Below are 113,945 nucleotides of genomic sequence, written 5' to 3'. Positions count from 1 at the left end.
CGCTCGGCCCGTACCGCCTGTTCCACGATCTCGCGCGGCCCGAACCCCTCGGCGAACAGTTTGTAGCCGACCTTCATTCGAATCCCTCCCCTTCGTCCCTACCTCCGCCATGACCGTGACGCGGGCGACGGAAACATGACCTGGTCCAGAAATGGGCTCCGTTTCACTCGGAACGGAGGCCGGACCGCTCCGCCTCGAACGCCGGGCCACATCTGTGCGCCTCGGGGAGTACGGAATCGGAAAGGATCGGAAAGGGCGTGCGCACGGACACGATACGAGATCGAATCCATTCGTTCGGGGATGGGTCTTGAAGTGAAGTCCCCCACGGACGACTTCACCGAGCAGACCCTACCAAGGACCCGTTTTCGAACGAAAGGGCATCGCTCGGATTCGATAAAAGACATCCCGCTACTCGTGCAACAACATCACCATAACTCACCGTAGCAACATCTTTACAAACCCCCATGAACTACCCGATAGGGGACACATAACCCCTCCCGTGAAAAGATAGGGAAAACAGTCGACGTCCGCCATTGACATACCGAACACCACGTGCCACCAGCAGCCATACGGCCTCCGTTCAAACCCGTACCCCACCATCACCGCAGGCGACGAAGGCCGACGCCATCGCACAGCCCGCCGAACCGAGAACACACGAAGGAAGATCGGACGATTCCTCGCCGATTCCCTTGACATCACCCTCCACAACTGGAAACTGATAAAGCCGAGTCCTCGAACATCTCCTCGGCCTTCCGGGCGACACCCGGAACAGACCAACGAAAGGCACGGAGAGGGTCATTTCAGCGCGCCCACCGAGCGGCGTTCCCCACCGATCCTCTCCGACCCGAACCGCACCCGTCGGACGGCCCGCCGCCCGCACCCGAATGAGGGGCGATAACTTGACGGACACGTTTCCCCAGGAAATAGAGACGACAGCCGCACAACGGAAACGTTTCATGGAATCCGGCTATCTGATCCTCCCCGGCTTCCTGCCCGAAGACCTCGTCGACGGCCTGGCCCCCGAGGTGGACCGCTGGGTGGACGAGGGTTGGCGCGAACGTTCGATCGCCGCCTGTCTCTCCCCCGGCTCCCAGGCCCCGCCCCCGCCGCTCATGGAGCTGGAACTGCCCTCGCACGGTCGACTCCTCGCGCATGAGCCCCTGATGAGGATCCTCGACGAGCTGATGGCCGCCCCGTTCGTCTTCCATCATCTGCACAGCGACCGCCACGGGGACGTGACCGGGAGCAAACCCTGGCACCACGACCACGAGCCCAACGACCGGGACGACCCGGACCTGCTGATGGTCCACGCCCTGCACTACCTCGGCGGACTCGACGGCTCCGTCGGCCACCTCGTGCTCCTGCCCGGCTCCCACCTGGAACACGCCGACAAGAGGGCCCGGGCCCACCTCGACACCGCCGCACTGCCCGGAGAGATCGTCGTCGACCGGCTCCCGCCCGGGTCGACCGTGCTGATGAACTCGGCCCTGTTCCACGCCCGCAGACCCTCGGACATCCCCGGTTCGGGAAAGCCGCGCTACTTCGTCGACGCCTCGTACTGTCAGGTGGGGGCGCTGTGGCGCCCCGTGAAGCCGTTCTGGCGGCACATGCTCGCCCGGGCCCGGGCCCGGGCACTGGACCTGGACGGCGGGCGCCGACCCGAACTGTTCGCGGAACGGCACTTCGACGAATACACACCGGCGGAACGGAGTCCTTCCGTATGAGGATCATCGGCACTGTCGCCTTCTCCTACGTGAGAGCGGTCTATCGCGGCGACCACCCCCTCGACCGTGAACATCGGTCCAACACCAACGGCGACGGGGAACGGGCCCTGGAGATGGCCGACGAGATGCTCGGCACCTGGGTCCGGGTCCTGCTCACCCGCGAAGAGGTCCTCGGCATCACCCTGCCCTGGCACCTGAGCGAGGGCGGCGGGTTCGCCCTCGTGCCCAAGACCGGGACGACGGTGGGCGAGGCCGCGGAACTCGTCCGCTCCGACCCGGAGGCCATGGAGAGGGAGAACCCGGTCTGCGCGGAGAAGCTGGACCTGTTCCGACGCTCCCCGCACAGCCCGATCTACCTGAGCACGAGCCCGATCCCGCACCCCGACTACGCCGACCTGCGCGTGCGCAGCGGTCTCATCCACCTGGACGGGTTGCACCGGTCGGTGGCCTGGGCGCTGTCCGACCGTCTGGCGCCGGGAGAGAGGACCGAGGCGTTCGTCGCCGGTGTCCCGGAGTCCTCGTCCGAGCAGGGGCCGCCGCCCCCACGTCCCGACACCGACCGGACCGGAGGCCCACGCCCTTGACCCGTACGATGAGCCCGGCCCTCTCGCTCTCCGACGTGCTGACCCACCGGGCGCGCGCGTATCCGGAGCGGCCGGCGTTGTCCGACGGTGTCCGTGCCCTCGACTACCGCGCGCTCCACCTCACGGCCGATCGTGTGGCCGTCCGACTCCACGAACTCGGTGTCGTTCCCGGTGACCGGGTGGCGATCGCGGGCCCTCGCGACGCCCGGGTGTGCGCCCTGCTGTACGGGGTGCTGCGCTCCGGCGCGGCGGCGGTGGCCATCGACCCCACGTGGAGCGCGGCCGACGTGCGTCGCCGTCTGGACTCAGTCGACGCGCGGTGCGTCCTGGTCGCGGACGCCTCCCTCCCCGTCCCCGAGGGACGTCCGGTCGAGATCCTGGACGTGGACGCCCCGGACCCGGCCCCACGTCCCTTCGAGCCTCCGGTGCTCGCACCCGCCGCGCCCGCCTATCTCTCCTTCACCTCGGGGTCGAGCGGAGAGCCCAAGGCCGTCACGGTCACCCACGCCAACGCCGTGCACTACGCGCTCTCTCTGCGCGCGCGGCTGGATCTGGGCGAGGACGAGGCGCCGTGCTGCGCGCACGTCACCACCCTGGCGGCCGACCTCGGGCACACCGCCTGGCTGCTCGCCCTGGCCACCGGTGGATCGGTGCACGTCGTCCCCGACCACGAGACCCGGGAGCCGGCCGCCTTCTGGGCCTCCTTGGCCGGGGCCGGGGTGGCGGTGCTCAAGACGACGCCGTCGCATCTGACCGCCCTGGCCGAGGGAAGGCCGGCCGGGAGCCCGCCTCTGCGCACCCTGTTGTTGGGCGGTGAGGCGCTGCCCCGTTCCCTGGCCGCCGGGCTCCTGGACACCGGGGTGGCCCGCCAGGTGGTCAACCACTACGGCCCCACCGAGACCACCATCGGCGCCACCTGCTTCGTGGCCTCCTCGTCCGAGCTTCCGGCGGACGAGCCCACGGTCCCCATCGGCACGGCGATCGGCGAGGTCGTCCTGGACCTGGTCGGTCCGGACGGGACACCCGTACCCGAAGAGGGCGAACTGCTGATCGGCGGCCGCGGGGTCACCGCGGGCTACTTCGGACGCCCCGAGGAGACCGCGCGGCGTTTCGTCCCCCACCGGGGCGGGATCGGCTACCTGACCGGCGACCTGTGCCGTCGTCGGCCGGAGGGGGACCTGGTCTTCGCCGGCCGTACGGACCGCCAGGTCAAGATCCGCGGCCATCGTGTGGACCCGGCCGACGTCGAGTGGGTGATGGGCGACCTCTCCGGGGTCGACCAGGCCGCGGTCGTCGTGCGTCGGACCCCTTCGGGGGCGCGTCTGGCGGCGGCGGTCCGCCCCGGGCCGGGCCTCGACCCCGAACGCCTCCTCGCCGAACTCCGCGTCCACCTGACGGATCGGCTGCCCGAGTACTCGATCCCCCGGCCGATCGTCGCGTTGACGGGGTTCCCGACGGGGCCCAACGGCAAGCTCGACCACGAACGTCTCGCCGTCCTGGTGGACGAGGCCGCGGCGAGGGAGCACGAGCCCGAGCCCTCCGTCCGGGCGACGGAACCATCCCCGTCCCCGGAACGGCTCCCCCTGGTGGAGGCCGTCACCGAACTCTGGGCGGGCGCGCTCGGGCTGTCCCACGTCGCGCCCGACTCCGACGTCCTGAGCCTGGGCGGGGACTCGATCCTGGCCATGCGCACCATCACCCTGCTGCGGCGTCACGGATACCGGGTCGCCTTCGAGGACTTCTACCGCTCCCCCTCGCCCCTGCTCCTGGTGTCGGTCGCACGACCCGTGACCGGGGAAGGAGTCTCCGCCGGAGCCGAACGGGACACCGCCGACGCGCTCGCCCTCGCTCCCGCCCAACGGTGGTTCTTCCGACAGGAGGCGCGGGAGCTGCGCCACTGGAACCAGGCGATCCTCCTGGAGTGCGGGGTGCCGGTGGCCCCCTCGGCCCTGGTCCGGGCGGTGGGCACGGTCCTGACCCGCCACGTCGCCCTGCGCCGGCCGATCGGCCCGGAGGGTCCGGGTGCGCCCCGGGAGGTCGAGGACCTGGACACGGTGACCTTCTCCCGGCTCCCCCGCGACCCCGAACACGCGGCGGAGAGGGTCGAGGCCACCTGCGCCGAGCTCCAGCACACCCTGGACCCGGCGGCCGGCCTCTCGCTCCGTGTCCACCTCTTCTCCGGACGGGACGGAGCACCGGACCGGCTCGCCTTGTTCGCGCACCACCTGACGGTGGACGGCCTCTCCTGGCGGATCCTGCTCGACGACCTGGCCCACGCCTACCGCGCCGCGCTCTCCGGGGACACGGCCCTCCCACCGCCGACCGCCGACTTCCACCGATGGGCCGCGACGGCGCCGCCGGCCCCCGCCGACCCACCGGTCCGCCCCGAGGCCCTGGCCGGGACCGAGCCGGCCGCCCTCACCTGGTCCCTCGACGCCGGGGCCACCGACCGGCTCCTCCACAGGCACGGGCGCTCCCAACGGCTGGAGGCCCTTCTGCTGTCGGCGTTCGCCCACGCCGTCTCCACGCGGGACGGGGGCGAGGCCCTCACCGTGGAGGTGGAGACCCACGGTCGGGACACCACGGACCGGGGCGACGCCTACATGGACACCGTCGGCTGGTTCACGGCGGTCAAACACGTGGCCGTGGACGGCACCCGCCCGACCGCGGAGACGATCGAGGAGACCGAACGCCGACTCCGCGAGGCCCCGGAACGGCCGATGGACGCGGCCGGTCCCCGCCCCGAGGTCGGCTTCAACCTCCTGGGCACCTTCACCCTGCCCGACGAGCCGACCCTGCGCTGGTCGGTGGCTTCCGAGAGCCCGGGACCGGCACGCTGCCCGAGCGCCGATCCGCTGCATCGGCTCCGTCTGACCGCCCGAGTCGTCGAGGGGAGGCTGGTGATCGACCTCGTGTACGCGTGGCCGTGGCTGTCGCACGACGCGGCCGAGGAGATCGTCGCCGCCCTCGGTCGCACCGTGGCGGCGGAGGCCGAGGCACCCGCCCCCGCACCGATACCGAACGCGGTGCCGCCCTCGGGCCACCTCCTGCACCCCGGGCTCCCCTCCCCCGCTCGGGCCCGGGTCCTGGAACCGCCGCCCCACGTCCTGCTCACCGGGGCCACCGGCTATCTGGGCCGGCACCTGGTGACCGCGCTCCTGGACCGGGGCTCCCGGGTCACCTGCCTGGTCCGGGGGCGGGACGACGCCGACGCGGCCCGACGGCTCGCCGAACGGACCGGCGCCCCCGTCGGCTCGGAAGGGGCCCTGGACGTGATCGCCGGGGACATCGACCTCGAAGGGCTGGGGCTGGGCGGCGACGGGCTCGCCCTGGCCCGCCGGGCCGAGGTGATCGTGCACGCGGCCGCCGACGTACGTCTGGTCGCCCCGCCCGAGGAACTGGAACGCACCAATGACCTCGCGGTCCGACGCCTGGTGGCCTGGATCGAGAAGGAGGCGCCCGACGCGCGACTGCATCACCTGTCCACGCTCGCGGTCGCCGGCCGGGTCGACGGACCTCCCCGCCGGTTCTCCGAGGCCGACCTGCGGATCGACCAGGACTTCCGCACCCCCTACGAGAGGACGAAGTTCGCGGCGGAGGAGACCGTCCGCGCCTGGGCCGCCGGCGGCCGCCCCTACCACGTGCACCGCAGCGGGCACATCGCCGCGCACAGCCGCACCGGCGCCTTCCAGGACAACGTGGCCGACAACCGGATCTACCAGCTCGTACGCGGATACGTCCTGGCCGGGGCCGCCCCGAGTCGCCCTTCGGAGGGCTTCGCCTTCTCCCACGTCGACACGGTCGCGGCGGGCATCGCGACCCGAGCGCACTCGGCTCCCGGGGTCCACCACGTGGAGTCCCCGCACACGGTGGCCCACGACGAACTGGTGTCCTGGCTGGTCGACCTGGGATATCCGATCACCCTGACCGACGACCACGGGTTCGCCGAGGCCCTCTCCCGCCTCGAACGGAGCGATCCGACCGCCGCGCGCCTGGCGATGGCGTGGTCGCAGCTGGAGGACCGCAACGTGGTGGTCGACGGCTCGCGGACGACGTCGACGCTGGAGCGCGCCGGGGTCCGCTTCGCCCCTCCGACCCGAACGTGGTGGTCGGCGGCCATGGCCTGGGCCGTGGACGTCGGCTTCCTCCCGAGACCAGGTGACCCGAGGCCATGACGAAGGGAACGGACCAGGAGATGACGGAGAACACCGTGACCGAGATCGGTTGGGGAAGCACGACGTTGGAGAGCCGGAGCGACCTGTGGTCGATGCCCCTCGACGACGAGGACCGGCGGCTGCTCAGGCGGGACGCCGCGGCCCGGGCCTGGAGCGAGGGGAAGGAGGCGCGCGAGCGGCTGCGGTCCTTCGTCCAGGGGAGCGTCGCCTCGGTGGGTTTCGCGCACGTCCCCGACCTGCTCGACCCGAGTGAGGACGAGGTCGACATCGTGACGTCCCTGTCCTTCCTGCTGCGGGACTTCGGTGAGATCATCCCGCAGAACGCCCAGGGCGACCTGTTCCAGGTGCTGCGCGACCGCGACGGCGACGGCGCCACCGAGCTGGGCTTCCACTGCGACACCTGCGACGTGCTCGTCCTGCTCTGCCTCCAGCCGGCGGTCCTGGGCGGGGGGAACACCAAGCTCGCGAGCGCGCGCCACGTCCGGGAGATCATCGCCCGGGAGCGCCCGGACGTCCTGGAGACCCTGGAGGGCGACTGGACCTTCGACCGGACCGGACGCGCCGGACAGCAGGTCATCGTCTCCCCCATCCTCTTCACCCAGGAGGACGGGACCACCGGCTGCTACTACCAGACCCGGACCGTGCGCACCTCGCCCGAGCGGGGCGGTCCTCCCTTGAGCGACCGACAGTGGGAGGCCCTCGACGTGCTCGACGAGGTCCTCTACCGGCCGGAGATCGCCTTCGGGCTGCGGCTGGCCGCGGGCGACCTGCTGTTCATCCGCAACAGCCGTGTCCTGCACGGACGCTCGCCCTACGTGGACGAGCCCGGTCCTCGGGCGCGCCGCGTGCTCCGGGCCTGGATGAACGACGGTGACCGATGAGCGCCCCGGAGGAGGGGCGGCGCGGCGTCGCCGTGGTCACCGGCGGCGGTGGCGGGCTGGGCCGGGCGGGAGCGCTCGCCCTGGTCGAGGCCGGCTGGTCGGTGGTGATCGCCGGGCGCCGCGAGGAGGCCTTGAAGGAGACGATCGCCCTGGCCGGGGACGGGGAGCGGCGGCTCCTGGCCGCCCCGACCGACATCCGCGATCCAGAGCGGGTCGCGGCGCTGTTCGCCTCCGCGCGTGAGCGGTTCGGCCGGGTGGACCTGCTCTTCAACAACGCGGGCGCGGCCGTGCCCCGCAGGCCGGTCGCCGAGATCGCGTTCGAGGACTGGACCACGATCATGGACACCACGGTCACCGGCACGTTCCTGTGCGCCCGTGAGGCCTTCCGGGTGATGCGGGAGCAGTCCCCGCAGGGCGGACGCATCATCAACAACGGCGCGCCCTCCGCCCATACGCCCCGGCCCCATACCGCCGCCTACACCACCGCCAAGCACGCCGTCCTCGGTCTGACCAAGGCGCTGTCCCTGGACGGGCGGCCGTACGGCATCACCTGCGGACAGATCGACGTCGGCAACGTGGCCCCGCTGGACGGCGGCCCGCAGCCGCCCTCGATGCAGGCGGACGGGACGATGGCGGTGGAGACGACGATCCCGGTGGAACGGTTCGTCGAGACGCTGTTGTTGATGGCGTCGATGCCCCCGGACACCAACGTCCAGTACGTCACCGTCCTACCGGCCTCTATGCCCTTCATCGGGAGGGGATGACCCGTGTTCGTCAGCGCGCGCTCCTTCGAGGAGTACCGGGCGATGTTCTCCCTCACCGATCGCGATCTGTCCCTGCGGATCCTGGACTGCCCGGGCGGCGCCGCGGGTTTCGTGTCCGAGGCCGGCGAGCGGGGTATCGACGCCGTCGCCGTGGACCCCGTCTACGGGTCCGACCGGGAACGTCTGGGAGAGCTGGCGCTCAAGGAGAACGAGCACAAACACCAGGAACTGCTCGAACGTCGGGAGGACTTCGTGTGGACGTGGTTCGACGGGCCCGAACAGTACACCCGCTCCCGTTCGCGGGCGGCGCGCGCCTTCGCGGCGGACATCGGGAAGCGCCCCGAACGCTACGTCGCGGGTTCGCTCCCCCGGCTGCCCTTCGCCGAGCGCTCCTTCGATCTCGTCCTCAGCTCGCACCTGCTGTTCTCCTACGGACGACAGTTGAGCGAGGACTTCCACCGCAGATCCCTGCTCGAACTGGTGCGGGTGTCCCGGTGGCAGGTGCGGCTCTACCCCTTGTTCCTGCACGCGGATTCCCGGCGCTATCCGGCGCTGGACCGGATGCGGGCGATGCTGGCGGGGTACGGCGTCACCTCGCGGGTGGAGCGGGTGGAGTACGCGTTCTTCCGGGGTGAGCCGGAGGCGTTGATCCTGGAGTGCGCCGAGCGTTCCGCCCTGCCGAAGGACGAGCCCGAACCCGTCGCGGACACCGGATCGCACGACCCGGTGCGGTGGCGGCACCTGGAGTCCCCCGCCCGAAGCGGAGGACTCCCCTAGAACGGCTCCGGGCCCGCCCCCGGAAACGGGGCGGGCTCGGAGTCATCCACGACGAGGCCGCGAGGACGCCGTTCCGGCGGTTCGGCGGGAGCGGCGTCCGGACCCGGAGGTCTGACGTTCGCTCTCCTTGCGCAGGGCGTCGACCAGCTCGTTCTTGCGCATCCGGGAACGTCCCTCGATGCCCAGCCGGCGGGCCTGGCGGTACAGGTGGTCCTTGGTGGCCTCGGCGTCGACCCCGCCGGCGGTGGGCAGGTCCGGGCCGGAGCGCCGTCCCGAACGCGGGTTGCGCGCCTGGGCGTCCGAGGGCCCCTTGCTCTGCTTGGCCTCCCAGTGATCGCCGACCTTCTCGAAGGTGTGCTTGACCGCCGCGAAGGCCACCCGGTGGGCGCGTTCGCCCTCGCCGTACTCCTTCACCGCGTTGTCGTGCGCTTCGATCCAGGTCCGCTGCGCCTTCTTCGGTGACCGGCGCAGAGTGTCGGGAAGTTCGTCCTTACCCGGCATTCCTCTCATCCCCCCGAATGGTCGGTTCCGGTGTGGGACGCCCTGCCCGCTCTCCGACCTCGGGAAACACCGGGGTGTCGGGGTCAGGTGGCGAAGATGTGGGACTCGTCGGCGAAGGCCTTGAACTCCAGGGCGTTGCCGGCGGGGTCGAGGAGGAACATCGTCCGCTGCTCGCCCGGCAGGCCTTCGAAGCGCACGTACGGTTCGATGACGAACTCGGTCCCGGCCTCGCGCAATCGCTCGGCCAGCCGTTCGAAGGCCTCCGGAGCGAGGATGAGACCGAAGTGGGGCACGGGCACGTCGTGTCCGTCGACCGGGTTGTGGACGGCGGCCCGACGTTCGGGGGCCAGGTGGGTGACGAACTGGTGGCCTTCGAGGTTCCAGTCGATCCAGGTGTCGGAGCTGCGGCCCTGTTCGAGGCCGAGCACGGTGCCGTAGAAGTGACGGGCGGCCGTCAGATCGTCGACGGGGACGGCCAGGTGGAAGCGGGGGCGAGGGGTGTCCGGCCGGGTCATGGGGCGACCTTTCGGGAGGGGGTGTTCCATCGCGATGTCGACATTAGGACATCACGGCGTCCATGAGAAGACCCCCGAGACCCCGAGTACGACCGGAAGGGCCCACCCCCGTTCCGGGGCGGGCCCTTCCGACGTGGCCGTGGAGCCGGGTCAGCCGACCAGGGCGAGCAGTTGCGGCACCGTCAACAGCGCCACGTAGAAGCCCATGAACTGCACACCGGTGTGCATGTTGAACATCCGGTTCAGCAGTCCGCCGACGAGGCCGACGCTGACCGCCACGCCGACGGCCAACAGGCCGCCCTCGTAGAGGCAGATCACCAGGATCAGGCCCGCGAACGATCCGATGATCGCCTCGTGGGAGATCCGGCGCATGACGAAACCGGCGGCCTTGTGGGCGTAGGTCATCGCGAACGGGTAGGCGATGACGGTCGCCAGCACCACGCCGAGCAGACCGTAGAAGAGGAACTCTCCCCCGGACAGCAGGTCGTGCAGGTTGTTGGTCGCGCCCGTCTCCGTGTCCACCGTGTACACCGGCGGGGCGTTGAACAGCGGCGCGGCCGGTCCGGCCGCCATCGGCGACAGCGGAAGCCCCAACGCGATCAGCGGGATGAGCGTCTCGGCGATGTAGGTGGACTCGGTGGTGCCGTTGCGCACCGACATCACGGTGGTGAGCCGGTGGTACCCGTTCTTGATCCGGGAGCCGGCCGCCTCGCCCATGAGCACGGTCATCGCGACCGGGGAGAACACGAAGGTCGCGCTGGAGACCGAGGCCGCGGCGGCCGTGTACCCCACCTGTCGCCGGTCGAGGATCTTGAACGGGTTGGGCACCCGCCCCTTCCACGTCCGGTTGTCCGGGGCCAGGTCGAACGATCGCGGCTTCGACCTGCGCAGGCCCTCCCGTCCGGCCGGGGACAGCGACAGGAACAGGTCCGCGATGAGCGGTCCGATGGCGATGCCCATGAAGAAGCTGATCGTCAGCGGCGTGCCGATGGTCTCGCCGATGAAGGTCTGCAACCCCACGACCAGCAGGACGAACGGGATCAGCGCGAAGACCGCCGCCAGCCGCCCCTTCGAGGTGTAGGCGATGATGAGCGCCGCCGCGAGGAAGATCCAGGGGGCCGCCGCTCCGATCGCCTCGGTGAAGGGGCTCAGCAGCCAGGCGAACAGGACCGACAGCGGGACCGAGATGAACGCGGCGAGCACACCGCCGGAGATGGCCTTGCGCAGCGCGATGTGGGGCACGCCCAACTCGCGCAGCATCTGCGCGTCCCGCAACATCGGCACGGCCAGGGTGTCACCGGGGATGCCCAACAGGGTCGTGGGGATCGCGTGGGTGATGTGCTTGGCGACGATGGCGCCGATGAAGAAGGTGAAGACGCCGGTGGGCGGCACGCCCAGCAGCACCACGAGCAGGGTCAGAGGGGCGACCGTGGCCGTCTCGTCGGTGTAGGAGGCCAGGCCGATGAAGGCGAAGACCACGACACCGATGATGCCCATGGCCACGGCCCAGGTCATGTCGGTGAGGAGTTCGGGGCTCATGATCGTTCCTCGGCTTCGGTGGAGCGCCGCCGGTGCTGCGCGAGCAGGTCGTCGTACAGCCCCAGGGTCCGGAGTTCCTCCTGGACCGCGGTGGGCAGTTCGGACGGGTCGCCCAGGGGGCCGATCTCGGCCTCGATGGCGTCCATGGCCTTCCTCCGACCCTCACCGTCGGCGGCGGTCTCGCGGACGATGCGCTTGGGTCGGAAGAACACGGCGTTGAGGAAGCCGGCGAGGAGACAGCCGCCCAGGCCCACCAGGAGGGCGTAGGTGGAGGCCACGTCCGGGTTGTCGCCGAAGTGGGCGAACAGCCGTTCCGAGACCAGGTAGAGCGGGACCGCGATCCCGGCTCCGAGCAGGATCGCCCACAGCGTGTGGCGGGAGTCGACGGTGTCGCCCCAGATCTCCAGGAGCCGGCCCGTCGCCTCCTTCCCTTCCTCCGGGGCGGTCATCGCCGGTCTCGCAGACGTGCCAGGACGGCCTCGGCGTGGTCGGCGCCGAAGGAACGATCGGCCACCAGGGCGGCCACCACCTGGGGGATCTCCTCGGGTTCGGCACCGGCGGCGACGGCGATGTTGCGGGCGTGCAGCGACATGTGGCCGCGCTGGATGCCCTCGGTGGCCAGGGCGCGCACCGCCGCGATGTTCTGGGCGAGGCCGACCGCCACCATGAGCTCGCCGAGTTCGCGGGCCGTGGTCACACCGGTCAGCGCCAGCGCGGCCCGGGCGACCGGGTGCGTGCGGGTGGCGCCACCGACGAGGCCGACCGGGGTGGGCAGCTCCAGGGTGGCGACGACATCGCCTTCGGCGTCGAGCTCGAAGGTCGACAGGGAGGTGTAGCGACCGGAGGCGTCGACGGCGTGCGCGTGGGCGCCGGCCTCCATCGCGCGGGTGTCGTTGCCGGTGGCCAGGACCACGGCCGAGACGCCGTTCATGATGCCCTTGTTGTGGGTGGCGGCCCGGTAGGGGTCGGCGGCGGCCAGACGGTAGCCGTGGACGATGTCGCGGGCGACCTCGGGCCCGCCCAGCGCCTCGGCGTCCAGGACCGCGCGGGCCCGGCTGATCCGCCGGTCGGCGCGGTTGGTGAGGATGCGCAGCAGGGGGCGGCCCTGGGCCAGTTCGGCGATCCGGGGCGCGACGGCCTCGGCCATGGTGTTGACGGCGTTGGCGCCCATCGCGTCGCGCACGTCGACGGCCAGGTGGGCCACCACGTAGGTCTGGTCCCCGGTCGGCACGGTGCGCACGGTCAGGTCGACCACGCCTCCGCCCAGACGGACGAGGGTGGGGTCCTGGCGCTCGGCCAGTTCGATGATCTCCTCCCGCGCCTCCAGCACCCGCAGACGGGCCGCCTCCGGGTCGGTGACGTCGACGATCTGCACCTGCGCCTGCATCACCGGGGTGGTGCTCGTGGTGGTGAAACCGCCGCGGACGCGGGCGATGCGGGCCGCGTTGGAGGCGGCGGCCACGACCGAGGGCTCCTCGGTGGCCATCGGGACGAGGACGTCACGCCCGTTGACGGTGAAGTTGGTGGCCACGCCCACCGGCACACCGATGACACCGACGGCGTTCTCGATCATCCGGTCGGCGATCTCGGAGTCCAGGCCGCCCGTCTCCAGAACGTCGAGCGCGTCCGGCTCCAGTCCGCACTCGCGCGCGGCCGTGCGTCGCCTCTCGACGACGTCGAGGTTACGGAACCCGGACAGCCTGCTGTTACCGGCCAAGCTGGGACACCCCCTGGGAGAAGGCACCGCCGACTATGCGGTGCGTCACTGTGATGGAGACCATGCAAGCAGCCCCGCAACGTGGGCGACATGTCCGATTCGGACAGAGAACTCCCCGTTAACCTGGCCGTTTCCTTCCGATCACATGGAGGCGGGCCGCCACGCCGAGTCGAAAGAGCGCGTCGGAGGAACGCCAGTCCGACCCCAGGAGTTCGGACAGACGCTCCAACCGCTGCTTGACGGTGTTGGGGTGCACGAACAGCGTCCGGGCGGTGCGGGTCACCCCGGCACCGCTGTCGACGTAGGTCAGGAGCGTGCCGATCAGGTCCGTGCCGTGGTCGCGGTCCCAGGCGATCACCGGGCCGAGCAGGCGTTCGGCGAACCGGCGCGCGCGTTCGCCGTCGGTGCCGAACATGGCGAGGTAGGGCGCGTACTCCTCGGTGGAGAAGACCCCCTCCTCCGCCCCGAGTCCGGGGAGCAGGGCGGCGCACTCCCAGGCCTCCCGCATGGCCTCGGGCAGTCCGGCGGTCCCCTCGGCCCGGCCCACCACCACGGTCGTCGCCTCGGCCTCCGCCTGGTGGGCGCGGGCCCGGACCTCCTCGGCCCGATCGGTCGCCCCCTCCCCCGGGATCAGGACGCCGACCCCGCCGTCCTGGACCGCCGCCAGCCAGCCGCGCCCTCCCGACAGGGCGCGGAGCACGGTGTGGCGTCGGGTGTCGGGGACGGGGAGGGCCAGCACCGTCCAGGCCCGGTCGAGTTCGATGCCCCGGGCCTTGGCGCGGCGTTCGAGCGACTCGGTGTCGGTGCTGCCCGAGAGCAGGTCCAGGGCCAGCTCGCCGCGCACCCGGTCCTCGGCCTCGGTCAACGCGTCGCGCCGCATGGTCAGCAGGGCCAGGATCTGGGCCGAGCGTTCGATGGTGCGCTGTTCCAGGTCGGTGAGGGGCTCTCGCGCCTCCCCCACCAGGACCAGCCCGAGGAAGACCGGCCCGGCCATGACGGCGGCCACGGTGGCCAGGCCGTGTGCGCCCACGTCGGCGCAGTGCCCCGAGGCCCGGCTGCGTTCGGCCGCCCGGACCACCTCGGGCAGGGGGCGGCCGTCGTGCCACCGGCGTTCGGCGGCCCCGGGCGAGGAGGCCAGCGGCCGGTGATCGCGGTCGACGACGGCGACCGGACGTTCCAGGGCCCCGGCCAGGGTGTCGGCGACCTCACGGGGCCCGTGCCCGGACAGGACCAGGGCGGTGAGTCGTTCGTGCACGCGGGCGGCCACGGCCATCTCCTCGGCGTGCTTGCGGGCCCGTTGGGCCGCCTCGGAGGCGGTGGAGAAGAGCCGCGCGGTGCGCAGGATGAGGGCGGCCTGGTCGGCGAAGGCCGAGAGCAGGGCGATCTCGTCGCCGCCGAAGGAGCGGGCCGAACGGTCGGCCGCGAAGAGCACGCCGAGGATCTCCCCGTCGGCGGAGACCGGCACGCCCAGCAGGGAACGGAGCCGCTCGTCCTTGACGGCCAGGTCGATCTCCGGGTCGCGGTCGAAGTCGGCCGTCTCCGAGTAGTCGGCGACCCACTGCGGGCTGAGGGTGTGGACCACCCGACTGGCGATGCCCACCCCGGTGGGGACGCGCAACCCGGGGAAACGCGGGGAGACCGTCCCCCGGCTGGCCCGCACGAACAGCTCGTCGGTGTCGGGGTCGTAGAGGGACATGTAGGTGACCTCGGTGCCGACGAGGTCGTGGGCCCGGTCCACCAGACGCTTGAGGACGGCCTGGGGATCGTGCACGTCGACCAGGTCGTGGGTGCTCGTGATCAGGGCGAGCAGTTCCCGTTCGCGCCGTCGGAGCCGGCCCACGAGAGCGGAGGTCCGTTGGACCTGGGAGGCGAGTTCCTCGCCCATGTCCCCCAGGATCGTCTCGGCCTCCTCCGCCCCCAGGTACTCGCCGGTCTCCAGCCGGCGGAGCAGGTCGACGACGGCGTGTCGCGCCTGCGGTCCCAGCCGTTCGGTGTGCTCTGCCATCGGTCCAGTCTGCCGGCCCGGGGCCGGCGAAACCGCTGGTGGGGCGGGTACGCTCTCGGTCCGGCCGGTTCCGTGGCCCCCTCGGGCCACCGGCTCAGGCCGGGGTGGTCTCTCCGTCCCCGTTCTCGTTCGGGGTGGCGGCGATCTCCAGGTGGACGCCGTGTTCGCGGATCGCCCGCGCCGAGGAGTCCGCGAGGCGGTCGTCGGTGATCACCGAGGAGAAACCGGAGAGCGGGGCGACCTTGAAGGTGCCGAAGGCCCCGTACTTGTCGGCTCCGGCGACGAGCACCGACGAGGAGGCCGCGGCCATGGCGGCGCGCTTGACCGCCACCTTCGACCGCGACGGCGTGGTCGAGCCGCGGTTGAGGTCCCAGGAGCTGGTCGAGACGAAGGCGATGTCGATGTTGAACTCGGTGACCGTGGCGGCCGCGATGTCCCCGACCGAGGAACGGTTCTCCCGGTCGATCTGGCCCCCGATGAGGAACAGGGTCAGGTCGGGGTGGTCGGTGAGCGAGGCCGCGGTGGTGAGGTCGTTGGTGATGACGGTGAGCCCGGTGACGTTCCACAGCAGGGGGACCAGATGGCCGAGCGTCGTCCCCGCGTCCAGGTAGAGGGTCTGGCCCTCGCCCACCAGGGCGGCCGCCGCGCCGGCCATCGCCCGTTTCTCCGCGACGTCCACGCTGGACTTGTCCCGGTAGGAGGGTTCGGAGCGCACCTGGGAGGCGAGTTCGACCCCGCCCGGGACCGAGCGGACCCGGCCCTCCTCCTCCAGGGTCATGATGTCGCGCCGCACCGTCATGTGCGAGACGTCGAGGATCTCGCAGAGCTCCTTCACGCTCAGCACTCCCGTGCCGCGCAGCTCCCTCAGGAGCAGGTCACGCCGTTGCGCCGGAATCATCGTCCTCCTTCGTCGTCGGTTCCCACAGACATGGTACCGAGAGTTACCAGATGATCTTAGCTGTGATAATTTTTGACTCATATGTTCCGGCAGTGTTAAAACACTGCTCATCGCCTCGACGGCCGGCGCACCACGCGTCCCCCCACGAGGTGAGAGAAGGAGAACCATGCAAGGCACCGATCCCACCACCTCGCCTCACGCCCCCGTCCGGTACGCGCTCACCGGGGCGCGGGGCGGGTTCGCGCGCACGCTGCTCGCCCAGACCCTGCGGATCGAACGGTTGCGCCCCACCGTCCTGTGCGACCTCGACACCGCCGGAACCGTCGCCCTGTGCGAAGAACTCGGCTACGCCCCCGAGGACCTGCGGGTCTGTTCCACCCCGGACGAGCTGGCCGCCCTGGAACCCGGCCGGATCGCCGTGACCGATGACGCCGGCCTGCTCGCTCAGGAGGGCTACGACGTCCTCGTCGAGGCCACCGGTAGCCCGGCCGCCGGGACCGCGGCCGCGCGGACCGCCATCGAGACCGGCCGCCACGTCGTCATGGTCTCCAAGGAGGTCGCCTCCGTCGCCGGAACCGCCCTGGCCGGCCTCGCCCGGGAACACGGCGTCGTCTACACCCCCGGAATGGGCGACCAGCCCGCCAACCTCATCGAGTGGTACGAGCGCGCGCTCACCCTCGGCCTCGACGTGGTCGCGATCGGCAAGTCCGGCGAGTACGACCTGGTGTTCGACCCCGAGACCGGGCGGGTCCGCCAACTCGACCGGGAGATCGACGCCCCCGAACTGGCCGATCTGCTGTCCCTGGGAACGGACGTGCCCGCCACCCTCGCCGCCCGGGCCCGCGCCGTGGCCGAACTCGACCGTTCGGCCGCCGCCGACTACTGCGAGATGGGCGTCGTCGCCGACCACACCGGGCTGACCTCGGACGTGGAGGGGCTCCACTATCCGGTCGCCCGGACCGCCGAGCTCGCCGACGTCTACTCCCTCGCCGAGGACGGCGGGATCCTGAACCGCTCCGGGGTCGTGGACGTCTTCAGCGTGCTGCGTCTGCCGGAGGAGGCCTCCTTCGCCGGGGGCGTCTTCGTCATCGTGCGCACCGGCGACCCCGTGACCTGGGAGCTGCTCGCCCAGAAGGGGCACGTGACCTCGCGTTCGGGCCGCTACGCCTGTCTCTACCTGCCCTACCACCTCATGGGCGTGGAGACCCCCCTGAGCCTGCTGGACGCGGTCGACCGCCATCGGGCCGCGGGTACGCGCCGACCGGCGCCGCACGCGATCCTCGCCGGACGGGCCCGGGGCCCGCTGGCCGCAGGCACCCGACTGGACATGGGCGGGCACCACCACGACGTCACCGGCGTGGCCCCCGTCCTCCTGGACCCGGCGCAGGCGCCGGACGACGTGGCCCCGCTCTACCTGGCGGCCCACACCACCCTGGGGCGCGACGTTCCCGAGGGCGCCCTGGTGCGCCTGGGCGACCTCGCCGACCCCGACGAGACCCTGATGGACGTCTGGCACCACGCCCGACTCCGGGCGAGCGATCGGAACAACTGACATGTCGGATCTCTACACACTGCTGGCGTTCGTCACCGCCGTCGTCGTCCTCGTCCTGCTCATCGCCCGCTTCAAGGTCCACCCCGTGGCCACGCTGTTCATCGTGGTCATGGGTCTCGGCCTGGTCCTGGGCATGGGCGGCACCGCCACCGTCGAACTGGTCATGGAGGGCTTCGGCAGCACCCTGGCCAAGGTCGGCCTGCTGGTGATCTTCGGCTGTGTCCTCGGCAAGATGCTCGAACTGAGCGGCGCGGCCATGAAGATCACCGAGACCGCGCTGCGGATGTTCGCGGAGAAGCGGGTGCCCTGGGCGATCGCCCTGGCCTCGACCGTGCTCGGCATCCCGCTCATCGCCGACACGGCGGTGGTCATGCTCATCCCCATCGTGTCCGCCCTGGCCTACCGCACGGGCTTCTCGATGATGCGCCTGGGCCCGATCCTGTACATCGGCGCCTACGTCATGACCTCGGTCATCCCGCCCGGCCCCGGCCCCCTCGCCTCCGCCTCCCTGCTGGAGGTCTCCATGGGCGAGGCGATCCTCTACGGCCTCATGGTGGGTGTGCCCGGCGTCCTGGTCGCGACCCTCTACCTGTCGCGCATCAAGACCTACGTGCCGCCCAAGCCCGAGTTCGTCGAGCACCTGGTGGGGGCCGGCGGCCCGTCCTCCGGCGGCTCCGGCGAGGGGGCCACCGACGACACGGCCCCGGGGTCGAAGGTCGGGCTGTTCGGCGCCCTGCTGCCCATCCTCGCCCCCATCGTCCTCATCGTCTTCGCCTCCCTGGCGGGACCGGCGCTGCCCGAGGGCTCCTGGATCACCGGCACCGTGCTGTTCGTCGGCGAGCCGACCGTCGCCCTGTTCCTGGCCTGCCTCCTCGCGCTGCCGCTGTTCCGCGGCCGCTGGCGCGACAAGGAGACCCTCAACGACCTGTTCGAGTCGGGGCTGCGCATCGCCGCCATGCCCCTGGCCCTGACCGGTGTCGGCGGGGCACTGGCCACCATCATCCGGGAGACCGGTGTGGCCGAGAGCGTGGCCGGGGGCATCGAGGGGATCGGACTGTCCCCGATCCTCATCCCCTTCCTCATCGCCGCCGCGGTGTGCACGATCACCGGCTCCAACATCCTCGGGGTCATGACCTCGGCCGCGATCATGCAGCCGCTGCTGCCCTCGCTCGACCTGTCCCCGCTCGCGGTCTACCTGGCCTGCGCCACCGGCGCGCAGATCATGAAGCACGCGAACTCCTCGGGCTTCTGGGTGACCACCACCCTGTCCAACATGACGGTGGGCCAGGGCATCCGCTCCATCGGGGTCGCCTCGGTGCTGTCGGGTGTGACCGGGTTCGTGGTGCTCTACGCCATGCACGCCGCCGGGCTCGTCTGATCCCCTCCCAGCGGGAGAGGGCCGTCCCCGCGTCCGACGCGGCGCGGGGACGGCCCGCACGACCGGAAGAAACGACCAACCTACGGAGGACCCCATGGCGACCCTCGGAGTGATCGCCGACGACCTCACCGGAGCGACCGACATCGCGATCGCCCTCACGTCGGCCGGATACCGGACCACCGTCGTCCTGGGCGACGACCCGAACGTCGGCGCCGTCGACACCGACGGCGCCGACGCCGTGGTCGTGGCCCTGAAATCGCGCACCGCGCCCGTACGGGAGGCGGTCGCCGACTCCCTGAACGCGCTGGAGACGTTGCGGACGGCCGGCTGCGAACGGTTCTACGTCAAGTACTGCTCGACCTTCGACTCCACCCCGGACGGCAACATCGGCCCCGTCTGCGAGGCGGTGCTGGAGGCCCTCGGCGAGCCCGTCACCGTGATCGCCCCCGCCTTCCCCGCCAACGGCCGCACCGTCTACCGGGGCCACCTGTTCGTGGGCGACGACCCCCTCGACGAGTCGTCGATGCGCCACCACCCGCTCACCCCGATGACCGACTCCAGCCTGCCGCGTCTGCTCGCGCCCCAGGTGTCCGGGGGCGCGGACGACATCGCCCTGGTGCCCTGGCAGGTCGTGGTCCGAGGGGCCGACGCCGTACGCTCCGCCATCGACGCGGCGGCCGCCTCGGGCGCCCGTTTCGTGGTCGTCGACGCCCTGGACGACGCCGACCTGGACACGCTCGCCGAGGCCACCGACCACCTGCGTCTGCTGACCGGCGGCAGCGCCTTGGCCCAGGGTCTGCGCGGCCCCCGCGACTTCGGCCCCTCCCGGATCACCCTCCCCGAGGGTCCCCGGGTGGTCCTGGCCGGCAGCGCCTCCCGCGCCACCCAGGGCCAGGTCCGCCACGCGCTCGCCGAGGGCGACGGGATCCACCTGGTCCCCGCCGACCTGCGCGCGGACTTCGACGGGGTGGTCTCCACCGCCGTGGAACGCGCGCTCGGCTCGGGCGAGGGCCCGTTCGTGGTGTACGCGACCTCGGCCCCCGAGCACGTCGGCGACACGGCCGACGCGCCCTTGATCGAGGACGCCCTCTCGGAGATCGCCGCGCGACTCGTGGCCGCCGGGGTGCGCGCCCTCCTGGTCGCGGGCGGCGAGACCAGCGGCGCCGTCGTGCGACGTCTGGGCGTGGGCCCGCTGGCCCTGGGCCCCGAGGTCGACCCGGGTGTGGCGTGGATGCTCGGCCGTAAGGACGGCGCCGACCTGCACCTGATGCTCAAGTCCGGCAACTTCGGCGGCGAGGACCTCTTCGTCCGCGCTTGGGAGGAAGGGGAGTGAACCCTACGACACTGGAGGACGCCGAGAGACTGTGCGCGGCGGGGCGTCGCGCCGTCGACCTGGGGCTGAGCCCGGGCGCGTCGGGCAACGTCTCGGTCCGTTCGGGCGACCTGACGTTGATGAGCCCCACGGGGGTCCCGCTGAGCGAACTGGACCCGGGAGAGCTGTCCGTCCTGGACGACTCCGGCCGCCACGTCGATGGCCCGGCCCCGTCCAAGGAGTTCCCGCTGCACCTGGCGATGTACCGCCGGGTGCAGCGGGCCGGGGCGGTCGTGCACCTGCACTCCCCGCACACCGTCGCGGCCTCCTGTCTGCCCGCCTGGTCGAAGACCTCCGCCCTGCCGCCGATCACCCCCTACCTGGTGATGCGGGTCGGGCAGGCGCCCCTGGTGCCCTACGCGGCCCCGGGCAGCGCGCGCCTGGCCGAGAACCTGGACGAGCTGCCCGGCGACTTCCGCGCGGCGCTGCTGGCCAACCACGGTTCCCTGGTGGCGGCGGCCGACCCGGCCGCGGCCCTGGACGGGGCGATCGAGTTGGAGGAGGCCTCCCGGATCGTGGTCTCCCTCCAGGGACGGGAGTTCTCCGTGCTGACGCCCGAGGACGTGCGTGAGCTGACCGAACGTTACGGCACCGTCTGGGAGTGCTGACCCCGTCCCGAGGGGGAGGACGGGCGGACACGCGACGAGGGGCCCGCGCCGGGTGGCGCGGGCCCCTCGTCGTGATCCTCAGCCGGTCTCGGGCAGCCGATAGACCGACACGTGCGAACGGGACTCGGAGGTGAAGGCGGCCCCCTCCCAATCGGCGTGCCGGGACTCCAGGACGAAACCGGCCAGGCGGGCCATCAGGTCGAGTTCGGCCGGCCAGACGTAACGCTGCGCGCACCGGAGCAGCCGCGCCTCGCGTCCCTCCCCGAAGCGGAAGTGGTGCGAGACCAGATGCTGGCGGGCCACGTCGTAGGTGTCCAGACCGATGTAGCCGTCCTCGGCCGTGAACAGGACGCCCTTCTGTTCCGGGGGCAGCCTGCGCAGGTCGGGCACGCCCAGTTCGACGACGAACCGGCCACCGGGTCGAAGGTGACGCGCGGCGTTGCGGAAGCACTCCACCTGCTCGTCCTGTTCGAGAAGATTGCCGATCGTGTTGTAGACCAGGTAGACGAGGGTGAAGTCGCCCGGGACGCGGGTGGTGGCCATGTCCCCGACCGTCACCGGCAGGGCGGTCTCGTCGGCCTTCTCACGGAGGCGGACGATCATCGCCTCGGACAGCTCGATCCCCGTGACCGGGACCCCGCGTTCGGCGAGCGGGATCGCCACGCGGCCGGTGCCGACGGCGAATTCGAGCGCGGCCCCGCCCTCGGCGAGCTCGGCCAGACGTTCCACGGTCGGGCCGAGTCTCTCCGGCGCGAACATCCCCTCACCCGGGGTGTCGTACTCGGCGGCGGTCTCGGCATCCCACGTCAGCGCGTTCTCGCTCTGTTCCATGCGGGAACGCTAACCCGGCGGGAACGGGCCACGCCAAGGGTTTTTCCGGGCCCCGCGCCGCGCGTGGGCCCCTTCGTCGGGATCTTCGACCGTGCCGGCATTGCGTTCGCACTGTGTTCCACGTCACCCTCCTGGAGGAACGTCTCCCACAGTGAGGACCCCCATGACCACGCACCCCTCCGACACCTCCCCACCCGAGGAACGACACGGCTTCATCAGGACCCTGGGCCGGATCGACGTCTTCTTCCTCGGGTTCGGCTCGATGATCGGCTTCGGCTGGATCGTGCTCACCGGAGGCTGGATCCAGAGCGCGGGCACCCTCGGAGCCGTCACGGCCTTCCTCGTCGGCGGCGTCGTCATGGCGCTGGTCGGCCTGGTCTACTCCGAACTGGTCTCCGCCATGCCCAAGGCCGGCGGCGAACACCACTACCTCCTTCGAGGGATGGGCCCCAGAGCCGCGCTGCTCGGCTCGTGGGGCATCGTCGGCGGCTACGTCACCGTGATCCTCTTCCAGTCGGTCGCCGTCCCCCGATCACTGACCTACCTCTTCCCCGATCTGCCCCGGATCGAGTTGTGGACCATCGCGGGCGCCGACGTGCACCTGACCTGGGCCCTGGTCGGATCGGCCACGGCCGCCCTGCTGACCTGGCTGAACATCCGAGGGATCCGGCAGGCCGGTCTCCTCCAGACCTCGGCGGTGCTGTTCCTGGTGGTCGTCGCCGTGGTGCTGCTCGCCTCCTCCTTCTTCGGCGGCCGACCCGAGAACGTCGAACCGCTCTTCACCGGCGGCGGTTCCGGGATCATCGCCGTCCTGGTCGTGGTGCCCTTCCTCTTCGTGGGCTTCGACGTGATCCCGCAGTCGGCCGAGGAGGCCCGGGTCTCGCCCCGACGGATCGGCTCCCTGGTGGTCCTGTCCGTGGTGATGGCCGCGGTGTTCTACATCGTGATCGTGGTGACCACCTCGCTGGCCGCGCCCACCGCCTCCCTGGGTTCGATGGACCTGGCCACCGCCGACGCGATGACGCACATGCTCGGCCACCCCTTCTGGGGGATGTTCGTGGTCGCGGGCGGTCTCGCGGGGATCGTCACCACCTGGAACGCCTTCCTGATCGGGGTGTCCCGGCTGCTGTGGGCGATGGCCCGTTCGGGCATGATCCCCCGCTGGTTCGGGGTGATGCACCGGCGCAACGGCACCCCGGTCAACGCGCTGCTGTTCGTGGGCGCCCTGTCGATGGGGGCGCCGTTCTTCGGGCTGGCGATGCTCGACTGGGCGGTCGACTCCGGCGGGCCGAGCATCGTCATCACCTATCTGATGGTCTCGGTGGTGTTCCTGCTGCTGCGCCGACGCGAGCCGGGGATGGAACGCCCCATGCGCGTGGGCGGCCGACGTCCCTGGGTCGGCGTCCTGGTGGGGGTCGCGGCCGTGGTGACCACCACGGCCATGCTCGCCCTCTACCTGCCCGGCATGCCGGCGTCGCTGTCCCCGGAGCCGTGGCTGATGTTCGTCGCCTGGTGGGCGCTGGGGCTGGTCTTCCTCATCCGGATCCCCGGCGGCGTGCGCCCCGGACCCGAGGCCGAGGAGGAACTGAGCGCGCGGGTCGCCGAACGGACCCGTCGACGGAGCGGCCGACCGTGACGGCGGGCCGTTCCGGGTCCCGCCCGGAACGGCCGCCTCCGTTCCCTCAGTCCTCGGTCGTACGGGGACGTTCGCCCTTGATCTCGGTGCCCACGTCCAGCTCGGCCCGCTCCTCGGCCAGGACCCGCAGCGCCTCCTCGTCGGAGACCCGGTTCCTCGGCGTGAGCAGGCTGACCACCACGCCCGCGATCAGGGCCGCGGCCAGGGACGGGAGCACCGCGTTGCCCCAGAAGGCGGCGTAGGAGTCCACGTTGTTCACGACCAGCGCCGCCACCGAACCGGCCGCCATCGCCGAGACCCCGCCCTGCCAGGTGGCCCGGGGCCAGAACCGGCCGAGGAGGGAGGCCACCAGCAGGCCGGTGAGCACCGTGGAGATGAGCAGGGTGATGTAGTCGATGATCGTCGTGGCCAGCAGGGCGAAGACCAGCGCCAGGGCGAGGACCGAGGCCAGGGCCACCCGGGAGTGGAAGACGAGACGGTCGGGCCGGGGCAGCCGTCCGGTGACGAGCTGCACGACGTCGCGCAGCAGGATCGTGACGCCGACGATGGCGTCGGAGTCCCCCGAGGACATCGTGGCCGACAACCCGGCCACCAGGAGGAAGGCGCCCAGCCAGAGGGGGAAGAGCGTCGTCGCCAGGTAGGGGAAGGCCAGATCGGGGTTGTCCAGGCCCGGTTCCAGAGCGTGGGCGGACATCCCCGCGATGGCGGGCAGCAGGGAGAAGACCGCGAACAGCGTTCCGGCGATCAGAAAGCCGCGGCGCACCGTCCGCACGTCGGCGGCCGAGTAGATCCGCTGCCGGTAGGAGGGGGTGGCCAGGACGCCCACCGCGATGACCACGGCCAGAGACAGGGCGGGCAGGAGCCCCAGCGCCTCGACGCCCAGCATGGACAGGGCCTCCTCACTGTTGCCCTCGGCCAGACCGGCGAACCCTCCGACGTGGACCAGGGCCAGCACCGCCAGGAGCGTGAAGCCGACGAACAGCAGCGTGCCCTGGATCGCGTCGGTGACGACCACGGCCAGGTAGCCGCCGACGACGGTGTAGATCCCGAAGCCCAGCGCCACGACGACCTTGGCCGTCGCGGCGTCCATCCCGGTCAGAAAGGACAGATACATGGCGCCGCCCATGATGTGCGCGCCCAGCCATCCGACGGAGGCCAGGAACAGCAGAACCGCCACCACGCCCTTCACCACGCGGTTCGCGCCGTAGTAGAAGCTCATCTCCTCGGCGAAGGTCATGAACCCGTACTCGCGCACGTCGGCGAAGAGCCACATGAGCAGGAGGATCCCCGCCGCGCCGCCGATCCCGTACAGGGCTCCGGCCCAGCCGTTCTGGTAGGCGAAGCCGACCGCGCCGAGACTGGATCCGGTGCCGACCAGGGTCGCCAGGGTGCTGCCCATGATCAGGGGGACCCCGAGGCGGCGCCCGGCGAGGAGGAAGTCCTCCCCGTCGCGGGTCCTTCGGGCCACCCACCAGCCGACGCCGATCATGAGGAGGACCGCGGCGATCAGGGCGGGGAGATAGATCATCCGTGCTTCGACCATGACACTGCTCCGTCGTGAGGGGGTACGGGGCCGTGGGGGCTCCGGGGCGGGGTGAGGGAGCGGGGTCGCCCGGTCGAAGGGCGACCCCGGACGGGAGGACCGGTGGAGGCCGTTCCTCAGGCGGTGTAGAGCACCGCGTCGATCTCGATGAGGAACCCGGGCAGGTCGGCCTGGATGGTGGTGCGCACGGGCGGCTCGTCACCGAAGTACTCGGCGAAGAGCGTGTTCATCGCCTGGAAGTCGTCCAGGTCGCGCAGGTAGACCCGGGCCTGGACGGCGTCCCGCAGGCTCGAACCCGCGGCCTCGGCGATGGCGACGAGGTTGGCGAAGGTGGCGCGGGCCTGCTCCTCGAAGGTGCCCTCCACCAGGGAGCCGTCGGTGCGGTGCGGGGTGGCCCCGGCCAGGTACACGAAGTCCCCGGCGATGGCGGCGTGGGAGTAGGGGCCTCCGGGCGGGGAGGCGTTGGGGGTGACCAGGGTCTTCTTCTTGCTCATGTGTTCTCCTCGAACATCGGATCGGTCCACCGGTCGGCGGACGGGTGCGGCTGCGCCCCGGGGCCCGGGGCGTTCGTGCGGGGGGTCGGTGGAGGGTCTCGTCGAGGTCCTCCGGTCAGGGGCGGGGGAAGGGTTCGTCGAAGTCCTCGGGCCGGTCGAGGCGGCGCACGGAGGCCCGCACCCGTTCGCGGCGTTCGTTCTCCGCCTCCTGTTGGGCCGGGCTGAGCGGCACCCAGAGGGGCGGTGGCGCGGCCGAGGCCGGGGGCAGGAGGCGACCACCGACGTAGGTGGCGGTGTTGGTCAGTCGTACCGGCGCCCTGCGGACGCCGCCGTGGACGTCCACGGCGTCGAAGCCGTCGTGGTCGATCTCGAAGACGGCGATGTCGGCGGCGGCGCCGACCGCCAGGGTTCCCGCGTCCAGGCCCAGCGCGCGGGCGGGGCGGACGGTCGCGGCGGCCACCGCCCGGTTCAGGTCCATCCCCGCGGCCATGGCCTTGGCCATGACGGTGGGCAGATCGAAGGCGGGCCCGTGGATCGACCGGACGTGCAGGTCGGTGGAGACGACGGGGTCGATCCCGGCGGCCAGTTCGGCCTCGAACACCTCGAAGTCGAAGGCGCCCGAGCCGTGGCCCAGGTCGAAGACGACGCCCGTGTCGCGCAGGCGCAGGAGCGTGTCGGTGGGTCGCCCCTCGAAGACCAGTCCGGCGGCCACGCCGGTGGCGCAGTGAGTGAGGACGTCCCCCTCCTTCAGGAGCGGGGCGATCTCGGCCAGACCGGGCGGCCCGTAGCCGATGTGGACCATGAGGGGGCGGCCGAGCCGGTCGGCCACGCTGCGGGCGCGGCGCAGGGGTTCGATCCCGTGGGGGCCGACGGTGTGCCGGTCGATCCGGGCCTTGACCCCGCGGACCAGGTCCGGTTCGGCGGCGGCGACCGCCACGGTGGTGTCGACGTCGAGGTTCTCCAGCACGTGGTGTTCGCCGGTCCGACCGACCAGGCCGGTGCCGGCCACGTTGATCAGGGCGTGCACGCGCAGCGGGGAGGGGTCGACGATCGACCGGCGCAGCCCGGCGAGGGTGTAGGCGCCCGCCGAGCCGGCGTCGATCCAGGTCGTCACCCCGGTGCGCCAGGCGATCGGTGCGGGGTCGAGCCCCCAGTAGCCCGCGCCGTCGCCCAGGTGGGTGTGCAGGTCGACGAGGCCGGGCAGGACCACCAGGCCCGTGACGTCCACCGCGTGCACGGCCTCGGAGCGGGGCAGGTCGACCGCGACGTCGACGATCCTGCCGCCTCGGACGCCGATGTCGGCGATCTCGTCCCTTCCCGTGCCCGGGTCGATGACCCGTCCGCCGTGGAGCAGAAGGTCCCACACACCCATCACCCCCATGGTGTTGCGCCCTGCGCAACACTGTTGCTCCATTGCCAACAGATTGAATAGCATCCCGACGTGACACGGGTCAATGAGTTCGGTGTCGAGCGCTACGAAAGGACCTCGGTGGACGAGCCGCATCCCCCCGCTCAGAGGGACCCCCGATCCACGCACGCCCCCGGGACGGCACGACCGCGGATCGACGCGGTGTGCGTGGGAGAGTGCATGGCGCTCCTGGTCCCGGAGGAGGCGCCCCCCGGCCACGCCCCGCGTTTCCGCGCCGAGGTCGGCGGCGCCGAGGGCAACGTCGCCGTGCACCTGGCCCGGGCCGGACGTCGGGTGGAGTGGCACGGCCCCCTGGGCGACGACCCCTTCGGCGACCGCATCCGCGAGCGGCTCACCGCCTCCGGCGTGGTCTGTCGTTCCCGGATCGACCCGGCCCGTCCGACCGGCCTGTACATGAAGCACCCCGGCCCCGAGGGCACCCGGATGCGCTACTGGAGGCGCGGGTCGGCCGCCTCGGCCCTGGGCCGGGACGACGCCGTCGCGGTCCGAAAGGCCGCGCCGCGCCTGGTCCACACCACCGGCATCACCGCGGCCCTGTCGGAGACCGCGGATGAGCTGGTCGAGGAGCTGCTGACCGACACCTCACCCACCACACTGCGCAGCTTCGACGTCAACCATCGGCCGGCGCTGCACGACACGCCGGGTCGACGTCGACGGCTGCTGGATCTGGCCCGCCGGGCCGACGTCGTCTTCTGCGGGCTGGACGAGGCCCAGGCCCTGTGGGGGATCGAGACCATCGACGGGCTCCGCGCGCTCATCCCCGAACCCGAGTGGCTCGTGGTCAAGCAGGGCGCCACCGGGGCGACCGCCCTGCGTGCGGGCGGTTCCTTCTTCCATCCGGCCCCGGAGGTCGAGGTCGTCGAACCGGTCGGCGCGGGCGACGCCTTCGCCGCCGGATTCCTCCACCGGCTGCTGGACGAGGCGCCTCCGATGGAGTGTCTGGCGGAGGGGACCGCCCTGGCCGGGCTGGTCCTGGGACTGGAGGGGGACGCCCCCGCTCCCCCACCACCCCCGACCTCCTGCGACACTGACACGGGGCCCTCGGGCCGCCACCACTGAACGAGCGGGGCGAAGGAGAAGGTGCACAGGTGTCCAACAGCGTCGAACGCGCGATGCGCATCCTCGTGGAGCTGGCCGACGGCCCCAGCACCATCAGTGAGCTCGGCCGACGTCTCGACGTGCACCGCACCACCTCGCTCCGACTGCTGCGCACCCTCGAGGAACAGCGTTTCGTGCGGCGTACCGAGGACGGCCGCTTCCAGCTCGGAGCGCGTATGGCCACCCTCGCCGCCGCCGCGCTGACCGGCCTGGACATCCGGGGCTCGGCCGCCCGTCACCTCCGGGACCTGGGCGAGGCCACCGGCCAGACCGTCCATCTGGGGGCTCTGGAGGGCGATCGGATCGTGTACCTGGACAAGGTGGAGTCGCGTCACGCGGTGCGCATGTACTCCCACATCGGCGCCCTGGCGCCCCTGCACGCGACCGGTATCGGCAAGGTGATCCTGGCCCACCTCCCGCCCGCGGAGCGCGACGCCCTGTTGGGCCCGGAGCCGTTCGCCAGGTGCACCGCCGGAACCCTCACCGACCGCGCCTCACTCGACGCCGACCTGGACCGGATCCTGCGCCGGGGCTGGGCCCTGGACGACTTCGAACACGAGGAGTTCATCCACTGCGTCGCCGCCCCGGTCCGTGACGCGGCGGGCAGGGTGAACGCGGCGATCTCGGTGTCCGCGCCCAGCGTCGTCCTGGACCGCGACGGGCTCCTCGGACTCACCGACGACCTGGTCGCGGCGGCGGACGCCATCGGCGAGGAACTGGGGTGGCGACCTCCCCGAACGCGCTGAGGGGAACGCGGGGGCGAACTTGAGTACTCGTACTCACGTGCCCGCGGCCCCGTCCGGAGAGCATGGGGACATGAACCCCGCACCGACCCGCCCCGCCTCCCTCCCCCGGCCGCTCTCGGCCCTGATGACCGCCCTGCTCCTGGCCGGCACCGCCGTCTCCACCTGGTGGGTGACACGCACTCCGCCCCATGAGGAGGCGGCCGCCGGAGGCTTCTCCCTCGACGAGGCCGACCACGCGATCGACCCCCTCGTCCTGCCCGCGTGGGCAGAGACGCTGATCGGCGCCTCCGCCCTGGTGATCGCCCTGGCCATGGCGGCGCTGCTCGTCCGGGCGATGGTGGTCGAACGTCTGGACCGTCGGTGGGGCGCGGTCATCCTGTCCCTGACGCCGATCGCGGCGATGGCCGGACTGTGGTGGATGATCGGGACCGCCCCGGTGATCGGCGCCAACATCGGCTTCGGGCTGGCCTCGATGGTGTTCGGCCCGGCCTCCCTGATCCTGCTCGCCGTCGCGATCGCCCTCTCGATCCCGATCCTGCGCTCCCGCTGACCCCGGGGCGGGGGTCAGGACGGGCGTTCCCCGCCCTTCGCCCCGCTCCGTCGCGTGCCCCCATAGTGGCGGGCGGCCTTGGCCCGATTCCCGCAGCGCGTCATCGAACACCAACGGCGGTTGCGTCCGGGCGAACGGTCGTGGAAACGCAGCCCGCACCGTTCGTGCGAGCAGACCCGCACCGCGCCCGTCTCCCCCGCCGCGACCAGGGCGATCGTGTCGGCGGCCGCGCCGGCCAGGGCCCGTTCGACCCCCGGGGCCGGATCGGCCGAGCGCAGCACGCCCCCGTCGTCCTTCAGGAGGGGGCGGGCCTCGTGGGCCCGGACCGCCCACCGATTGACGGTCGCGATGTCGGCGGCCTCGGGTGAGGTCCCCTCCCGGGCGACGATCAGCAGCCGGTCGACGGCCTCGCGCAGTCCACGCGCCTCCTCCAGCAACGCCGGTTCCGGTTCGGGGACCCGTTCGCCCGCCGCCTCGGCGAGGCCGCTCCGCTCGGCCCATTCCGCGAGGTCGGCCGGGGTCACGAGCAGCTCGCGAGGTTCGTTCCAGCGGTCGCGCAGGGTGTTGACCAGGTCCAGGCAGGGCCGGCCGCCGTCCCAGATCCAGTCGTGGGCGGACGTGGCCATGGCTCCTCCTCGGCTCGACCCGACTTGAACAGGACGCCATCCTAGCCTTACTCTCTAACCCCCTTAGATGGTTAGGATCTATGATGCACAGCGAGACCGCCCTCGTCGGCGACCTGCGAATGCACTACCTGCGCGCCGGAAGCGGCCCCCTCCTCGTCCTGCTCCACGGCTGGCCCCAGACCTCCCACTGCTGGCGCCACGTCATGCCGGCCCTGGCCGAGCACTACACCGTCATCGCCCCCGACCTGCGCGGATACGGGCTCACCGACAAGCCCGTCGGCGGATACGACAAGCGCACCATGGCCGCCGACGTCCGGGCCCTGGCCCGACGGTTCGACGACGGGCCCATCCGGTTGGTGGGCCACGACCGGGGCGCGCGCGTGGCCCACCGCTACGCCCTCGACCACCCCGACGAGGTCGAACGGATGGCCCTGCTGGACATCGCCCCCACCCTGGCGACCTTCCGACGCACCTCCATGACCGTGGCCCGCAACTACTGGCACTGGCTGTTCCACATGCAGCCCGACCTGCCCGAGCAGCTGGTCGGAGGCCGTCACGACACCTACCTGCGGTACTTCTTCGAACGGTGGACCGTCAATCGCTCCGCCGTGGAGGAGGCCATCGACCACTACGTCGACGCCTTCTCCCGCCCCGGGGCGCTGCGCGCCGGCTTCGACGACTACCGCGCCACCCACCCCGAGGACCTGAACGCCGACGAGGCCGACCAGGAGGCCGGCCGGCGGCTGACCATGCCGCTCCTGGTCCTGTGGGGGGACGCGGGCCTGCCCGCCGCGCTCCCGGTCGCCGACATCTGGCGCGAATACGCCGACGACGTCACCGGAGAGGCCTTGGAGGACTGTGGCCACTTCCTCCCCGAGGAGCGCCCCGCCGAGCTGGTCGACCGCCTGCTCCGCTTCCTCTAGACAGAGGACCCCTGAGAGGGCTCGGCCGCACCCCCGATACGGCCGCCGCCCTCGGGGCATACTCCCCCCACGGGGGGAACGTCATGAACACCGACTACACGTTCGATTCCGGCACCGACCTGGGGCGGTTCCAACTCGACCACCTGTCGCTGCTGCTCGACGGGGCGAGCCGGGACTTCATCGGGGAGGTGGCCGCCCGCGAGGGGCAGCGCTGTCTGGAGTTGGGCGCGGGCAACGGCTCGATCGCCGCTTGGCTGGCCGAGCGGGTCGGCCCGACCGGGCGGGTGGACGCCGTCGATCTGGACACCACGCATCTGGACGACGTGCCCGAGGTCCGGGTCCACCGGCACGACGTCGAAGAGGGGCCGCCCGTCGACGGCCCCTTCGACCTGATCCACGCGCGCCTGTTGCTGATGCACCTCGAACGCCGCCACGAGATCCTGGAGTCCCTGGTCCGGGAACTCGCCCCCGGCGGCCTGCTGGTGCTCGGAGAGTTCACCCGACCGCCCACCGTGCCCTTCGAGGCGCCGACGGAGTCGGAGGCCGCGTTGTACCACCGGCTTCTGGAGACCACGATCGAACGCATCGCACGTCCCGCCGGACAGGACTACGCCTGGGGGTACGAGGCCGACCGCGCCATGATCCACGCGGGACTGGAGGGGGTGGAGACCGCCGAGTACCGGCACACCGCCCGGGGCGGTTCGGCCACCTGCCGGCTGATCTCCAACTACGCCCGGCAGTTCACCCCGGCGCTGACCGCGATCGGTTGGACCGAGGCCGAACTCGACCGGATCCACGCCCTCATGTCCGACCCCCGAACGCGCGTCGGCTTCTTCCCCTTCGTCTGTATCCGGGGACGCCGCACCCTGGACGGGTGAGTCGACGAGAAGGGAGCGGACTTTCGGAGTCCGATGAGTGTCCTGTGGAACCCAATGCCGGAGAAACCCTGTTCGTACAGGCATCCGCTTCGGGGTGAGCGCGCTCACCCCGAAGCGGATGAACGCCCGACCTAAGGAGTGGGCATGTTCGCGCCGATCAATCCGATGAAGAAGAGGAGGGCGAGTACTCCTCCGATCAACTCCGATCCGGTGATACCGGTGTTGGCCACGGGCGCGGAGCGCTTATTGCGGTAGTGGCTGCGCACGTAAGTACCGTCGGCACGGTAGTGAGCCCTGACACGGTAACGGCTGTAACGGGGGTCGGACATGTGGATCTCCTTGAAGTCGGTGACGAAGGAGGGTCGGGTGCCCCGTTCTGGGCACCCGACCAGGGGTGATTCAGCTGCCCGGACTGCGGAGGACGATCCTGAAGAACTCCAAGAGGAGCTCGAAGATCCTCTCCGCGCTCTTCCTTCTCCCCACGGATTCGGCACTGAGGCCGACCCATGTCACAGCACCCAGCGCGAACACCGGGGTCGCGAAGGATGTAGCGATGATGAGGGCGAGGATGACCACAGCCCATCCGGGCAGTGCAGCAAAAGCCCAGGCCAAAGAAGCGGCCAGACCTCCTCCCCCGAAAAGAAGCGCCGTGAACTGCGGATATCTTGTTGACATCTGCACCGCTTCCGGGAATACTTCAAGGGAGTCGGAGGGCTCTTGGGGCGGGATATCCAGCGAGTCTCCTTCGCACTATTAACTTGACACACCTCAACGGCCCCCTGTTGCAGCAGGAGGTCGTTTTGAGCTTCGAGGCACCCCCGTCCAGAAGACAGGGGAATATCAGCTTGCCTTAATCTTCTCGTGATTGCAAACGCACTGAGTGAACTTCTCGCCCCGCCCTTGAATCATCGCAGGTCATCGACATATTTAGAATAAAAATTTTCCGAATTTTCAAGATTCGAGACTTTTGTCGGATTTTATTCGCAATGAAGACCACACAGAAGAAGACTCCCCACGGCCCTCCCCTCGGTGAATTCGCTGTTCAGCCGATGCTGGGGAGCTCTGCGAGGCCTCAACCGCGGCAAGCATGTGCTACCGAGAGCGGCATCGACATCTCGACGCTCATAGCCTGCCCTGGCCACACCCCGACGCCCTCACAACCCTGGTCCCGCGCCGTAAGGATCGTCTCGACACGCTCGTGAAGAGGCTCGCCGACGAGGGCGTCGAAGCGGCCGCCTTCTCCGCCGACCTGTCCGAGCCCGCCGAGGTGCCCGCGCTGATCGCGGCCGTCCGCGACCGCTTCGGCCGGATCCACTCTGCTCGACACGTTCCCGATCGTTGATCCGGACGACCTCGCCGAGCGTTACTGGGACATGTACACCGCGCGGGACGGGGTCGAGCGGATCCACCCCGAACCCACTGTTCCGGCCCCCGAGGCCGGATAGCCCACCCCCTCGGAGGTCGGCCGTCGGTCACGGACGGGGCGTGTCGAGGGCCGGTCGGCCGCCGCGCACGGCGCGGCCGTACCCCGATACGGCCGCCGCCCTCGGGGATCTCTCAGAAGCGGCTGCCGGGGACGGCCACGTCGAGGCGGCCGTCGAAGACCTCGGCTGCCCGGCGTCGGCCCTCCTCCCAGTCGGCGGGGTCGGCGAAGTGGGTGAGCACCAGGTGCCGCGCGTTCGCGCTCGCGGCCACCTCCCCCGCCATCCGGGCGGTCAGATGGCCGTGACCGTGCAGCGCCCGCTCGTCGGCCTCCAGGTAGGTGGCCTCGCAGACGAACAGGTCCGCGTCGCGGGCCGCCTCCACCAGCGGATCGCACAGGCCCGTGTCGGAGGAGAAGGCGAGCACCCGTCCGTCCGGCGCCTCGAAGCGCAGCGCCGCCGAGGGCACGCTGTGGTGGGCGGCGAAGGAGCGGAACACCAGCCCGTCCACCTCGTAGACGGTGACACCGTCCCGCGCCATCGGACGGGCCTCGAACGACTGAGCGATGGGGCGGTTCATCGTCGGCAGCGTCGGGATGCCGAAGACCGCGTCGAAGGCGGCCAACCGTTCGGCCTCGCCCTCGGGGAAGAAGAGCGGGATCGACGGCAGTTCCTCGGGGAAGGTCCATCGGTAGGCCCAGGCCATCAGGTCCAGGCTGTGGTCGGCGTGCAGGTGGGTAACCACGATGCCGCGCAGCTCGGAGAGTTCGTGGCGGGCGCAGTAGGCCGCCAGCGAGCCGGGCCCCGCGTCGACCAGCAGCACACCGGTCTCGGTGCGCAGCAGGTAGCAGGAGGCTGGGCCCTTCTTCGTCGGCGCGGTCGCGTTGGATCCGAGGATCTCCAGTTCGAGCATGTCCGTCCTTTCGGGGCGTGCGGTCGTCAGGGGTTCGGGGTGAGCAGCGCGGCCCGGCCCGGGTTCACGGTCAGGGCCACGGAGCGGCCGACGCGGGTTCCGGGCGGTACCCGGACCCCGAGCGCGTGCCCTCCGGCGCGCACGGTCAGGTGGAGGGCGTCGCCGGTGAACTCGACGTGCTCCACCTCCGCGACCAGCGCGGATCCGTCATCGGGCGTCTCCTCCTCGTCGACCACGCCGAGGCCGTCGTGGTGCAGCAGCAGGCGGGTGCTCCCGTGTTCGGTCGGGCGCACGTCCAGCTCGCGCACCGGGATCCGCCAGCGTCCGTCCATGACCACGGCGTGGTCGTGGTCGCGTTCGGCCTCCAGCAGTACCGCCCCGGACAGGAAGTCGGCGACGAACGCGTCGGCCGGGTCGTCCCAGAGCCGCCGCGGAGTGTCGAACTGGACCGGGCGGCCGTCCCGGAGCAGGAGGATCCGCGACCCCAGGGACAGCGCCTCGCGCTGGTCGTGGGTGACGATGAGCGTGGCGCATTCGGTGGCCGCGAGCATGCCGGACAGCTCTCGCCGCAGTCCCCCGCGCAGTTGGGGGTCCAGGGCGGCCAGGGGCTCGTCCAGGAGCAGGGTGTCGGGGCGGATCGCCAGCGCGCGGGCCAGCGCCACCCTCTGCCGCTGACCGCCCGAGAGCTGGTCGGGGCGGCGTTCGGCCAGTTCGGTGAGGCGGGTCAGGTCGAGCATCTCGCCCACCCGGGCCCGTCGTTCCGAGGCGGGCACCCCTCTGGCGCGCAGCCCGTAGGCGATGTTGGCGGCCACGGTCATGTGCGGGAACACCGCGTAGTTCTGCGGCACCAGTCCGACGTTGCGCCGGGCCGGATCCAGCGAGGTGACGTCGCGGCCGGCCAGGGTGATCGTGCCCCCGGCGACGGGGACCAGGCCGGCGACGGCGCGCAGGGTGCTGCTCTTGCCGCAGCCCGAGGGGCCGATGACGGCGACGGTCTCGGCCGGGGCCACGTCCAGGGATACGCCTTCCACCGCGGTGGTGTCGCCGTAGCGGACGTTCAGGTCGTCCACGGCCAGACCGGCCGCCCGGACGGCGCCGTCCGGGCCCCCGCTCCGCGAGTCGGTGGAAACGGTGGTGGTCACGGGGTCCTCCTCGGGGCACGGCGGCGGGCCAGGACGACGGCGGTCAGGACCGGCACGACGAAGGCGATGAAGATCGCCGACTGGGCCGAGGCCGATTCGAGCCGTTGGGTGGAGTAGGAGTCGAACAGGGCGAAGGGCGCGGTCGACGTCGCCGGAGGGTTGATGAAAAAGGAGACGTTGAACTCGCCGAAGGACAGGGCGAAGACCATGGTCACCGCCTGGGTGACGGCGACCAGGCAGGCCGGAACGGTGATGGTGCGCAGCACTCGGAGCGGACCGGCCCCCAGACTGCGGGCCACGCTCTCGTTGGTGCGCAGTTCGGTGTCGGCCAGGGCCGGCGTCAACGCGGCCAGGGTGAACGGCAGCGTGAAGACCAGGTGGCCCATGACCAGCAGCAGACCGCTGGGGCGCAGCATCGGGTAGGTGCCCACCAGCGCCACGCTCAGAGCGATGCCCGGTACGGCCAGGGGCACGTTGACGAGGTAACCGGTGAGCCGGGTCAGCGGAGAGGGGTGCCGCGCCACCCACCAGGCCAGCGGCCCTCCGAGGAGGAGGTTGAGCGCGACCACGATCGCGGCCACGGCCAGGCTCCGGCCGATCACCGGGGCCAGCGGCGGCCAGGCGTAGGCGAACCAGTCGAGGGTGACGCCGCCGCCCCAGGGCCCCTGGGAGAAGTCGACGCTGGTGGCGGCGACCAGGGTGGCCAGGATCGGGATGAGGACGAACGCGCAGGTGGCGCGGCTGACGAAGCGGGTCATGCGGCCACCGCCCTACGGACCAGGCGGGACAGCGCCCGCCCCAGGACCAGGGCCAGCACGGCGGTCACCGCGAGGATCACCGCCAGGGCCGAGGAGTCGGCCAGCCGGTAGCCGGTGGTGAGCTCGTTGGCGACGTTGAGCGGCAGCAGCCGCACCCCTTCTGAGAGGGTCGCGACCGTGCCGTAGCCGCCCAGGGCCACCGCGATGGCCGTCCCGCTCGTCTCGATGAGGGCGGGCAGCAGCAGCGGCAGGGTCACGGTGGTGAAGACCCGGGTTCGGGAGGCGCCCAGGGTGCGGGCGCTCTCGGTCAAGGCCGGGTCGAGGGTCGCGGCGGCGCCCCGCAGCGGCCCCAGGACCCGGGGCAGGGAGAAGTACATGTAGGCCACCAGCAGGCCGGAGAAGGTGTAGGCGAGACCGGAGAACCCGCCCCAGGCCAGTCCCAACAGCCCGGTACGACCGGTGAGGACGATCGCGAAGAAGCCGATGATGATGCCGGGCAGGGCGATGGGCAGGGTCAGCAGGACGTCGGTGGCCACGCCACCGCGACCGTGTCGGTCGTCGTCGGCCTGGCGCAGGACCACCGGAACGGCCACCAGCAGGACGAGGAGGACCGAACCTCCGGCGATCAGCACGGAGTCGAGCAGGGCGGATCTGACGGTCTCGGATCCGAAGGCGCGCGTGTAGTGGTCGAGGGTGAGACCCTCGTCGGCCGGTGGGCGTCCCACGCCCAGGGAGCCGGCCACCATCACCATGACGGGGTGGACGCTGAACAGACCGATGACGATCAGGGCCGGGAGCGCGGCGAGCCAGGCCGGGCCGGGCACGGCGCGCCCCCGGGCAGGGGCGCGGACGGGCACTAGAAGCCCACCTCGTCCTGGTACAGCTCGATGAACTCCTGCTGGCGGGCGCCCTGCTCGATGTAGTCGATGGTGACGGCCCGCTCGTAGTCCTCGTCCGGCAGGACGCGCTCGGCGACGTCCTCGGGCAGGTCGCCGATGACGGGGCGCATGTACCCGGCGGCGAACAGGCCCTGCCCCTCCTCGGAGAAGTAGAAGTCGAGGAGCTCTCTGCCGTTGTCCTCGTTGGGGGCACCGGCGACCAGACCCACGATGTAGGGGATCTGGAGGGAACCCTCCTCGGGGATGACGACCGAGACGTCGGCGCCCTCGTCCTGGAGTTTGTAGCCGTTGAAGTCGGTGTCGATGAGGATGGGGATCTCGCCCTGGGCGACCTTCGCGGTCGCGGTCTGGGCCGCCGTCGAGGCCCCGTTCTCCTTGAGACCGTCGAGGTAGTCCAGGCCCGGGCCCCAGTCCTCGAGCGTTCCGCCCAGGGCCAGGTTGGCGGCGGTGGCGACGGAGTAGCCGACGGCGGCCTGGGTGGGGTCGAGGTAGCCGACCAGACCCTCGTACTCGGGCTCGAGCAGGTCCTCCCAGCCGGTGGGGACCGGGGCGCCGTCGAGGTGGTCCTCGTTGACGATGAAGGCGATGGTCCCGGTGTGGACGGTGGTCCAGGCCCCGTCGGGGTCGCGCAGGTCGTCGGGGACCTGGTCCGCGCCCTCGGGGACGTAGTCCTGGAGGACCTCGGCGTCCGTCAGCTGCTCGGCGAAGGCGATGCCGGTGTAGGCCACGTCGGCGACGGGCGCGCCCTTCTCGGCCTGGAGGGCGGCCAGGGCCTGCCCGGAGTTCTTGGGGTCGTTGGGGGCCTGGATCCCGGTCCTCTCGGTGAAGGTGGACAGGACCCGCCCGTAGTTGCCCCATTCGGTGGGCGAGTTGTAGGTGATGACGATCTCCCCGTCGCCCGTGGCGGTGCCCTCGGGCGCCGCCACGTTGCCGCAGGAGGTCAGGGCCAGGGCGAGGGCGGCCGCGGTGGCGGTCGCGGGGATCACCGTGTGTCGGTGGGACATGAAGGCTCCATCAGGGGAACGAAGACCCGTTCGCGGGCCGAGGGGCGGACCGAGAGTGCTTCCTGATGAAACGATTAACCACAGGGGTGACCTGCGATGTCTCGATATGTGTCCTGAAGGGGAACGCCGTGGGAACAGCCGGCCGTCACACACTCGGGAGACGGGCGACACAGGGGCCGGGGAGGGCGGGGAGATGAACGCGCCCCCTGTGGAGGTCGATCACGACCACGGAACCGAGGGGAGGTGCGAGGGGCCGGAGGGAGGGACGATCGGGAAGGGGTGGAGGTGAGGCGGGTGGAGAAGTCCGCGCGGAGCCCGTGAGAACCCCGCGCGTCGACGTGACCCCGGAGCGATCGGGCCGTTCGGACAGGGGCCCGCCCCGAGGCCGGACGTCTCATCGATGATCGGTCGGCGCGGATTCCCGGGCGTGGATCTCCCCTTCGACGGTGCCGTATCCACCGCCACCGCCTCCGCCGTCCCCGGATCCGGGGCATCCCGCGGTGAGAAGGGCGACGGCCGTCGCGGCCAGGACCGCTCCGGCGATCCAACCCGTACGTCGGGGTGTGACACCGTCTCGAGTGCTGTCGTCGTTCATGGCTCTCCCCGTCCGTGGCCCGCCGGCCCTCCGGCCGTTTCGCACACGCCACCGGCGGCCCACTCGTGGTGGTCACAACACGGCCCATGGTAACGATTTGGTGTCGTTTGTCACGATAGATACCGTCGTGTCGGATTTTCTCTCAGTCTCGTTCGAGAACGCCTCCACAGGAACGGCCCGTCCACGCGGCGACGAGTGGACCCGGGGCGGCCCCGATGGAACGATCGATCGACAAGGGGTGGACCGCGTTCCCCCACCGCGTGTCCCGAGCCCACGCCACCGGCGCGTCCACCGCCCCGTTCCCTGGAAGGAACCCGTGTCCGAGCCCCGCAAACGCGCGACCCTGCGCGACGTCGCCGCCCGAGCCGGGGTGTCGGTGGCCCAGGCCAGCTTCGCCCTGAACGGACGGGGCCGCGTCGCCCCCGCCACCGCCGAACGGATCAGGCGGGCCGCCGACGAACTCGACTACCAGGTCGACCGCCGGGCCCGAGAGCTGCGTACCGGCCGCAGATCTCTCTACGGGGTGGTCATTCGCAACATGCGCAACCCCTTCTTCCTGGACGTGCTGCGCGGCATGGAGGTGCGCGCCCACCGGGAGGGCGCCTCCCTGCTCATCCTGAGCTCGGACTACGACACCGCGCGGGAGGAATCGGTGCTGCGCCGGCTCGGCACCGAAGGGGTGGGCGGTGTCGCCATCACCCCCATCGGCCGTGGAGGCCCCCTCTCCGACTGGTTGCCCCGCCACCCCGACGTCCCCGTCGTGGCGTTCAACTGCACCCCCGACCCGGACCTGTCCGGTCCGGGCGGACGCGTCTCCACCGTGGGCCCCGACGACGACGCCGCCGTCTCCCTGGCCCTGGAACATTTGCGCGCTCGAGGTCACCGAGGCGCGACCCTGGTGACGGCCCCGGAGGGGCTGGCCGCCGACGGGGGACGTGAGGAGGAGTTCCACCGAAGGTGCGCCGCGTGGGGGCTGGCCGGAACGGTGGTGCGCTGCCCCCTGGACCACGAGAACGTGGCGCGGATGACGGCCGAGAGGCTCACCTCGACCGAAGGGCACGAGGCGTTCGTGCTCAACTCCGACCACCTGGGCATCGCCGTCTACGACGCCGCCCGCTCCCTCGGCCTACGCGTGGGGAGCGACGTGAGCGTGATCGGCCACGACGACCTGCCCACCTCGGCCCTGTTGGACCCCGGTCTGACCACGCTGCGCCTGGACCGTGAACTGTTGGGCGACCACATCATGCGGTTGCTGACCGGCACCGGGACCGAGACGGTCCGCCTTCCGGTCCGGCTGATGGACCGGGGCTCGGTGGCCCTTCTCGACGACCGATAGAGCACACTCGGCCACTCGTACCCGCCGAACGGACGAAATAACCGGAAAACCCCCATGACCGGGGAGAACGCGTTCGAGAACACACACCGGCGTGTGCGGTCGCACCCCGTTCACCCCGCCGCACCGGGGGAGAACGCACGTAGACTCCGTCGGGTCCCGTGTCCGGGGCCTTCGCCGTCCGCCGTGTCGGTACCGCTGTGACGGCCATTCTCTTCAGACTTCCCGAAGCGCCCGAAGGCGTGCCCGGTCCCATGCTCCTATTCGAGGAGATCTCTTCACTCCATGTCCTCCGAACAGCGCACACCCGTGCCCAAGACCGGAAGTCGCCCCGACCCCTGGGTCATCGGCGTCTCCGGCGGCCTCCTGGTCGCGTTCGTCCTGACCGCCCTGATCCTCCCCGCGCAGGTGAGCGCCGGGGTCGACGCCGCCTTCGCCTGGTCCGCACGCTGGTTCGGCGCCTACTGGCAGGTCCTGCTCCTGGCCACCGTGGCCGTCATCACCGTCCTCGCCATGTCCCGCTACGGGCGGGTCCGTATGGGCGGTGATGTCACACCCGAGTTCGGCTGGTTCCGCTGGGTCGCCATGATCCTGACGACGTTGCTCGCCGCGGGCGGGGTCTTCTGGGCGGCGGCAGAGCCGATCGCCCACTACGTCGACGCGCCGCCGCAGTACGCCGACGTCCAGGGCGGCATGGACGGGGCCGCCGTCGCGATGGCGCAGAGCTTCGTCCACTGGGGCTTCCCCGCGTGGGCGATCGGCGGATCGCTCGCCACCCTGGTGATGATGCGCGGCGTCGAGAAGGGCATGCCCCTGCGCCCGCGCACCCTGCTGTGGCCGGTCATGGGCGACCGGATCCGCACCCACTGGATCGGCTCGGTCGTCGACATCTGCTGCGTGGTCGCGGTGGTCGCCGGCACCGTCGGCCCGATCGGTTTCCTCGGTCTCCAGATGTCCTACATCGGCGGTGAGGTCTTCGGGCTCTCCTCCGGTTACGGGACCCAGGTGATCGTCATCATCGGGCTGACCCTGGTCGCCACGGTGTCGGTGCTCAGCGGCCTCGACCGCGGCATCCAGCTGATCAGCCGGATCAACGTCTGGGCCGCCCTGGCCCTGATCGTCCTGCTCGTGGGGCTGGCCTCGCTCCCCTACGTCGTGGACCTGTTCCTCCAGGCGAGCGCGGTGCACATCCGAGAGTTCGTGCCCATGACGCTGTTCCGCGGCGACCAGGAATGGCTCGGCTACTGGACCGTCTTCTTCTTCGGCTGGTTCATCGGCTACGGCCCGCTCATGGCGATCTTCATCGCGCGGATCTCCAAGGGCCGCACGGTGCGCCAGATCTTCCTGGGCGCGACCGTGCTGCCCGCCGTGGTCACCGGACTGTGGTTCACCGCTCTGGGCGGCACCGGTCTGTGGCTGGAGCAGAGCGACCCCGGGGTCATCTCCGGCCCCTACGCCGAGCACGGGCTGCCCGCCGCGGCCCTGGCCATCGTCGACGCCCTGCCGATGAGCGGTCTGACCGCCCTGGTCATGGTCGTGGTGACCCTGATCTTCTTCGCGGGCACCATGGACGCGATGTCCTACGCCATCTCCGCGTCGAGCATGCGCGAGGGCGAACCGCGCTCCCTGATCCGCGCGTTCTGGTGCGTGGGCATGGGCGTGGCGGCCGTCGTCCTGCTGACCATCGGGGACGGCGGCGTACAAGCGCTCCAGTCCTTCATCGTGGTCACCGCGGTGCCGGTGGGTCTGATCATGCTGCCGTCCTTGTGGACCACCCCTCGCCTGATCCGGGAGATGGCCGTGGAACAGGGGATCGTGACCCCGACCCTCCTGGCCGGAGAGGTCGCCGCCCCGGTCGAGGAGACCGCACCCGTCGAGGTGCCGGCCAAGGTCTGAGCCCGAACCGACCCGAGAGGGCCCCGCCCCGCCACGACGGCGGGGCGGGGCCCTTCGCATTCCCACCGGAACGATGGGCGGGGCCGTGCGGCGCGGGGCGACCTGACAGACTGGGGGACCACGAGGCGCGACACGATGGCCGATCGACAGAGGGTTTTCATGGAACGCGGTTACGACATCGTCCTGTTCGGCGCGACGGGGTACACGGGGACGCTCACCGCCGAGTACCTGGCCGAGAACTCCCCCCGCGAGCTGCGCTGGGCGTTGGCCGGACGGAACGGAGAGAGGCTGGAGGCGCTCCGGGCCGAGTTGGCCGAGATCGACCCGGACCGGCCCACGCCCGACCTGCTCCTGGCCGACATCGACGACGCCGCCTCGATCCGCTCTCTGGCCGCCTCCGCCCGGGTGGTCGTCACCACGGTGGGCCCCTACACCGACTACGGCGAGCCCCTGGTCGCCGCGTGCGCGGCCGAGGGCACCGACTACGTGGACCTGTGCGGCGAGCCGGCCTTCGTGGACCGGATGTACATGAGGTACCACGAGACCGCCCGACGCACCGGCGCGCGGATCGTGCACTCCTGCGGTTTCGACTCGATCCCCTACGACCTGGGCGCTCTGTTCACCGTGGAGCGACTGCCCGAGGGCGTCCCTCTGCACCTGGAGGGGTTCGTGCGGGCCAAGGGGACCGCTTCGGGCGGCACCCTGCGTTCGGCGTTGGGCGCCTTCTCCGACCTCGGCGGTATGAAGGAGGCCTCTCGGGAGCGGCGTGCGATGGAGGGCCGGCCGGAGGGTCGCCGGGTGCGGATCGACCGGAGCGGCAGGCCCCGTACACGCCTGGCCCGAGGGTGGACGCTGCCGCTGCCGACCCTGGACCCGCTGGTCGTGGCGCGTTCGGCCGCCTCCCTGGAGCGCTACGGCCCCGACTTCTCGTACGGGCACTACGCGGCCTTCCGGCACCTGTCCAGCGCGGCGGGCGCGGCCGCCGGGGCCGCCGGTGTGCTGGCCGCCGTCCGGGTGCCCTCTCTACGGGAGCGGCTCCTGTCGTTGCGCTCCCCCGGTGAGGGCCCCGACGAGGAGGCGCTCGCCGAGGGCTGGTTCACGGTGCACTTCGTGGGCACGGGCGGGGGCCGCAGGGTCCACACCCTGGTCTCGGGTGGGGAGCCCGGCTACGGGGCGACCTCGGGCATGCTCGCGGAGTCGGCCCTGTGCCTGTGGCGCGACGAACTGCCGCCGACCTCGGGCCAGGTGACCACGGCGGTGGCCATGGGCGACGCGCTCATCGAACGTCTGCCCCGGGCCGGGGTGGAGTTCCGCGTGCTCGACGTGTTCGAGGACTGAGCCGGAGGACGCGGGGTCGGTCTCACCGTCTCCGGACGGCGTACCCGGCCAGGGAGAGCGCCACGGCGTCCTCCATGAGCGCGCCCTGCCAGTCGGGGCGTCGTTCACCCCACCAGGAACGCCAGCCCACCCCGAACGCGGCGCCCACCGGGGCCGTGAGCGCGCAGATCCCCGCGGTCAGGGGAACGGAGGCCCCGGTCCGGCGGGCCAACAGGGTCCCGCCCCAGGCACCGGAGAAGGCCCGGAAGAGCAGGCCGGGGCCCTCCGTACGCGCCGGGACGGCGGGCGTCTTGTCGCCGAGCATCTCTCCGGCGACCGTCAGGGCGGCCAGGCACCGGCCACCGACCCGTCCCTCGTCACGGGCCCGCGCCCACAGGGGCGCGCACGGTCCCAGGGTGCCGCGCGCGCCCGCGGCCAGGCCCAGGGCGAGGGCGCGGAGAAGGGGCGTTCGCATGTCGACTCCTCGTGTCCGGGTGCGCGGTCGGTGGTCCCGCGCGGGGACGGTATCCCCGCTCTCCCCCACCCCGAATCCGCCCCTTGACCTCTACCTTGGTCGAGGTTCGATCCTGGGGGTATGACGCACATCGAGATCGGCGCGATCCTTCCCAGCGCCATGGACGAACTGACGGATCCGACCACCCCCGACCCGATCAGGGCCGCCCGTATGGTCGAGGAGCGCGGCATGGAGTCCCTCTGGGTCGCCGACCTGGTCCTGGGCGACGGCACCCCCGCCTTGGAACCGGCGCTCACCCTCGCCGCCGCCGCGGCGGTCACCGAGCGAGTGCGGCTCGGCTTCGGGGTGCTCTCCCTCCCACCGCGCCCCGCCCCCTGGGTCGCCTCGCAGGTCGCCACCCTCCAGCACCTGTCGCGGGGGCGGATCGAGCTCGGTGTGGGCATCGGCGGCTTCCCCGATTCCCCCTGGTGGCGGGCGCTCGGTGTCTCCCCCCGAGGTCGGGGTCGGGCCACCGACGCGACCCTGGACCTGTTGCCGTCGCTGGTCACCGGCGAGGAGGTCCGCATCGGTGAGGAGGAGACCCCGCTGCGCCTGGCCCCGGCCGCCTCCATGCCCCCGGTGTGGATCGGCGGTGGAGAGGCGGCCTTCGCCCGGGTCCTACGCCACGGCGGTGGCTGGTTCCCCTCCCAGCTCTCGCCGCCCGACCTGGCCGGAGCGATCTCCCGGCTGAGCGCCGCGGCCGACGAACGTGGGCTGCCCGCGCCTCCGGTGACGGTCGGTGGCCACCTCATCCTGGGAACGGACGACAGGGCCGAACGGGCCCGGGCCCTCCTGGTGCGCGAGCTGATCGAACACCATGGGATCTCCCCCGAGAAGGCGGAACGGGCGCCGATGGTCGCCCGCACCCCCGAGGAACTGGCCGGACTCTACACGGCCTACGCGGAGGCGGGCGCCCGGCGCGTGGTCGCCGGTGCGGACACCATGGGCTGGGAGGAGCAACTGGACTTCGTCGCGGAGGCGCTCTCCCATATGGACCGGGCCCCGTCTTCCGCCGGATGACGGCTCCGTCGGGGAGGGCGGCGGATACGGCGCCGGGCCGGGGTCAAAGGTCCACGTGAAGGGCGTGCACCCCTTCGGTGGTGGCCAGCACCACCACACCGTCGGGGGCCGCCACCAGGTCCTCCAGCTCGCCCGGCCAGGTGCCGGGGATCTCCGTCACCGGCTGCCCCGGCCGGTCCAGGTGGCGCACCCGCAACCGGTCCAGGTACCAGGAGCCGAGCCCTCCGGGGCGGGCGTCCTCCTCCTGGTAGACGGCGACCGCCTCGCCTCCCCACTCCACCAGGGAGGTCAGGGTGCGCGGCCCGCCCAGTTCGGCGACCAACTCCAGGTCGGGGAGCGAGTGGATCCGGCCGGCCACCGCCAGCAGGGATCGGCCGCCCACCTTCGCGGCCACGGTCTCGGAGTCGGCGTGGCTCTCCACCTCGCCCAGGTACTCGCCGTCCTCCAGCCGGTAGACGCGTTCCCTGGGGTGCTCGTAGTCGGCGAGGATGACCGGATCGAAGCCGGGGTCCTGTCCGGGCGCCACCAGGTAGTCACCGGCGAAGGACATCCGTTCGCCGCGGGCCTCGTGGCCGGGCCGGGAGTCGGTGAGGTCGGGCACGGCGGCGCCGGTACAGGGGTCCACCGCCCACCAGCGGGTCGTGCCGTCGCCGTCCTCCCCGTAGAGGAAGACCACCGCCTCCTTGTCGACCACCCGCAGCGCGACGTCGTCGGGCCACAGCTCGCCCGGTTCGGCCAGGTCGGTCTCCAACAGCGGGCTGCCGGTACGAGGGTCGCGCACGGTCACCGAGCGGCGCGAGGCCTGGATCAGCACCGTCCGCGGCCATCCCCGCCCCTGCGGGGCCCGCGCCAGGTTCACCGGCCCCTGGGCCTCGAAGGCCGTTCCCAGGGGACGGAGGGAGCGGGTGTCGAAGGCCCGCGCCTCGTAACGCGACTTACGCGGGTCCGGGTTGGGGTCGACGTCGCCGTGGACGAGGACCGTCCGGTCCGCCAGGAACAGGCGCGGAAACCGCAACCCCCTGCGCCACAGCCGTTCCGCGCGCACGAGTCGCCCTCCCCGATCTCCTGTGTCTTTCCACGCCACCCCGACGTTATCGGGTGAGGCGACAGGGCGCCTCCCCGATGCTCAAGACGGCCGCCGTGCAGCGTACCGCGCGAGACGCCCCTTCGTTGACCTCGTCGGGCGTCGTTCGCCCCCGAAAGGGGACGGATCCCTCACTCCCCCGGCCCGGAACGAGCCGAGGCGGGCGTGGGCGGGATCGTCGTGGCCACCGTCTCCGCGCGCCGGCACGCGGAGAGTTCGCCGAGACGACGGCGGGCCGTCCCCCCGTGTCCAGGAGACGGCCCGCCGGTGTTCGCCGGTGTGGTCAGCGCGGCAGACGCTCGGCCAGCCAGGCCTCCACCTCGGCGGAGGAACGCGGCAGACCCGCCGACATCACGGTCCGGCCCTCCTCGGTGACCAGGACGTCGTCCTCGATGCGCACGCCGATGCCGCGCAGCTCCTCGGGGACGGTCAGGTCGTCGGGCTGGAAGTACAGGCCCGGCTCGACGGTGAGCACCATGCCCGGCTTCAGGTCGCCGTACAGGTGCGTCTCCTGACGGGAGACCGCGCAGTCGTGCACGTCCATGCCGAGCATGTGCCCGGTGCCGTGCAGGGTGTAGCGACGCTGTAGACCCAGCTCCAGGACGCGGTCGACCGGACCCTCCAGCAGGCCCCACTCGACCAGGCCCTCGGCCAGCACCCGCTGGGAGGCCTCGTGGAAGTCGGTGAAGGGACGCCCCGGGGCGACCGCGGCGATACCGGCCTCCTGGGCCTTGTAGACCAGGTCGTAGACCTTGCGCTGTAGATCGGTGAAGGTGCCCGAGATCGGCATGGTGCGGGTGACGTCGGCCGTGTAGAGGGTGGTGGTCTCCACACCGGCGTCCAGGAGCAGCAGCTCGCCCTCGCGGACCGGACCGTCGTTGCGGGTCCAGTGCAGGGTGGTGGCGTTGGGGCCGGAGGCGGCGATGGTGCCGTAACCGACGTCGTTGCCCTCCACCCGGGCGCGCAGGAAGAAGGTGCCCTCGATGTAGCGCTCGGAGGTGTCCTTGGCCTTGGGCAGGGTCCCGGCCACGTCCTCGAAGCCGCGCGTGGTGGCGTCCACGGCCTTCTGGAGCTGGGCGATCTCCCACTCGTCCTTGACCAGACGGTGGTCGGCCAGGGTCACGGCCAGTTCCTCGTCCAGACGGGCGGACTTGGCGCGGGCCTCGGCGTCGGCGTCGGCGCGCAGCTCGTCGACGATGGCGTCGACCTCGGCGTCGTGGCCGCGCACGACGCGGGTGGTGACGCCGTCGGCGCGCAGGGCGCCGGGCAGGGTGCGCACGTCGGCGGTGGCCACGCCCAGGAGGGCGGAGGCCTCTTCGAGGCTGTTGCGGCGCCCCGTCCACAGCTCGCCGTAGCCACCGAGCCAGAACTCGCCGTTGTCACGGTCGGAACGGCCCTTGAGGTAGAGGACCGCGTCGTGGCCGCCGCCGTCCCGAGGGGTGAGCACCAGGCAGTTGCCGTCGGTGGTGTCACCGGTCAGGTAGGCGTAGTTCGTGGCGGCGCGGAAGGGGTACTCGGTGTCGTTGGACCGGGTCAGGAGCTGTCCGGAGGGGATCACCAGGCGCTCGCCCGGGAAGGCCTCGCTGAGGGCGGCACGCCGGCGGGCGGTGTGCTCGGCCTGCTCGATCGGCTCCAGGTCGCGCATCTCGGTGTCGGCCCAGCCGGTCCGCATCCACGCGGCGAGCTCGTCGGAGACCGACTGCGCCTGGCCGTTCTTGCGTGGACTGAACACGAAGGCGTCCGTCTCGGCCTCCGGGCGCTGCTGCTCGCTCACTCGTGCACTCTCCTCGTCGAGTTCGTCGAAAGGGTGGAAGCGGGTACGGGCCGCTGGTGGCGGCCCATGATCCATCGTAGGGGGCGGTACACCCGCCTCACCGCCCCCGGGACATAGCGTTGCCCATAACAACGCCCGGTGAGGGCCGGGCATGCCCGAGGGCTGGTCAGGCGCGCAGGTCGTACGCGAAGGGGATCGCCTTGGGGTAGGGCAGGTCCTCGATCGTGGTCGGGTCGACCCACCGGTAGCCGATCCGTTCGTAGAGGGCCACCGCCTCCGGCTGGGAGGGGCCGGTGAAGAGCACGACCGCCTCGTAGCCCAGGTCGCGCGCGGTCTCCTCCAGCGCCGACATGATGAGCCGGCCCAGGCCTCGACGGCGGTGTCGGGCCGAGGTCCAGATCCGTTTGAACTCGACCGTCCTCGGTCCGTCCTCCGTCGCGCCGGGGTAGGGGCGCAGCGCGCCGCCCGCGACGATCTCGCCGTCCAGTTCGGCCAGGACCAGGCGCCCGTGAGGGGCGGCGAACTCGGTGATCGGGTAGCGGCCGAGTTCGGCGGCGGCCCCCTCGGCGCCATAGCGTTCGCTGTACTCCTCCAGGAGCCCGTCCAACAGCCCCTGGACCCTCGGGTCGTCGTGCTCCACCCGCAGGATCCGCGCCGTCTCGGCGTCGGTCCCGGGTCCGTCGCTCCGGACCGCTCCGGTCATGAGATTCTCCCCTCGCCTACCGTTCCCACCGCCCGGTTCTCCACCCCGGACACACGGGTGTCCGTTTCGTCCGCCGAAATCCTACGGCTCCGGAGGCCGCGACCGGACCCCGATTTCTCCCTGGTCGGAGAGGTCTCCTAGGGTGTGCCCATGTCAGTCACCGAACGCATCCTTCTGGGACCGGGGCCGAGCAACCCCTACCCCGAGGCGACCCTGGGCCTGGCCGCCCCGCTGCTGGGCCACCTGGACCCGGAGTTCCTCGCTCTGCTGGAACGCACCTGTGATCGCCTCCGTTCCCTGTGGGGGACCGAGAACCCGCTCACACTGCCCCTGTCGGGAACCGGTTCCCTGGGGATGGAGACCGCCTTCGCCAACACCGTGCGCGACGGCGACGTGGTGGTCGTCGCGGTCAACGGCCTGTTCGGTGAGCGCATGTGCGAGGTCGCCGGTCGCTATGGGGCCCACGTGATCCGGGTGGACCACGAGTGGGGTCGTCCCGTCGACGTGGAGCGCGTACTGGCCGCCCACCCCTCCCCCGCGATCGTGGCCGCGGTGCACGCCGAGACCTCCACCGGCGTGGTCAGCGACATCGGCGCGCTGGGCCGGGCCCTGCGCGAGCGTTCCGACGACACCCTGCTGCTCGTGGACTGCGTGACCTCCCTGGGCGGCATGCCCATGGAGCTGGACGCCTGGCGGGTCGACATCGCCTACTCGGGCACCCAGAAGTGTCTGGGCGTGGCCCCGGGTCTGGCCCCCTTCACCTTCTCCGAGCGCGCCTGGGAGCGCCGGGTGCAGTCCCCGCCGGTCTGGTACGTGGACCTGGGGCTGCTGGGCGCCTACGTGCGCGGCGGTCCCGGTGGTCGCGCCTACCACCACACCGCCCCGACCGCGATGGTCGCCTCCCTCGACGCGGCCCTGGGCCGGATCGAGGAGGAGGGCCCCGAGGCGGTGGCGGCCCGTCACGAGGAGGCCGGCGCGCGGCTGCGCGAGGGGCTGACGGAGATGGGCCTGGAGCTGTTCGCGGAGGAGGGCCACCGTCTCTCCCAGTTGACGTCGGTGCGCGTCCCCGAGGACGTCGACTCGGCCAAGGTCCGTGAGCGGCTGCTGCGCGAGTTCGGTCTGGAGATCGGCGCGGGCGTGGGCCCCTACGCGGCGTCGATCTGGCGGATCGGTCTGATGGGGCACAACGCGCGCCTGGACCGGGCCGAGCTGGTGCTGGCCGCCCTGCGCCGCGTCCTGGAGCGCTGAACCGGTTACGGGCCCGACCGCCTACTCGGCGTTGGGCCCGTACCTGTTGTCGTGGTCGCGCGGATCGTCCGGGTCGGAGATGTTGCCCAGGGTCACCGCGATCGGCGGCAGGAACATCGCGATCACGCACATCGCCACCGCCCACCCCGTGCCGAACAGGTAGTACACGGGGGCGGATCCGGTGAACAGCACCAGGCACAGCCCCATGACGAGGGCGTACTGGACCTTCCTGCGTTTGACCATGTCACCTCCGGTCTCCCGTTGGTGTGGTCGTCCCTTCTTCCAGGCTATCCCGCCGGTTCGGGGACGGTCGAGCGCGTTCGGGGCGCCGCGGCGACGGTCGGAGGGCGTGTCCTCGAGCGGGCGAACGAACGCAGAGCCCTGGCCGTGTCCCTCTTCCGGTAGCCGGCCTCCAGCAGACGGCGTTCGGCGTCCTTGGCGCTGCGCACGGTGGCCTCGTCCAAGAGCAGGTTGTAGTAGCGCTCGGGCACCCGGTCCAGCCCCGAACGCAGCATCCGCAGCCCCGCCGTGGCCGCCGCGCGGGCCCCGGGGGTCTCGGGCAGCACCCCGTAGGCACGGCGCGCCCAGTCCGGCAGGGTCGTGTACGCCATCGCGCCCACCGGGAACCACAGCGGTTTGAGCGGGGCCGCCCAGGCCAGCCGTTCGGGAAGATCGGGCCACAGCAGGAAACGGACCACCTTCCGGGCCTCGGGGGTGACCCGCAGGGTGGGGCGCACCATGGCCAGATAACGGCGCATCCCGGCCAGGTCGCGCGGCACGTCGTCACGGGACAGACCCACGTAGCCGGCGGTCCGGGACTGTTCGTCCAGGTAGCGGTCCATGTCCTCCTCGCTCAACCGCAGCCCGGCCCGCCGGGTGGTCTCCAGATAGGAACAGACCTCCGCGCAGTGCACCCACACCAGGAGATCGCGCTGATCGGCCCGGTGACGACGCCCGGTCCCGGGATCGGTGAAGGTCAGGGCCCGGTGGACGCGACGGATACGCGCGCCCAACGCGTCGGCCTCGTCGGGGCTCCCATAGGTGGTGACCGCGACGAAGTGCGCGGTGCGCAGGAGACGGCCGGTGGGATCGGAACGAAAGTCCGAACGCTGCCACACCCCCTGCATCGCGATCGGGTGCAGGGCCTGGAGCATGAGCGCCCGCACCCCCGCCACCCACATGGAGCGATCGAGGTGGATACGCCAGGTGACGCTTTCGGGGGGTGCGACCGTCGGCTGCATCCTGTTCTCTCCTCCGGGTTCAGGCGGGGGGGGCTCCGGAGCCGGGCCCGCGGACGGGGCGCGCCCGGCACGGCGGCGCCTTCCGAAGGCGTCCGACGGAAGGGGATATTTCCCATGACGGGGACACTTCGAACGTCACGACCGAGCCCGGTTCGATCTTCGGCCTCGTAGGCCCTGCCGCTCCCCCTTCACCGGCCGGGCAAACCCTGACATGACCGGAGATTGATCGAAACGGGGGCAGGGTCGGGAGGACGCTGGAAGGAGAGGCACCCACAAGTGGAGCGTGCCTACCGTTCCTCCGGAAGGGGGTCTTCCCCATGGCGGACACGACCAGCGGCACCCGATTCGACATCGAGGCGTTCCGTCGGGCCGTGGAGGAGGGCGACGTACGAGCCCTCGTCAGCAGGTTCGCCGACGACGCGGACATGGAGACCGTGGACCGCCGCACCCCGCCCAGCGCCCCCACCGTCATCCAGGGGCGCGACTCCATCGAGGACTTCATCCGCGAGGTCTACTCGATGGACCTGGACCACGAGGTCCTGGACTACGTGACGGACGGCGACCACGCCGCCTACACCGAGCGCTGCACCTACCCGGACGGCCTCACCGTCAAGAGCATCTCCATGCTGGACCTGTCCGACGGCGAGATCGTCCACCAGTCCATGGTGCAGGCCTGGGACGAGGAGTCCCCCGAATCCGTGCGCGTCGGCGACTTCGACGCCTCCGACGAGCGCATGGAGTTCGATCACGGGCACTCCGAGGTGGTGCACCTGGGCGGCCAGAACATCAACCGTCTCACCCTGGAACCGGGGTGGCGCTGGAGCGAGCACCTGCGTCCCGACATCGGGACCGACCTGTGCATGCTCACCCACTCGCTCACGCTCATGCAGGGCACCATGAGGTTCCGTACCTCCGACGGTGTCGAGCGCGAGCTGAAGGCCGGCCAGGTGGCGTTCGTCCCGCCCGGGCACGACGCCTGGGTCGTGGGCGACGAGACCGTGGTCGTCCTGGACCGCTCCATGGACGGCTGAGCGTCCACGTCCGGGTTCAGCCGGCCTGGCCCCGCAGATAGGCCAGGACCGCCTGGACCCGGCGGTGCACGCCGTCGTCGGGCGGCAGGTCGAGCTTGGCCAGGATGTTGCCGACGTGCTTGCCCACGGCCGCGTCCCCGACCACCAGCCTGCGGGCGATGGCGCTGTTGGAATGCCCCTCGGCCATGAGTTCGAGCACCTGTCGCTCCCGGGCGGTGAGCCTCTGGAGCGGGTCGGCGCTGCGGCGCAGCAGCTGACGGACCACCTCGGGGTCGACGAAGGTCGCCCCCTCGACGACGTTGCGCAGTACCGAGGCGAACTCCCGCACGTCCCCCACCCGCTGCTTGAGCAGATAGCCCACGCCCTTGCCGTCCCCGGAGTCCAGCAGGTCGGTGGCGTAACTCAGCTCCACGTACTGGCTGAGGGCCACCACCGCCAGATCCGGATGCTCACGGCGCAGCCGCACGGCGGCCCGCAACCCCTCGTCGCTGAAGTCCGGCGGCATCCTGATGTCGGTCACCACGAGCCCCGGCCGATGCTCGGCCACCGCCTCGACCAGCTCCTCGGCGTCGCCGACCGCGGCCACCACCGGGAAGCCGAAGCGCTCCAGCACCCCCACCAGCCCCTCGCGGAGCAGCACCCCGTCCTCGGCGAGCACGGTCGGAACGGGGGTCACTTCGCCGCCTCGGGGCGATCGTTCGTACACGGCAGCTCCACTCGGATCCGGGTCGGCCCACCCACGGGACTCGACAGATCCATTGTGCCGCCCATGACCGCGACCCGGTCCGCCATCCCCGTGAGGCCGCTGCCCCGCGCGGGGTCGGCGCCCCCGGGCCCCTGATCGGTCACCTCCACCACGAGCGTCTCCCCTCGGGGGTCCCCGCGCAGTTCGGCGTGGACGGTGACGGCCCCTCCCCCGGCGTGCTTGTAGACGTTGGTGAGCGCCTCGGCGACGACGAAGTAGGCGGTGCCCTCCACGTGTGCGGGCGGACGTCGGGGCAGGTCGGTCGCGAGTGAGACCGGGACCGGGGTGTGATCGGCCAACTCGGCCAAGGCGGCGGGAAGACCCCGGTCGGACAGGACCCGCGGATGGATCCCGCGTACCAGCTCGCGCAGCTCGTCGATGAGGTCGTCCACCTTGACCTGGGCCGCCGCCACGCGCAGATCGGCGGGCGAACCCTCCTCCAGATCGACCCGGGCCATGCCCAGGTCCATGCTCAGCGCCACCAGACGTTGCTGGGCCCCGTCGTGCAGATCGCGTTCGATCCGGCGACGCTCGTACTCGAAGGCGTTGGCCAGACGCGCCCGCGACTCGGTCACCTGGTCCAGTTCGGCGTAGAGCTCCTCCTTGGGCGGGCCCACCAGGAGTGCGCGGGCCACCACTCCGTGCCCGTAGGAGAGCGCTCCACAGCAGTACACGAGCAGGATCAGCACCACGGGAGAGAGCAGGGCGTAGGGGACGGCCTCGGCCGGACTGGTCAGCACCGTCCATCCCATGCTGACGTACTCCTCCCCGTCGGAGGCGAGGATGAGCGGGCTCGCCGCCAGGACCAGGGTCAGAGTGGTCAGGGAGCCGACCAGGACCAGGGCCAGACCGAACCCGACCGCCATCACCCCCGCGTAGGCGACCTCCCGCCACGTGGACGCCTCGGTGTAGCGGGTACGGACCCACCCCCACAGGCCGGGCGGCGGGGTCCGATGGCCGCTGCCGGCGGGGCCGGGCAGGACCAGCCGGAGGCGGCGCCGTTCCAGGGCCCCCAACGGGATCGCGACCAGCGGGGCGAAGAAGAGGACCATCGCCACCCCCGCCACGAAGGTGAAGACCATGTAGCCGGCGACGGAGGTATCGCGGCCGATCATCGAGACGAAGATCGCCCACGGCGCGTAGATCGGCGCGGCGACCAGCAACAGGACACCACCCACCATCAGGGTGGTGAAGGTGTAGGCCAGGGCCCGCCAGGCCCATCCCGTGACCAGGTAGCGCGGGCCGGTCATCGCCCGCAGCAGGGTGTCCGGCCGGGCGCCGGAGCCGATACGCGTGTTCATGACCTCCAAGCTAGGGCTCGGGCCCCGCCCGGGGACATCCGTCGGTCCCACCGATCCGGGGTGGGGAGCGCCCTACCCCGAGTGGACGGGTGGGGCACCGGACCCGCAGTTCAGAACGGTAGGGTGAGCTGACGTGAGCGCGAAACCCGTCATCCCCGATGTCCTGGCCGCCCGCTACGCTTCCGCGGAGCTGACCCGGCTGTGGTCCCCCGAGTACAAGGTGGTCGCCGAACGGCGCCTGTGGCTGGCCGTACTGCGCGCCCAGGCGCGTCTGGGCGTGGAGGTCCCGGCCGGTGTGGTCGAGGACTACGAGAAGGTCCTGGAGCAGGTCGACCCGGCCTCCATCGCCGAACGTGAGCGGATCACCCGCCACGACGTCAAGGCGCGCATCGAGGAGTTCAACGCCCTCGCCGGGCACGAGCACGTGCACAAGGGCATGACCTCGCGCGACCTGACCGAGAACGTCGAACAGCTCCAGGTCCGCGACAGCCTCCTTCTGGCGCGCGACCGCGTCGTGGCGCTGCTGGCCCGACTGGGCCGGCTGTCCGCCGAGTACGGCGAGACCGTGATGGCGGGCCGCTCCCACAACGTGGCCGCGCAGGCCACCACGCTGGGCAAGCGGTTCGCGTCGATCGCCGACGAGGTGCTGGTCGCCTACGGACGGCTGGAGGAGCTGATCGCCCGCTACCCGCTGCGCGGGATCAAGGGTCCGGTCGGCACCGCCCAGGACATGCTGGACCTGCTCGGCGGCGACCGCGAGGCGCTGACCACCCTGGAGAACGAGGTCGCCGCCCACCTGGGCTTCGAGCGGCGGTTCACCAGCGTGGGCCAGGTCTACCCGCGCTCGCTGGACTTCGAGGTGCTCACGACGCTGGTGCAGCTCGCCGCGGGCCCCTCCTCGCTGGCCAAGACGATCCGCCTGATGGCCGGACACGAGCTGGTCACCGAGGGCTTCGCCGAGGGCCAGGTGGGCTCCTCGGCCATGCCGCACAAGATGAACACGCGCTCCTGTGAGCGGGTCAACGGTCTCACCGTGATCCTGCGCGGCTACGCCTCCATGGCCGGCGAGCTGGCGGGCGACCAGTGGAACGAGGGCGACGTGTCGTGCTCGGTGGTGCGCCGGGTCGCGCTGCCGGACGCCTTCTTCGCCTTCGACGGCCTGATCGAGACCATGCTGACCGTCCTGGACGAGTTCGGCGCCTTCCCCGCGGTGATCTCCGCCGAGCTGGACCGCTACCTGCCGTTCCTGGCCACCACCAAGATGCTGATGGCGGCCGTGCGCGCCGGCGTGGGCCGTGAGACCGCGCACGAGCTCATCAAGGAGCACGCCGTGGCCTCCGCCCTGGCGATGCGTCAGGAGGGCGCGGACAACCTCCTGCTGGACCGGCTGGCCGCCGACGAGCGCTTCCCCTTGGACCGCGCCGCCCTGGACGCCCTGCTGGCCGACCGGATCACCTTCACCGGTGCCGCCGCCGACCAGGTCGCCGAGGTCGTGGCCCGCGTGGACGCCGTCGTGGCCGCCCACCCCGAGGCCGCCGCCTACAAGCCGGGCTCCATCCTGTAGCACCGCGTTTCGCGAGGGGCCCGTGGTCGGAGACGATCACGGGCCCCTTCGTATGTACGGCCCCGTCCGTGTATGAGCCGGCTCACGAGAGTTAACGCTAGGTTTGAAAGTTAACACCTATTACGATCGGGGTGCCGGACCGTCTTCCGACAGGAGCCCCCATGATCGACCCCTCCTCCTTCGACACCGCCCTCACCGCCCTCGGCGTGATCACGGCGATGGTCTTCGCCTTCGGAGTGGCCGCCCTGTCCGACATGGCCATGCGCCGCCGCGAGGACCGCGCCGCCCACTCGGACCGGCCCCCTTCCCCCGACGGCTCCCGCCCCTCCTAACCCCCTCCGACGAACAGCCCCTCGGCCTCGGCTTCGAGGGGTCCATTTGTGCGCTCTCCGCGGGCCGATCTCTTCCTCTCGTACGCCGCGGCCAAGTGATCCTGGAGCCGCGCGTGGCGGAATCGATAGACCGGGCCGACCGCCCGTAGAAGCCCGACGACGCGCAGATCGTCGAGGAAGGCCATGAGGTTCCGCGGAAGACGCCGCTCGTAGGCGAAGCGGCAGGTAGCCACGAGGTAGGACGGCCAGGCGGCGAACTCCTTCCCACCGACCATGCTCCTCACCCCGAACAGGTAGGCGCAGAAGGTGAAGGAGGCGATCGCCAGGCCCGGTCCCACCTCCGGAGAGAGCCAGGACAAAAGACCTAGACAGGCACCTAATGCCACGCCCCAAGAGGCCCCGCGCACGAGGTTCAGAACCCGATCCTGCCGCAATGAGGACCTCGGGGAGACCATCCTTCCTCCCCGGATCGGCTTCTCCATCCACTCGAAGAGACCTCCGAGGAAACCGAGGACCGGGGAGAGGAAGACGACCATTCCGAAAATAACGGTCGCCCCCACAGAGAGTCCGACCCGAAAGCCGTACTCCATACCCGCTATAGAGCCGATCCAGATACCCATGAAGCAGGAGACCAGAACAGCGCGTGCACTTTTTCTCACGACGCTCTGGACCAATTCCCGAGCACGGCCGGAAATTCCGACGTTCGCGTAGCCGGGTCCCTTCTTCGACCAGGAGAGATATTCCTCCAGGCTCACTGTATTGAGGATCGCGTTCACACCTCCTAGAAGCAGGGCTCCGAGGAGAGCTCCAGGCAGGACATTCTCGGGCCCCGACTTCCACAACCCGAGAAGCGCGAACACCGGGAAACCGAAGACGAAACCGTGCAGGCCCATCAGCGCCCCCAGGAACCCACGGAAACGCACTCTGGACCACCACCCGCCCTCCTCGGGGAAGGCCAGGAGGCCCGCCTGCCACCAGGCCAGCTCCCTCTCCTGAGGAAGCCGCCCGTCGAGCGCGGCATGCCGCAACAGCCATGCCAGATACTCCAGGCGATCGTGGACCCGGACCACGTCGTACCCTTCACGGGTGAGGAAGGGCAGCGTCTCTTTTCCGTACCTCTCACCACGGTCCCGATGGACCGCGACGGTCGCCTCGACCACCCGCTCCAGCAACTCCTCCTCAAGGGCCTCCCGAGTGGCGAAGCGCCCTTTCCCCAAGAGCGGGGTGGGGTCGGCCCCGCTATCGAGGTAGACGGAACGCACGAGCCACAACCACAGGGGGACACCGGCGATCTGTTGGAAAGGGGTTCGCTCGCCCCTCGAACGAGGAGATGAGCGCAGACTCGCCAGGACCGGCTCCCACTGTTCCCTCTGCCGGTGAGTACGCAGACAGCGGTCCAGATAGCACGCCACATCGTCCAAACGCAGGATGCGGGGCATCACCACGGCGGTGGAGGAGAGGACACTCTCGGTATCGGAGATCACCTCGAGGAACTCATCCCGCCGGCTCGTCAAAATCAGTGGGCGAGAACCCCGCATCGATCGATTCAGCGAGACGACGGCGGAGGAGCGCGCCTCTCTCGGAAGTTCATCGAAACCGTCGAGCACCGGAAGGATCGCGCCGCGCTCGACCAGATACTCTGCGGCCCTTCCGCCGAGAACGGTCCCCTTCAGGTTCGGATACTCCAGCCTGAGTCGATGGATCAGCCAATCGTTCAGGGTTGTATACGCTCCGGGATCCCATCCGTCCATCGACAGTGGAACCGGGATCGGATCTCCATCGGAGCGGCTATGCAACAGGCCCAAGGCCAGCTGGAACGCGAGGGTGGTCTTACCGGCGCCCTCCCCTCCCACAATGGCGAGGCGCCCGAAAGGAAGGGAAAGGAAACGCTCCACCATCCCCTCGATCTCTACGTCGGATCCTCCGAATTCGGCCTCGCCCTCCCCTTGAGCACCGGGGTTCCGATCCATGAGACGCGCATCGACCGTGAACCTCCAGCGCACCGGCATGGGACCGGGGTCGTACAGCAGTCTCGACTCGAGCTCGTTCCGGAGTCGTACCTCCACCTGCCAGGCGAGCACGCTCTCGGTATCGGCGAGGTCGGTCGAGGTCGGCGCCTCACGACGGAGGAAGCCTTGACGCCAACCGATCAACAGAGCGATAACGCCGGGGAGCGCCAAAGCCACCGCCACCAATTGCGCGACGTTGGCGGAGACCCCCAACCCCTGCCGGTTCAAGACGAGGAGCAGCGCCGATGACAGCACGATCAGCCCGATGGACACGAGGGCGATCCCTCTGGAGTTCCACCGCGCCCTCTTTCCAAAAGTCATGACCTGATTCTCGCGAAGTCGCTCCCCCTTCTCGAAATGAGAAGCAACAGGGAAAACTCCAGCCACAGATCGAACATGAAAACAGCAACCGACACAAAACCTTCTATATCGTGCGTTTCGACCGCTCGGGAGGGTGGCGGGGGCGGGGGGTCGGTTGTAGGCTGGTCGGGACCGCCGTCGGGCGGTCGGAAAGGCGGGCACGAGGATCACGGCAACGACGCTCATCGCCATGAACCCTCTTATCGGGGTCTCCATCCGCGACCGAGCCTGCCCGGAACCTCCTCGCCTCGATCGACCCACCGCTCGTGTTCGGGTTCCTCGCGGCCATCGCCGCGGGGCTGTTCCTGTGCCGGGTCGCGCTGGGGATCGCTGACCTCCTCGTCCGGATCCTGGCCCACAAGGCCGGCCGACGATGGCCGGGGCTCCACGCCCGGAACGTCTCGCCACGGGCGCCCATGAGCGTCGTGAACGAGATCCACGGAGATGGGCGCGGCACCATCGTCCAGGTCGGACGGATCGACCGGCTCCACCTCCACACCGCCTCCCCGGCGGACCCCGACCCGCCCTGAGCACAGGGGTCCGCCGGCCGTGACCGGTCGCCCGACATCGCCGACCCACAGCCGAAGGAGAGCCGTATGCCCACCCCCGTCCTCGAACTCCGGGGCGTGACGTTCCGCCGGGAGGGTCGAGAGATCCTCCACGGCGTCGACATGACCGTCCACGCCGGTGAGCGCTGGGCGCTCCTGGGCCCCAACGGCGCGGGCAAGAGCACGATCCTCGGGTTCTGCGGGGCGCGGACCCACCCCACCTCCGGCACGGTCCACGTGCTGGGGCACCGTCTGGGCCGTGTCGACGTCCAGGAGTTGCGGCGCGAGATCGGCCATGTGAACCCGAGGCATCCGCTCGAATCGGCGCTCACGGTGCTGGAGCTGGTGCTCACCGGGATCACCGGCACCATCGAGACGCCGCCCCGGTGGAGCCCCGCCCCCGAACAACGGGAGAGGGCGGAGGAGCTGATCCGCGAGGTGGGTCTGTCCGAGCGTCTCCTCGCGCGGTGGCCGACGCTGTCCCAGGGTGAGCGGGGCCGGGCCCTGATCGCGCGCGCCCTCATCGCCGAGCCGCGTCTGCTGCTCCTCGATGAACCGACGACCGGTCTGGACCTGGCAGCCCGAGAGCGGCTCCTGGAGACCCTCGACGATCTTTCGGTCGGTCCCGCGGAGACGACGTCGGTCCTGGTCACCCACCATCTGGAGGAGCTTCCCGAGACGACGACCCACGCGCTGCTCGTCTCCGGCGGCGCGGTGGTGGCCTCCGGTCCGGTCGAGGAGTCGGTGACGACCGAGACGATCACGCGGGCCTTCGGGTATCCGATCGGCGTCGAGCGCGTGGGAGGCCGGTGGAACGCCCGTTCGCTGCGCGGTCGCCGTCTGGAGGGTGCGGGCGCGGCCTGAGCCGAGGGGCACCGCGTCTCGGGCCGGTTCAGGTGGACTTTTTCCGTTCCGGCCCGTTATGCCCTTTGTGTCGGCTAGCCTCGAGGAGATCGCCCTGTTCAGGGCGGTCTCCCACCCCTGGCGCCCGCTCCGCCTCCGTACGCTCGTGAAAGACGGAGCCCCATGTCCATCCCCCGACACCCCCCGCATACGCCCGGAGCGCCCACGCGGAAGATGTCCACGGCCGCCAAGGTCGGCGTGGGCTGCGGCGGCTGCGCCGTCCTGGCCCTGATCGGCCTCGTCGGGCTGATCCTGCTCGGCATGCTCGTCTCCACCCCGGAGGGATCGGCGGCCGAACCCTCCCCCGTGGAGGAGGTCGTGCCCGAGCTGGTCGGACTGTCCCTGCCGGAGGCCGAGGAGCTTCTGGAGGAGGCCGACCTCGACCTGGGCGAGCCGGAGCTCGTCGCCTCCGGTGACGAGGTCGAGTGGACCCATTCCGCCATGGTCGTCTGCGCGCAGGACGTCGCCGACGACACCGCCGTCCTGGGCCTGGCCCCGGAGGGGGTCGACTGCCCCGAGGAGGACACCGACCCTCAGGAGTGGCCCGCCCTCCCCTCCTCCGAGGGGCAGGACCTCCCCGATGCCCGTGAACGGTTCGAGTCCCTGGGCCTGACCGTCGTGGTCGAGAGCGCCTTCGGCGACGTCGACGCACCGGCGACCGACGCCGCCGATCTCTCCGTGTGCGCGCAACGTCCGGACGAGGGCGAGGAGACCGCCCCGTTCGACGACGGGCTCGAAGTGGAACTGTTCGTGGTCTCCTCCGGGCAGGAGTGCCCGGCGCGGGTCGGCGACCCGAGTCCCGAGCCGGAACCGGAGCCCGAGCCCACCCCCGAGTCCGTGCCCGAGCCCGCGCCGGCCCCCGAGAGCACCCCGGAGAGCGCCCCCGCTCCGGCGCCCGCGCCGGATCCGGAACCCGCGCCCGAGCCCGCCCCGGTGGAGGGCGTCCACCCCGGGTCCTTCTGCTCGCAGCACTGGCAGTTCGGCCGGACGAACAACGGGACGCTCATGCAGTGCACCACCACCGCCGAGGACTCCCGGTTCCGCTGGCGTTCCGCCTGACCCGAGAGCCCTCGGGGCCGGAACGGAGCAGCCTCACAGAACGGCGAGCAGTTCCCGGCAGGCCGTGGCGCACCGGCGGCACGCCTCCGCGCAGAGACGACAGTGCTCGTGCGCGGCGGCGTGCCGTTCGCATTCGTCGGCGCACCGGTCACAGGCCTGGGCGCAGGCCTCCAGGACCGCCGAGACGAAGCCGTCCTCCTCCGCGGTACGCCGGACCAGGATCCGGGTGGTGGCCTCGCACAGGTCGGCGCAGTCCAGATCGGATCGGGCGCAGGAGATCAGGTCGGCCGCGTCCTCCTCGCGCATACAGGCGTCGGCGCACACCACGCAGACATGGGCGCAGTCGTCGGCGGCCTCCACCGCGGCGCTCACCTTCCCTCCCACGCCCTCGGGGTCGTCCGGGTGGGCGTACAGCATCCTTCCGATGACGCTCATGGGGCGATACCTCCCGTCTCGTTCTTCATGGACACGTCCGGATAGGAGAAGCGCAGGGCGAAGTGGTCGAGGGAGGCGGGGAGCCCCCGGTAGCGCAGGGGCGGCCCGTCGTCCGCCCTGCGCGGCGGGCCGTTCCGGATCAGCGAGCGCAGGAAGAGGGAGACCGTCAGCGGCACCAGGTCGCGCCCCGGACAGCCTGCGGGGCCGTAACCGAAGGGGAGGATCCCGGGGTCGCGTTCGGCCCGGCCGTCCCGCCAGATCTCGGGGTCGAACGTGTCCGCGTAGGGCGTGCGAGCGGAATCCCGGTGGAAGTAGGAGCTCATCATCAGGAAGGCCGTGCCCTCGGGGAAGGTCCCCTCGCGCCAGGTCGTCTCCCTGGTGCTCTCTCTGATCACCACGAGGGTGGTGGGCCACAGGCGGACCGACTCGCGCAGGGTGGCGCGCAGCAGGGGGAGGTCGTTCCCCGTCTCGGTGAGTCCCTCGTCGCGCGCGGCGTCGGCGGCCGGTCCGGCACAGGTCAGCAGGGCCAACGCGCGGTAGGTGGCGACGGCCGCGGCGTCGAAGGCGAACAGCCAATGGGCCACCTGATCCTCGGGGTGCTCCTCTGAGCCGGGGCGGCCCAGGCGGGCGGCGAGGGAGTCGGTGGCGGCCCGATCGACGTTCTCACGGACCCGGTCCAGGAAGGTCCGTCTGGTCCGCTCCGACACCGGGGCCAGGTACGACCAGTTGGCCCGTGACCTCAACGTCTTGAGGAGTCCGGTGGTGCGCCGATCCTCGGCGGCGAAGGCGCCGAAGACCACCCTGCGCGCCAGGGCGTCGAAGCTTTGGGAAAAGCGCGACCAGTCCAGCTCGGAGCCCGCGCCTCGGGCCCCGCGCAGCGCCGCCACCAGGGTTCGGGCCTCCTCCTCCGCGTGTCCGGCGATGGCGTCGGCGTCGGGGTGGACCGCCCGTCCCAGGGCCAGGGCCTCTTCGTTGGCCTCCCGTCTCAGGGCTCGGGGCCCTCCTCGGGAGATGAGGGCGCCATGGGGTTGGAAGTGGGAGAGCGCGCCCCGTTTCTCCGCCCCTCCGGGCGAGAACGGGTCCGGGGTACCGCGGAGCAGGGTGCGCACGTCCTCCGGGTTCAGGACCAGGGCCGCGCTGCGGCCCAGGTGATCCAGGGGAAGCGGGTCGTCCCCGTACCGTTCTCTCAGGGAGCGCAGGGTGGAGACGAGGCCGCGATCGAGGTCGAGCGCGGAGACGAGGGCCTCGCCCACGGGTCGGCGCACGATGACGCCGCGGGCCACCGTGGGCGCGAGCACGGACGTCACGACCCTCGCGGTCTCGGCCGGGGTCGTGCCCCTCGTGCTTCGGCGTCGTTCTCCGCCCATGCTCTCCTCCGCCCTTCGCGGCTCCGGTCGTCCCTCGTCCACGCGCCGGCTCATACGTGGTCCCGGGGGATGTGCTCGGTCCACTCCCGTGAGAAGATCCGCTCCCCCGACTCGTAGGCGTCGAGGGTGGCGTGGACCCTGAACTCGTCCTCGGTGCAGTCCAGGACCGTGCACGTCTCGGTCCTGGTGTGCCAGCCCCCTCTGGAGAAGCGCATCGTCCACGCGGTGCGCCCGCTCACCGACGTGTGGTCCTCCCCCACCGCCTCGTAGACCTCGTGGGCCTTCCTGGTCATGTCGAGGTCGATGTCGTCCAAGTGCAGGATTCCTCCGTCCTTGAGGATCTCCAGGGAGAAGCGGTCGGTGGCCATGTCCCGGTGGACCGACCAGCGGTGGTCGCCCGGACGCCGGCGGGTGCTCGGGATCGGCGGAACCGCCTCGGGCGTCCCGAACCCGTCCAGACCGTCGGTGCCGTCCGCCCTCTCGGGGCGGACCGGCAGGACGAGGGAGCTCCCCTCCGGGTGGACCGAGAGCAGGACCGGCCGCGGTGGCGGCCAGGCCAGCGGCCAATAGGAGGTCGACAGGGAGAGTCGGATCCGGTGTCCGGGCGGGAAGACCTGGGCGACCCCGTTCATGGTGATCTCGACGCGGTAGCGCTCCCCCGGCACCAGTGGACGGGGGTGTTCGTGCCCCTCCCGGTGGGTCAGGTTGAGCAGACCGTAGGTCACCCGGGTGGCGGCGCCGTCGGGAGCGACGTCGCACAGGCGGGCCGCGACCATCGCGACCGGTTCGGTCACGGAGAGCTCGGCGACCACTCGGGCCGCGCCCAGGATCTCCAATCGCCCCTCCAGGGGTTCGGTGTCGAAGACCAGGGAACCGCCGTCCTCCTCCCGCTGGTCATAGGGCAGGTCGGGCGGGGCGCTGTAGGAGGCCCACTTTCCGGCGAACTGCCCGACGGACAGCGGCGAGCGCACGGTCCGCGTCGTGATGTTCCTCCGTTCCTCCAAGGGAAGGAGGCGGTACTCGGAGAGGGAGAGGGCGTGGTCCTCGACCCCCGCGGAGGGCCGCCCGGGTTCGTGGACCCAACGTCCGGGACGTTCCACGTAGGAGGTGGAGGGCGGAACGCTCTCCTGCATCCAGGCCCAGAGTCCGGTCTCCCGGTCGACGCCGTTGTCCCTGCCCTTGGTCCAGTGGTCGAACCAGCGGACCACCTCTTGGAGATAGCCGATCGCCGGGCCGGGGTACCCCATGTGCGGATATCGGTGCGACCACGGGCCCACCAACCCCTTGACCGGAGCGTCCGAGTGCTCCAAGAGGCGGAGTACGGCGTTGGAGTAGCCGTCCGCCCAACCGCTGGAGGCCAGGACCGGACAGCGGAGATCGCCGTAGTCCTCACACACGGACGCGTGCCGCCAATAGTCGTCCCTGCGCTGATGCCGTAGCCATTCCACGACCCAGGGCCTGTTGGCCTCCAACCGTTCCAGCCACATGCGCCGCCATGCGGGGCCGACGATCTCGGGGTCGGGCGGGCAGGTGGCGTAGGCGAAGGTCGTACCGGACTCGGCCAGGTTGTCCGAGAGCAGACAGCCGCCCATGTAGTGGAAGTCGTCGCCGTAACGGTCGTCGGTGAAGGAGGAGGCGGCGATGGCGCGCAGGCTCTCGGGGCGGCGCGCGGCCACTTGGAGCGCGGCGAAACCTCCCCAGGACAGCCCCATCATCGCGGTGGAACCGTCACACCAGGGGCGTTCGGCCAACCAGGCCAGTACCTCCTCGGCGTCCCGCTGTTCGCGTTCGAGGTACTCGTCGGTGAGCACCCCTTCGGAGTCCCCGGTGCCGCGCAGGTCGACTCGTACGCAGGCGTAGCCGTGGCCGGCGATATAGGGGTGGTGCATCGAGTCGCGCACCGCCGTCAGATCCCTGCGCCGGTAGGGAATGTATTCGAGGACGGCGGGTACGGGCCGGCGTTCGGCGTCGCGGGGCAGCCACAGCCGTCCGGCCAGGGTCACACCGTCCGACATGGGGATCCGGACGTACTCCTCGGTCCGGATCTCGTGGGGTGTCCGTTCCACCCACCGCATAGGGGACCTCCTCCCGTCACACGATGTCGCCGCCCCGGACCGTCTCGTCCTCGAACTCGAACCGGAGGGCCTTGACGCAGCGTTCGTACTTGGCCTGGATCTCCAGTTCGTCCTCGCCCCCGGTGACGACCTTGGCCAGTTCGTAGCTGTAGCCGTCCTGAGCGAACATGTCGGAGAGACGCCGACCCGCCTCCGGCACGATCTGGATCCGCACGCCGGGCAGGGTCCTCTCCAACGCCCGTACCTCCTCCGTGGTGGGAACCCGGGAGACCACGCCGTCCCGGAACCGGCGGTGGTACCACTCGGCGGCCACCGGGTATCCCTTCTCCCCGACGTCGGAGAGGTCGGGGTCCTCCCCCATCGCCAGGCGGAGCATGCGTTCGTGGTTGGCCACCCCGTCCACGAGTTCGAACAGGGCGGTGTGGCTCTGGGAATGTCGGGGGTTGATCTCCACGATGCCGATCCGATCCTCGATCGGGTCGTAGAAGAACTCGACACTGAACGTCGTGGAGTCCAATCCGTGGTGTTCGACGACCCGTTCGGCGATGTCGACGAGGCGCCGTCGTATCTCGTCCGGCATCGCCGAGGGGTACTGGTGTCGCAGGAAGACCGGGGTGCCGGGGAAGTCGACGGAGTCCAGCACCGCGTACACGACGGCCCTCCCCCGGTACACGTATCCCTCGACGGCGATCTGGACCCCGTGCAGAGCCCCCTCGGCCAGGCAGTGATGCCGACCGGCCTCGGCGACCTTCTCGGGCGGATCCACCCGTTCCATGACGCTCTCGAAGGGGCGGGAGAGCCGGTCGATCCCCTCCCTCAGGAGCTCGACCGCACGGGCCAGGCCCCGGTCGTCCTCCACCCGGAAGGCCAGTTCGGAGGAGGCCGACTTGATGGGCTTCATCCACAGCGGATACTCCACGCCCGGCCGGGGATCGTCGAGATCCAGGTCGACCAGGGCGAAGGGCGGGTGGGCGTCGGTCACCTCCGCCTGGAGGAACCTGCTCCAGTACTTGTGCTCGCAACGGACGACAGCCTCCAGATCGGGTCCGGGCAGGCCGCGTTCGGCGCACAGGATCGGTACGAGCAGGGTGATGGGAAAGTCTCGGTAGCCGATGATGGCGTCCACGGGCCCGTCGAAGTCGTCGAGCACCCTTCGAGCGGCGTCGAGGGTCCGTTCGATGTCGATCTCGCCGATCTGGAGCTCCTCGATGCTCAACAGGCGATGGAATCGGCAGTCCCTCCCGGTCGGGGTTCTTCTCAACAGGTCGTGGTTACGTTCGTCCATGCCCATGACGAACACGTTCTTCATGGCCTTGCACCGCCCTTCGCACGTGGTCCTGGACGTTCGGGAGGGAGCCTGTCAACGCGACTACCCGGGTCACATGCGTCTCATACGTACCGACCGCACGAATTCCTTCGGGCCTCGTCACCTCTCCGACCCGCCGTTTCCACGACGCCTACCTCGGGTAGCCGTACTCCCACATCCACCGTCCGCCCACCCGACCGAACGGAGACGGCGATGCGCGGTCCGACGACCTTCCCGGCTCCGCCCGCGCGGAGACGGTCCCGACGCATGGACGGAGAGGTCGTACTCGTGACCGGGGGCTCGCGCGGCCTCGGATTACGTCTGGCCCACGAGTTCGGCGGACGCGGCGCCTCGGTGGCGATCTGCGCCCGGGGACGGGAGCGCCTGACCCGGGCCGTGGCCGAGCTCACCTCGCAGGGGATCGACGCCCAGGGGGTGGTGTGCGACGTGACCGTCCCGGAGGAGGTCGAGGTCCTTCCCGAGGAGGTGGTCGCCCGCTTCGGCCGTTTGGACGTCCTCGTGCTCAACGCGGGGATCATGCGGGTGGGCCCCTGGGAGACCCTGACCGAGGAGCACTTCGCGCAGGCCCTGGACTCCATGTTCCTGGGACCGCTGCGGCTGGTCCGCGCCGCGTTCGACCCGCTGCGCGAGAGCGGCGGGAGGATCGTGACCATCACCTCCATCGGCGCCTACCTGTCCGTCCCGCACCTGATGCCCTACACGGTGGCCAAGCACGCGGAGGCGGCCCTGTCGGAATCCCTGGCGGCCGAGAGCGCGGGGACCGGGGTGCGCGTCACCACGGTGGTGCCGGGGCTGATGCGCACCGGATCACATCGGGGGGCGGTGTTCGACGGCTCGCCCGAACGCGAGTACGCGTGGTTCGCCCTTCTCGCGGGGCTGCCGCTGCTGAGCGTGGGCGCCGGGAGGGCCGCGCGTCGGATCGCCGACGCGGTCGAGCGGCGCCGGGGCTTCCTCGTTCTGACCCCCGCGGCCCGGCTGGGCATGGCCGCCCACGGCCTGGCCCCGGGACTCGTCCAAGCGTCGATGCGCCTGATAGGACGCGTGTGGCCCGACATTCCGAGCGAGCCGCGGGAGCTTCCGGGTTCGGAGGCCGCACGCAGCCTCAAGGGGCGCGCGGTGGGCGTGGTGACCTTCCTCAACGAACGGGCGGCCCACAGGCTCAACCAGGTGTCCCGCACCCGACAGACGCGCGGTGTCGGGGCGCGACGGTGACCGGCACGGTGAACATCGACCATCCCTGAACCGGGAGGACGACATGACACGTTTCGGATACTTCCTCGCGAGCGAGGAGCACGGCCCCAAGGAGCTGGTCCGGCAGGCACGGGCCGCCGAGGAGGCCGGGTTCGACGCGCTGTGGATCTCCGATCACTATCATCCCTGGCTGGACTCGCAGGGGCAGAGTTCGTTCGTGTGGTCGGTGGTCGGCGCGATCGGACAGGTCACCTCACTGCCGGTGACCACCGCCGTCACCTGCCCGACGACCCGGATCCACCCGGCCGTCGTGGCCCAGGCCGCGGCCACGGCCGCCGCCATGACGGACGCCGGCTTCGTTCTGGGCGTCGGTACGGGCGAGGCGCTCAACGAGCACATCCTCGGCGATCCCTGGCCGCACGCGGCCCGGCGGCTCGCCATGTTGGAGGAGTCCATCGAGGTGATGCGCCGGCTCTGGGAGGGCGGCACGGTCAGCCATCGGGGCGAGTTCTACACCGTGGACACCGCGCGTCTGTACACGCTCCCCGAGGAACCGCCGAAGGTGTACGTGTCCGCGTTCGGGCCCAAGGCCACCGCTCTGGCGGCCCGGGTAGCGGACGGCCTGGTGCAGGTGTCCCCGGCCCCGGACACGATCGCGGACTTTCGAGAGCAGGGAGGCAGGGGCCCGGTCCAAGGCGGGCTCAAGGTGTGCTGGGCCGAGGACGAGGGGGAGGCGGTGCGTACCGCGTACGAGCGTTGGCCCACCGAGGCCCTGGTCGGGGAGGCCTCACAACTGCTGCCCTCGCCCCGCCACTTCGAACAGCTCACCTCGGGCCTGGTCACCCCGGAGATGGTGGCCGAGCAGGTTCCCTGCGGTCCCGATCCGGAAGAGCACGTCGCCGCGTTCGAGCCCTACCTGGAGGCGGGCGCGGACGAGGTCTACGTCTGCCAGGTGGGCGACGACCAGGACGGTTTCTTCGACTTCTACGCGAGAGAGGTCCTGCCCCGGCTCCGCGCCTCCGGTTCCTAGAGAGCCGCGCCCCCTTACCGACGGGTGCCCACGCGCGGCCCTCGACGGGGCCAATGTGGCAGCAAGAGTCGCTCAAAACCGGACATCGGTGTTTTCCCGCCCCTGGAACCCGGGCATCGTCGCTCTCGACGCCTCCGTGCCGTCCTCATCCCCCGCCATCACCGGACGGCGGCGGGGGCGTACGGCCGGCGACGTCACGTCGACCGACCCGTCGAGAGTCGATTCGTACACCGATGGACCGGGAGGCTCCAGATGCACTCGTCAGTGAGCGCCACCGCACCCACGAGGGAAGAGCGCGACTCCGATGGCGAAGCGCCCCGCGAACCTTCGGCGGAGGCCTCCGCCGAGGAACTGCTCTCCGTGTTGATGGAGCTGGATCAGGAGGATCCGCTGGCCGTGCGCCTGCGTGAGCGCGTCATGGCGCACTACGGGCCGCTACTGAACCGGATCGCCCACCGTTATCGAGGTCGGGGCGAGGACGTCGAGGACCTACGACAGACCGCCCATCTGGGGCTGGCCAAGGCCATTCGCGGCTACGTTCCCGAGCGGGGCGGGGCCTTCATCTCCTACCTTCTGCCCACGGTCACCGGGGAGATCAAACGCCACTTCCGCGACCACACGTGGGCGGTCCACACCCCCCGGGACCCCCAATCCCGCCGACCCCGTATGCGACGTGCGCGGAGAGAACTGGAACAGCGGCTGGCCCGCACCCCGTCCAACGCCGAGATCGCCCGGGAGATGGGACTGGAGGTCAAGGACGTCGAAGAGATCCTCCTGGTCTCGGAGGCCTACAACACGCTCTCCCTGGACGGCCCCGAACCCCACGGGCAGGACACCTCCATCTCCTGGCACCGGTATCTGGGTGTAGAGGACCACGAACTCGGCCTCGTGGTCGATCGTGTGTCGGCGTGCTCCGCCCTCCGGAGGCTCCCCTCTCGAGAACGGCACATCCTGAAGCGCCGTTTCTTCGACGAGTGGAAACAGGACCGTATCGCCGAGGAGGTGGGCTGTTCCCAGATGCACGTCTCCCGGCTCCTCTCGGGGGCGCTGAGCAGACTCCGTCGAGAGTTGACCGAGGAGGACCCTCCGCCCGCCGGCCGTCCCGGGCGACCCCGCGTATGACCCCCTCCTCCATTCGGCCCAGGGGGTCGTCCATTCGGACGACCCGACCCCACCTCCCGCGACCTGGAGCGTTCTCCCAGCTCAGCCGAAGGGCATCGACGAAAGTCGGCCCCTCCCCTCGACCATGGAGACGCGCCCGCCCGCCCGGCCGCCTTCGAAGGAGTGCGCGCATGGGGTCCCGCAGGCGGATGTGGCGGAGGGTGACGCGAACCTAACGTGGTCCACGTACCCGGCGGCCGAGATACGGACCGCCGATCGAACGGAGAAGGACCCCGAACATGACGACGGTCGTGAACATGCTGAGCGGCGCCACCGACGAGACCCTGATCGCCATCGTGCTGGGCGCTCTGGTGGTCCTGGGCTTCCTCGCGGTGGTCGGACTGGTCGTCGCCGCGGTCTTCAGCATCCTCTTCTCTCAGCTGGACGGGGGCATGAAGATCGTCTGGCTGATCCTGGTCATCCTCGCACCGGTGATCGGCGCGCTCCTGTGGTTCCTCATCGGCCGCAGTCGGAGCCGGAGCCGCCCCGCCTACTACCGCTGACCTCCCCCTCCCCTGAGCGGGGGCACGGCACGCCGAACGAGCGGCGGTCGGGACGATCCACGAGGATCGGCCGACCGCCGCTCGGCGTTTTCCCGTGCAAAGCTCCCCTTTCTGACGCACGGTGGAGATCCGTGCCCTGATCCGATCGGGGTGCGAACACATCGAGGGCCCGCGCGGGTCCGGGGGGTGTTCCATGAGTGTGTGGACGTGGCTCGCTTCGTGGCCGGTGTTGCGTCAGGCCACCGGTGAGGACAGAACGGGCCGGGGGGCGGCCGTCAGGTCGGAGGAGACCGAACGAAAACGCCCTCGTATCGCGGACGCCGACCGGGTGGTGAAGTCGGTCTGTCCCTACTGCGCGGTGGGCTGCGGGCAGAACGTCTACGTCCGCGACGAGAAGGTGATCCAGATCGAGGGGGACCCCGACTCCCCCATCAGTCGGGGTCGGCTGTGCCCTAAGGGGTCGGCGAGCCTCCAGCTGACCACGGGCCCGGCCCGCCGGGACCGGGTCCTGTACCGCCCGCCCCACGGCACCGACTGGGAGGAACTGGACCTGGAGACCGCCATGGACATGGTGGCCGACCGGGTCCTGCGCACCCGCGAGGAGACCTGGGAGGAGGAGTACGCCGGTCGGCGTGTGGCCCGCACCCTCGGCCTGGCCTCCCTGGGCGGCGCGACCCTCGACAACGAGGAGAACTACCTCATCAAGAAGCTCCTCACCGCCCTGGGCGTGGTCCAGGTGGAGAACCAGGCGCGGGTGTGCCACAGCTCCACGGTGGCGGGCCTGGGGACCTCCTTCGGTCGGGGCGGGGCGACCATGTTCCTCCAGGATCTCCAGAACTCCGACTGCATCGTGATCGAGGGCTCCAACTTCGCCGAGGCGCACCCGGTGGGGTTCCAGTGGGTGATGGAGGCCAAGGCGCGCGGGGCGGTGGTCATCCACGTCGACCCGCGCTTCAGCCGTACCAGCGCCCTGGCCGACCTGCACGTGCCCATTCGGGCCGGTACCGACATCGCCTTCCTCGGCGCGATCATCAACCACGTCCTCACCGAGGAGAAGTACTTCCACGACTACGTGCTGGAGTACACCAACGCGGCGACCATCATCGAGGAGGACTTCCGGGACACCGAGGACCTGGACGGGGTCTTCTCCGGATTCTCCGAGAAGGACCGCTCCTACGACGTCTCCTCCTGGGGGTACGAGAACGTGCGGGTGGCGGCCGCGGCCGGCGACCGCTCCCATCACGTCTGGGAGGGGGACGAACCCGCCGTCGGCCACGCGGGCCGGCCCGAACAGCACGGATCCGGCGGGGCCGTCCTGCACGAGGGGGCCCGCCAGGACCGTACCCTCACCGACCCGCGCTGCGTCTTCCAGATCCTCAAACGCCACTACTCCCGCTACACCCCGGAGATGGTGGAGGAGGTGTGCGGCATCCCCCGGGACGTGTTCCTGCGGGTGTGCGAGCACCTCACGGAGAACTCCGGCCCCGACCGCACCAGCGCCTTCTGCTACGCGGTGGGCTGGACCCAGCACACCGTCGGCTCCCAGTACATCCGCACCGCCTCCATCCTCCAACTGCTTCTGGGCAACATCGGCAGGCCCGGAGGCGGGATCCAGGCCCTGCGCGGCCATGCCAGCATCCAGGGTTCCAGCGACGTGCCGACCCTGTTCGACCTGTTGCCCGGCTATCTGCCCATGCCGCACGCCTACGAGGAGGAGACCCTCGACGACTACATCAGCGCGGCCGGCTACCCGCACAAGGGTTTCTGGGCGGGCATGAAGTCCTACACCGTCAGTCTGCTCAAGGCCTGGTGGGGCGAGCACGCCACCGCCGAGAACGACTTCTGTTTCGGCCACCTGCCCCGGCTGACCGGCTCCCACAGCACCTACGACACCGTCATGGCGCAGATCGAGGGCGCCTGCAAGGGGTACTTCCTCATGGGGGAGAACCCCGCCGTGGGTTCGGCCAACAGTCGGGCCCAGCGCTTCGGGATGGCGAACCTGGACTGGCTGGTGGTACGCGACTTCTCCCTCATCGAGAGCGCCACCTGGTGGAAGGACGGACCGGAGATCGAGTCCGGGGAGATGCGCACCGAGGACATCGGAACGGAGGTGTTCTTCTTTCCGGCCGCCGCGCACACCGAGAAGTCCGGCACCTTCACCAACACCAACCGCACGCTCCAGTGGCACGACCGCGCGGTGCTCCCCTCCGGGGACCGGCGCAGTGACCTGTGGTTCATGTACCACCTGGGGCTGCTGATCCGTGGCCGGCTGGCCGACTCCGAGGACCCCAAGGACCGGCCGGTCCTCGATCTGACCTGGGACTATCCCTTGGAGGAGGGCGACGAGCCCAGCGCCGAGGCGATCCTGCGCGAGATCAACGGCCACGACGCCGACGGGCGCCCGCTGAGCGGCTACACCCGGTTGAAGGACGACGGCTCCACGAGCTGCGGCTGCTGGATCTACTGCGGGGTCTTCCGGGACGGGGTCAACCAGGCCGCGCGCAAGAGACCCGGGAACGAACAGGACTGGATCGCCGCCGAGTGGGCCTGGTCCTGGCCGGACAACCGCCGGATCCTGTACAACCGGGCCTCCGCCGATCCCGAGGGACGACCCTGGAGCGACCGCAAGGCGCTGATCTGGTGGGACGAGGACAGCGGACGCTGGACCGGCTACGACGTGGCCGACTTCGAACCGGACAAGGCACCCGGCCACCGGCCCTCCGAGGAGGCCCGGGGCGTGGAGGCGCTCAGTGGGGTGGACCCGTTCATCATGCAGGCCGACGGCAAGGGGTGGCTGTTCGCCCCGGCCGGGCTCAACGACGGTCCGATGCCCACGCACTACGAGCCGCAGGACACACCGTTCGACAACCCGCTGTACGGGCGCAGGAGCAACCCCACCAGACTGCTCTACCCGCACGAGCTCAACCGCTACCACCCTGCGCCGAACACGCCCGGGGCGCTGGTGTACCCGTACGTGGTGACCACCTACCGGTTGACCGAGCACTTCACCGCGGGCGGTATGAGCCGTTGGACCCCGTACCTGGCCGAACTCCAGCCGGAGTTCTTCTGCGAGGTCGGCCCGGAGCTGGCCGAGGAGCGGGAGCTGGAGCACGGAGGGTGGGCCACCATCGTCACGGCGCGCAACGCCATCGAGGCCCGGGTCCTGGTCACCGACCGCATGCGGCCGCTGCGCATCCAGGGCAGGACCGTGCACCAGATCGGCATGCCCTACCACTGGGGGCCCAACGGCTACTCGACCGGTGACGCCGCCAACGAGCTGATGTCCATCGCGCTGGACCCGAACGTGCACATCCAGGAGGTCAAGGCACTGACCGCCGACATCCGGCCCGGACGACGGCCGAGGGGCCCGGATCGGGTCGCTCTGGTCGAGGAGTACCGGCGCAGGGCCGGGGTCACCGAGCGGACCGGAACGGAGGGCTGAGCGATGACGACGGACGAACGGCCGCCGCGCAAGGGGTTCTTCACCGACACCAGCGTGTGCATCGGCTGCAAGGCCTGCGAGGTGGCCTGCAAGGAGTGGAACTCCGTGCCCGAGGACGGGCTCGACTTCCTGGCCTCCTCCTTCGACAACAGTGGGCGCCTGAGCGCCGACACCTGGCGTCACGTGGCCTTCATCGAGCAGCGCGCCCCGTTGGGGCATCAGGACTCCGGGGTGGGGCGACCCGAGGGCACGGCCGGCCCGGTGGACCTGGGCATGCCGGCCTTCGAGCCGCCGGGGGCGGGCGAGGGCGGCGGGCAGGGCGACTTCCGCTGGTTGATGTCCTCGGACGTGTGCAAGCACTGCACGCACGCCGCCTGTCTGGACGTATGCCCCACCGGCGCGCTCTTTCGGACCGAGTTCGACACCGTGGTGGTGCAGGACGACATCTGCAACGGGTGCGGCTACTGCGTTCCGGCCTGCCCCTACGGGGTGATCGACCGCCGCGAGGTCGACGGGCGGGCCTGGAAGTGCACCCTGTGCTACGACCGGATCGGCGACGGCCTCGAACCGGCCTGTGCCAAGGCCTGCCCCACCGACTCCATCCAGTTCGGCGACGTGGACGAGTTGCGCGAGCGGGCGAAGCGCCGTGTGGAGGACCTCCACGAGGCGGGAGTGTCCTCGGCCCGGCTGTACGGGGAGGATCCCGAGGACGGCGTGGGCGGCGCGGGGGCGTTCTTCCTGCTCCTGGACGAGCCCGAGGTGTACGGTCTGCCGCCGGACCCGGTGGTGACCACGAGGGACCTGCCGTCGATGTGGCGGCACGCCGGCGCGGCCGCGGCGGTGCTGTTGGCGGGCGCGGCCGTCGCGTTCGCGGGGAGGCGTTCATGAGCAATCCGGACCGTACCGGCGAGGGCGCGGGCGAGGCGGGACACGAGGCGATCACCGGATCCGTCGACGCGCTCCCCGAAGGACGGCGCGGCGGCCGTCGGGGGCGACGGCGTCGGGGCGAGGAGACCCGCGTACCCGACGCGGAGTTCCGCTCCTATCACGGCCGTCCGGTGCTCAACCAGATCGTGTGGGAGGCCCGCGACATCGGCGGCTACCTGTTCCTGGGCGGTCTGGCCGGGGCCTCGTCCGTGCTGGCGGCGGGGGCGCAGCTCACGGGTCGTCCGGCCCTGGCGCGTCCGCTCAAGTACACCGCGCTGGCCGCGATCTCCGGGTCGACTGCGGCGCTCATCCACGACCTGGGACGTCCCGAACGGTTCCTCAACATGCTGCGGGTGTTCAAACCGACCTCGCCGATGAGCATGGGCACGTGGATCCTTATGTGCTACGGCCCCCTGGCCGGAGCCGCGGCGGTGACCGAGGCCACCGGGTGGTTCCCCCGGCTGGGGCGGGCCGCCACGATCGGCGCCGGTCTGACCGGCCCTCTGGTGGCCACCTACACGGCGCCGCTCATCTGCGACACCGCGGTGCCCGCCTGGCACGAGGGGTATCGGCAGATGCCCTTCGTGTTCGCCTCCTCGGCGGCGGCCGCCGCCGGCGGTATGGGGCTGGTGGCCGCCCCGATCGAACAGAGCGGCCCCGCCCGTCGGGCCGCGGTCTGCGGCGCCTTGGGCGAGGTCGCGACGTCCACGTTCATGGAGCGCCGTATGGGCTTGGCCGGCGAACCCTACGAGCGCGGCCGCGCCGGGGCGCTGACCCGGGCCGCCAAGGCGCTCTCCCTGGCGGGGGCGGTCGGCGCGGTCCTGGGGCGTCGGAGCCGCGCGGTGTCGGCCCTGAGCGGTGCCGCGCTGGTGGCGGGATCAGCCCTGACCAGAGCGGGGATCTTCCAGGCGGGGGTGCAGTCGGCGGCCGATCCCAAGTACACCGTGGTCCCGCAGCGGCGCCGGTTGGAGGAGCGCGCGGCCGAGGAGGCCCGCGAACCGGTCGGAGCGGGCACCTCCGGATGAGGTCCGCCCCCGCGTCCTTCGAGAAGGGCGCGGGGGCGGTGTCCGTTCGATCCCCTAACGACCGTGGGGAAGGAACTCCTGGAGCTTGGTGGCCAGCCCGCGGGCGGCCACGCCCCTGGCCTCGGGGTCTCCCGACAGGAGCGCCTTCACGGTGTCGGAGACCTGTTCCCACTCGGCCTGGGGCGGGATCGGCGGCACGTTCCCGTCACAGTGCACGTCGATGACCACCGGCCCCTGCGCCTCCAGCGCCCGGTCCCAGGCGGGACCGACCTCGTCGGGCCGTTCCACCGTGATCCCCACCAGCCCCACGGACTCGGCGAAGGCCGCGTACGACATGTCGGGCAGGTCCTGCGAGTAGGGCGTCTTGGGAGAGCCGCCCATCGCGCGCAACTCCCAGGTGACCTGGTTGAGGTCGTTGTTGTGCAGCACGCACACCACCAGCCTCGGATCGTCCCACAGCTCCTGGTAGCGGCGGGCGGTCAACAGTTCCATGAGCCCGTTCATCTGCATCGCGCCGTCGCCCACGAGCGCGATCACCGGGCGGGTGGGCGCCGCGAACTTGGCTCCGATCGCGTACGGCACCGCGCACCCCATCGTGGCCAGGGTGCCCGAGAGCGACCCCCGGTTGTCCTCCCCCATGTCCAGGAAGCGGGCGTACCAGTTGGTGACCGAACCCGAGTCCGCGGTGACCACGGCGTCCTCGGGCAACCGCCGTGAGAGCTCGCGGACGGCGAGCATCGGGTTGACGGGGGCGGCCGAGACCTCCGCCTGGGCGTCCAGGACCGATCTCCATCGCCGCACGTTCCGTTCGATCGTGGAACGCCACCGCTCCCGACGGCCGTGCCGGTCGTCGGGCGGGTCCAGCCGTTCCAGGAGCGCGCGCAACGTGCTCTTGGCGTCTCCCACCAGGTTGACCTCGGTCGGATAGCGCATGCCGATGAGACGCGGATCGATGTCGATCTCCACCGCGCGACGCCCGAACGGAGGCAGGAACTGGGTGTAGGGCATGTTGGAGCCCACGATGAGGAGCGTGTCGCAGTCGCGCATGAGCTCCCACGAGGGCCGGGTCCCCAACAGGCCGACCGCGCCGGTCACCTGGGACAGGGTGTCGGGGAGCACGTCCTTGCCCAGGAGCGCCTTGGCGATACCGGCCCCGGTGGCGTCCGCCAGGGCCAGCACCTCGGGGGCCGCGCCTCGGGCCCCCTGCCCCACCAGGATCGCCACCCGCTCCCCCGCGTCGATCACCTCGGCCGCGCGGTCGAGCTCGCTCTCGGGCGGCAGCACGCTTCCGGGGCCGACCACCCGGTCCGGGGCGCTGGAGGGCACGTGCTTGAAGGCGTGCTCGGGCGGCTCGTAATCGAGTTCCTGCACGTCGGCGGGGATGATCACGGTGGCCGGCGCCCGTTCGGACAGGGCCGCGCGCATGGCTCGGTCCAGCACGTTGGGCAGCTGCTGCGGCACGTTGACCGTCTCCAGGAACGCCGACGAGACGTCCTTGAAGAGACTGTGCAGGTCGATCTCCTGCTGGTAGGCGCCGCCGACGGCGCTCCGGGAGGCCTGGCCGATGATCGCCACCACCGGCACGTGGTCGAGCTTGGCATCGTAGAGGCCGTTGAGCAGATGGACCGCGCCCGGACCTCCGGTGGCCATGCACACCCCGGGCCGGTCGCCGAACACGGCCCTGCCGACCGCTTCGAAGGCGGCCATCTCCTCGTGCCTGCTCTGGACGAACCTCGGCCCGTCCTCGATCTCGGCCAGTTGAGCGACCAGCCCGTTGACGCTGTCCCCGGGGTAGCCGAAGATCTCGGTGACGCCCCATTGGGACAGTCGGCGCAGTAGATGGTCGGCGACGTTCCGCGTCATGTTCCGTTCCTTCCGTATCGGCTCCTCCCGCCCGGTCGCTCAGGGCCGGAAGAGCACCTTGAAGGTTCCGTCCCGCTTCTCCTGGAAGTTCCGGTAGGCCTCCGGAGCCTCCTCCAGGGACAGGTGGTGGGTGGCGAAGTCCTCCACCCCCAGCACGTCCTGTTCGTCCAGTAGCGGAAGGATGTCCGGAGCCCAGTGGCGGACGTTGGCCTGCCCCATCCGTAGCCGGATCTGTTTGTCGAAGAGCGTGAGCATGGGGAGCGGATCGGTCATGCCCCCGTAGACGCCGGACAGGGAGATGGTCCCGCCCCGACGGACCAGGTCGATGGCGATCTGGAAGGCCGCCAGACGGTCCACCCCCGCCGTCTCCATCAGCTTGGCCGCCGCTCCCTTGGGCATCCAGGAGACCGCGCGCTGGGCCAGCCGCGCCGTTCCGTGCCCCTGAGCCTCCATACCGACGGCGTCGATGACCGAGTCCGGACCCCGGCCGTCGGTGCGCTCCCGGATCTGCTCGACGAGCTCGTCGGTATCGCTCGGCAGATCGAACACCTCGACGCCGCGCGCCGCCGCGCGCGCACGTCGTTCCGGGACCGGATCGACCCCGAAGACGCGATCAGCTCCACGGTGCAGCGCCACCCGGCACGCCATCTCCCCGATCGGCCCCAACCCCAGGACCGCCACGGTGCCCCCTTCGGGGATGTCCGCGTACTCGACCCCCTGCCAGGCTGTGGGAAGTACGTCCGACAGGTACACATAGCGGTCGTCCGGCCCTTGGGAGGGGACCGGGATCACGTTGTCCTTCGCCCGCGGCACCCGCAGGTACTCCGCCTGCGCCCCGGGCACCGAGCCGTAGAGGGCGCTGTAGCCGTAGATGCTCGCCCCCATGCCCTGGCTCTCCACCCGCGTGTTGTCGCACTGGGTCTGGAACCCGGTCTCGCACATCGGACAGTGGCCGCAGGAGATCTGGAAGGGGACGACGACCCGCTGTCCGGGCGCCAGGCCCGTGGCGTCGGGCCCCACCTCCTCGACCACGCCCATGGGCTCGTGTCCGAGGACGTCCCCGGCGTTCATGAACGGCCCGAGCACCTCGTACAGGTGCAGGTCGGAGCCGCACAGCCCGGAGGAGGTGACCCGGATGACGGCGTCGTCGAGCCGTTCGATCCGAGGGTCGGGGACCGTCTCGGTCCTGACGTCGCGTGTACCGTTCCACACCACCGCGCGCATGCTTCCCCCTGGTCTCGAAGGTCCCTGAACGAGGGGCGCCCCGCCCGGCCCCCGAACCGGGCGGGGCCCTCTCTCCCTCTTCCTCGATGGTCCGTGGGCGACGGCCCCCTCGCGTGAGACCGTCGCCGTGACGTGTCAGGCCGAGACGGCGCCCGTGGGCCGCTCCCAGTGACGGTGCAGCCCGATGAGTCGCGCGAACTCCTCGATGAACTCCGTGTCCACCGCGGGCGAGCGCACCACCCCTTCGTGGGTCACCGTCTCCAACGGCGGGGTGGCCAGCTGACCGGACACCCCCGTGCCCGTGAGCAGCGCCGTCCCCTGGCCGAGGGCCGCGATCGTCTTGTTGTGCTTATAGGCCTCCAGCACGAAGTGCCGGGCCTCCCCGTCCTCCTCCAGGGCGTCGACCGAGTCCGCGCCGCCGGGGATCGCCACCGCGTCGTACAGGACCGAGGAGACGGTCGTGTAGGAACGGTCCAGCGCCAGGTCTCCTCCGTCCCGGGTCCGCACGGATCCGTCGGCGCGCGCGAGGAGTTCGACCACCGCGCCCTTCGCCACGAGGGCGTCCCTGATCGCCTCGACGGCGTCGCCGTCCACCCCATCGCTCAAGAGCACCGCCACCTGGCGGCCGGTCAGGTCGCCGAAGGCCGTGTTCGCCTGGCTGAGCGCGGGCGAGGAGTTCTCGTGCCCTCGCGTCCCTGGATCCTCGGGCGGTTCCACCCCGATCCCCTCGGCGACGGCGACGGCGAGCCCGTGGTCCACCTCCACCAGGTTGGCCACCACCCGCTGCCGGATCGAGAGCTCCTCGCACTTGCCCAGTTCGAAGCGGAAGGCCGCCACCAGGTGCTCCCTCTCCCAGTCGGCGAGGCTGTTGAGGAACAGCCGGGCCTGGGAGTAGTGGTCCTTGAAGCTCTCCGCCCGGCGGCGGATCTTGTTCCCCTCGACCTTCTCCGTGTAGTGGCGGTACACGTTCTCGTCGGCCAGGGCCGGGCAGCCGCCGCCCAGCGAGTTCGGGTAGTAGGAGGTCCCGCCCCGGTGCACGCGGTGCTGGGCGAAGCCGTCACGCTGATTGTTGTCGACCCGGGCTACCGGTCGATTGACGGGGATCTGCTGGAAGTTGGAGCCGCCCAGCCGCAGCAGCTGCGTGTCCAGGTAGGAGAAGTTGCGGGCCTGGAGCAGGGGATCGTTGGTGAAGTCGATCCCCGGGACCACGTTGGCGGTGTGGAAGGCGATCTGCTCGGTCTCGGCGAAGAAGTTGTCCGGGTTGCGGTTCAGGACCATCCGACCGATGGGCCGTACGGGCACCTGCTCCTCGGGGATGATCTTCGTGGCGTCCAGCAGGTCGAACGAGAAGTCGTGCTCGTTCTCCTCGGGCACCAGCTGCACCCCCAGTTCCCATTCGGGGTACTGGCCGCGTTCGATGGCCTCCCACAGGTCGCGGCGGTTGTAGTCGGGGTCCTTGCCCTGGATGCGCTGGGCCTCGTCCCACACCAGAGAGTGGGTCCCCAGGATCGGCCTCCAGTGGAACTTGACGAAGGTGCCCCGCCCCCGCTCGTCGACGAATCGGAAGGTGTGCACGCCGAAGCCCTGCATGGTGCGGTAGCTGCGCGGGATCGCCCGGTCCGACATCAGCCACATGATCATGTGGGTGGTCTCCGGTTGCAGCCCCACGAAGTCCCACAGGGTGTCGTGAGCCGATTGCGCCTGGGGGATCTCGTTGTGCGGTTCGGGTTTGACCGCGTGCACGAAGTCGGGGAACTTGATCCCGTCCTGGATGAAGAAGACCGGCATGTTGTTGCCGACCAGGTCGTAGTTGCCCTGTTCGGTGTAGAACTTGACCGCGAAACCGCGTACGTCGCGCACCGTGTCGGCCGAGCCGCGTGAACCGGCCACCGTGGAGAAGCGGACGAAGACCGGGGTGGTGACGTCGGGGCCGCTCAGGAAGTGCGCGGCGGTGAGGTCGGACAGGTCCTCGTAGGGCGTGAAGTGTCCGTAGGCGCCCGCTCCCCTTGCGTGGACCACCCTCTCGGGGATGCGTTCGTGGTCGAAGTGGGTGATCTTCTCCCGGGCGTGGAAGTCCTCCAGCAGCGTCGGTCCGCGCTCACCGACGCTCAGGGAGTTGTCGGTGTCCTCGACCCTGACCCCGGTCTCGGTGGTCAGCGGTCCTCGCGACTCCGTGCGCTCCGCGTCGAGCTGCCGGTCCTTGGCGTCACGTTCGGCGTCTGCCATGGTCGAACCCTCCTGTCGGACGATGCTCGGGACGATGGGGGCCTCATGGTCCGCCCTGACCGGAGAGAGCGATCCGCAAACGTCCCGGGCGGCGACTCCTCGCCCTCCGTCCACTTCTCCCCCATGGGGCGCCAATACCTGACAGAGCGGGGTCAAGGTCGTGTTCCCGTGTTTTCCCAGCGTGCTGCCCCGGGCATCCCCAGGGGGATACCCGCGGGCGCGGAACCGCTCGACGCCCGCCGTTCCCGCCCCGTCCGGGGGCCACCTTTCGTCCGGGCCCACCCGGCCTCGGACCTCTCCACATCGAAGAACGCCCGTGTTCGCGGCGCTCCGACGTGACCGCGTCCCATGGACAGGAGGTTCACCATGCCGACTTCCCCCGCGACCACCACCCCCGTCGGGCGGGTGCCCGGTCCCCGTCGCGAGCCTCCGGAGGACACCTCCACCGAGGACCTGATCTCACTACTGAAGTCGCTGGAGCCGGAGGACCCTCTGGTCGGACGGCTGCGCGAGCGCATCACACGGCACTACCTGCCGCTCCTGAATCGCATCGCCCACCGTTACCGGGGGCGCGGCGAGCGGGTGGAGGACCTGCGACAGACCGCCCACGTCGGGCTGGCCAAGGCGATCCGCGGCTACTCGCCCGAACGCGGCCGGGAATTCGTCCGCTATCTCACGCCGACCGTGATCGGGGAGATCAAACGCCACTTCCGAGACCACACCTGGGCGGTGCACACCCCCAGGGACCCCCGCACCCGGCGGACCGAGATGAACCGGGTCCGTCGCGAGATGGAGCAGCGTCTGTCCCGTACCCCCACCCTCACCGAGGTCGCCCGCGAGATGGGGCTGACCGAGCGGGAGTTGGAAGAGGCCAGGCTGGTGTCGGAGGCCTACAACACCGTCTCGTTGAACGCCTCCGACCCCAGGGAGGAGGGGCCGACCACCGCGTTCGATCGGTACCTCGGGGTGGAGGATCCCGAACTCGACCTGGTCGTGGACCGCGCCGCCGTCCGTCCGGCGCTGCGGAGCCTGCCCCACCGGGAGCGGCTGATCCTCAAACGTCGGTACTTCGACGAGTGGACCCAGGCGCAGATCGCCGAGGAGATCGGCTGCTCCCAGATGCAGGTCTCCCGCCTGCTCGCGGGCGCCCTGCGCACACTTCGCGCGAGGCTGGGCGTGGGCCGCTGAGTCCGTCCTCCGAGCACAGACCGTCCCGAGGGGACCGCCCCTTCGAGGCCACCCGCCGCTCCACACGAGTGTGAACGAGCTCCACATCGGTCAGGGGAGGAGAAGCGGAGGTACCACCGACGACGGGAGAGGACGATGCGGGAGACGACGAGGCGGACACGGCCGAGGCCATGGGCCAGGGGTATGGCCAGAGGCGCGGTGGCCGCCATGGCCATGAGCGGGATGCGACAGTTCGCCGTCGGCGTCGGCGCGATCGAACGGACGCCGCCCGAGGCCATGCTCAGAGAGGGCGTGCCCGCCGTGCTCGCAGCGGTGCCCGAACACCGACGGACGGCCTTCATCGAACTCGCGCACTGGTGTTACGGCGCCGCCGCGGGGGCGGCGTTCGGTCTCGTGCCGCGACGGATCCGCCACTCGCGGGCGGCGGGCCCGATCTACGGGGTGCTCTCCTGGGGGCTCTTCGAGGTGGCCCTGGCCCCGGCGCTGGGCTTGGAACACGCCCGTCGGGCCCGGCCCCGCGAACGCCTGGCCCTGTTGATCGACCACGTGTTCTTCGGCGTCGTCATCGGTCGGACCCCGGAGGCGGACATCTCGGATCCGTCAGCCGAGGACGGGGAGACCGGTGGGGGGACCCGCCCCCACCGGCACGACCGTTGACCGGGCTCCGGGTCAGTCCGGTTCCACCAGGCGGACGAACAGGTCCGGGTCGATGTTGCCGCCGGAGAGCACCGCGACCGTCGCCTCGGGCCGTCCCGGTATCGTCTCGACCTTCCCCGACAGCAGGGCGGCCGTCGACAGCGCGCCGCTGGGTTCGGCCACCAGCCGGGATCCGTGCGCCAGGGCCCGCACCCCCTCGGCGATCTCCTCCTCGGTCACGGTGACGATCGCGTCCAGCCGGTCCCGCAGATGGGCGAAGGTCAGGTCGGACAGGCACACGCGCACGCCGTCGGCCATGGTCCGGTAGGTGCGTTCGGGCTCCCAGGGGATCCGGCGCCCCTCCCGCAGGCTCTCGGCCGCGTCGGCGGCCAGCTCCGGTTCCACCCCCACGACACGGACCCGGCGCGGATGTACCGTCCACGCGGCCGTGACGACCCCCGAGGCCAGCCCGCCACCGCCGACCGGGACCACGATCGTGGTGACGTCGGGGGACTGTTCCAGGATCTCCAATCCCACGGTCCCCTGCCCGGCGATCACCCGACGGTCGTCGAAGGGCGAGACGAAGGTCGCCCCCTCCTTCGCGACCAGGTCCTCCACCGCCGATTCCCGCTCCGCCGGAGGCACCACGACCACGCGGGCGCCCAGGGCACGGATCCGGTACACCTTGGTCTCGGGCGCCCCCTCCGGGACCACCACGGTGCAGGCCACCCCCTCGCGTACCGCCGCCAGGGTGAGCGCCAGCCCATGATTGCCCGAAGAGTGGGTGACGACCCCGCGTTCACGTCGATCCCCGTCGAGCAGGGCCAACGCGTTGGTGGCGCCGCGCAGTTTGAACGCCCCGGTCGGTTGCAGACTCTCGGGTTTGACCAGGAAGGGGCGGTCGGTGTCGGGGCCGACCGTCAGGGGGGTGCGCACCACGTGCCCTTGGATCCTGGTGGCGGCGTCGTGTACATCCTGTGCTGTGACCGGTTCCATCCGGCGAGTATGCCCATGGCGGCCCTCGGCACACGGGATAATCGGACCCGATGCGTACCGAATGGACACCCGCCGACCTCCCCGGCCGGGAATTCTACAAACTGCTGACGTCCGTGGTGGTCCCGCGCCCGATCGCGTGGGTCTCCACCACCTCCGAGGAGGGTGTGGACAACCTGGCTCCGCACTCCTTCTTCACGATCTCCTGTATCGAACCGCCGATCGTGCAGTTCACCTCGGTGGGCCGCAAGGACTCTCTGACCAACGTCGAGGCGACCCGCGAGTTCGTGGTCAACCTCGCCCCCGAACCCCTCCAGGACCGGGTGAACGCCACCGGCACCCGTTACCCGGCGGACGTGAGCGAGTTCGACGCGCTGGACATCGCCCGCGAACCGAGCGTCGAGGTCCGGCCTCCCCGGGTGGCCTCCTCCCCCGTGGCCCTGGAGTGCGCGCTGCACTCGACCCTGACCCTGGGCGACTCCACCGTGGTGTTCGGCCGTATCGTGCGGGCCGCCGTGGACAAGGGGTACCTCGACGGCGACCATCCCGACGTCGAACTGCTCCGGCCGCTGGCCCGATTGGGACGCAACGAATGGTCCACCCTGGGCGAGGTGCGTCGGATCGACCGCATCCCCTACACGCCCTGAGGGACCGAGGACATCGAACGCCCCCTCCTTCGCGACGGATCCGGAGGGAGTGGGGCGAACGGCATGTACTACGGTGTTCGCTGAATATCGACACAAGTTCATGTCGTCGACGTCGTAGTGCACGGGAAGCCGGTGAGATTCCGGCGCGGTCCTCGCCACTGTGACCGGAGGGCGCCTCCCATACGCCACTGGGCCGAACACGGCCCGGGAAGGGCGGAGAGCGCTGGACGAGAGTCCGACTCCGGGAGCCAGGAGACCGGCTGCGACCGTCCGCGTCATCAAACCACGAAGGATGGTTTGTTCGATGAAGCCCAGTGACGCGCGGGCTCTCCGCCGCCGTGTCCGTTCCGGTCTCGCCCTCGTTCTGGTGGCCGCCCTCACCGCCTGCGGCGGGGCGATCTCCCCCGACGCCGAGGAGGCCGCCGGGGAGACCCTCCGCAACTGCGACGTCGACGTCCCCGCCGACGCTCCGCCGGAGCGGGTCTTCGCCGCCTACCAACCCGCCATCGAGATGGCGCACGCGCTCGGTATCGGCGACCGTCTGGTGGGCACGGCCTTCCTGGACGCCGTGGTCCTGGACGACTACGTCGAGGCCCAGGCCGAGCAGAAGTACTATCCGAACCTGCCCAGCCGTGAGGAGCTGCTCGACGCCAGGCCCGACTTCGTGCTGTCCGGCTTCACCGACGTGTTCACCGACGAGAGTCTGGGCACCCGGGCCTCCCTGCGCGAACTGGGCGTGGAGAGCTGGATCTTCTCGCCCCTGTGTCCCAGCGAGGACGGGCGCAGCGACGAGAGCATCGACCCGGCCGACGTGACCATGGACAACGTCTACGCCGACCTGCGGGACCTGGGGACGCTGTTCGACGTGAGCGAGCGCGCCGACGAGGTCATCGCGGAGATGCGGGCCACCGTCGACGGGGTCACCGAGACCCTGGAGGGTCGGGTCGACGAGGACGAGCGCCCCACGGTGATGATCGGCCGCCCCGGCGACCAGGGGTTCCACGTGGCGGGCGGCCCCGACTTCTCCACCGAGCTCATCGACCTGGCGGGAGGGGTCAACGCCTTCGCCGACCTCGACGGACGCCGTAACCACCAGGTCTCCGTCGAGGACGTCATCGAACGCGATCCGGACCACATCCTGATCGACGTGTGCTGCGACGCCGAGATGACCGCCGCCGACTCCGCCCCCGACATCGAGCGGATCATGGACAACCCGGCCCTGGCCAACCTGACCGCGGTCACCGAGGACCAGGTGTGGGAGTTCACCTTCGCCGACCGTTCCGCCGGGGTGCGCAGCGCGCCCGCCGTGGCGACGATCGCGGAGATCATCCACCCCGACCTGTTCGGGTAGGGCCCGGTGGCCGAACGTACGGCCGACGCGTCCCCCTCCCCCACCCGGGTCCTCCCGGTCCGGGGCCCTCGGAGCGACCCCGGCAGCCCCGGCCTGCTCCGGAGACCCCGGGCCCGGGCCGTCGGGCTGGTGGTGGCCGTGGGGGCGCTCGCCGTGACCCTGCTGGCGTCGGTGCTGGTCGGTTACCGGTACCTGTCGCCGACCGAGGTGTACTCCGCCTACTGGAACTTCACCGGCAGCGACACCGACCTGGTCGTGCTGCATCTCCGGGTGCCGCGCGCCCTCGCCGGGGTGGCCGTGGGCGCCGCCCTGGGCGTGTCCGGGGTGCTGGTCCAGGGGATCACCCGCAACCCTCTGGGCGACCCGGGCATCCTCGGCATCAACTCGGGCGCCTCCCTGGCCACGGTCGTCGCCATCGGGGTGCTCGGGATCTCCGCCCTGCCGGTGTACGTCCTCTTCGCCTTCGGCGGCGCCGCCCTGGCCGCCGTCATGGTCCACCTGGTGGGTTCCCTGGGCTCCGGCGGGGCCGACCCGATCAAGCTGACCCTCGCCGGGGCGGCGCTCTCGGCGCTCCTGGGCTCGGTCACCTCGGCCCTGGTGCTGAGCGACCGGGCGAGCCTGGAGGAGTACCGCTTCTGGGTGGTGGGCTCGCTCTCCGGTTCGGAGGGCATGGGCGCCGTCCTGGGGCAGGCCGCTCCGTTCCTGCTCCTGGGGATGCTCCTGGCCTTCGGTTCGACCCGCGCCCTGAACGCGGTGGCGCTCGGCGACGACCTGGCCCGTTCCCTGGGCACCCGGGTGTGGGCGGTGCGCGCGGTGAGCGCCCTGGCCGTGGTGCTCCTCGCCGGGACGGCGACGGCGGTGGCCGGACCGATCGGGTTCGTGGGGATCGCGGTGCCGCACATCGCGCGTCTGCTCGTGGGCCCCGACCACCGGTGGGTCCTGCCCTGGTCGGCGGTGCTGGCGCCGATCCTGCTGCTGACCGCGGACATGGTCGGTCGGGTGGTGGCCCGCCCGGAGGAGCTCCAGGTCGGCATCGTCACCGCGCTCATCGGCGCCCCCTTCTTCATCGTTCTGGTGCGTCGGCGAAGGGTGGCGGGCCTGTGAACGGATCACTCCTCTCGCGCGGCCCCTCCTCGGGGGTACTGCGCCGCGGTTCCCTGTCGGTACGTGTGTCCTGGCCGTCGATCCTGCTCGGCGGGGCCCTGACCGGCCTCGCCGCGGCGGTCACGGTGCTCTCGCTGACCGTCGGAGACTTCACCGTGGGCGCAGGGGAGGTCGTCGAGGCGCTCACCGGCCGGGCCGGGACGATGGTGACGCACGTGGTGGTGGAGATGCGCCTGCCCCGGGTGCTCACGGCCACGGGTGTGGGAGCGGCGTTGGCGCTCTCGGGTTCGCTGCTGCAACGGCTCGCCCGCAACCCCTTGGTCAGCCCGGACATCATCGGGGTCAGCGCCGGGGCCACGACCGCGGCGGTCCTGGCCATCGTGGTCTTCGGCGGCACCACCCTGACGGTGACCGTCGGCTCCCTGGTCGGTGCGGTCTGCGCCGTGTCGCTGCTGTACCTGCTCTCCTACCGGCGCGGGGTCGTCGGAAACCGGATGATCCTGGTGGGGATCGCGCTCTCGGCGATGGCGGGCTCGGTGACGTCGTACCTGTTGACCAGGACCGAGCTCTCCTCGGCCCAGCGCGCCATGGTCTGGATCACCGGCAGTCTGGCCAACCGGGAATGGCCGCACGCGATCACGATCTGGGCGGCCCTGGCTCTACTGGCCCCCATCGCCTTCATGCTGTCGCGGTCGCTGGCCCTGCTCCAGCTCGGCGACGACATGGCGACCGCGTTGGGCTCCCGTGTCCAGGTCGCCCGCGCCGCCCTGGTGTTCACCTCCGCCGCGCTCGCGGCGATGGCCGCGTCCGTGGCCGGTCCGGTCTCGTTCGTCGCCCTGGTGGCGCCGCAGATCGTCCGTCGCCTGCTCGGCGCGGGTCCGGCGGGGCTCTTCCCCACCATGGTCTGCGGGGCCGTGCTGGTGGCCTGCTCGGACCTGATCGCGCGGACCGCCTTCGGCGGGGCCGAACTGCCCGTGGGGGTGATCACCGGGATCCTGGGCGCGCCCTACCTGCTGTACCTGCTGACCCGGCGGAACCGGGCCGGGCGGGGCGGGTGAACGTCGCCGGAGAGGGGCACGGGCCCCTCTCCGGCACGTCGTCCCCGGGTACCGGTCAGACCTCCAGGTCGCTCTCGGGGGCGGGCAGGGAGGGCAGCCGGCCCACCACGGCGGAGGGGTCGCCGCTCCAGTCCATCGCCCCGATCTGGGCGAGCGACCGTCGGCCGGTCACCGCGCGGGCCAGTTCGTAGGCGGTCGCCTCCAGGGTGAGATCGGCGCCCTCCCCCAACGACCACGTGCGGTCCGTGTCGGTGGCCCGGACCCGCACCGAGGGCAGGTCGGACGACCAGGCCAGGGCGAGGCCGCCCAGGACGAAGTCGGCGAGCTGATCGGCGTCCTCGGTCCGGGGCCCCATCCCCAGGGCGCCCCGGATGTCGTTCTCGTGGTGCCACACGTCCAGGGCCGGCAGGGCGTAGCGCCTCCGGCTCTGAGAACCGACCAGTTCGAGCAGGGCCGGGGTGTTCTCGGTCCACTCGGCGGCGATCTCGTCGAGACTCATGCCCGCTCGATCGGCGACCTGACGGGCGGTCTCCTCGTCCCGGGTCGGAGGGGTCACGAGCCCCTGGACCACCTCGACGCAGAGCCCCGCCATGTGGGCGTAGGTCTGACGCACGTCCCAGGCCGGGCAGGCCGGGACGATGGTGGTCCGCGCGCTCTCGTCGAGGGTTGCGGCCAGGGCGGCGAGGCGCTCCTGCCCGTTCCGATAGATGCGAAGGGTGTCCATCACATCAATTTACCTAACAGCGTTAGGGGAGGGGAGGCCGCCCCGTGGCTCGGATCGGCCTCCCCGGTCGTCACTCGAAGACGACGTCGGAGCAGTTGTAGAAGGCCTCGGGGCTGTCGGAGCGTTCCCAGACCGAGTAGACGACGTGGCGTCCCTCCCGGTCGGGGAGGTCCACGTCCCAGTAGTACTCGGCGCCCGCCACTCCCCCGCTGCGCAGCGGGGGGTCGACGACCTCGTCGATCAGCTCCAGGTCGTCCCAGTTCAACGGGGCGCTCGGGTCCCAGTCGTCCACCGTGACGTAGGTGTAGAAGGTCCCCGGGTGGGGCGCCCACGCGTTGTGGTGGAACTCCACCGTCGTGTTCGGCCGCAACGGGGTGGAGGGCCAGTCGGTACGGGCCGCGTTGAAGGCCGAGAACTGTTCGGTGGGACCGCACAGCTCTCCGTCGGCCACGAACTCCCGGTGCCGTCCGTCGGAGTCGCCGATCAGGTTGCCGAACCAGTTCCAGAAGGCGTACTCGCCGCCCTCGTCGAGGGCGTCGGCGCAGGCGTCGTTGATGGGCTGGAGGGCGCCCCCGGACCCGCCGGCGATGGCGTCCTCATAGCAGGCGTAGGTCCGGGAGGCGGGGTAGGTGAAGGCCCCGTGGGCCTCGGCGGGGCTGGGCGCGGCGACGACGGCGTAGCCGACGACCAGGCCTCCGAGCGCCATGGTGGCGGTAAGGGTCTGGCGTGATCGCACAGGTCTCTCCTCCTGTGTTCGTGGGGGGTGCCCGGCTGCGCACGGTACGCGGCCGGGGTTCTTACGTACGCGCGCGTGATCCGGGTCACCGCTCCGCGCCGTACACGGGGGCCCGCACCGAGGTCTCCACGATGCCGTCGGGCCCGTGGATGATCCGGTCGCCCCAGGGGGTCGGGGAGTCGACGTCGAAGTTCTCGACCATGTCCAGGTAGGCGACCTCGGCGCCGTTCCCGCTCCAGGACCAACCGATGTACCCGAGACCGAGCCGTTCGGCGTGGCGCATGATGGCGTCCTCGTCCGGATCGCCGTCACTGTGGTCGAACCCGAACTCACCGATGACGAGGGGCAGACCGCGGTCGGTGAAGGACTCCAGGTAGTCGACGATCACCGACTCCTGTTCGTAGACGCCGTACATATGGATGGAGAACACGGTGTTGGAGTGGGGGTCGGAGTCGAAGACCTCCTGGGCACCGTCGCGCATGGTGTGCGTCCAGTCCTGGCCCCAGTTCGGGGCGTCGACGACCAGGGTGTGGTCGAAACCGGCCGCGCGCAGGCGCCGGATCGCCTCCGAGGTCTCGGAGGCCCAGGAGGCGTTGGTCGCCTCGTCGTTGCCGAAGGGCTCGTTGGCGATGTTGACCAGGACGTGCTCCTCCTCTCCCTCGATCGCGTCCTGGATCCGCAGCCAGTGGTCGACGGCCTGCTCCAGCGTCGCGGCCTCGGGATCCTCCCCATAGCCGGTGGTGTCGTGCACCTCCAACATGCAGATGAGCAGGTTCTCCTTGCAGTCGGCGACGATCGCGGCGACCTCTTCGGCGCCGTTCTCCTGCCAGCGGTCGCCGCTGCTGAGGACCACTCGGACGGTGTTGGCTCCCAGCGAACCGATGTCGGCCAGGGCCCCGGTCTCGTGGGGGAACCAGGTGTGCGGGTGGCTGACCCCGCGGATGACGAAATCGTTCCCCGCCGCGTCGACGAGGCGCCCGTCGTCGACCCGGAACCCGCTGTCGGCGTGGGCGGGGACCGCGTGTGCGAACGGAGCGGCCACGAGTGCGAGGGCCATGGCGAGGGCGGGTATCGGGCGTTGCTTCACGAGGGCTCCCTTCGGAAGGGGCGGCCCTGCCGGGCGCCCGCCGCCGGGGGACGGCGGGCGCCCGATCCGGGAGGGCCTCCTACTGGACGGGCGGGTGCGCGTTGGCCAGCAGCTCCTGGAACTGTGCGGAGAACCAGTGGCCGGAGACGGGCGCGTCGGGCAGGGCGCCGCTCATGTTGTGGTTGTTGCGGGGGTTCCCCTCATAGGTGGGGTCGCACATACGGTCGAACCCCTTGCCCTCGTCGTTGGGGATCTCGGCGCTGGAGCCGTCGGACTCGCCCGGGGGCTTCATCCACACGTAGGCGTCGATCCCCGGTTCGGGTGCGGTGGTCGGCCGCTCGCCGAGTCCGGCGCCGGCCTGGTTGCACCAGTTCCCGTACTGGATGCGGCGGTCGAAGCGGCCACCGTCGACGTAGGCGTCGACATCGGTGGTCGGTCCGGCCGAGACGGGCCTGTCGGGGCCGCCCCAACCGTTGCGGGAGGTGTCGATGAGCATTCCGATCCCCGGGTCGAACCCCTGGGAGACCAGCTCGACGCGCAGGGCCTGGGCGAAGGAGAGCTCGTCGACGTAGTTGTTCCAGTCCACCCAGGAGGACTGGCGCACCGGCGTTCCGTTGATGGTCTCGCCGATCGCGAAGTGCTCCTCCTTCAGGGCCGAGTAGTTGGCGGTGTTGGAGATGAAACCGTGCACGTCGTCGGGGGTGGCCCCGTTGGCGTTGGCGGCCTCGTGGAACAGCGCCGCGGAGGCGGCGAAGTTGTCCTCCCAGCCGATCCAGCCGTGGTGACCGGCGTCCACGTAGTTGTAGACGTTGTCGATCGCACCGAGCCGGGACAGCGCGTAGCCGACGCCGTTGACGTAGTTGCCGTTGGCCAGCATGACGTCGCACTCGGGGGTGGCGGTGTTGCGGGGGGACACATTGGTAATCAGATTGGGCAGCGAGTCGAGCTCGATCGTGGTGACGATCCGCAGGGAGGTGTCCTCGTAGTCGCTCAGGATGTCCGCGATCGGGTCGATGTACTCCGACTCGTAGCGGTCGATCTCCTCGGGGCCGAGCTCGCCGTTGGAGGCCAGAGCGGCGCAGTCGCGCCCCGGCAGGTTGTAGACGACCAGCTGGAAGACCAGCGGCTCTCCGGCGGCCTGGGCGACCGCCTCGTCGAGGTGGTCGCGCAGACCCATGTCACCGGTGGTGGGGCTGTCGTTGCCCTCGATGGCGCTGATCCGGTCCAGCCAGACGCCGGTGGGCTGGTCCGCGACGGCCTCGCCACCGGGTTCGGCCGCGGCGTTGGCGGACCAGATCGGGTTCACGTAGACGTCGGCGCCCACGTACGGGTTGTCCACCCGCTCGTCGGCGGCGGTCGCCGGGGCGGAGGCGGTGAGTGCGGTGGTCACGCCCAGCAGGAGGGCGGAGGCCACGGCGAGCGCGCGCCGCGGCCGGGTCGGGTGTGCGTTGGTTCTGCTCATCTTCGTTTCCTCGCGTAGGGGGGTGCCAAGGAGGGTGAGCTTGCGAAGGGCGTCGCACGGGTCCTCGAGGGACCGGAAGGGGCGACGCGGTGTGCGGACTCGGCGGGGTGGGGACTCTCGCCGGTCCGTCGTGCACCGGTCGGTCGAGGTGCGGTCCGGTCTGCGAACCGGAGGGCGCCCCGTATTCGGGAGCGCTCCCATATTCGCTTCCCAGAAAGTTAACACCATTGAAATCCCGCTGCAACGGGTGATGAGAGGAAAACTCCACGAAGTCTCCGCCCGGCCCGGGGAGGCCCCTGCCCCCGTCACGTGACCGGGTACGATCGCCGCGCCGGACGGCCTACCGGGCCCCGCGTCCTCCGTCCGTGGGACCCGGTGCCCGCCCGCCCAACTCGGCCGACACCCGCGCCGCCACGGCCGCGACCTCCGGCCCGAGACGGCGCACCCTGGCCACCGGCAACCTGCCGGCCAGGGAGGAGACGCTGATCGCCGCCACGGGGTCACGGTTGTGGTCGAAGATCGGGGCGGCCACGCACCGTACCTCGGGCTCGTTCTCCCGGTCGTCGATGGCGTAGCCCCGCTCCCGCACCCGCCGCAGCTCCTCGGCGAGGACCCGGGGGTCGGTCACCGTCCTGGAGGTGACGGCCGGCAGACCGGCCGCCACCACATCGGCCACCAGGTCCTCCGGACCGAACGCGAGGATCGCCCTCCCCACCGCCGTACGGTAGGCGGGCATCCGGGCCCCGATCCGCGAGGACATGCGCACGGTGGCGGTGTTCTCCACCTTGTCGATGTAGACGACGTCGTGACCGTCCAGCAGCACCAGATGGCAGGTGTGGCCGGTCGCGCGCATCAGCCCCCGCAGATGCTCCGAGGCCACCGAACGCAGATCCAGATGGTCCAGGTAGGACTGCCACAACAACAGGGCCGCCGTCCCCACCCGGAACCGCCCGGTGCGCGGATCACGGGTGAGCAGGCCGTACTCCACCAGCGGCACCGAAAGACGCAGAACGGTACTCTTGTGCACCCCCAGTTCCTCCGCCAGCTCGGTCAGACCGACACCGCCGCGTTCGGGCGGCGCGGAGCGGACCCGCTCCACCACGGCCAGCGCCCGGCGCAGCGACGCCGAGGAGTTGCGTCGGGGTTCGGGCACCGCTCTCACCCCTTGACCGCCCCGCCCAGGCCGTTGGCGAGCCTGCGCTGCACGAACAGGAAGAACACCAGGACGGGAAGGGTCATCAGGACCGAGCCCGCCATGATCCCGCCCCAGTCGTTCTCGTCCGGCTTGAACAGGGAGAGCAGGGCGATGGGCAGGGTCTGGTTCTCCTGCGCGGAGATGATGAAGGTGCGGGCGAACAGGAAGTCGTTCCACGTCATGATGAACGAGAAGATACTGCACGCCACCACGCCGGGGGCGACCAGTGGGAACAGCACCCTGGTGACGAAGGTGAGACTGCCGGCGCCGTCCAGCCAGGCCGCCTCCTCCAGCTCCTTGGGCACCGCCGCGACGAAGCTGCGCAGCATCCAGACCGCCAGGGGGATGGCGAACGCCGTGTGCACGAGCATGAGCGAACCCAGCTGGTTGAGGCCGATCCCCGGAAGTCCGTACCCCAGGGTGCGCATGAGGAAGAACAGCGGGATGGTCAGCGCCTCGACCGGCACCATCTGCGCGGTCAGGATCATGATCAGCAGGGTCGTCCGCAGCCGGAACCGGTAGCGCGTGAGCGCCACCGCCGCCAGGAAGGCGCACAGGGTGGAGACGGTGACGACCACGACCGCCACCAGCAGACTGTTGAACAGGTACTGCCCGAACCCGTCGAGGAGCAGCACCCGACGGAACGACTCCAGGGTCGGTTCCAGGGTGTAGGGGGTGGGGTCTCCGGCCTCCAGGGCCGCGCGCGGTTTGAGCGCCGAGAGCACCATCCAGTAGAGCGGCAGGGCGACGACCAGGGCCACCAGCAGCCCGGCGGCGTCGCTCCCGAGCCTGCGGAGCGTCACAGTTCCTCCCCTTGGCGGCGCAGAGCGCGCAGGTAGACGAGAGTGATCAACAACAGGAGCAGGGTGGTGATCACTCCGATCGCCGAGCCCAGGCCGTACTGCCCGGAGGCGAACGCCTTCTGATACGCGTACACGTTGAGGACCAGGTTCTGGCCGGCGATACCGCCGCCCCCGGTCATGATGTAGATCTGGGTGAAGATCTTGAAGTCCCAGATGATGGACTGGATGGTGACGATGGCGACCGCCGGACGCAGCATCGGCAGCATCACCGACCAGGCGATCCGGGAGGTGGAGGCGCCGTCCAACCGGGCGGCCTCCAGCACCTCTTCGGGGATGGCCTTGATCCCCGCGTAGAGCGTGACCATCACGAACGGGAACGAGCACCACACCACCTGGGCCCCGACCAGCGCGAACGCCGACCACTTGTCGTAGGTCCAGGAGTGTCCGGAGAAGTCGCCCAGGCCCAGCCAGGTCAGGGCCTGGTTCACCGGTCCCAGGGTGGGATCGAACAGGTGCAGCCACACGGCGCTGCCGGTGACGGCGGGGGTCGCCCAGGCCCCCAGCGCGGCCAGGAAGAGCAGGGTACGCACCCAGGGGGTGAGCCGGGTGGCCAGGACCGCCAGCGTGCCGCCCACGGCCAGGGTGCCGAGCACACAGGCCGCGGCGAAGCCGATCGTGTTGAGCAGCACCTCCCAGAACTGCGCGTCGGCCATCAGGGCGCGGTAGTTCGCCCAACCGACGAACTCCAGCGGCTCGGCGCCGGTGACCTGGGGCTGCCGGTAGTCGAAGAACGAGACCAGGATCAGCTGGTAGAGCGGATAGACCAGCATGACGCCCAGGACCAGCGCGGCCGGTACCAGGTACATCCAGGGTTCGATCCGGCGGCCGCGAGAACCCGGGGGCCGGCCGGTGGGGCGTCGTGTCGCGGGGGACGTGGGGGCGGGGGCGGGGGGTCTGACGTCCACGGGTCTCACCCTCTCCCGAACGCGTCGTCGAGGGCCCGGGCGGCCTCCTCGGCGGCCTGGTCGACCGTCGCGTTCCCGGCCGCCACCCGCTGCACCATGGTGGGCAGGACGCCCTCGGCGTCCACCGTCGCCCAGGCGCCGGTGATCGGCACGAAGCGGGTCCCGGCGTCGATGGTCTCGACGAACGGGGCGATCTCCTCGTCGGAGGCGGCCAGCTCCTCACGGACGTCGGTGTAGGCGGGGAGGTTCCCCATGGCCTCGTACATCTTCAGCTGGTACTCCTTGCCCGCCAGCAGTTTCACGAACTCCACCGCGAGGGTGCGGCGTTCGGTCCCGGCCAGGACACCGAGGTTGTTGCCTCCGGCGAAGGCCGGGGCGACGGTGCCGGGCTCGGTCCCGGGAAGGGGGACGACGGCGGCGTCCTCGGCGACGTCGCTGTCGTGCAGCGCGTTGAGGTTGAAGTTGCCGCCGATGGTCATGGCCGCGTTGCCCGCGAGAAAGTTCTGCACGGAGGCGTCCCCGGTCATCTGCGAACAGGTCTGCGGCGGACAGACGTCGTCGGAGAGGATGCTCCCGTACAGTTCCAGCCCCCGGCGGGACTCGGCGGAGTCGATGGTCGCGGTGTAGGAGCCCTCGTGGAGCTCGGCGATGTCGCCGCCGTGCGCCCATACGAACGGCATCATCGCGTAGGTGTAGGCGCCGCCGGTGGAGATCCCGAGCATGGCCGGGTCGTGCTCGCGCACCGCGCGCGCGGTCTCCACGACCTCCTCCAGGGTCCCGGGCACCTCCAGGTCGAGCTCCTCCAGAACGTCGGTGCGGTAGAAGAGGGCGCGGGCCCCGAGGAACCAGGGCACCCCGTAGTCGACCCCTTCGACCCGGGCCGTGGACGCGACGTCCTCGGAGACGTCCTCGTAGGGCTCCCAGCCGGCCAGGTCGTCGGTGATGTCCGCGAACCCCGCGGACTCGACGTAGCCGGCCAGGTCGGTGTTGCCGTACTCGGCGACGTCGGGGGCGGAGGCGGGGTCGAGGAAGGCGCCTTGGAAGCGCTCGGCCCGTGTCTCCACCGGGATGTACTGGACCTGGACGTCGACACCGTCGTGCGCGGCCTCGAACTCCGCGACGGCCTCGTCGACGACCCGTTCCTTCGGGGCCTGGTCGACCTCGGAGAACAACCAGACGCGGAGCGTTCCCTCCCTCTCGTCCACGCCGGAGGCGGCGCCGGGGGTCTGTAGTGGTGCGCAGGCGGTGATCAGGGCCGCGAGTCCGAGGAGCGCGCAGGCGCGCGCGGGGGCTGTGAGTCGCATCGGGACTCCCCAGGTCGGAGGCGGGCAGAGCGGTAACCGACTCATCGGTGGGATGACTCTAGGGAGACGCCCGAACGGGACATAAGGGAGTGCGCGCAAAGTTGTGCCCCGCACAACGCGGGGTGCGCAGTGCAGGGCACGGGGATACGGATCGGGGCCGGGTCAGGTCCCCAGACCGGACATCAGATCGGCGAAGGGCGTGGGCTCCTCGTAGGGGTCCTCGGTCTTCGCGGAGTGCTCGGTGGCCAGCAGCGCCAGCTGGCGGGCCGCCCGGGCGATGCGCTCGGACAGCTCACGGCCGCCGCTCTCCCCCGCGCCCCAGTCCTCCGACGCGGCGTAGACGCCCGTGGGCACCACGACCGCGCGGCTGTAGGAGAACATGGGCCGCAGGGCGTGCTCCAGCACCAGGGAGTGGCGCGGGCTGCCGCCGGTGGCGGCGGCCAGGACCGGGGTGCCGTCCAAGGTCCCCGGCTCGACCACGTCGAAGAACGACTTGAACAGACCGCTGTAGGAGGCGTTGAAGACCGGGGTCACCGCGATGACCGCGTCGGCCTCGTCCATGTCCTTCAGGATCCCGGACAGGTCGCCGGTGGGTACCCGCGTGGTCATGGCGTTCATGATGTCGTGGGCGACCTCGCGCAGTTCCACGACACGGACGTCCACCGTCTCGCCCCGTTCGGCCAGGGCCTCCTCGGTGGCGTTGGTCAGTCGGTCGGCGAGCAGCCGGGTCGAGGAAGGGTTGCTCAGGCCGGCGGTGACGGTCACCAGCTTCCGGGTCATCGGTCGTCCTCCGTGTTCGTGGCGGCCCGCTCCTTGGCGGCCAGGAGCGAGGCGTGGGTGGGCGCGTCGGGAACGTGGTCGGGCTTCTTGGCGGCGAACTCCCGACGCAGGACCGGAACGACCTCCTCGCCCAGGATGTCGAGCTGCTCCAGCACGGTCTTGAGCGGCAGGCCCGCGTGGTCCATCAGGAAGAGCTGACGCTGGTAGTCGCCGAACGTCTCCCGGAAGCCCAGGGTACGGTCGATGACCTCCTGGGGGCTGCCCACGGTCAGCGGGGTCTCGCGGGTGAACTCCTCCAGGGAGGGGCCGCCACCGTAGACCGGCGCGTTGTCGAAGTAGGGACGGAACTCCTTCACCGCGTCCTGGGAGTTCTTGCGCATGAACACCTGACCTCCCAGACCGACGATGGCCTGGTCCGCCCGACCATGGCCGTAGTGCTCGAAACGGCGACGGTACAGGGAGATGAGCTTCCTGGTGTGGGTGGAGGGCCAGAAGATGTTGTTGTGGAAGAAGCCGTCACCGTAGTAGGCGGCCTGCTCCGCGATCTCCGGACTGCGGATCGAACCGTGCCACACGAACGGGGGCACGTCGTCCATCGGGCGAGGCGTGGAGGTGAAGCCCTGCAACGGGGTACGGAACTTGCCCTCCCAGTCGACCACGTCCTCGCGCCAGAGCCGGTGCAGGAGGTTGTAGTTCTCCAGCGCCAGAGGGATGCCCTGACGGATGTCCTGACCGAACCAGGGGTAGACCGGACCCGTGTTGCCGCGTCCCATCATCAGGTCCACCCGGCCGTCGGCCAGGTGCTGGAGCATCGCGTATTCCTCAGCCAAACGAACAGGGTCGTTGGTGGTGATCAGCGTGGTGGACGTGGACAGGATCAGCTTCTCGGTCCGGGCGGCGATGTAACCGAGCATGGTCGTGGGCGAGGAGGCCACGAACGGCGGGTTGTGGTGCTCGCCGGTGGCGAAGACGTCCAGGCCCACCTCCTCGGCCTTCAGCGCGATGGCGACCATCGCCTTGATGCGCTCACGCTCGGTGGGCGTACGCCCCGTGGTGGGGTCGGTCGTGACGTCACTGACCGTGAAGATTCCGAACTGCATGGCCGTTCCCCGATCGAAGTAGCTTCCCAGGAAAATGTTTTCTCCGAAACTATCATGCGGAACCCAGGACGCAAGACGGTTATTCCTCCGCGCCCCGGAGAGCCCGTGTTCATCCACAGGCACGCTCCGTATCCACCGAATGTCACTCTGACGTGTTATCTCTGGTAGGGCAGGCACCGACACCGTCACGTGGGCCGGCAGAGGCCGAACGAGCGAGGAAAAGGAGGAGGGCGCGGCGTCCAGAGCCCGCCCGACACCCCCATGGCCACAACCCTCGAACCCCGACGGAAGCCCCACCACCCCTCCCCTCACCCGCGCGAGGCCGAGCCGAGGCCGCTGATCCCGGCCCCGCGTCCCCCGACGAGCGCCGACCGCGCCCGCGAGGCCGCACGGCGCGAACCGGTCGTGCTCGCCGACGCGCTGGGAGAGGTCCTGGACACCCTTCTGGAACGTTCCCCGGAACCCGACAGACCATGACCCGCCGGTAGTCGAAGAGAGCACGGAAAGGGGCCGGTGTGCCTCGCGCACGCCGACCCCTCGACCGACCATGTCCCTCACGAGCGCGGACCGAAGCGGTCAGACCGATCGACGCCCCTTGTTCACCCCTTCACCCCGCGCGTACGCGCGCGAGGGCGGAGACGAGCGACCCTCCGATCGGTCCCCGGGCAGGAAGGAGCGCACCGACTCGATCGGGCCACGCAGATGGGCATTGAACTCCGGCAGTTCCTCCGCGGGGACCCATAAATCCAGGATGGTCCTTCCGCCCGCCTGACCGGGTAACGGGAGACGAAGGCGGAGTCCACGTGGAAGCGGGTGACATGCCCCTCCCCATCACGTGGCAGGTTCCACTCCCGCGCGATCCGAACGGCGTGGTCCCCGTTCAGGACGGGATAGAAGATCGGCTGCTCCGGAAGACGCGGCGGCCAGGCCCGCCGACCGGAATCCCCGGCCAGCGCGAGTTCCTCGGGCCCGGTGGGGCGCCAGAGGGTGGTCGTGTCGGACATGGTCTCCTCCCGTCCTCATGGGTCGACCCATGAGCATGGGCGGCGCATGCCCCGTTCCACACCCGGTTTTTACCGGTGGACACGTGAATTCGTTCCAACGCGCGGGAACACCTGTCCCATACGAAGCGTTCTCACAGGTGAAGCACCCCGGACCGACCCCGACCCCGACCCACCCACCAAGGTCTGTGAGAGGCTTCGAACATCATCTTCGAGACCATGCGCGGGCGCGAGCGTTCGTGTCGGCAATGGGGGTTTCCGACACGATATCTTCGCCGCGCCCGCCTTCCCAGCGGCCAGACCGCACTCAGTGCGCAGGCCGCGAGGTCGGGTCCTACGTTGGGGGACGTGGGACCCGGCCAGACCTGGCGAATACGAGTGTCCGTGTCGTAAATGGGGGTTTCCGACACGGAGCCATCACCGTATTCGCTTCCCAGCGGCCCCACCGCACTCGGTGCGCGGGCCGCGTGGCCGGTTCCACGTTGGGGGACGTGGAATCCGGCCGGACCCGGCGGGGGTGCGCCTCAGGGCGCGCCCCCGCTTCGTCTTTCCCGGGTCACTCGTCCCCGACCAGGATCTTCGGCCACCCGACGACCTTCCACGGTCGGCGCGCCGGAGCACCTCGACCGTGCTCGCCCCGACCGCACCCAGGCCGGGCGCGCACCACACCGATACCGGACCCCTCCGACCGCCACCGCCGTGGACGGAGGAGACCGGCTCTCCGGGCCCACCGTCCCGGTCATGTCCGTTCGTGGAAGTCGAGTGGAAGTCGATCAGGGTCACCGACCCGAACTCGCTAGAACTCCCCTGGCATCGACGTGGCCGCCCACGAGCGGAACGATCCTCCCCGACGATCATCACCCTCACGAGAGCGCTGAGCGAGATGTCCTCGTAGAGCGAGACCTCGGCCGCCCCGTCACTGGGGAGGATGTACAACCCCTCGGCCCGTTGCGGCCCCCCGGCTTGGACTCCTCTCTCCACTTGACGGAACGTCAGGTGACCTCCACGTACTGGATCAGTTGGAGGTCCCCGAACTCGTATTCCGACATGCCCTCCCAAACCTCGTCCCCGGTGGGCTCGGCATACAGACACGGGGTCGGACGCCACCATCGGTCCTCGGGGTAGTCGATATCGATGCGCAAGGATCCGCAGGCGAAAGAGTCATCGACCAGATATGTGGCTACCCCGCTTCCGCTGTATCCCGCCAAAAACTCCAAACGGGGATTGTCCTGCCTGGCTTCCCACTCATCAAAGAGCATGTCCGTCACCTCTGTGGCGTACCCACAGTCCATCTCCCAGGCTGCGGCACGCACGTCCCAATTCCGGTCGGTCATGTACAGGCGCTCACAAATCGGAGCATGCGCCACCGACCACTCCTCAATCAGTTGTGGATCGAGAATCTCCACTGGGGTGCCCGACCGTTCCAGGTCGATGGTGATGTCCCAAGCCGCAGAGCGGTACTCCACATGGACCGGGACCCCCTCCGGATCGACCTCGACTGAGGCGTCCATCTCATCTCTCGCCCAAGCACCCTCGATCAACATGCGCACCATCGCCGTTCCGGTGTAGCGGGTGTGATCCTTCTGCTCTGGTCCTTCCATCGATACGTCGATGTCCCCTGAGTCGGCCATGCTCGCGAGCGGATCGACCAGCAGTGTCCGTTCCAGGCTTTTCCAGTCCACATTCGCGGAGACATCGATGTGCTCGGACTCGTACTCCCAACTCGTCCACTGAACCTCTTCCGGTGGCGCGTAAACGTAGAGCTCACCCTGATGGACTGCCACGGCCGTGGTTCCCGGGCCCATGGCCGCACCCCTGATGAGGAAGCTCTCCCCGTCCGCCGAGTACAGGTACTCCTCGGAGACCGTCTCTCCCCCACCGACCGGGGTCCGTTCCACGGTCGCGACGAACCCGGTCTCCTCCAGTAGGACGGCGGCCGAGGCCACCACATCGGCAGGTGACTCCCACAGTCGGTCGTAGGCCACATAGCCGCCCGCGGCCACACCGGCCACCGCGAGGGCACCGGCGCCCACCATGGCGAGTTTGGATCCCGCCACGCCTCCCAGCGCGCCACCGGCGGAGGAACCCCCGCCGAAGATCCCGGCCGCGGCCCCCGAGGACGACGCACCGGACACGACCGCACCCGTGCCCCCGCTCGCGGCGGCCGTCGCGCCGGCGGTGGAGCCCGCCGCCCCTCCCGCCGTCGCGCCACCGGCCCCCACGGTGCCGCCTAGCGTTCCCACTACCCCGAGCCCGGCGGCGGAGGCGCCGCCGAGCCAGGCCGCCCAGTGGGCCGGGTCGTGCCCGGCCGCGTCCACCCCGCGCCAGTAGTCGCGGAGCATGCGACGCAAGATGTCGGAGGTCGAGGCGGAATCCTCGTGGCCCTCCTCGGGCTCGGGCAGTAGGGTCTCGACCAGCTCCGCCGACGTCGGCCTCAACCCCGGATCCACCGACAGCGCGGCCTCGACCAGAGCCCGCAGACCTTCGGGCACCCCGGTGACGTCGTACTCCCCCATGCTCACGCGGCGCGCCAGTTCATCGGCGTCGCCGGTGCCGAACGGCGTTCTCCGTGTGGCGGCCAACGTGACCAGCCCGCCCCAGGCGAACACGTCGGCGGCCGGGTCGGCCTCGGCCCCGGTGTAGCGTTCGGGCGCGGTCCACCCCGGCGTTCCGTAGGAGGCCGAGGCGTCCTCGGAGCGTTCGGTGCCGATCTCGACCGCGATACCGAAGTCCACGAGCTTCGGCCCGTCCGGCGCCAGGATCACGTTGCCCGGTTTGACGTCGCGATGTGCGACCCCCGCCGTGTGCAGGGCCGAGAGCCCCTCGGCCATACCCAGGGCGAACACCCGCAACATCTCACCTTCCAGCGGACCGAACTCACGCACATGGGCACGCAGGTCCCGACCGGGCACGTGGTCGAAGGCCAACCACGGCACCTCCGCCTCGGTGTCATGGGCGTGCAAACGAGCGGCGCCGACCCCGTCGACCCGGTCCAGCATCGCGACCTCACGTGCGAAGGCCTCACGGAAACGCGGCTTCGCGGCCAGATCGGCGTGGACGGTCTTGACCGCCACACAGCGGCCGTACACGTCCAGAGCGCCGTAGACGGCGCCCATACCTCCGGCGCCGATCCTCCCCACCAAGCGGTAGGGACCGATCACGGTCGGATCGCTCTCCTTCAACGGGGACAATCCGGGGGGAGGGGAGGTCGGTTCGGGGGTGGAGGACATCCGGATCCTTCTGGGTGAGGGAATCGACCGATGACTTCGACACGGTCACGTGAGTCGTGGTTCGCGAGTCGATGGCCGCGGAGAACAGTGCGACGGGCCCGTGCGGTGGACGGGGACCCGGCTCTCCCGGCCCACCGTCACGGTCAGGCCCGTTGGTGGAAGTCGATCAGGGTCACCGGACCGAACTCGACCTCGGACACCGTGTAGAACTCGCTCAGGTCCTCCCGGGACAGCACCTCGGACTCCTGGCAGGGGCCGTACGCGTAGGAGGGGATGGAGAAGCCGTCGTCATCGATCACCGATTCCCAGAAAAGGCCGCATGCCACCCTGCCGTCGTACTGCGTGATGCCGCCCATACCGCCTCTGGCCCCGTGCAGTCCTTCGAACCGTTCCGGGTCCCGGCTCGAGTCCTCCCTCAACGCCGCCACCTCCATCGCGTAATCGCAGTCCACGTCCCAACCGCTGGCCTGGACGTCCCACACCTTCTCCGCGTCCCGGTCCGCCGCCCAGCCCGGCAGACGCACGGTTCCACAGATCGGAGCCCGCACCACGGCCCAACCGAACCCGTCGTTCTCGGCCGCCCACACTTGAGGGTCCTCCAGCACCACCCCGCCACCGATCTCTTCGAAGTCGACCCGTGTCTCCCATCCGTCGCTCATGTACTCGACCCAGATCGGTGCGCCTTCCTCGTCGAGCCCGACACGTCCGGTCGCCTCCCGCTCCACGAGTTCACCCGCCTCCAGAAGCTCCAGCACCGTGGAGCCCTCATAGACCCTCTCCCGCCCTTCCACGGCCTCGACCTCTCCCGATCCGGCGAGAGTCCGCAGCGGCCCGGTGACCAGGGCGGGAGAAAGGATCTCCGCGCTCATCTCGACGTCGGATCCCAGGGGCCGGGACGAGTTCCGCCACAGTCCGTGGTCCCCCTCCTCACCGAAGTCGAGGGAGATGGACTCACCATCCGTCCACAACTCCTGAGGCGAGTCCTGCCACAGTCCGAGGTCCTCCTCGTGTGACGCGTACACGTACAGTTCTCCCTGGTGGGAGGCCACGGCCGTGGTGCCCGGGCCCATGGCCGCCCCCCGGATCAGGAAACTCTCCCCGTCCGCCGAGTACAGGTACTCCTCGGTCACCGTCTCGCCACCGTCCACCGGGGTGCGCTCCACCGTGGCGGTGAATCCGGCGCTCTCCTCCACCACCGTGGCGGCCGAGGCCACCAGGTCCGCGGGAGAGTCGCTCACCAGGTCGTAGACCACGAAACCGCCCGCCGCCACACCGGCGGCGGCGAGCGCGCCGGCGCCGATCATCGCCGCTTTGGAACCGGCCAGGCCGCCCAGGACACCGCCGGACGACGAACCGGACGCGGTCGCCCCCGTGGTCCCGCTCGCGGCGGCCGAGGAGCCCGCGATCCCTCCGGTCGCGGCCCCTCCGGTACCGGTGCCCACGGCCCCGCCCAGGATCCCGGTCGCTCCCAGCGCGGTCGCGGAGGCGCCGCCGAGCCAGGCCGCCCAGCGGGCCGGGTCGTGTCCGGCCGCGTCCACCCCGCGCCAGTAGTCGCCCAGCATGCGGCGCAGCGCGCGTCCGACCTCCTCGTCCCTCCGCTCTTCCGGCAGGAGAGCCCGCACCAGGTCGGCGGCGCCCGGTCGCTCCCCCGGCTCCATCGAAAGCGCGCCCTCCACGAGGGGGAGCAGGTCCTCCGGTACCCCGTCGATCTCGTACTCCCCCGCGCACACGCGCCGGATCCGCTCCTTGGTCTCCCCCTTGCCGAAGGGCTGACGGCCGGTGGCGGCCATCGCCACGAGCGCTCCCCAGGCGAACACGTCGGCGGCGGAGTCGGCGATCGCCCCGGCGTGACGTTCGGGCGCCGCCCAGCCGGGGGTGCCGTGATCGGCGAAGGCGTCATCGGAGCGTTCGGTCCCGATCGGGGTGGCGATGCCGAAGTCGACGATCTTGGGTCCGTCCGGAGACAGGATCACGTTGGCCGGTTTGACGTCCCGGTGCACCACCCCCGCCGCGTGCAGGGCGGCCAGCCCCTCGGCCATGCCCAGGGCGAACACCCTCAGCATCTCGCCCTCCAACGGACCGAACTCGCGCACGTGCGCGCGTAGGTCCCGGCCGGGCACGTGGTCGAAGGCCAGCCAGGGCACCTCCGCCTCGGTGTCATGGGCGTGCAGCCGAGCGGTACCGACCCCGTCGACCCGGGCCAACATCGCGACCTCGTGCGCGAAGGCCTCACGGAACTCGGGCCGTCGGGCGAAGCGGGCGTGCACGGTCTTGACCGCCACGCACCGGCCATAGGTGTCCAGGGCGCCGTAGACGGCGCCCATACCTCCGGCGCCGATCCTCCCCACCAATCGGTAGAGACCGATGTCGGTCGGGTCGTCCTCCTTCAACGGTGACAGCCCGACGGGCGGTTGGGCGAGCATAGGGGATGTGGACATCGGGGCCCTTCGAGGAGATGGGATGCGCGCGGTGAACGTCCGCTCGGAGCTTCTGACGCCCCGAGGGATCCGAAGGTTCTCGGGTCGGTCCACCGGCGGGGCGGGCGTCCGCGAGGATACGATGCGCCTGCGTGAGAGGGGGCCACGATGACGAGCGACGGCGGGGACGGTGGGGCGTCCGGGGGGCGGCCGACGATGGCCGACGTGGCGGCGCGCCTGGGGGTCTCCCGCCAGTTGGTCTCCCTGGTCCTGGGCGACCGGCCCGGTCCGAGCGCGGCCACCCGCGAACGTGTACTGCGCGCCGCCGAGGAGCTCGGCTACCGCGCCGACACCGCCGCCCAGTTGCTGCGCCGTGCCCGTAGTCGTCAGGTGGGGGTGCTCTTCACCATGGAGCATCCGATGGACGCCGATCTGGTCGAGGCCCTGTATCCGGCGGCGGCGCGGCTCGGCTACGGCCTGGCCCTGAGCGCGATGCTCGCCAACCGCACCGAACGCCAGGCGATCGACGAGCTCGTGGGGTTGCGCTGCGAGGCGCTGGTGCTGATCGGGATGTCGGCCCAGGCCCCGGAGGATCTGGCCGAGGTGGCGCGTCGGGTGCCGGTGGTGGAGATCGGTCAGCGCACCGACTCGGCCGGGACCGACAGCGTCCGCACCGACGCCGTGTCCGGGGTCCGGCTGGCCGTCGACCACCTGGTCTCCTTGGGCCACCGGAGCATCGCCCACGTGGACGGTGGCGGGCTGCCCAGCGCGCCCGAGCGCCGGGCCGGATATCTGGAGGGCATGCGCGAGCACGGGCTGGACGCGTACGTGGACCTGGTCCCGGGCGCCTACACCGAGGAGGCCGGAGCCCGGGCCGCGCGCGTGTTCCTGGATCGGGACGTCCTGCCCACGGCCGTGGTGTGCTGCAACGACCAGTCCGCGCGGGGTCTTCTGGAGACGCTGGTCCGCGCGGGCCGTTCCGTGCCCGGCGAGGTCTCCGTGGTGGGGTACGACGACAGTCGCGCCGCCCGGCTCTCGTTTCTGAGGCTGACCTCGGTCCGTCAGGACGTGGAGCGGATCGCCGAGGCGACCCTCGAAGCGGTCGCGGAGCGTCTGGAGCGGGGAAGGATCGAGAGCACTCACGTGTTGCTACCGACCACGCTCACCGTGCGGGAGAGCACCGCTCCCCCGCGCACCTGAGTCGAGCGGGGCCTTCCGTGCCGCCGGCGCGGGGTGGTGGGGGCGACGCGAGCCAGATCACGCGGCCGATCGTTGGAAAACCTCGGGCACGGGTGTCATCCTTGATTTAGCACGTGCTAAATCACCCTGCCCGGATCCCGTACACGACGGCCGGCACGGTCCTCTCGGCACCACCGGACCTCCGGTGCCGCTCACACCTCCCCACCACCTCGAAGCACACCTCGCCTTCTCCTGCCGCCGTCCACCTCCTGGAAAGGGGCAATCGCCATGCCCTTGGCCCTCCTCGCCCTGGCCCTCGGGGCCTTCGCCATCGGGACCACGGAATTCGTGATCATGGGGCTGCTCCCCGAGGTCGCCGCCGACCTCGGGATCCCCATCCCCACCGCGGGGCATCTGATCTCCGCCTACGCCTTGGGCGTGGTGGTGGGCGCTCCCCTGCTCACCGCGCTGAGCACACGGCTGCCCCGCAAGACCGCCCTGCTGTTGTTCATGGGCGTCTTCCTGCTGGGCAACCTGCTCACCGTGATCGCCCCCTCGCACACCCTGGTCCTGGCCTCCCGCTTCCTGGCCGGGTTGCCGCACGGCGCCTACCTCGGGGTGGCCGCCCTGGTCGCCGCCCATCTGGCCGGCCCCGCCCGCCGGGCCACCGCCGTGGCGCGGGTGATGTTGGGCCTGACCATCGCCAACATCGTGGGGGTGCCCGCCGGAACCCTGCTGGGCCAGCTCACCGGTTGGCGCACCGCGTTCCTGGTGGTGGCCGGGATCGCGGCGCTGACCCTGCTCGGCGTGGCCCGTTGGGTACCGCACGTATCGATCGCCACCAGCGGCGGGCTGCGCGGGGAGTTCTCCGCCCTGGCCCGCTCCCAGGTCGTGCTGGGCCTGCTCACCGCGGTGTTCGGGTTCGCGGGGGTCTTCGCCGTCTACAGCTACATCTCGCCGATGATGACCGAACTGGCGGGCATGCCCACCACCGCCGTACCCGTGGTGCTGGCGCTGTTCGGGGTGGGGATGACCCTGGGGTCGCTCGTGGTCGGCCCGTTGGCCGACCGTTGGCTGCGACCCACCATCTACGGTTCGTTGGCGGCCCTTGCCGCCGTGCTGGCCCTGTTCACCCTCGCCGTGCACAACCCCTGGACGGCGGCGATCGGCGTGGTGGTGCTGGGCGCCGTCGGGTTCGGCGTGACGGCCCCGCTCCAGGTGCTGGTGATGAGCCGTGCGGGCGCGGCGCCGAGTCTGGCCTCGGCCTCCAACCACTCGGCCTTCAACCTGGCCAACGCCGGAGGCGCCTGGGTGGGCGGCGTGGGCATCGCGATGGGGCTGGGCTACGCCTCCCCCGCCGCGATCGGCGCGGTCCTGGCCGTGGTCGGTCTGGGGATCGCGGTGACGGCCGGTCTCATCGACCGCTCCCCCACGTCGGACGGCGCCCCGGCCGAGGAGCCCACCCGCGTGGGCTGAGTACGGCGACGCCGCGTTCGACGGAACGAGGGGCCGGGGCATGCCGCCCCGGCCCCTCTCACCTCCGCCTCATCGGGAGAGGGTACGGCTGCGTCCCCGGAACTCGGCGACGACCTCCTCGCCCCTCCTGACGGTGACGTCGTAGACGCCGCTGCGGCCGTACACGACCCGTTCCACGGCGGTGGCCACCAGGACGTCGCCCTCACGGGCGGAGGTCACGAAGGTGATGTCGCCCCCCGCCGCGACGGTCACCCCGCCGCCCTCCACGTTGCAGGCGCAGGCGAAGGCGGTGTCGGCGAGGGTGAACACGAACCCTCCGTGGGCGATGGCGTGGCCGTTGACCATGAGCGGCCCCACGGTCATCTCCACGACGGCGGTGCCATCTCCGGCCTCGAGCAGCCGCATGCCCAGGTTCCGGGAGGCCTTGTCGGCCTCGAACATCCGCCAGGCGGTCTCGTTGCGCGCCTCGGGCGCCCGTTCGTCGCTCATGAGTCGAAGTCCACGGTCAGGGTGTCGGTCTCGGGCAGGGACTGGCAGGCCAACGCGTACCCGGCCTCGACCTCGGCGGGGGTGAGCGCGTAGTTGCGGCGCATCGCGACCTCGCCGTCGCACACCTTCACCCGACAGGTACCGCAGACGCCGCCCTTGCAGGCGAAGGGCAGGTCAGGACGGTAGCGCTGGGCGGCGTCCAGGACCGGCACCCCTCGGGGCAGGGTCAGGGTGGTGGTGCGGCCGTCCAGGACGACGGTGACCTCGCTGGAGGGGCCCTCGACCTCGGGGTCCTCGTGCCGGGCCTGGGGCGGCGGCTCGGCGCCCTCCACGAAGAACAGCTCCTGGTGGACCCGTGCGCCGTCCACCCCGTGTTCGGCCAGGACCCTCCGCGCGTCGGTGACCATCCCGTAGGGGCCGCACAGCCACCAGTGGTCGACCGCGTCGGGGGCGACGATGGTGGACAGCAGAGCCGCCAGCTTCTCGGCGTCCAACCGTCCGGTGAGCAGTTCGGACTCGCGCGGCTCCCGGGACAGGACGTGGACCAGCTCCAGGCGCGGCCCGAAGACGTCCTTGAGGTCGGCCAGCTCGTCGGCGAACATCACGGTGTCGCTGCGGCGGTTGCCGTAGAGCAGGGTGACGTGGGATTCGGTTCGGCGCAGCAGCGAGGCGGCCATGGACAGCATCGGAGTGATGCCGGAGCCGGCGGCCACCAGCACGTGGCGCGCGGCCACGGTCAGGTCGGGGCTGAAGCGACCGGTGGGCACGCCCACCTCGATCTCGTCGCCGGGGCGGACCTCGCGGACCAGCCAGGTGGAGAAGAGGCCGTCGGCGACCAGGCGGACCCCGACCCGGGGCGCCTCTCCGACCGGGGCGCAGATGGAGTAGCTGCGGCGCTCCTCCACCCCGTCGACCTCGCGGCGCAGGGTCAGGGACTGTCCCGGCGCGAAGTCGAACACCTCGGCCAGGTGGTCGGGGACGTCGAAGGCGACCGCGACGGCGTCCTCGCACAGGCGCTCGACGGAGGCCACGCGCAGCCGGTGGAACGCGGCCCGGCCGCGCGCGGCGGCGGGGGCGGTCTCGGTGACGGGTGTGGTCACGGTCAGATCTCCTTGACGTGCTCGAACGGTTCGAGACAGGACCGGCAGCGGTGCAGCGACTTGCAGGAGGTCGATCCGAAGCGGGACAGTTCCTCGGTGTCGGCCGTCGCGCAGCGCGGACAGCGCGGCGCGGTCCGGGTGGGCAGCAGGGTCAGGGGCACCGGCCCGGAAGGGCGGGCGGGGGCGCGGCCGGGCGCCGAGATCCCGTGTTCGGTGAGCTTGCGCCGACCCTCCTCGGTGATCCAGTCGGTGGTCCAGGCGGGTGAGAGGGCGGTGCGCACCTCGACGTCGTCGAACCCGGCCGCGCGCAGGGCGCGGTCCACGTCCACGCGCATCTCGGCCAGCGCGGGACAGCCCGAGTAGGTGGGGGTGATCCACACCGCCACGGTGCCCTCCTCCGAGACCTCGACCTCGCGCAGGATGCCCAGGTCGGCGAGGGTGAGCATGGGCAGTTCGGGGTCGGTGACCGCGGCGGCCGCCTCCCAGGCCCGTCGCCGCGTCTCGTTCGGCGTGGTGGTCACCATGTCGCCTCCGGGTGTTCGCGCGCCACCCGCTGGAGTTCCTCCACCAGGGGCGCCAGCTCGTCGGTGTGCCGCCCCTCCCGTCCGGAGACCTCCCCGTCGGGGAAGGCTCCGGGGGTGTCCAGGGTGGCGGCGGTCAGGACCTGGTCGAGCACCTCGCGCACCTCCTCTCGGACCGAGGCCGGATCCACGCCCGCTCCGAGTCCGGCCAGGGAGGTCTCCACCGGGTGGGCGGCGAAGAGCTCGCCGGTCAGCGGCCACACGTCGGCGACCGCCGCGCTCATGCGCTCGTGGGAGTAGGGGGTGCCGTCCCCCAGACGCAGCGCCCAGGAGACGGCGTACTCGCGGTGGTAGGCCAGTTCGTTGACGCCCTTGGCCGCGATGGCCGCCAGGACCGGGTCCACGCTGTGCGCCAGTCGGGTGAACAGGGCCAGACGCCAGGAGGAGAGCACGAGGAGCGTGACGATACAGCGGGCGAAGTCGCCGCGCGGGGCCTCGGTCAGGCGCACGTTGCGGAACTCCGAGGCGTCCCGACGGTAGGCGAAGGCGTCCTCGTCCCGTCCGGTGCCGTCGGCCTGGCCGGCACGGGCCAGCAGCAGGCGGGCCTGGCCCAACAGGTCGAGGGCGATGTTGGCCAGGGCCACCTCCTCCTCCAGTTCGGGGGCGTCGGTCACCCAGTGGACGAGCCGTTGCGCCTGGACGAGGGCGTCGTCGCCGAGCATCTGGCAGTACTCCGCCAGGGCCGGGCCGTCCACGCCCTCGGGCAGGGTGGTGTCCACGCCCGCGAGCGCCTCGGTGAAGCCGGTGCCGAAGGCCCAGCGGGCGTCGCCGTCGTGCTCCTCGACCAGGCCGGTGAAGATGTTGTCGCCGCTCATGTGCTTCCTTTGCAGCCTTACCGCTAGATGTGCGGGACGTCCTCGGGGATGGGATAGAAGGTCGGGTGCCGGTAGACCTTGTCGCCGCTGGGCTCGAAGTAGGGGTCCTTCTCGTCCGGGCTGGAGGCGGTGACGGCGTCGGCCGGCACGACCCAGATGCTCACGCCCTCGTTGCGCCGGGTGTAGAGGTTGCGGGCGTTGTGCAGGGCCATCTCGTCGTCCGGGGCGTGCAGGGAGCCCACGTGCACGTGGTTCAGGCCGCGCTTGCCGCGCACGAAGACCTCGTAGAGGGGCCATTCGGGGCGGGCCGGGCCCGTGGTCCGATCACTCATACCGTGACCTCCTCGGTGTTACGTCGTTTGGCCGCGTAGGCGGTGGCGGCCTCGCGTACCCAGGCGCCCTTCTCGTGGGCGGCCCGGCGGCGTGCGACGCGTTCGGCGTTCTTGGGACCGTCTCCGGAGATGACCCGCTTGAGCTCGTCCCAGTCGGGCGTGCCGAAGTCGTAGTGTCCGCGTTCGTCGTTCCAGGACAGTTCGGGGTCGGGCAGGGTGACGCCCAGCTTCTCCGCCTGGGGGACGGTCATATCGACGAACTTCTGCCGGAGCTCGTCGTTGGTGTCGATCTTGATGCCCCAGTCCATGGAGCGTCGGGTGTTGGGCGAGTCGGCGTCGGGCGGGCCGAACATCATCAGGGACGGCCACCACCAGCGGTCGACGGCGTCCTGGACCATGGCCCGCTGCCCCTCGGTGCCCTCCATCATGCGCATGAGCAGCTCGTAGCCCTGCCGCTGGTGGAAGGACTCCTCCTTGCAGATGCGCACCATGGCGCGGGCGTAGGGGCCGTAGGAGGTGCGGCAGAGCGGGACCTGGTTGCAGATCGCGGCGCCGTCGACCAGCCAGCCGATCACGCCGACGTCGGCGTAGCCGAGCGAGGGGTAGTTGAAGATCGAGGAGTACTTCTGACGGCCCTCGATCAGCCTCTCGGTGAGGTCGGCGCGGTCCACGCCGAGGGTCTCGGCCGCCGCGTACAGGTACAGGCCGTGTCCGGCCTCGTCCTGCACCTTGGCCAGCAGGATCGCCTTGCGCCGCAGGCTGGGCGCGGACGCGATCCAGTCCCCTTCGGGCTGCATGCCGATGATCTCGGAGTGGGCGTGCTGGGAGACCTGGCGAACGAGGGTCCTGCGGTAGGCCTCGGGCATCCAGTCACGCGGTTCGATCCGCCGGTTGGCCGCGATCCTGGCGTCGAAGTGCGCTTGGAGAGCCTCGTCGGCGCCGGGTGACGCCTCCTGGGCCGTGGTCGACATTGATCATTCCCCATTCATAACCGAACGTTCGGTCAGTAATTAGTATCTCCGGATCCGCCCGCCCGACGCAAGCCCCTCCCCGGCGGTTTCACCCGTCACCCCCGGTGAGGACCTCCTCGGGCGGAGGCGGTGCGCGCCGTCCGTGCGGCGCGCACCGCGTGTTCCTACCGGCCGGTGAAGGTCGGCTTCTCCTTGTTCAGGAAGGAGCGCACCGCGCCGACGTGGTCCTCGGTGACGCCGAGCCGGTTCTGGAGGTCGGCCTCCTCCTCCAGGAGCTCGGGCAGGTCGCTCTGGCCCTCGGCCGCCGCCCGCACCTCGTGCTTGGCCGCGACGAACGCCGCCGTGGGGCCCGAGGCCAGACCGACCGCGACCTCACGGGCGCGTGTCTCCCAGTCCGCGTCGTCCACCACCTCGGTGACCAGACCCAGCTCCAACGCGCGGTCCGCCGTGAGCATGGTGCCCAGCAGCATCAGCTCCATGGCGCGCGCCTGACCGAGCGCGCGCACCAGACGCAGCGCCAGCCCCGAGTCCGAGGCCAGGCCGATCCCGGTGAAGGCGGTCCCCAGCTTGGCCCTGCGCGCGGCCACCCGGACGTCACCGGCCAGGGCCAGCCCCAGCCCGGCGCCCACGCAGGCCCCGCCGATCCCGACCACGACCGGGACCTGGACGCTCTCCAGACCGAGCACGACCGGGTTGTAGTGCTCGCGCACCGTGGACAGCGCCTGTTCGGGGGTCTCCTCCAGGATCCGGGCGTGCTCGACCAGGTCCTGGCCCACGCAGAACGCCTTGTCCGACCCCAGGAACAGCACCGCCCGCGCGGTGGTGGACTCCGCGGCGCTTCGCACCGCGACCAGCAACTCCTCCTTGACCCGCCGGGTCAGAGCCGGCCGATTCAGCCGGATCGTGGCCACCCCGTCGGCCTCGGTGAACTCCACCGCCTGCGCGTCACTCACGCCTTGTCTCCCTTGTCCCAGGTATGAAAGCCCTCGCCGCTCTTGCGGCCGAGCCTGCCCTCGGCGACCTTACGACGCAGGAGGTCCGGCGGCGAGAACCGGTCCCCCAGTTCGGCGGCCAGATGCTCGGCGATGGCCAGGCGCACGTCGAGTCCGACCAGGTCGGTGAGCTTGAGCGGCCCCATCGGATGGCGGTAGCCCAACTCCATGGCGGTGTCGATGTCGGCGGGGGAGGCGACCCCCTCCTCCACCATGCGGATGGCCTCCAGGCCCAGCATGACGCCCAGCCGGCTGGTGGCGAAGCCCGGGGAGTCGCGCACCACGATCTCGGTCTTGCCCAGGGCCGTCACCCAACCGCGCACCGTCTCCAGGACCTCCGGATCGGTCTCGGGCGCGGTGACCAGCTCCACCAGCCGGGAGGCCGGGACCGGGTTGAAGAAGTGGGTGCCCAGGAAGCGGCCGGGGCGGCTCAGCGCGGCGGCCAGGTCGGTGACCGACAGCGAGCTGGTGTTGGAGGCCAGGACGGTGTCGGGCCCCACGGCCGCCTCGGCCGCGACCAGCACCGCGATCTTGAGGTCGGGCCGCTCGGGGACGGCCTCGACGACGAGTCCGACGTCGGAGGGCAGGTCGGCCACATCGGTGACGGTGTCCAGTCGGGCCAGGTAGGAGGCGGGTTCGGCGTCGATCCTGCCGCGCTCACGAGCCCGTTCCAACCCGGCCACGACACGTCCGCGTCCGGCCTCGGCCGCCTCGGCGGTGACCTCGGCCAACACCACCCGGGAACCGGTGGTGAGGAACTGCTGGACGATACCGGCGCCCATCGTGCCGCCGCCGACGACGGCCACGACCTCGGGCACGCCCTGAGGGGAGATCTCGGAGGTCAACGCTTCTTCCTCTCCAGGAAACGGGTCATCCGCTCGTGCTTGTCGGCGCTCTCGAAGAGCACCGCCTGTGTCAGGTCGTCGGCCAACGGGTGGGGACCGTCGGCGTCCAGGACCATCTTGGTCATCCGCAGGGCCGTCGCGGAGGAGGCGGCCATCCGGTCCAACAGGGCGTGGGCGCTCTCGCGCAGTTCCTCCGAGGGCACGATCCGGGCGACCAGGCCATGACGCAGCGCGGCCTCGGCGTCCAAACGCATGCCGCCCAACAGCACCTGTTTGGCCACCGAGACGCCCACCAACTCCTTGAGCCGCCAGCAGGCGCCGGCCCCCGCGATGATCCCCAGCCCCGGCTCGGGCTGGGCGAAGACCGCCTCGGGGGTGGCGATCCGGATGTCACAGGCGTAGGAGAGCTCGGCCCCGCCGCCCAGCGCCCACCCGTCGATCGCGGCCACCGTGGGCGCGCGCAGACGGTGCAGGCGTTCGAACAGGCGGCTGTTGATCCCGGCCAGGGCCTCGTCACGGCCGCGTTCGCGCAGTTCCGCGATGTCGGCTCCCCCGGCGAAGACCGTTCCGTGCCCGGTCAGCAGCAGCGGCCGGGGGGCCTCCTCCAGTTCGGCGCACACCCGGTGCAGCTCGGCGATCATCCGCGCGTTGATGGCGTTGCGGGCCTCGGGGCGGTACAGCTCGACCACCGTCCGGTCCTCTCGCCGCTCGACCCGGAGGGTCTCGAAGTCCTCGTCCACGCCGGCTCCGTTCTCCCTAGCGCCGTTCACACGCGCTCCACCGTCAGCGCCACGCCCTGGCCCACGCCCACGCACAGGGTGGCCAGACCACGACGGGCGTCCTCGCGCTCCATGCGGTTGATCAGGGTGACCAGGACACGGGAGCCCGAGGACCCCAGCGGGTGGCCCAGGGCGATGGCGCCGCCGTCGGCGTTGACCCGCTCCTCCTTCAGCCCCAGGCGACGCATCACCCCCAGGGACTGGGCGGCGAAGGCCTCGTTGAGCTCCACCGCGCCGATCTCGTCCAACGTCCAACCGGAGCGGTCCAGGACCTTCTCGACGGCGGGGACCGGGCCCAGCCCCATGATCTGGGGGGCGACCCCGGCCGAGGCCGAGGCGACCACCCGTGCC

At 70.9% G+C, this 113,945-nt stretch carries 103 protein-coding genes, 2 pseudogenes and 1 riboswitch (2 of these 106 cut by a window edge); of the genes and pseudogenes, 44 read left to right on the top strand and 61 right to left on the bottom strand.

The genetic code is table 11. The features are described from left to right. A protein-coding gene (locus D451_RS0116695; RefSeq protein WP_014908765.1) for a TIGR03557 family F420-dependent LLM class oxidoreductase crosses the window boundary here: on the bottom strand, positions 1-77 show its 5' portion. Its footprint begins 898 nt before the window's first position; only the first 77 of its 975 coding nucleotides appear in the window; its start codon is at positions 75-77; the stop codon falls past the left edge of the window. Between the two features lie 879 nt (positions 78-956). On the opposite strand from D451_RS0116695, the gene D451_RS0116690 reads away from it, so the two are divergent. The 6 genes from D451_RS0116690 to D451_RS0116665 are packed head-to-tail and all read left to right on the top strand — an operon-like array spanning position 957 to position 8,905. Continuing rightward, on the top strand, positions 957-1,724 hold the full coding sequence (locus D451_RS0116690) for a phytanoyl-CoA dioxygenase family protein (protein WP_017535277.1): 768 nt from the start codon (positions 957-959) through the stop codon (positions 1,722-1,724). Continuing rightward, entirely contained in the window at positions 1,721-2,308 is a 588-nt protein-coding gene (locus D451_RS0116685; protein ID WP_014910613.1) for a DUF6309 family protein, read from the top strand. Before D451_RS0116690 ends, D451_RS0116685 begins: the two co-directional genes overlap by 4 nt. Then, complete coding sequence (locus D451_RS0116680) at positions 2,305-6,483, top strand: AMP-binding protein (RefSeq protein WP_017535276.1); 4,179 nt, start codon at positions 2,305-2,307, stop codon at positions 6,481-6,483. Before D451_RS0116685 ends, D451_RS0116680 begins: the two co-directional genes overlap by 4 nt. Then, positions 6,480-7,364: a TauD/TfdA family dioxygenase gene (locus tag D451_RS0116675; RefSeq protein WP_017535275.1), complete on the top strand. Its 885-nt coding sequence runs from the start codon at positions 6,480-6,482 to the stop codon at positions 7,362-7,364. The genes D451_RS0116680 and D451_RS0116675 overlap by 4 nt, the downstream gene beginning before the upstream one ends. Continuing rightward, entirely contained in the window at positions 7,361-8,128 is a 768-nt protein-coding gene (locus D451_RS0116670; protein ID WP_017535274.1) for an SDR family oxidoreductase, read from the top strand. Before D451_RS0116675 ends, D451_RS0116670 begins: the two co-directional genes overlap by 4 nt. A 3-nt stretch (positions 8,129-8,131) precedes the next feature. Further along, positions 8,132-8,905, top strand: a complete 774-nt coding sequence (locus tag D451_RS0116665) for a class I SAM-dependent methyltransferase (protein ID WP_017535273.1) — start codon at positions 8,132-8,134, stop codon at positions 8,903-8,905. A gap of 42 nt (positions 8,906-8,947) precedes the next feature. On the opposite strand, the gene D451_RS0116660 is transcribed toward D451_RS0116665, so the two are convergent. The 7 genes from D451_RS0116660 to D451_RS0116630 form a co-directional block, all read right to left on the bottom strand. Next, the gene (locus D451_RS0116660) at positions 8,948-9,406 is read right to left on the bottom strand and encodes a ChaB family protein (RefSeq protein ID WP_017535272.1); all 459 of its coding nucleotides are present in this window, start codon (positions 9,404-9,406) and stop codon (positions 8,948-8,950) included. Positions 9,407-9,489: 83 nt separating this feature from the next. Further along, entirely contained in the window at positions 9,490-9,921 is a 432-nt protein-coding gene (locus D451_RS0116655) for a VOC family protein (protein WP_014912225.1), read from the bottom strand. A 150-nt stretch (positions 9,922-10,071) separates the two neighbouring features. After that, entirely contained in the window at positions 10,072-11,460 is a 1,389-nt protein-coding gene (locus D451_RS0116650) for a tripartite tricarboxylate transporter permease (protein ID WP_014911330.1), read from the bottom strand. Beyond that, entirely contained in the window at positions 11,457-11,909 is a 453-nt protein-coding gene (locus D451_RS0116645; protein WP_017535271.1) for a hypothetical protein, read from the bottom strand. Before D451_RS0116645 ends, D451_RS0116650 begins: the two co-directional genes overlap by 4 nt. After that, positions 11,906-13,177, bottom strand: a complete 1,272-nt coding sequence (locus D451_RS0116640) for a hydroxymethylglutaryl-CoA reductase, degradative (RefSeq protein WP_017535270.1) — start codon at positions 13,175-13,177, stop codon at positions 11,906-11,908. The genes D451_RS0116645 and D451_RS0116640 overlap by 4 nt, the downstream gene beginning before the upstream one ends. A gap of 118 nt (positions 13,178-13,295) precedes the next feature. Beyond that, positions 13,296-15,182: a helix-turn-helix domain-containing protein gene (locus D451_RS0116635; RefSeq protein WP_017535269.1), complete on the bottom strand. Its 1,887-nt coding sequence runs from the start codon at positions 15,180-15,182 to the stop codon at positions 13,296-13,298. 94 nt (positions 15,183-15,276) lie between these two features. After that, on the bottom strand, positions 15,277-16,080 hold the full coding sequence (locus tag D451_RS0116630) for a DeoR/GlpR family DNA-binding transcription regulator (protein ID WP_017535268.1): 804 nt from the start codon (positions 16,078-16,080) through the stop codon (positions 15,277-15,279). Between the two features lie 166 nt (positions 16,081-16,246). Here D451_RS0116630 and D451_RS0116625 point away from each other — a divergent pair, with 166 nt between their 5' ends. The 4 genes from D451_RS0116625 to D451_RS0116610 all read left to right on the top strand — a co-directional run bounded on the left by D451_RS0116625 (position 16,247) and on the right by D451_RS0116610 (position 20,990). Continuing rightward, entirely contained in the window at positions 16,247-17,632 is a 1,386-nt protein-coding gene (locus D451_RS0116625; protein ID WP_017535267.1) for an NAD-binding homoserine dehydrogenase, read from the top strand. Position 17,633: 1 nt separating this feature from the next. Further along, positions 17,634-19,010 carry a GntP family permease gene (locus D451_RS0116620; RefSeq protein WP_017535266.1) on the top strand — a complete coding sequence of 459 codons (1,377 nt, stop codon included), beginning with the start codon at positions 17,634-17,636 and terminating at the stop codon, positions 19,008-19,010. Positions 19,011-19,104: 94 nt separating this feature from the next. After that, on the top strand, positions 19,105-20,343 hold the full coding sequence (gene otnK / locus D451_RS0116615) for a 3-oxo-tetronate kinase (protein ID WP_017535265.1): 1,239 nt from the start codon (positions 19,105-19,107) through the stop codon (positions 20,341-20,343). Beyond that, positions 20,340-20,990: a class II aldolase/adducin family protein gene (locus D451_RS0116610; RefSeq protein ID WP_017535264.1), complete on the top strand. Its 651-nt coding sequence runs from the start codon at positions 20,340-20,342 to the stop codon at positions 20,988-20,990. Before otnK ends, D451_RS0116610 begins: the two co-directional genes overlap by 4 nt. Positions 20,991-21,068: 78 nt before the next feature. On the opposite strand, the gene D451_RS0116605 is transcribed toward D451_RS0116610, so the two are convergent. Next, positions 21,069-21,821 carry a class I SAM-dependent methyltransferase gene (locus tag D451_RS0116605; RefSeq protein ID WP_017535263.1) on the bottom strand — a complete coding sequence of 251 codons (753 nt, stop codon included), beginning with the start codon at positions 21,819-21,821 and terminating at the stop codon, positions 21,069-21,071. 163 nt (positions 21,822-21,984) lie between these two features. Here D451_RS0116605 and D451_RS0116600 point away from each other — a divergent pair, with 163 nt between their 5' ends. Further along, positions 21,985-23,457 (top strand): APC family permease, encoded by a 1,473-nt coding sequence (locus D451_RS0116600; RefSeq protein WP_378712923.1) that lies wholly within the window; start codon positions 21,985-21,987, stop codon positions 23,455-23,457. A gap of 46 nt (positions 23,458-23,503) precedes the next feature. Here the strand turns inward: D451_RS0116600 and D451_RS0116595 are convergent, their stop codons facing one another. The 3 genes from D451_RS0116595 to D451_RS0116585 all read right to left on the bottom strand — a co-directional run bounded on the left by D451_RS0116595 (position 23,504) and on the right by D451_RS0116585 (position 26,860). Continuing rightward, positions 23,504-25,000, bottom strand: coding sequence for a sodium:solute symporter family protein (locus tag D451_RS0116595; RefSeq protein ID WP_017535261.1), 1,497 nt, complete (start codon positions 24,998-25,000; stop codon positions 23,504-23,506). A gap of 116 nt (positions 25,001-25,116) precedes the next feature. Then, a complete protein-coding gene (locus D451_RS0116590; protein ID WP_017535260.1) occupies positions 25,117-25,494 on the bottom strand; it encodes a RidA family protein in 378 nt (125 codons plus the stop codon). 115 nt (positions 25,495-25,609) lie between these two features. After that, positions 25,610-26,860, bottom strand: coding sequence for an amidohydrolase family protein (locus tag D451_RS0116585; protein ID WP_026125129.1), 1,251 nt, complete (start codon positions 26,858-26,860; stop codon positions 25,610-25,612). 195 nt (positions 26,861-27,055) lie between these two features. Here D451_RS0116585 and D451_RS0116580 point away from each other — a divergent pair, with 195 nt between their 5' ends. The 3 genes from D451_RS0116580 (at position 27,056) to D451_RS0116570 (ending at position 29,317) form a co-directional block, all read left to right on the top strand. Beyond that, positions 27,056-27,982 (top strand): sugar kinase, encoded by a 927-nt coding sequence (locus D451_RS0116580; RefSeq protein WP_378629409.1) that lies wholly within the window; start codon positions 27,056-27,058, stop codon positions 27,980-27,982. 29 nt (positions 27,983-28,011) lie between these two features. Further along, positions 28,012-28,767 carry an IclR family transcriptional regulator gene (locus D451_RS0116575; protein WP_017535257.1) on the top strand — a complete coding sequence of 252 codons (756 nt, stop codon included), beginning with the start codon at positions 28,012-28,014 and terminating at the stop codon, positions 28,765-28,767. 70 nt (positions 28,768-28,837) lie between these two features. Then, complete coding sequence (locus tag D451_RS0116570; protein WP_017535256.1) at positions 28,838-29,317, top strand: hypothetical protein; 480 nt, start codon at positions 28,838-28,840, stop codon at positions 29,315-29,317. Between the two features lie 14 nt (positions 29,318-29,331). On the opposite strand, the gene D451_RS0116565 is transcribed toward D451_RS0116570, so the two are convergent. Continuing rightward, positions 29,332-29,943: a CGNR zinc finger domain-containing protein gene (locus D451_RS0116565; protein ID WP_017535255.1), complete on the bottom strand. Its 612-nt coding sequence runs from the start codon at positions 29,941-29,943 to the stop codon at positions 29,332-29,334. Between the two features lie 83 nt (positions 29,944-30,026). On the opposite strand from D451_RS0116565, the gene D451_RS0116560 reads away from it, so the two are divergent. Further along, positions 30,027-30,866: an alpha/beta fold hydrolase gene (locus D451_RS0116560; RefSeq protein ID WP_026125128.1), complete on the top strand. Its 840-nt coding sequence runs from the start codon at positions 30,027-30,029 to the stop codon at positions 30,864-30,866. Positions 30,867-30,949: 83 nt separating this feature from the next. Next, positions 30,950-31,744 (top strand): class I SAM-dependent methyltransferase, encoded by a 795-nt coding sequence (locus D451_RS26600; protein ID WP_017535253.1) that lies wholly within the window; start codon positions 30,950-30,952, stop codon positions 31,742-31,744. A gap of 131 nt (positions 31,745-31,875) precedes the next feature. Here the strand turns inward: D451_RS26600 and D451_RS0116550 are convergent, their stop codons facing one another. Further along, on the bottom strand, positions 31,876-32,073 hold the full coding sequence (locus D451_RS0116550) for a hypothetical protein (RefSeq protein ID WP_017535252.1): 198 nt from the start codon (positions 32,071-32,073) through the stop codon (positions 31,876-31,878). Positions 32,074-32,143: 70 nt separating this feature from the next. Then, the gene (locus tag D451_RS28085; protein ID WP_017535251.1) at positions 32,144-32,320 is read right to left on the bottom strand and encodes a hypothetical protein; all 177 of its coding nucleotides are present in this window, start codon (positions 32,318-32,320) and stop codon (positions 32,144-32,146) included. A gap of 622 nt (positions 32,321-32,942) precedes the next feature. Here D451_RS28085 and D451_RS28455 point away from each other — a divergent pair. Next, the gene (locus tag D451_RS28455; protein WP_017535250.1) at positions 32,943-33,086 is read left to right on the top strand and encodes a hypothetical protein; all 144 of its coding nucleotides are present in this window, start codon (positions 32,943-32,945) and stop codon (positions 33,084-33,086) included. 215 nt (positions 33,087-33,301) lie between these two features. Here D451_RS28455 and D451_RS0116535 read toward each other — a convergent pair whose 3' ends face one another. The 6 genes from D451_RS0116535 to D451_RS0116510 all read right to left on the bottom strand — a co-directional run bounded on the left by D451_RS0116535 (position 33,302) and on the right by D451_RS0116510 (position 38,476). After that, entirely contained in the window at positions 33,302-34,078 is a 777-nt protein-coding gene (locus D451_RS0116535) for an MBL fold metallo-hydrolase (protein WP_017535249.1), read from the bottom strand. 26 nt (positions 34,079-34,104) lie between these two features. Beyond that, on the bottom strand, positions 34,105-35,220 hold the full coding sequence (locus tag D451_RS0116530) for an ABC transporter ATP-binding protein (RefSeq protein ID WP_017535248.1): 1,116 nt from the start codon (positions 35,218-35,220) through the stop codon (positions 34,105-34,107). Next, positions 35,217-35,978, bottom strand: coding sequence for an ABC transporter permease (locus D451_RS0116525; protein WP_014908977.1), 762 nt, complete (start codon positions 35,976-35,978; stop codon positions 35,217-35,219). Before D451_RS0116525 ends, D451_RS0116530 begins: the two co-directional genes overlap by 4 nt. Next, a complete protein-coding gene (locus D451_RS0116520; protein WP_017535247.1) occupies positions 35,975-36,835 on the bottom strand; it encodes an ABC transporter permease subunit in 861 nt (286 codons plus the stop codon). Before D451_RS0116520 ends, D451_RS0116525 begins: the two co-directional genes overlap by 4 nt. Beyond that, positions 36,835-37,881, bottom strand: a complete 1,047-nt coding sequence (locus D451_RS0116515) for an extracellular solute-binding protein (RefSeq protein WP_017535246.1) — start codon at positions 37,879-37,881, stop codon at positions 36,835-36,837. Before D451_RS0116515 ends, D451_RS0116520 begins: the two co-directional genes overlap by 1 nt. Positions 37,882-38,275: 394 nt before the next feature. After that, entirely contained in the window at positions 38,276-38,476 is a 201-nt protein-coding gene (locus D451_RS0116510; protein WP_017535245.1) for a hypothetical protein, read from the bottom strand. A 316-nt stretch (positions 38,477-38,792) separates the two neighbouring features. Between D451_RS0116510 and D451_RS0116505 the strand changes: the two genes are divergently transcribed. The 3 genes from D451_RS0116505 to D451_RS0116495 all read left to right on the top strand — a co-directional run bounded on the left by D451_RS0116505 (position 38,793) and on the right by D451_RS0116495 (position 43,043). Beyond that, positions 38,793-39,812 (top strand): LacI family DNA-binding transcriptional regulator, encoded by a 1,020-nt coding sequence (locus D451_RS0116505; protein ID WP_017535244.1) that lies wholly within the window; start codon positions 38,793-38,795, stop codon positions 39,810-39,812. A gap of 282 nt (positions 39,813-40,094) precedes the next feature. After that, positions 40,095-41,705 carry a BCCT family transporter gene (locus D451_RS0116500; protein ID WP_017535243.1) on the top strand — a complete coding sequence of 537 codons (1,611 nt, stop codon included), beginning with the start codon at positions 40,095-40,097 and terminating at the stop codon, positions 41,703-41,705. A gap of 159 nt (positions 41,706-41,864) precedes the next feature. After that, positions 41,865-43,043, top strand: coding sequence for a saccharopine dehydrogenase family protein (locus D451_RS0116495; RefSeq protein ID WP_017535242.1), 1,179 nt, complete (start codon positions 41,865-41,867; stop codon positions 43,041-43,043). A gap of 22 nt (positions 43,044-43,065) precedes the next feature. Here D451_RS0116495 and D451_RS0116490 read toward each other — a convergent pair whose 3' ends face one another. After that, positions 43,066-43,497: a hypothetical protein gene (locus tag D451_RS0116490; RefSeq protein ID WP_017535241.1), complete on the bottom strand. Its 432-nt coding sequence runs from the start codon at positions 43,495-43,497 to the stop codon at positions 43,066-43,068. Between the two features lie 120 nt (positions 43,498-43,617). Here D451_RS0116490 and D451_RS0116485 point away from each other — a divergent pair, with 120 nt between their 5' ends. Next, a complete protein-coding gene (locus tag D451_RS0116485; protein WP_017535240.1) occupies positions 43,618-44,556 on the top strand; it encodes an LLM class flavin-dependent oxidoreductase in 939 nt (312 codons plus the stop codon). A 43-nt stretch (positions 44,557-44,599) separates the two neighbouring features. Here D451_RS0116485 and D451_RS0116480 read toward each other — a convergent pair whose 3' ends face one another. The 3 genes from D451_RS0116480 to D451_RS0116470 all read right to left on the bottom strand — a co-directional run bounded on the left by D451_RS0116480 (position 44,600) and on the right by D451_RS0116470 (position 48,117). Continuing rightward, positions 44,600-45,601, bottom strand: a complete 1,002-nt coding sequence (locus tag D451_RS0116480) for a hypothetical protein (RefSeq protein ID WP_014908225.1) — start codon at positions 45,599-45,601, stop codon at positions 44,600-44,602. 322 nt (positions 45,602-45,923) lie between these two features. Further along, on the bottom strand, positions 45,924-47,414 hold the full coding sequence (locus D451_RS0116475) for an aminopeptidase P family protein (RefSeq protein WP_026125127.1): 1,491 nt from the start codon (positions 47,412-47,414) through the stop codon (positions 45,924-45,926). A 166-nt stretch (positions 47,415-47,580) separates the two neighbouring features. Further along, positions 47,581-48,117: a GNAT family N-acetyltransferase gene (locus D451_RS0116470; RefSeq protein WP_014908719.1), complete on the bottom strand. Its 537-nt coding sequence runs from the start codon at positions 48,115-48,117 to the stop codon at positions 47,581-47,583. A 150-nt stretch (positions 48,118-48,267) separates the two neighbouring features. On the opposite strand from D451_RS0116470, the gene D451_RS0116465 reads away from it, so the two are divergent. Next, positions 48,268-49,365 carry a pyridoxal-phosphate-dependent aminotransferase family protein gene (locus D451_RS0116465; RefSeq protein WP_017535239.1) on the top strand — a complete coding sequence of 366 codons (1,098 nt, stop codon included), beginning with the start codon at positions 48,268-48,270 and terminating at the stop codon, positions 49,363-49,365. Between the two features lie 21 nt (positions 49,366-49,386). On the opposite strand, the gene D451_RS0116460 is transcribed toward D451_RS0116465, so the two are convergent. Both D451_RS0116460 and D451_RS0116455 read right to left on the bottom strand, forming a co-directional pair. Further along, the gene (locus D451_RS0116460; protein WP_017535238.1) at positions 49,387-49,608 is read right to left on the bottom strand and encodes a DUF3099 domain-containing protein; all 222 of its coding nucleotides are present in this window, start codon (positions 49,606-49,608) and stop codon (positions 49,387-49,389) included. A gap of 44 nt (positions 49,609-49,652) precedes the next feature. Further along, positions 49,653-50,606 carry an oxygenase MpaB family protein gene (locus D451_RS0116455; protein ID WP_014908204.1) on the bottom strand — a complete coding sequence of 318 codons (954 nt, stop codon included), beginning with the start codon at positions 50,604-50,606 and terminating at the stop codon, positions 49,653-49,655. 317 nt (positions 50,607-50,923) lie between these two features. On the opposite strand from D451_RS0116455, the gene D451_RS0116450 reads away from it, so the two are divergent. After that, a complete protein-coding gene (locus tag D451_RS0116450; protein WP_017535237.1) occupies positions 50,924-51,637 on the top strand; it encodes a nuclear transport factor 2 family protein in 714 nt (237 codons plus the stop codon). 16 nt (positions 51,638-51,653) lie between these two features. On the opposite strand, the gene D451_RS0116445 is transcribed toward D451_RS0116450, so the two are convergent. Both D451_RS0116445 and D451_RS0116440 read right to left on the bottom strand, forming a co-directional pair. Further along, positions 51,654-52,313 (bottom strand): response regulator, encoded by a 660-nt coding sequence (locus tag D451_RS0116445; RefSeq protein ID WP_017535236.1) that lies wholly within the window; start codon positions 52,311-52,313, stop codon positions 51,654-51,656. Then, entirely contained in the window at positions 52,310-53,683 is a 1,374-nt protein-coding gene (locus D451_RS0116440; RefSeq protein ID WP_026125126.1) for a sensor histidine kinase, read from the bottom strand. Before D451_RS0116440 ends, D451_RS0116445 begins: the two co-directional genes overlap by 4 nt. Before the next feature lie 133 nt (positions 53,684-53,816). Between D451_RS0116440 and purB the strand changes: the two genes are divergently transcribed. Both purB and D451_RS28295 read left to right on the top strand, forming a co-directional pair. Further along, positions 53,817-55,247: an adenylosuccinate lyase gene (purB, locus tag D451_RS0116435; protein ID WP_014912533.1), complete on the top strand. Its 1,431-nt coding sequence runs from the start codon at positions 53,817-53,819 to the stop codon at positions 55,245-55,247. 161 nt (positions 55,248-55,408) lie between these two features. Beyond that, a complete protein-coding gene (locus D451_RS28295; protein ID WP_017535234.1) occupies positions 55,409-55,579 on the top strand; it encodes a hypothetical protein in 171 nt (56 codons plus the stop codon). On the opposite strand, the gene D451_RS0116425 is transcribed toward D451_RS28295, so the two are convergent. Further along, positions 55,576-58,140 carry an NACHT domain-containing protein gene (locus D451_RS0116425; RefSeq protein ID WP_152472902.1) on the bottom strand — a complete coding sequence of 855 codons (2,565 nt, stop codon included), beginning with the start codon at positions 58,138-58,140 and terminating at the stop codon, positions 55,576-55,578. The two genes, D451_RS28295 and D451_RS0116425, sit on opposite strands and share 4 nt — an antisense overlap. A 74-nt stretch (positions 58,141-58,214) precedes the next feature. Between D451_RS0116425 and D451_RS0116420 the strand changes: the two genes are divergently transcribed. From D451_RS0116420 to D451_RS0116410, 3 genes are all read left to right on the top strand, one after another. Further along, entirely contained in the window at positions 58,215-58,478 is a 264-nt protein-coding gene (locus tag D451_RS0116420) for a hypothetical protein (RefSeq protein WP_017535232.1), read from the top strand. Between the two features lie 66 nt (positions 58,479-58,544). After that, positions 58,545-59,360: an ABC transporter ATP-binding protein gene (locus tag D451_RS0116415; protein WP_017535231.1), complete on the top strand. Its 816-nt coding sequence runs from the start codon at positions 58,545-58,547 to the stop codon at positions 59,358-59,360. 162 nt (positions 59,361-59,522) lie between these two features. Next, positions 59,523-60,458, top strand: coding sequence for a serine/threonine kinase (locus D451_RS0116410; RefSeq protein WP_081616092.1), 936 nt, complete (start codon positions 59,523-59,525; stop codon positions 60,456-60,458). Positions 60,459-60,491: 33 nt separating this feature from the next. Here D451_RS0116410 and D451_RS0116405 read toward each other — a convergent pair whose 3' ends face one another. The 4 genes from D451_RS0116405 to D451_RS0116390 form a co-directional block, all read right to left on the bottom strand. After that, positions 60,492-60,893 carry a four-helix bundle copper-binding protein gene (locus D451_RS0116405; protein WP_014908409.1) on the bottom strand — a complete coding sequence of 134 codons (402 nt, stop codon included), beginning with the start codon at positions 60,891-60,893 and terminating at the stop codon, positions 60,492-60,494. Beyond that, positions 60,890-62,200 carry a cytochrome P450 gene (locus D451_RS0116400; protein ID WP_234305963.1) on the bottom strand — a complete coding sequence of 437 codons (1,311 nt, stop codon included), beginning with the start codon at positions 62,198-62,200 and terminating at the stop codon, positions 60,890-60,892. Before D451_RS0116400 ends, D451_RS0116405 begins: the two co-directional genes overlap by 4 nt. Before the next feature lie 110 nt (positions 62,201-62,310). Then, on the bottom strand, positions 62,311-64,335 hold the full coding sequence (locus tag D451_RS0116395) for a CocE/NonD family hydrolase (RefSeq protein WP_017535229.1): 2,025 nt from the start codon (positions 64,333-64,335) through the stop codon (positions 62,311-62,313). A 16-nt stretch (positions 64,336-64,351) separates the two neighbouring features. Further along, complete coding sequence (locus tag D451_RS0116390; RefSeq protein WP_017535228.1) at positions 64,352-65,644, bottom strand: ATP-grasp domain-containing protein; 1,293 nt, start codon at positions 65,642-65,644, stop codon at positions 64,352-64,354. A gap of 210 nt (positions 65,645-65,854) precedes the next feature. Between D451_RS0116390 and D451_RS0116385 the strand changes: the two genes are divergently transcribed. The 7 genes from D451_RS0116385 to nrfD all read left to right on the top strand — a co-directional run bounded on the left by D451_RS0116385 (position 65,855) and on the right by nrfD (position 74,941). Further along, positions 65,855-66,874 (top strand): SDR family NAD(P)-dependent oxidoreductase, encoded by a 1,020-nt coding sequence (locus tag D451_RS0116385; protein ID WP_017535227.1) that lies wholly within the window; start codon positions 65,855-65,857, stop codon positions 66,872-66,874. Positions 66,875-66,917: 43 nt separating this feature from the next. Continuing rightward, positions 66,918-67,883 carry a TIGR03557 family F420-dependent LLM class oxidoreductase gene (locus tag D451_RS0116380; protein WP_026125124.1) on the top strand — a complete coding sequence of 322 codons (966 nt, stop codon included), beginning with the start codon at positions 66,918-66,920 and terminating at the stop codon, positions 67,881-67,883. 264 nt (positions 67,884-68,147) lie between these two features. Further along, entirely contained in the window at positions 68,148-69,005 is an 858-nt protein-coding gene (locus tag D451_RS0116375; protein ID WP_017535225.1) for a sigma-70 family RNA polymerase sigma factor, read from the top strand. A gap of 278 nt (positions 69,006-69,283) precedes the next feature. Continuing rightward, the gene (locus D451_RS0116370) at positions 69,284-69,547 is read left to right on the top strand and encodes a PLDc N-terminal domain-containing protein (RefSeq protein WP_014911446.1); all 264 of its coding nucleotides are present in this window, start codon (positions 69,284-69,286) and stop codon (positions 69,545-69,547) included. A gap of 193 nt (positions 69,548-69,740) precedes the next feature. After that, a complete protein-coding gene (fdh, locus tag D451_RS0116365) occupies positions 69,741-72,989 on the top strand; it encodes a formate dehydrogenase (RefSeq protein WP_026125122.1) in 3,249 nt (1,082 codons plus the stop codon). 3 nt (positions 72,990-72,992) lie between these two features. Next, positions 72,993-73,877, top strand: a complete 885-nt coding sequence (locus D451_RS0116360; RefSeq protein WP_014913288.1) for a 4Fe-4S dicluster domain-containing protein — start codon at positions 72,993-72,995, stop codon at positions 73,875-73,877. Continuing rightward, positions 73,874-74,941, top strand: coding sequence for an NrfD/PsrC family molybdoenzyme membrane anchor subunit (nrfD, locus tag D451_RS0116355; protein WP_017535223.1), 1,068 nt, complete (start codon positions 73,874-73,876; stop codon positions 74,939-74,941). The genes D451_RS0116360 and nrfD overlap by 4 nt, the downstream gene beginning before the upstream one ends. Before the next feature lie 54 nt (positions 74,942-74,995). Here nrfD and D451_RS0116350 read toward each other — a convergent pair whose 3' ends face one another. The 3 genes from D451_RS0116350 to D451_RS0116340 form a co-directional block, all read right to left on the bottom strand. Next, positions 74,996-76,804 carry a thiamine pyrophosphate-requiring protein gene (locus D451_RS0116350; RefSeq protein ID WP_017535222.1) on the bottom strand — a complete coding sequence of 603 codons (1,809 nt, stop codon included), beginning with the start codon at positions 76,802-76,804 and terminating at the stop codon, positions 74,996-74,998. A 39-nt stretch (positions 76,805-76,843) separates the two neighbouring features. Beyond that, complete coding sequence (locus D451_RS0116345; protein ID WP_017535221.1) at positions 76,844-78,028, bottom strand: alcohol dehydrogenase catalytic domain-containing protein; 1,185 nt, start codon at positions 78,026-78,028, stop codon at positions 76,844-76,846. Positions 78,029-78,163: 135 nt separating this feature from the next. Then, on the bottom strand, positions 78,164-80,254 hold the full coding sequence (locus tag D451_RS0116340) for a catalase (protein ID WP_014911710.1): 2,091 nt from the start codon (positions 80,252-80,254) through the stop codon (positions 78,164-78,166). 366 nt (positions 80,255-80,620) lie between these two features. Between D451_RS0116340 and D451_RS0116335 the strand changes: the two genes are divergently transcribed. Both D451_RS0116335 and D451_RS0116330 read left to right on the top strand, forming a co-directional pair. Then, positions 80,621-81,442, top strand: coding sequence for a sigma-70 family RNA polymerase sigma factor (locus D451_RS0116335; RefSeq protein ID WP_014910019.1), 822 nt, complete (start codon positions 80,621-80,623; stop codon positions 81,440-81,442). Positions 81,443-81,625: 183 nt separating this feature from the next. Further along, complete coding sequence (locus D451_RS0116330) at positions 81,626-82,099, top strand: hypothetical protein (RefSeq protein WP_017535219.1); 474 nt, start codon at positions 81,626-81,628, stop codon at positions 82,097-82,099. 12 nt (positions 82,100-82,111) lie between these two features. Here the strand turns inward: D451_RS0116330 and D451_RS0116325 are convergent, their stop codons facing one another. After that, positions 82,112-83,074, bottom strand: coding sequence for a threonine ammonia-lyase (locus tag D451_RS0116325; RefSeq protein ID WP_017535218.1), 963 nt, complete (start codon positions 83,072-83,074; stop codon positions 82,112-82,114). 50 nt (positions 83,075-83,124) lie between these two features. On the opposite strand from D451_RS0116325, the gene D451_RS0116320 reads away from it, so the two are divergent. The 4 genes from D451_RS0116320 (at position 83,125) to D451_RS0116305 (ending at position 87,231) form a co-directional block, all read left to right on the top strand. Further along, positions 83,125-83,718 (top strand): flavin reductase family protein, encoded by a 594-nt coding sequence (locus D451_RS0116320; protein ID WP_017535217.1) that lies wholly within the window; start codon positions 83,125-83,127, stop codon positions 83,716-83,718. A gap of 98 nt (positions 83,719-83,816) precedes the next feature. Beyond that, a riboswitch (cobalamin riboswitch) is annotated at positions 83,817-83,997 on the top strand. 25 nt (positions 83,998-84,022) lie between these two features. After that, positions 84,023-85,069 (top strand): ABC transporter substrate-binding protein, encoded by a 1,047-nt coding sequence (locus D451_RS0116315; RefSeq protein ID WP_017535216.1) that lies wholly within the window; start codon positions 84,023-84,025, stop codon positions 85,067-85,069. Positions 85,070-85,075: 6 nt separating this feature from the next. Further along, positions 85,076-86,173, top strand: coding sequence for a FecCD family ABC transporter permease (locus tag D451_RS0116310; RefSeq protein ID WP_017535215.1), 1,098 nt, complete (start codon positions 85,076-85,078; stop codon positions 86,171-86,173). After that, positions 86,170-87,231, top strand: coding sequence for a FecCD family ABC transporter permease (locus D451_RS0116305; RefSeq protein ID WP_014910299.1), 1,062 nt, complete (start codon positions 86,170-86,172; stop codon positions 87,229-87,231). The genes D451_RS0116310 and D451_RS0116305 overlap by 4 nt, the downstream gene beginning before the upstream one ends. Positions 87,232-87,286: 55 nt before the next feature. Here the strand turns inward: D451_RS0116305 and D451_RS0116300 are convergent, their stop codons facing one another. The 10 genes and pseudogenes from D451_RS0116300 to D451_RS0116255 form a co-directional block, all read right to left on the bottom strand. After that, on the bottom strand, positions 87,287-87,955 hold the full coding sequence (locus D451_RS0116300) for a maleylpyruvate isomerase family mycothiol-dependent enzyme (RefSeq protein ID WP_026125121.1): 669 nt from the start codon (positions 87,953-87,955) through the stop codon (positions 87,287-87,289). Between the two features lie 76 nt (positions 87,956-88,031). Next, positions 88,032-88,691: pseudogene (locus D451_RS26595) on the bottom strand (lytic polysaccharide monooxygenase auxiliary activity family 9 protein); the annotation flags it as partial. 85 nt (positions 88,692-88,776) lie between these two features. Next, positions 88,777-89,778 carry a glycoside hydrolase family 5 protein gene (locus D451_RS0116290; RefSeq protein ID WP_017535212.1) on the bottom strand — a complete coding sequence of 334 codons (1,002 nt, stop codon included), beginning with the start codon at positions 89,776-89,778 and terminating at the stop codon, positions 88,777-88,779. Positions 89,779-89,857: 79 nt separating this feature from the next. Then, positions 89,858-91,240: a glycoside hydrolase family 6 protein gene (locus tag D451_RS0116285; RefSeq protein ID WP_017535211.1), complete on the bottom strand. Its 1,383-nt coding sequence runs from the start codon at positions 91,238-91,240 to the stop codon at positions 89,858-89,860. 340 nt (positions 91,241-91,580) lie between these two features. Then, positions 91,581-92,393, bottom strand: a complete 813-nt coding sequence (locus D451_RS0116280) for an IclR family transcriptional regulator (RefSeq protein ID WP_017535210.1) — start codon at positions 92,391-92,393, stop codon at positions 91,581-91,583. A 5-nt stretch (positions 92,394-92,398) separates the two neighbouring features. Then, on the bottom strand, positions 92,399-93,238 hold the full coding sequence (locus tag D451_RS0116275) for a carbohydrate ABC transporter permease (protein WP_017535209.1): 840 nt from the start codon (positions 93,236-93,238) through the stop codon (positions 92,399-92,401). Then, positions 93,235-94,104 (bottom strand): carbohydrate ABC transporter permease, encoded by an 870-nt coding sequence (locus tag D451_RS0116270; RefSeq protein WP_014910452.1) that lies wholly within the window; start codon positions 94,102-94,104, stop codon positions 93,235-93,237. Before D451_RS0116270 ends, D451_RS0116275 begins: the two co-directional genes overlap by 4 nt. Positions 94,105-94,208: 104 nt before the next feature. Beyond that, positions 94,209-95,507: an extracellular solute-binding protein gene (locus tag D451_RS0116265; protein ID WP_017535207.1), complete on the bottom strand. Its 1,299-nt coding sequence runs from the start codon at positions 95,505-95,507 to the stop codon at positions 94,209-94,211. A gap of 162 nt (positions 95,508-95,669) precedes the next feature. After that, positions 95,670-96,287 (bottom strand): FMN reductase, encoded by a 618-nt coding sequence (locus D451_RS0116260; protein ID WP_014911478.1) that lies wholly within the window; start codon positions 96,285-96,287, stop codon positions 95,670-95,672. Then, positions 96,284-97,387: an LLM class flavin-dependent oxidoreductase gene (locus tag D451_RS0116255; protein ID WP_014911891.1), complete on the bottom strand. Its 1,104-nt coding sequence runs from the start codon at positions 97,385-97,387 to the stop codon at positions 96,284-96,286. The genes D451_RS0116260 and D451_RS0116255 overlap by 4 nt, the downstream gene beginning before the upstream one ends. Before the next feature lie 261 nt (positions 97,388-97,648). On the opposite strand from D451_RS0116255, the gene D451_RS0116250 reads away from it, so the two are divergent. Further along, on the top strand, positions 97,649-97,864 hold the full coding sequence (locus D451_RS0116250; protein ID WP_017535206.1) for a hypothetical protein: 216 nt from the start codon (positions 97,649-97,651) through the stop codon (positions 97,862-97,864). Between the two features lie 99 nt (positions 97,865-97,963). On the opposite strand, the pseudogene D451_RS28665 reads toward D451_RS0116250, so the two are convergent. The 3 genes and pseudogenes from D451_RS28665 to D451_RS0116240 form a co-directional block, all read right to left on the bottom strand. Then, a pseudogene (locus tag D451_RS28665) lies at positions 97,964-98,391 on the bottom strand (ADP-ribosylation/crystallin J1). Between the two features lie 989 nt (positions 98,392-99,380). Further along, the gene (locus D451_RS0116245; protein ID WP_017535205.1) at positions 99,381-101,618 is read right to left on the bottom strand and encodes a serine/threonine-protein kinase; all 2,238 of its coding nucleotides are present in this window, start codon (positions 101,616-101,618) and stop codon (positions 99,381-99,383) included. Between the two features lie 143 nt (positions 101,619-101,761). Continuing rightward, the gene (locus tag D451_RS0116240) at positions 101,762-104,056 is read right to left on the bottom strand and encodes a serine/threonine protein kinase (protein WP_026125120.1); all 2,295 of its coding nucleotides are present in this window, start codon (positions 104,054-104,056) and stop codon (positions 101,762-101,764) included. Between the two features lie 147 nt (positions 104,057-104,203). Here D451_RS0116240 and D451_RS0116235 point away from each other — a divergent pair, with 147 nt between their 5' ends. Together D451_RS0116235 and D451_RS0116230 are read left to right on the top strand one after the other, a co-directional pair. Continuing rightward, positions 104,204-105,235 carry a LacI family DNA-binding transcriptional regulator gene (locus tag D451_RS0116235; RefSeq protein WP_017535203.1) on the top strand — a complete coding sequence of 344 codons (1,032 nt, stop codon included), beginning with the start codon at positions 104,204-104,206 and terminating at the stop codon, positions 105,233-105,235. Positions 105,236-105,502: 267 nt separating this feature from the next. After that, complete coding sequence (locus tag D451_RS0116230) at positions 105,503-106,690, top strand: MFS transporter (protein ID WP_017535202.1); 1,188 nt, start codon at positions 105,503-105,505, stop codon at positions 106,688-106,690. Positions 106,691-106,759: 69 nt separating this feature from the next. On the opposite strand, the gene paaI is transcribed toward D451_RS0116230, so the two are convergent. The 10 genes from paaI to D451_RS0116180 form a co-directional block, all read right to left on the bottom strand. Then, the gene (paaI, locus tag D451_RS0116225) at positions 106,760-107,179 is read right to left on the bottom strand and encodes a hydroxyphenylacetyl-CoA thioesterase PaaI (protein WP_017535201.1); all 420 of its coding nucleotides are present in this window, start codon (positions 107,177-107,179) and stop codon (positions 106,760-106,762) included. Then, on the bottom strand, positions 107,176-108,279 hold the full coding sequence (gene paaE, locus D451_RS0116220) for a 1,2-phenylacetyl-CoA epoxidase subunit PaaE (RefSeq protein WP_017535200.1): 1,104 nt from the start codon (positions 108,277-108,279) through the stop codon (positions 107,176-107,178). The genes paaI and paaE overlap by 4 nt, the downstream gene beginning before the upstream one ends. A gap of 2 nt (positions 108,280-108,281) precedes the next feature. Then, a complete protein-coding gene (gene paaD / locus D451_RS0116215; protein ID WP_017535199.1) occupies positions 108,282-108,803 on the bottom strand; it encodes a 1,2-phenylacetyl-CoA epoxidase subunit PaaD in 522 nt (173 codons plus the stop codon). Further along, positions 108,797-109,675: a 1,2-phenylacetyl-CoA epoxidase subunit PaaC gene (gene paaC, locus D451_RS0116210; protein ID WP_017535198.1), complete on the bottom strand. Its 879-nt coding sequence runs from the start codon at positions 109,673-109,675 to the stop codon at positions 108,797-108,799. Before paaC ends, paaD begins: the two co-directional genes overlap by 7 nt. Positions 109,676-109,698: 23 nt before the next feature. Further along, positions 109,699-110,007 carry a 1,2-phenylacetyl-CoA epoxidase subunit PaaB gene (gene paaB, locus D451_RS0116205; protein ID WP_014909376.1) on the bottom strand — a complete coding sequence of 103 codons (309 nt, stop codon included), beginning with the start codon at positions 110,005-110,007 and terminating at the stop codon, positions 109,699-109,701. Continuing rightward, on the bottom strand, positions 110,004-110,978 hold the full coding sequence (paaA, locus tag D451_RS0116200; protein WP_017535197.1) for a 1,2-phenylacetyl-CoA epoxidase subunit PaaA: 975 nt from the start codon (positions 110,976-110,978) through the stop codon (positions 110,004-110,006). The genes paaB and paaA overlap by 4 nt, the downstream gene beginning before the upstream one ends. A 164-nt stretch (positions 110,979-111,142) precedes the next feature. Next, entirely contained in the window at positions 111,143-111,931 is a 789-nt protein-coding gene (locus D451_RS0116195; protein WP_017535196.1) for an enoyl-CoA hydratase/isomerase family protein, read from the bottom strand. After that, positions 111,928-112,815 (bottom strand): 3-hydroxyacyl-CoA dehydrogenase family protein, encoded by an 888-nt coding sequence (locus tag D451_RS0116190; protein WP_017535195.1) that lies wholly within the window; start codon positions 112,813-112,815, stop codon positions 111,928-111,930. Before D451_RS0116190 ends, D451_RS0116195 begins: the two co-directional genes overlap by 4 nt. Further along, the gene (locus D451_RS0116185) at positions 112,812-113,555 is read right to left on the bottom strand and encodes an enoyl-CoA hydratase/isomerase family protein (protein ID WP_014912975.1); all 744 of its coding nucleotides are present in this window, start codon (positions 113,553-113,555) and stop codon (positions 112,812-112,814) included. The genes D451_RS0116190 and D451_RS0116185 overlap by 4 nt, the downstream gene beginning before the upstream one ends. Positions 113,556-113,581: 26 nt before the next feature. Continuing rightward, on the bottom strand, positions 113,582-113,945 hold the final stretch of the coding sequence (locus D451_RS0116180; protein WP_017535194.1) for a thiolase family protein. Its footprint extends 872 nt past the window's final position; only the last 364 of its 1,236 coding nucleotides appear in the window; the start codon falls outside the window, past its right edge — the gene reads right to left on this strand; its stop codon occupies positions 113,582-113,584.

This window comes from Nocardiopsis alba DSM 43377 (assembly GCF_000341225.1).
GTDB classification, from domain to species: domain Bacteria; phylum Actinomycetota; class Actinomycetes; order Streptosporangiales; family Streptosporangiaceae; genus Nocardiopsis; species Nocardiopsis alba.
The sequence above is the reverse complement of the archived record's forward strand: the minus strand, read 5'-3'. Positions and strand labels throughout refer to the sequence as shown.

What these genes read in the sequence shown, in the direction of transcription:
- D451_RS0116690 (WP_017535277.1), top strand. Translation starts at nt 957, where the DNA reads ATGGAATCCGGCTATCTGATCCTCCCCGGCTTCCTGCCCGAAGACCTC.
- D451_RS0116685 (WP_014910613.1), top strand. Translation starts at nt 1,721, where the DNA reads ATGAGGATCATCGGCACTGTCGCCTTCTCCTACGTGAGAGCGGTCTAT.
- D451_RS0116675 (WP_017535275.1), top strand. Translation starts at nt 6,480, where the DNA reads ATGACGAAGGGAACGGACCAGGAGATGACGGAGAACACCGTGACCGAG.
- D451_RS0116670 (WP_017535274.1), top strand. Translation starts at nt 7,361, where the DNA reads ATGAGCGCCCCGGAGGAGGGGCGGCGCGGCGTCGCCGTGGTCACCGGC.
- D451_RS0116660 (WP_017535272.1), bottom strand. Translation starts at nt 9,406, where the DNA reads ATGCCGGGTAAGGACGAACTTCCCGACACTCTGCGCCGGTCACCGAAG.
- D451_RS0116655 (WP_014912225.1), bottom strand. Translation starts at nt 9,921, where the DNA reads ATGACCCGGCCGGACACCCCTCGCCCCCGCTTCCACCTGGCCGTCCCC.
- D451_RS0116650 (WP_014911330.1), bottom strand. Translation starts at nt 11,460, where the DNA reads ATGAGCCCCGAACTCCTCACCGACATGACCTGGGCCGTGGCCATGGGC.
- D451_RS0116645 (WP_017535271.1), bottom strand. Translation starts at nt 11,909, where the DNA reads ATGACCGCCCCGGAGGAAGGGAAGGAGGCGACGGGCCGGCTCCTGGAG.
- D451_RS0116635 (WP_017535269.1), bottom strand. Translation starts at nt 15,182, where the DNA reads ATGGCAGAGCACACCGAACGGCTGGGACCGCAGGCGCGACACGCCGTC.
- D451_RS0116630 (WP_017535268.1), bottom strand. Translation starts at nt 16,080, where the DNA reads ATGATTCCGGCGCAACGGCGTGACCTGCTCCTGAGGGAGCTGCGCGGC.
- D451_RS0116625 (WP_017535267.1), top strand. Translation starts at nt 16,247, where the DNA reads ATGCAAGGCACCGATCCCACCACCTCGCCTCACGCCCCCGTCCGGTAC.
- D451_RS0116620 (WP_017535266.1), top strand. Translation starts at nt 17,634, where the DNA reads ATGTCGGATCTCTACACACTGCTGGCGTTCGTCACCGCCGTCGTCGTC.
- otnK (WP_017535265.1), top strand. Translation starts at nt 19,105, where the DNA reads ATGGCGACCCTCGGAGTGATCGCCGACGACCTCACCGGAGCGACCGAC.
- D451_RS0116605 (WP_017535263.1), bottom strand. Translation starts at nt 21,821, where the DNA reads ATGGAACAGAGCGAGAACGCGCTGACGTGGGATGCCGAGACCGCCGCC.
- D451_RS0116600 (WP_378712923.1), top strand. Translation starts at nt 21,985, where the DNA reads ATGACCACGCACCCCTCCGACACCTCCCCACCCGAGGAACGACACGGC.
- D451_RS0116595 (WP_017535261.1), bottom strand. Translation starts at nt 25,000, where the DNA reads ATGGTCGAAGCACGGATGATCTATCTCCCCGCCCTGATCGCCGCGGTC.
- D451_RS0116590 (WP_017535260.1), bottom strand. Translation starts at nt 25,494, where the DNA reads ATGAGCAAGAAGAAGACCCTGGTCACCCCCAACGCCTCCCCGCCCGGA.
- D451_RS0116570 (WP_017535256.1), top strand. Translation starts at nt 28,838, where the DNA reads ATGAACCCCGCACCGACCCGCCCCGCCTCCCTCCCCCGGCCGCTCTCG.
- D451_RS0116565 (WP_017535255.1), bottom strand. Translation starts at nt 29,943, where the DNA reads ATGGCCACGTCCGCCCACGACTGGATCTGGGACGGCGGCCGGCCCTGC.
- D451_RS0116560 (WP_026125128.1), top strand. Translation starts at nt 30,027, where the DNA reads ATGCACAGCGAGACCGCCCTCGTCGGCGACCTGCGAATGCACTACCTG.
- D451_RS26600 (WP_017535253.1), top strand. Translation starts at nt 30,950, where the DNA reads ATGAACACCGACTACACGTTCGATTCCGGCACCGACCTGGGGCGGTTC.
- D451_RS0116550 (WP_017535252.1), bottom strand. Translation starts at nt 32,073, where the DNA reads ATGTCCGACCCCCGTTACAGCCGTTACCGTGTCAGGGCTCACTACCGT.
- D451_RS0116535 (WP_017535249.1), bottom strand. Translation starts at nt 34,078, where the DNA reads ATGCTCGAACTGGAGATCCTCGGATCCAACGCGACCGCGCCGACGAAG.
- D451_RS0116525 (WP_014908977.1), bottom strand. Translation starts at nt 35,978, where the DNA reads ATGACCCGCTTCGTCAGCCGCGCCACCTGCGCGTTCGTCCTCATCCCG.
- D451_RS0116515 (WP_017535246.1), bottom strand. Translation starts at nt 37,881, where the DNA reads ATGTCCCACCGACACACGGTGATCCCCGCGACCGCCACCGCGGCCGCC.
- D451_RS0116510 (WP_017535245.1), bottom strand. Translation starts at nt 38,476, where the DNA reads ATGAACGACGACAGCACTCGAGACGGTGTCACACCCCGACGTACGGGT.
- D451_RS0116500 (WP_017535243.1), top strand. Translation starts at nt 40,095, where the DNA reads ATGTCCTCCGAACAGCGCACACCCGTGCCCAAGACCGGAAGTCGCCCC.
- D451_RS0116495 (WP_017535242.1), top strand. Translation starts at nt 41,865, where the DNA reads ATGGAACGCGGTTACGACATCGTCCTGTTCGGCGCGACGGGGTACACG.
- D451_RS0116490 (WP_017535241.1), bottom strand. Translation starts at nt 43,497, where the DNA reads ATGCGAACGCCCCTTCTCCGCGCCCTCGCCCTGGGCCTGGCCGCGGGC.
- D451_RS0116485 (WP_017535240.1), top strand. Translation starts at nt 43,618, where the DNA reads ATGACGCACATCGAGATCGGCGCGATCCTTCCCAGCGCCATGGACGAA.
- D451_RS0116470 (WP_014908719.1), bottom strand. Translation starts at nt 48,117, where the DNA reads ATGACCGGAGCGGTCCGGAGCGACGGACCCGGGACCGACGCCGAGACG.
- D451_RS0116465 (WP_017535239.1), top strand. Translation starts at nt 48,268, where the DNA reads ATGTCAGTCACCGAACGCATCCTTCTGGGACCGGGGCCGAGCAACCCC.
- D451_RS0116460 (WP_017535238.1), bottom strand. Translation starts at nt 49,608, where the DNA reads ATGGTCAAACGCAGGAAGGTCCAGTACGCCCTCGTCATGGGGCTGTGC.
- D451_RS0116455 (WP_014908204.1), bottom strand. Translation starts at nt 50,606, where the DNA reads ATGCAGCCGACGGTCGCACCCCCCGAAAGCGTCACCTGGCGTATCCAC.
- D451_RS0116450 (WP_017535237.1), top strand. Translation starts at nt 50,924, where the DNA reads ATGGCGGACACGACCAGCGGCACCCGATTCGACATCGAGGCGTTCCGT.
- D451_RS0116440 (WP_026125126.1), bottom strand. Translation starts at nt 53,683, where the DNA reads ATGAACACGCGTATCGGCTCCGGCGCCCGGCCGGACACCCTGCTGCGG.
- D451_RS28295 (WP_017535234.1), top strand. Translation starts at nt 55,409, where the DNA reads ATGATCGACCCCTCCTCCTTCGACACCGCCCTCACCGCCCTCGGCGTG.
- D451_RS0116425 (WP_152472902.1), bottom strand. Translation starts at nt 58,140, where the DNA reads ATGGCGATGAGCGTCGTTGCCGTGATCCTCGTGCCCGCCTTTCCGACC.
- D451_RS0116415 (WP_017535231.1), top strand. Translation starts at nt 58,545, where the DNA reads ATGCCCACCCCCGTCCTCGAACTCCGGGGCGTGACGTTCCGCCGGGAG.
- D451_RS0116410 (WP_081616092.1), top strand. Translation starts at nt 59,523, where the DNA reads ATGTCCATCCCCCGACACCCCCCGCATACGCCCGGAGCGCCCACGCGG.
- D451_RS0116405 (WP_014908409.1), bottom strand. Translation starts at nt 60,893, where the DNA reads ATGAGCGTCATCGGAAGGATGCTGTACGCCCACCCGGACGACCCCGAG.
- D451_RS0116395 (WP_017535229.1), bottom strand. Translation starts at nt 64,335, where the DNA reads ATGCGGTGGGTGGAACGGACACCCCACGAGATCCGGACCGAGGAGTAC.
- D451_RS0116390 (WP_017535228.1), bottom strand. Translation starts at nt 65,644, where the DNA reads ATGAAGAACGTGTTCGTCATGGGCATGGACGAACGTAACCACGACCTG.
- D451_RS0116385 (WP_017535227.1), top strand. Translation starts at nt 65,855, where the DNA reads ATGCGCGGTCCGACGACCTTCCCGGCTCCGCCCGCGCGGAGACGGTCC.
- D451_RS0116380 (WP_026125124.1), top strand. Translation starts at nt 66,918, where the DNA reads ATGACACGTTTCGGATACTTCCTCGCGAGCGAGGAGCACGGCCCCAAG.
- D451_RS0116370 (WP_014911446.1), top strand. Translation starts at nt 69,284, where the DNA reads ATGACGACGGTCGTGAACATGCTGAGCGGCGCCACCGACGAGACCCTG.
- fdh (WP_026125122.1), top strand. Translation starts at nt 69,741, where the DNA reads ATGAGTGTGTGGACGTGGCTCGCTTCGTGGCCGGTGTTGCGTCAGGCC.
- D451_RS0116360 (WP_014913288.1), top strand. Translation starts at nt 72,993, where the DNA reads ATGACGACGGACGAACGGCCGCCGCGCAAGGGGTTCTTCACCGACACC.
- nrfD (WP_017535223.1), top strand. Translation starts at nt 73,874, where the DNA reads ATGAGCAATCCGGACCGTACCGGCGAGGGCGCGGGCGAGGCGGGACAC.
- D451_RS0116350 (WP_017535222.1), bottom strand. Translation starts at nt 76,804, where the DNA reads ATGACGCGGAACGTCGCCGACCATCTACTGCGCCGACTGTCCCAATGG.
- D451_RS0116345 (WP_017535221.1), bottom strand. Translation starts at nt 78,028, where the DNA reads ATGCGCGCGGTGGTGTGGAACGGTACACGCGACGTCAGGACCGAGACG.
- D451_RS0116340 (WP_014911710.1), bottom strand. Translation starts at nt 80,254, where the DNA reads ATGGCAGACGCCGAACGTGACGCCAAGGACCGGCAGCTCGACGCGGAG.
- D451_RS0116335 (WP_014910019.1), top strand. Translation starts at nt 80,621, where the DNA reads ATGCCGACTTCCCCCGCGACCACCACCCCCGTCGGGCGGGTGCCCGGT.
- D451_RS0116330 (WP_017535219.1), top strand. Translation starts at nt 81,626, where the DNA reads ATGGCCAGAGGCGCGGTGGCCGCCATGGCCATGAGCGGGATGCGACAG.
- D451_RS0116325 (WP_017535218.1), bottom strand. Translation starts at nt 83,074, where the DNA reads ATGGAACCGGTCACAGCACAGGATGTACACGACGCCGCCACCAGGATC.
- D451_RS0116320 (WP_017535217.1), top strand. Translation starts at nt 83,125, where the DNA reads ATGCGTACCGAATGGACACCCGCCGACCTCCCCGGCCGGGAATTCTAC.
- D451_RS0116315 (WP_017535216.1), top strand. Translation starts at nt 84,023, where the DNA reads ATGAAGCCCAGTGACGCGCGGGCTCTCCGCCGCCGTGTCCGTTCCGGT.
- D451_RS0116300 (WP_026125121.1), bottom strand. Translation starts at nt 87,955, where the DNA reads ATGGACACCCTTCGCATCTATCGGAACGGGCAGGAGCGCCTCGCCGCC.
- D451_RS0116285 (WP_017535211.1), bottom strand. Translation starts at nt 91,240, where the DNA reads ATGAGCAGAACCAACGCACACCCGACCCGGCCGCGGCGCGCGCTCGCC.
- D451_RS0116270 (WP_014910452.1), bottom strand. Translation starts at nt 94,104, where the DNA reads ATGTACCTGGTACCGGCCGCGCTGGTCCTGGGCGTCATGCTGGTCTAT.
- D451_RS0116265 (WP_017535207.1), bottom strand. Translation starts at nt 95,507, where the DNA reads ATGCGACTCACAGCCCCCGCGCGCGCCTGCGCGCTCCTCGGACTCGCG.
- D451_RS0116260 (WP_014911478.1), bottom strand. Translation starts at nt 96,287, where the DNA reads ATGACCCGGAAGCTGGTGACCGTCACCGCCGGCCTGAGCAACCCTTCC.
- D451_RS0116255 (WP_014911891.1), bottom strand. Translation starts at nt 97,387, where the DNA reads ATGCAGTTCGGAATCTTCACGGTCAGTGACGTCACGACCGACCCCACC.
- D451_RS0116250 (WP_017535206.1), top strand. Translation starts at nt 97,649, where the DNA reads ATGGCCACAACCCTCGAACCCCGACGGAAGCCCCACCACCCCTCCCCT.
- D451_RS0116245 (WP_017535205.1), bottom strand. Translation starts at nt 101,618, where the DNA reads ATGTCCTCCACCCCCGAACCGACCTCCCCTCCCCCCGGATTGTCCCCG.
- D451_RS0116240 (WP_026125120.1), bottom strand. Translation starts at nt 104,056, where the DNA reads ATGTCCACATCCCCTATGCTCGCCCAACCGCCCGTCGGGCTGTCACCG.
- D451_RS0116235 (WP_017535203.1), top strand. Translation starts at nt 104,204, where the DNA reads ATGACGAGCGACGGCGGGGACGGTGGGGCGTCCGGGGGGCGGCCGACG.
- D451_RS0116230 (WP_017535202.1), top strand. Translation starts at nt 105,503, where the DNA reads ATGCCCTTGGCCCTCCTCGCCCTGGCCCTCGGGGCCTTCGCCATCGGG.
- paaI (WP_017535201.1), bottom strand. Translation starts at nt 107,179, where the DNA reads ATGAGCGACGAACGGGCGCCCGAGGCGCGCAACGAGACCGCCTGGCGG.
- paaD (WP_017535199.1), bottom strand. Translation starts at nt 108,803, where the DNA reads ATGGTGACCACCACGCCGAACGAGACGCGGCGACGGGCCTGGGAGGCG.
- paaC (WP_017535198.1), bottom strand. Translation starts at nt 109,675, where the DNA reads ATGAGCGGCGACAACATCTTCACCGGCCTGGTCGAGGAGCACGACGGC.
- paaB (WP_014909376.1), bottom strand. Translation starts at nt 110,007, where the DNA reads ATGAGTGATCGGACCACGGGCCCGGCCCGCCCCGAATGGCCCCTCTAC.
- paaA (WP_017535197.1), bottom strand. Translation starts at nt 110,978, where the DNA reads ATGTCGACCACGGCCCAGGAGGCGTCACCCGGCGCCGACGAGGCTCTC.